Origin of the sequence: Nonomuraea montanisoli, assembly GCF_013363975.1 — a bacterium.
Taxonomy (GTDB): Bacteria; Actinomycetota; Actinomycetes; order Streptosporangiales; family Streptosporangiaceae; genus Nonomuraea; species Nonomuraea montanisoli.
This window is the reverse complement of record NZ_JABWGN010000016.1, coordinates 1-113775: the sequence shown is the minus strand read 5'-3', so window position 1 is coordinate 113775 and position 113775 is coordinate 1. Positions and strand designations below refer to the sequence as shown.

At 72.1% G+C, this 113775-nt stretch carries 102 protein-coding genes, 1 tRNA gene and 1 pseudogene (1 of these 104 only partly in view); 64 read left to right on the top strand and 40 right to left on the bottom strand.

The window, feature by feature from the left end:
- The 4 genes in view from HTZ77_RS35255 to HTZ77_RS35240 are tightly spaced (at most 59 nt apart) and all read right to left on the bottom strand, a layout consistent with a single transcriptional unit that may run on beyond the window.
- Nucleotides 1-891: the beginning of a glycosyltransferase gene (locus tag HTZ77_RS35255; protein WP_175594081.1), read on the bottom strand. 891 nt of this gene lie to the left of the window's left edge; only the first 891 of its 1782 coding nucleotides appear in the window; it begins with the start codon at nucleotides 889-891; its stop codon lies beyond the left edge, outside the window.
- Nucleotides 888-2828 (bottom strand): glycosyltransferase, encoded by a 1941-nt coding sequence (locus HTZ77_RS35250; RefSeq protein WP_175594080.1) that lies wholly within the window; start codon nucleotides 2826-2828, stop codon nucleotides 888-890. Before HTZ77_RS35250 ends, HTZ77_RS35255 begins: the two co-directional genes overlap by 4 nt.
- Nucleotides 2825-4342: a glycosyltransferase gene (locus HTZ77_RS35245; protein WP_175594079.1), complete on the bottom strand. Its 1518-nt coding sequence runs from the start codon at nucleotides 4340-4342 to the stop codon at nucleotides 2825-2827. The genes HTZ77_RS35250 and HTZ77_RS35245 overlap by 4 nt, the downstream gene beginning before the upstream one ends.
- 59 nt (nucleotides 4343-4401) lie before the next feature.
- A complete protein-coding gene (locus HTZ77_RS35240; protein WP_175594078.1) occupies nucleotides 4402-4839 on the bottom strand; it encodes a hypothetical protein in 438 nt (145 codons plus the stop codon).
- A gap of 227 nt (nucleotides 4840-5066) precedes the next feature.
- Here HTZ77_RS35240 and HTZ77_RS35235 point away from each other — a divergent pair, with 227 nt between their 5' ends.
- The gene (locus HTZ77_RS35235; protein WP_175594077.1) at nucleotides 5067-6212 is read left to right on the top strand and encodes a glycosyltransferase family 2 protein; all 1146 of its coding nucleotides are present in this window, start codon (nucleotides 5067-5069) and stop codon (nucleotides 6210-6212) included.
- Entirely contained in the window at nucleotides 6209-7888 is a 1680-nt protein-coding gene (locus tag HTZ77_RS35230; RefSeq protein WP_328808951.1) for a glycosyltransferase, read from the top strand. The genes HTZ77_RS35235 and HTZ77_RS35230 overlap by 4 nt, the downstream gene beginning before the upstream one ends.
- 275 nt (nucleotides 7889-8163) lie before the next feature.
- Here HTZ77_RS35230 and HTZ77_RS35225 read toward each other — a convergent pair whose 3' ends face one another.
- On the bottom strand, nucleotides 8164-9681 hold the full coding sequence (locus HTZ77_RS35225) for a glycosyltransferase (protein ID WP_328808950.1): 1518 nt from the start codon (nucleotides 9679-9681) through the stop codon (nucleotides 8164-8166).
- A gap of 251 nt (nucleotides 9682-9932) precedes the next feature.
- Between HTZ77_RS35225 and thrC the strand changes: the two genes are divergently transcribed.
- The 3 genes from thrC to rho all read left to right on the top strand — a co-directional run bounded on the left by thrC (nucleotide 9933) and on the right by rho (nucleotide 14478).
- Nucleotides 9933-10991, top strand: coding sequence for a threonine synthase (gene thrC / locus HTZ77_RS35220; RefSeq protein WP_175594075.1), 1059 nt, complete (start codon nucleotides 9933-9935; stop codon nucleotides 10989-10991).
- Between the two features lie 72 nt (nucleotides 10992-11063).
- On the top strand, nucleotides 11064-11981 hold the full coding sequence (thrB, locus tag HTZ77_RS35215) for a homoserine kinase (protein WP_175594074.1): 918 nt from the start codon (nucleotides 11064-11066) through the stop codon (nucleotides 11979-11981).
- Between the two features lie 457 nt (nucleotides 11982-12438).
- A complete protein-coding gene (rho, locus tag HTZ77_RS35210) occupies nucleotides 12439-14478 on the top strand; it encodes a transcription termination factor Rho (RefSeq protein ID WP_175594073.1) in 2040 nt (679 codons plus the stop codon).
- Between the two features lie 140 nt (nucleotides 14479-14618).
- Here rho and HTZ77_RS35205 read toward each other — a convergent pair whose 3' ends face one another.
- A complete protein-coding gene (locus tag HTZ77_RS35205; RefSeq protein WP_175594072.1) occupies nucleotides 14619-15647 on the bottom strand; it encodes a COG1361 family protein in 1029 nt (342 codons plus the stop codon).
- A gap of 229 nt (nucleotides 15648-15876) precedes the next feature.
- On the opposite strand from HTZ77_RS35205, the gene rpmE reads away from it, so the two are divergent.
- The 9 genes from rpmE to HTZ77_RS35160 all read left to right on the top strand — a co-directional run bounded on the left by rpmE (nucleotide 15877) and on the right by HTZ77_RS35160 (nucleotide 24351).
- Nucleotides 15877-16095, top strand: coding sequence for a 50S ribosomal protein L31 (gene rpmE / locus HTZ77_RS35200; RefSeq protein WP_175594071.1), 219 nt, complete (start codon nucleotides 15877-15879; stop codon nucleotides 16093-16095).
- Nucleotides 16096-16186: 91 nt separating this feature from the next.
- Entirely contained in the window at nucleotides 16187-17239 is a 1053-nt protein-coding gene (gene prfA, locus HTZ77_RS35195; RefSeq protein ID WP_175594070.1) for a peptide chain release factor 1, read from the top strand.
- Nucleotides 17236-18099 (top strand): peptide chain release factor N(5)-glutamine methyltransferase, encoded by an 864-nt coding sequence (prmC, locus tag HTZ77_RS35190; RefSeq protein WP_175594069.1) that lies wholly within the window; start codon nucleotides 17236-17238, stop codon nucleotides 18097-18099. Before prfA ends, prmC begins: the two co-directional genes overlap by 4 nt.
- A 22-nt stretch (nucleotides 18100-18121) precedes the next feature.
- A complete protein-coding gene (locus HTZ77_RS35185; RefSeq protein WP_175594068.1) occupies nucleotides 18122-18778 on the top strand; it encodes an L-threonylcarbamoyladenylate synthase in 657 nt (218 codons plus the stop codon).
- An 89-nt stretch (nucleotides 18779-18867) separates the two neighbouring features.
- On the top strand, nucleotides 18868-21405 hold the full coding sequence (locus HTZ77_RS35180; protein ID WP_175594067.1) for a hypothetical protein: 2538 nt from the start codon (nucleotides 18868-18870) through the stop codon (nucleotides 21403-21405).
- A complete protein-coding gene (locus HTZ77_RS35175) occupies nucleotides 21405-21785 on the top strand; it encodes a hypothetical protein (protein WP_175594066.1) in 381 nt (126 codons plus the stop codon). Before HTZ77_RS35180 ends, HTZ77_RS35175 begins: the two co-directional genes overlap by 1 nt.
- A gap of 200 nt (nucleotides 21786-21985) precedes the next feature.
- Entirely contained in the window at nucleotides 21986-23275 is a 1290-nt protein-coding gene (locus tag HTZ77_RS35170; RefSeq protein WP_175594065.1) for a glycosyltransferase family 4 protein, read from the top strand.
- Nucleotides 23276-23701: 426 nt separating this feature from the next.
- Entirely contained in the window at nucleotides 23702-23932 is a 231-nt protein-coding gene (locus HTZ77_RS35165) for a hypothetical protein (RefSeq protein WP_175594064.1), read from the top strand.
- Between the two features lie 107 nt (nucleotides 23933-24039).
- Nucleotides 24040-24351 (top strand): winged helix-turn-helix domain-containing protein, encoded by a 312-nt coding sequence (locus tag HTZ77_RS35160; RefSeq protein ID WP_175594063.1) that lies wholly within the window; start codon nucleotides 24040-24042, stop codon nucleotides 24349-24351.
- 89 nt (nucleotides 24352-24440) lie between these two features.
- On the opposite strand, the gene HTZ77_RS35155 is transcribed toward HTZ77_RS35160, so the two are convergent.
- Genes HTZ77_RS35155 through HTZ77_RS35125 form a run of 7 tightly spaced genes read right to left on the bottom strand, consistent with a single transcriptional unit; the run spans nucleotide 24441 to nucleotide 33528 of the window.
- Nucleotides 24441-26912 carry a hypothetical protein gene (locus tag HTZ77_RS35155; protein WP_175594062.1) on the bottom strand — a complete coding sequence of 824 codons (2472 nt, stop codon included), beginning with the start codon at nucleotides 26910-26912 and terminating at the stop codon, nucleotides 24441-24443.
- The gene (locus HTZ77_RS35150) at nucleotides 26909-27571 is read right to left on the bottom strand and encodes a hypothetical protein (RefSeq protein WP_175594061.1); all 663 of its coding nucleotides are present in this window, start codon (nucleotides 27569-27571) and stop codon (nucleotides 26909-26911) included. Before HTZ77_RS35150 ends, HTZ77_RS35155 begins: the two co-directional genes overlap by 4 nt.
- A 10-nt stretch (nucleotides 27572-27581) precedes the next feature.
- Nucleotides 27582-28916, bottom strand: a complete 1335-nt coding sequence (locus tag HTZ77_RS35145) for a YcaO-like family protein (RefSeq protein WP_175594060.1) — start codon at nucleotides 28914-28916, stop codon at nucleotides 27582-27584.
- On the bottom strand, nucleotides 28891-29757 hold the full coding sequence (locus HTZ77_RS35140; protein WP_175594059.1) for a thiopeptide-type bacteriocin biosynthesis protein: 867 nt from the start codon (nucleotides 29755-29757) through the stop codon (nucleotides 28891-28893). Before HTZ77_RS35140 ends, HTZ77_RS35145 begins: the two co-directional genes overlap by 26 nt.
- Complete coding sequence (locus HTZ77_RS35135; protein ID WP_175594058.1) at nucleotides 29754-32180, bottom strand: lantibiotic dehydratase; 2427 nt, start codon at nucleotides 32178-32180, stop codon at nucleotides 29754-29756. Before HTZ77_RS35135 ends, HTZ77_RS35140 begins: the two co-directional genes overlap by 4 nt.
- A gap of 2 nt (nucleotides 32181-32182) precedes the next feature.
- A complete protein-coding gene (locus HTZ77_RS35130) occupies nucleotides 32183-33289 on the bottom strand; it encodes a PqqD family peptide modification chaperone (protein WP_175594057.1) in 1107 nt (368 codons plus the stop codon).
- Nucleotides 33290-33342: 53 nt separating this feature from the next.
- Nucleotides 33343-33528: a hypothetical protein gene (locus HTZ77_RS35125; RefSeq protein WP_175594056.1), complete on the bottom strand. Its 186-nt coding sequence runs from the start codon at nucleotides 33526-33528 to the stop codon at nucleotides 33343-33345.
- Nucleotides 33529-33851: 323 nt separating this feature from the next.
- Between HTZ77_RS35125 and HTZ77_RS35120 the strand changes: the two genes are divergently transcribed.
- The 10 genes from HTZ77_RS35120 to HTZ77_RS35075 all read left to right on the top strand — a co-directional run bounded on the left by HTZ77_RS35120 (nucleotide 33852) and on the right by HTZ77_RS35075 (nucleotide 41969).
- Nucleotides 33852-34289 (top strand): hypothetical protein, encoded by a 438-nt coding sequence (locus HTZ77_RS35120; protein ID WP_175594055.1) that lies wholly within the window; start codon nucleotides 33852-33854, stop codon nucleotides 34287-34289.
- Between the two features lie 261 nt (nucleotides 34290-34550).
- The gene (atpB, locus tag HTZ77_RS35115; protein WP_175594054.1) at nucleotides 34551-35348 is read left to right on the top strand and encodes a F0F1 ATP synthase subunit A; all 798 of its coding nucleotides are present in this window, start codon (nucleotides 34551-34553) and stop codon (nucleotides 35346-35348) included.
- 74 nt (nucleotides 35349-35422) lie between these two features.
- On the top strand, nucleotides 35423-35653 hold the full coding sequence (gene atpE, locus HTZ77_RS35110) for an ATP synthase F0 subunit C (protein ID WP_175594053.1): 231 nt from the start codon (nucleotides 35423-35425) through the stop codon (nucleotides 35651-35653).
- Between the two features lie 34 nt (nucleotides 35654-35687).
- Entirely contained in the window at nucleotides 35688-36230 is a 543-nt protein-coding gene (locus HTZ77_RS35105; protein ID WP_175594052.1) for a F0F1 ATP synthase subunit B, read from the top strand.
- The gene (locus HTZ77_RS35100; protein WP_175594051.1) at nucleotides 36230-37039 is read left to right on the top strand and encodes a F0F1 ATP synthase subunit delta; all 810 of its coding nucleotides are present in this window, start codon (nucleotides 36230-36232) and stop codon (nucleotides 37037-37039) included. Before HTZ77_RS35105 ends, HTZ77_RS35100 begins: the two co-directional genes overlap by 1 nt.
- A 23-nt stretch (nucleotides 37040-37062) precedes the next feature.
- Nucleotides 37063-38712 (top strand): F0F1 ATP synthase subunit alpha, encoded by a 1650-nt coding sequence (gene atpA / locus HTZ77_RS35095; protein WP_175594050.1) that lies wholly within the window; start codon nucleotides 37063-37065, stop codon nucleotides 38710-38712.
- 3 nt (nucleotides 38713-38715) lie between these two features.
- Complete coding sequence (locus tag HTZ77_RS35090) at nucleotides 38716-39618, top strand: F0F1 ATP synthase subunit gamma (RefSeq protein ID WP_175594049.1); 903 nt, start codon at nucleotides 38716-38718, stop codon at nucleotides 39616-39618.
- A gap of 1 nt (nucleotide 39619) precedes the next feature.
- Nucleotides 39620-41065: a F0F1 ATP synthase subunit beta gene (atpD, locus tag HTZ77_RS35085; protein WP_175594048.1), complete on the top strand. Its 1446-nt coding sequence runs from the start codon at nucleotides 39620-39622 to the stop codon at nucleotides 41063-41065.
- A 96-nt stretch (nucleotides 41066-41161) separates the two neighbouring features.
- A complete protein-coding gene (locus tag HTZ77_RS35080) occupies nucleotides 41162-41563 on the top strand; it encodes a F0F1 ATP synthase subunit epsilon (RefSeq protein WP_175594185.1) in 402 nt (133 codons plus the stop codon).
- A 28-nt stretch (nucleotides 41564-41591) separates the two neighbouring features.
- Entirely contained in the window at nucleotides 41592-41969 is a 378-nt protein-coding gene (locus HTZ77_RS35075; protein WP_328808949.1) for a DUF2550 domain-containing protein, read from the top strand.
- Nucleotides 41970-42227: 258 nt separating this feature from the next.
- On the opposite strand, the gene HTZ77_RS35070 is transcribed toward HTZ77_RS35075, so the two are convergent.
- Nucleotides 42228-42818, bottom strand: a complete 591-nt coding sequence (locus tag HTZ77_RS35070) for a cob(I)yrinic acid a,c-diamide adenosyltransferase (RefSeq protein ID WP_175594046.1) — start codon at nucleotides 42816-42818, stop codon at nucleotides 42228-42230.
- A 127-nt stretch (nucleotides 42819-42945) separates the two neighbouring features.
- Here HTZ77_RS35070 and HTZ77_RS35065 point away from each other — a divergent pair, with 127 nt between their 5' ends.
- From HTZ77_RS35065 to HTZ77_RS35050, 4 genes are all read left to right on the top strand, one after another.
- The gene (locus tag HTZ77_RS35065) at nucleotides 42946-43845 is read left to right on the top strand and encodes an ABC transporter ATP-binding protein (protein ID WP_175594045.1); all 900 of its coding nucleotides are present in this window, start codon (nucleotides 42946-42948) and stop codon (nucleotides 43843-43845) included.
- Complete coding sequence (locus HTZ77_RS35060) at nucleotides 43842-44951, top strand: ABC transporter permease (protein ID WP_175594044.1); 1110 nt, start codon at nucleotides 43842-43844, stop codon at nucleotides 44949-44951. The genes HTZ77_RS35065 and HTZ77_RS35060 overlap by 4 nt, the downstream gene beginning before the upstream one ends.
- A gap of 10 nt (nucleotides 44952-44961) precedes the next feature.
- Complete coding sequence (locus HTZ77_RS48475) at nucleotides 44962-46161, top strand: sensor histidine kinase (protein WP_175594043.1); 1200 nt, start codon at nucleotides 44962-44964, stop codon at nucleotides 46159-46161.
- A gap of 98 nt (nucleotides 46162-46259) precedes the next feature.
- Nucleotides 46260-46577: an STAS domain-containing protein gene (locus HTZ77_RS35050; protein ID WP_175594042.1), complete on the top strand. Its 318-nt coding sequence runs from the start codon at nucleotides 46260-46262 to the stop codon at nucleotides 46575-46577.
- A gap of 197 nt (nucleotides 46578-46774) precedes the next feature.
- On the opposite strand, the gene HTZ77_RS35045 is transcribed toward HTZ77_RS35050, so the two are convergent.
- The 3 genes from HTZ77_RS35045 to nucS all read right to left on the bottom strand — a co-directional run bounded on the left by HTZ77_RS35045 (nucleotide 46775) and on the right by nucS (nucleotide 49641).
- Nucleotides 46775-47317, bottom strand: coding sequence for a TetR/AcrR family transcriptional regulator (locus HTZ77_RS35045; protein WP_235995622.1), 543 nt, complete (start codon nucleotides 47315-47317; stop codon nucleotides 46775-46777).
- 144 nt (nucleotides 47318-47461) lie between these two features.
- Nucleotides 47462-48934 carry an aldehyde dehydrogenase family protein gene (locus HTZ77_RS35040; RefSeq protein ID WP_175594041.1) on the bottom strand — a complete coding sequence of 491 codons (1473 nt, stop codon included), beginning with the start codon at nucleotides 48932-48934 and terminating at the stop codon, nucleotides 47462-47464.
- A 44-nt stretch (nucleotides 48935-48978) separates the two neighbouring features.
- Complete coding sequence (gene nucS, locus HTZ77_RS35035) at nucleotides 48979-49641, bottom strand: endonuclease NucS (protein ID WP_175594040.1); 663 nt, start codon at nucleotides 49639-49641, stop codon at nucleotides 48979-48981.
- Between the two features lie 92 nt (nucleotides 49642-49733).
- Here nucS and HTZ77_RS35030 point away from each other — a divergent pair, with 92 nt between their 5' ends.
- From HTZ77_RS35030 to HTZ77_RS35005, 6 genes are all read left to right on the top strand, one after another.
- Nucleotides 49734-50027: an ATP/GTP-binding protein gene (locus HTZ77_RS35030; protein ID WP_175594039.1), complete on the top strand. Its 294-nt coding sequence runs from the start codon at nucleotides 49734-49736 to the stop codon at nucleotides 50025-50027.
- Between the two features lie 54 nt (nucleotides 50028-50081).
- The gene (locus HTZ77_RS35025) at nucleotides 50082-50786 is read left to right on the top strand and encodes an alpha/beta hydrolase (protein ID WP_175594038.1); all 705 of its coding nucleotides are present in this window, start codon (nucleotides 50082-50084) and stop codon (nucleotides 50784-50786) included.
- A gap of 186 nt (nucleotides 50787-50972) precedes the next feature.
- The gene (locus HTZ77_RS35020; RefSeq protein WP_175594037.1) at nucleotides 50973-54293 is read left to right on the top strand and encodes a LamG-like jellyroll fold domain-containing protein; all 3321 of its coding nucleotides are present in this window, start codon (nucleotides 50973-50975) and stop codon (nucleotides 54291-54293) included.
- 160 nt (nucleotides 54294-54453) lie between these two features.
- Nucleotides 54454-60651: an RHS repeat domain-containing protein gene (locus tag HTZ77_RS35015; RefSeq protein ID WP_175594036.1), complete on the top strand. Its 6198-nt coding sequence runs from the start codon at nucleotides 54454-54456 to the stop codon at nucleotides 60649-60651.
- A gap of 118 nt (nucleotides 60652-60769) precedes the next feature.
- Entirely contained in the window at nucleotides 60770-61537 is a 768-nt protein-coding gene (locus HTZ77_RS35010) for an SDR family NAD(P)-dependent oxidoreductase (RefSeq protein WP_175594035.1), read from the top strand.
- Nucleotides 61538-61691: 154 nt separating this feature from the next.
- On the top strand, nucleotides 61692-62486 hold the full coding sequence (locus HTZ77_RS35005) for an alpha/beta fold hydrolase (RefSeq protein ID WP_175594034.1): 795 nt from the start codon (nucleotides 61692-61694) through the stop codon (nucleotides 62484-62486).
- Here the strand turns inward: HTZ77_RS35005 and HTZ77_RS35000 are convergent.
- The 3 genes from HTZ77_RS35000 to mce form a co-directional block, all read right to left on the bottom strand.
- The gene (locus tag HTZ77_RS35000) at nucleotides 62446-63624 is read right to left on the bottom strand and encodes an AI-2E family transporter (protein ID WP_175594033.1); all 1179 of its coding nucleotides are present in this window, start codon (nucleotides 63622-63624) and stop codon (nucleotides 62446-62448) included. The two genes, HTZ77_RS35005 and HTZ77_RS35000, sit on opposite strands and share 41 nt — an antisense overlap.
- Nucleotides 63625-63758: 134 nt before the next feature.
- Nucleotides 63759-65051 (bottom strand): DivIVA domain-containing protein, encoded by a 1293-nt coding sequence (locus HTZ77_RS34995; protein WP_175594032.1) that lies wholly within the window; start codon nucleotides 65049-65051, stop codon nucleotides 63759-63761.
- Between the two features lie 193 nt (nucleotides 65052-65244).
- Nucleotides 65245-65667: a methylmalonyl-CoA epimerase gene (gene mce / locus HTZ77_RS34990; protein WP_175594031.1), complete on the bottom strand. Its 423-nt coding sequence runs from the start codon at nucleotides 65665-65667 to the stop codon at nucleotides 65245-65247.
- Nucleotides 65668-65751: 84 nt separating this feature from the next.
- On the opposite strand from mce, the gene HTZ77_RS34985 reads away from it, so the two are divergent.
- Complete coding sequence (locus HTZ77_RS34985; RefSeq protein WP_175594030.1) at nucleotides 65752-66954, top strand: acetyl-CoA C-acetyltransferase; 1203 nt, start codon at nucleotides 65752-65754, stop codon at nucleotides 66952-66954.
- A 227-nt stretch (nucleotides 66955-67181) separates the two neighbouring features.
- Here the strand turns inward: HTZ77_RS34985 and HTZ77_RS47815 are convergent, their stop codons facing one another.
- The 3 genes from HTZ77_RS47815 to HTZ77_RS34975 all read right to left on the bottom strand — a co-directional run bounded on the left by HTZ77_RS47815 (nucleotide 67182) and on the right by HTZ77_RS34975 (nucleotide 69536).
- Nucleotides 67182-67310, bottom strand: a complete 129-nt coding sequence (locus HTZ77_RS47815) for a hypothetical protein (RefSeq protein WP_268960202.1) — start codon at nucleotides 67308-67310, stop codon at nucleotides 67182-67184.
- Nucleotides 67311-67458: 148 nt separating this feature from the next.
- Nucleotides 67459-68067, bottom strand: coding sequence for a DUF4230 domain-containing protein (locus HTZ77_RS34980; protein ID WP_328808948.1), 609 nt, complete (start codon nucleotides 68065-68067; stop codon nucleotides 67459-67461).
- 116 nt (nucleotides 68068-68183) lie between these two features.
- Nucleotides 68184-69536 (bottom strand): hypothetical protein, encoded by a 1353-nt coding sequence (locus HTZ77_RS34975; RefSeq protein ID WP_175594028.1) that lies wholly within the window; start codon nucleotides 69534-69536, stop codon nucleotides 68184-68186.
- 230 nt (nucleotides 69537-69766) lie between these two features.
- Here HTZ77_RS34975 and HTZ77_RS34970 point away from each other — a divergent pair, with 230 nt between their 5' ends.
- The 4 genes from HTZ77_RS34970 to HTZ77_RS34955 all read left to right on the top strand — a co-directional run bounded on the left by HTZ77_RS34970 (nucleotide 69767) and on the right by HTZ77_RS34955 (nucleotide 73405).
- Nucleotides 69767-70279: a MarR family winged helix-turn-helix transcriptional regulator gene (locus HTZ77_RS34970; RefSeq protein WP_175594027.1), complete on the top strand. Its 513-nt coding sequence runs from the start codon at nucleotides 69767-69769 to the stop codon at nucleotides 70277-70279.
- A gap of 85 nt (nucleotides 70280-70364) precedes the next feature.
- The gene (locus HTZ77_RS34965; RefSeq protein ID WP_175594026.1) at nucleotides 70365-71300 is read left to right on the top strand and encodes a tetratricopeptide repeat protein; all 936 of its coding nucleotides are present in this window, start codon (nucleotides 70365-70367) and stop codon (nucleotides 71298-71300) included.
- 9 nt (nucleotides 71301-71309) lie between these two features.
- Entirely contained in the window at nucleotides 71310-71939 is a 630-nt protein-coding gene (locus HTZ77_RS34960) for a cytidylate kinase-like family protein (protein ID WP_175594025.1), read from the top strand.
- Between the two features lie 56 nt (nucleotides 71940-71995).
- A complete protein-coding gene (locus tag HTZ77_RS34955) occupies nucleotides 71996-73405 on the top strand; it encodes an NAD-dependent malic enzyme (protein ID WP_175594024.1) in 1410 nt (469 codons plus the stop codon).
- Nucleotides 73406-73687: 282 nt separating this feature from the next.
- Here the strand turns inward: HTZ77_RS34955 and HTZ77_RS34950 are convergent, their stop codons facing one another.
- Nucleotides 73688-75082, bottom strand: coding sequence for an MFS transporter (locus tag HTZ77_RS34950; protein WP_205304362.1), 1395 nt, complete (start codon nucleotides 75080-75082; stop codon nucleotides 73688-73690).
- 67 nt (nucleotides 75083-75149) lie between these two features.
- Here HTZ77_RS34950 and HTZ77_RS34945 point away from each other — a divergent pair, with 67 nt between their 5' ends.
- Entirely contained in the window at nucleotides 75150-75860 is a 711-nt protein-coding gene (locus HTZ77_RS34945) for a TetR/AcrR family transcriptional regulator (protein WP_175594023.1), read from the top strand.
- A 17-nt stretch (nucleotides 75861-75877) separates the two neighbouring features.
- On the top strand, nucleotides 75878-76456 hold the full coding sequence (locus HTZ77_RS34940; protein WP_175594022.1) for a YqgE/AlgH family protein: 579 nt from the start codon (nucleotides 75878-75880) through the stop codon (nucleotides 76454-76456).
- A 4-nt stretch (nucleotides 76457-76460) separates the two neighbouring features.
- Here HTZ77_RS34940 and HTZ77_RS34935 read toward each other — a convergent pair whose 3' ends face one another.
- On the bottom strand, nucleotides 76461-77135 hold the full coding sequence (locus HTZ77_RS34935) for a TetR/AcrR family transcriptional regulator (protein ID WP_175594021.1): 675 nt from the start codon (nucleotides 77133-77135) through the stop codon (nucleotides 76461-76463).
- 155 nt (nucleotides 77136-77290) lie between these two features.
- Between HTZ77_RS34935 and HTZ77_RS34930 the strand changes: the two are divergent.
- The 6 genes and pseudogenes from HTZ77_RS34930 to HTZ77_RS34905 form a co-directional block, all read left to right on the top strand.
- A pseudogene (locus tag HTZ77_RS34930) lies at nucleotides 77291-78929 on the top strand (DHA2 family efflux MFS transporter permease subunit); the annotation flags it as partial.
- Between the two features lie 71 nt (nucleotides 78930-79000).
- Nucleotides 79001-79261, top strand: coding sequence for a DUF3039 domain-containing protein (locus HTZ77_RS34925; RefSeq protein WP_175594019.1), 261 nt, complete (start codon nucleotides 79001-79003; stop codon nucleotides 79259-79261).
- 77 nt (nucleotides 79262-79338) lie between these two features.
- A complete protein-coding gene (locus HTZ77_RS34920; protein WP_175594018.1) occupies nucleotides 79339-80400 on the top strand; it encodes a zinc metalloprotease in 1062 nt (353 codons plus the stop codon).
- A 9-nt stretch (nucleotides 80401-80409) separates the two neighbouring features.
- On the top strand, nucleotides 80410-81807 hold the full coding sequence (locus HTZ77_RS34915; protein WP_175594017.1) for an MFS transporter: 1398 nt from the start codon (nucleotides 80410-80412) through the stop codon (nucleotides 81805-81807).
- A 615-nt stretch (nucleotides 81808-82422) separates the two neighbouring features.
- Nucleotides 82423-83619, top strand: a complete 1197-nt coding sequence (locus HTZ77_RS34910) for a hypothetical protein (protein ID WP_175594016.1) — start codon at nucleotides 82423-82425, stop codon at nucleotides 83617-83619.
- 134 nt (nucleotides 83620-83753) lie between these two features.
- Complete coding sequence (locus HTZ77_RS34905) at nucleotides 83754-85502, top strand: DEAD/DEAH box helicase (RefSeq protein ID WP_175594015.1); 1749 nt, start codon at nucleotides 83754-83756, stop codon at nucleotides 85500-85502.
- A 198-nt stretch (nucleotides 85503-85700) separates the two neighbouring features.
- On the opposite strand, the gene HTZ77_RS34900 is transcribed toward HTZ77_RS34905, so the two are convergent.
- Nucleotides 85701-86759, bottom strand: a complete 1059-nt coding sequence (locus HTZ77_RS34900; RefSeq protein WP_175594014.1) for a LacI family DNA-binding transcriptional regulator — start codon at nucleotides 86757-86759, stop codon at nucleotides 85701-85703.
- Between the two features lie 73 nt (nucleotides 86760-86832).
- Here HTZ77_RS34900 and HTZ77_RS34895 point away from each other — a divergent pair, with 73 nt between their 5' ends.
- Entirely contained in the window at nucleotides 86833-87009 is a 177-nt protein-coding gene (locus HTZ77_RS34895) for a hypothetical protein (protein WP_175594013.1), read from the top strand.
- Between the two features lie 26 nt (nucleotides 87010-87035).
- On the opposite strand, the gene HTZ77_RS34890 is transcribed toward HTZ77_RS34895, so the two are convergent.
- The 3 genes from HTZ77_RS34890 to HTZ77_RS34880 form a co-directional block, all read right to left on the bottom strand.
- The gene (locus tag HTZ77_RS34890) at nucleotides 87036-87749 is read right to left on the bottom strand and encodes a hypothetical protein (protein WP_175594012.1); all 714 of its coding nucleotides are present in this window, start codon (nucleotides 87747-87749) and stop codon (nucleotides 87036-87038) included.
- Nucleotides 87750-87899: 150 nt separating this feature from the next.
- A complete protein-coding gene (locus HTZ77_RS34885; RefSeq protein ID WP_175594011.1) occupies nucleotides 87900-88469 on the bottom strand; it encodes an isochorismatase family protein in 570 nt (189 codons plus the stop codon).
- Between the two features lie 14 nt (nucleotides 88470-88483).
- Complete coding sequence (locus tag HTZ77_RS34880; protein ID WP_175594182.1) at nucleotides 88484-89761, bottom strand: nicotinate phosphoribosyltransferase; 1278 nt, start codon at nucleotides 89759-89761, stop codon at nucleotides 88484-88486.
- A gap of 43 nt (nucleotides 89762-89804) precedes the next feature.
- On the opposite strand from HTZ77_RS34880, the gene clpS reads away from it, so the two are divergent.
- The 5 genes from clpS to HTZ77_RS34855 all read left to right on the top strand — a co-directional run bounded on the left by clpS (nucleotide 89805) and on the right by HTZ77_RS34855 (nucleotide 92409).
- The gene (gene clpS / locus HTZ77_RS34875; RefSeq protein ID WP_205304359.1) at nucleotides 89805-90107 is read left to right on the top strand and encodes an ATP-dependent Clp protease adapter ClpS; all 303 of its coding nucleotides are present in this window, start codon (nucleotides 89805-89807) and stop codon (nucleotides 90105-90107) included.
- A 10-nt stretch (nucleotides 90108-90117) separates the two neighbouring features.
- A complete protein-coding gene (locus HTZ77_RS34870; protein ID WP_175594010.1) occupies nucleotides 90118-90639 on the top strand; it encodes a DUF2017 domain-containing protein in 522 nt (173 codons plus the stop codon).
- Between the two features lie 9 nt (nucleotides 90640-90648).
- A complete protein-coding gene (locus HTZ77_RS34865; protein WP_175594009.1) occupies nucleotides 90649-91050 on the top strand; it encodes a Mov34/MPN/PAD-1 family protein in 402 nt (133 codons plus the stop codon).
- A gap of 137 nt (nucleotides 91051-91187) precedes the next feature.
- Nucleotides 91188-91460 (top strand): MoaD/ThiS family protein, encoded by a 273-nt coding sequence (locus HTZ77_RS34860; RefSeq protein WP_175594008.1) that lies wholly within the window; start codon nucleotides 91188-91190, stop codon nucleotides 91458-91460.
- Nucleotide 91461: 1 nt separating this feature from the next.
- Nucleotides 91462-92409, top strand: a complete 948-nt coding sequence (locus tag HTZ77_RS34855) for a PLP-dependent cysteine synthase family protein (RefSeq protein ID WP_175594007.1) — start codon at nucleotides 91462-91464, stop codon at nucleotides 92407-92409.
- 128 nt (nucleotides 92410-92537) lie between these two features.
- Here HTZ77_RS34855 and HTZ77_RS34850 read toward each other — a convergent pair whose 3' ends face one another.
- Complete coding sequence (locus HTZ77_RS34850) at nucleotides 92538-94484, bottom strand: DUF3352 domain-containing protein (protein WP_175594181.1); 1947 nt, start codon at nucleotides 94482-94484, stop codon at nucleotides 92538-92540.
- 184 nt (nucleotides 94485-94668) lie between these two features.
- Here HTZ77_RS34850 and HTZ77_RS34845 point away from each other — a divergent pair, with 184 nt between their 5' ends.
- From HTZ77_RS34845 to HTZ77_RS34835, 3 genes are all read left to right on the top strand, one after another.
- Nucleotides 94669-95460, top strand: a complete 792-nt coding sequence (locus tag HTZ77_RS34845; RefSeq protein WP_175594006.1) for a thioesterase family protein — start codon at nucleotides 94669-94671, stop codon at nucleotides 95458-95460.
- 63 nt (nucleotides 95461-95523) lie between these two features.
- Complete coding sequence (murI, locus tag HTZ77_RS34840) at nucleotides 95524-96375, top strand: glutamate racemase (protein WP_175594005.1); 852 nt, start codon at nucleotides 95524-95526, stop codon at nucleotides 96373-96375.
- Nucleotides 96344-97096 carry an MBL fold metallo-hydrolase gene (locus HTZ77_RS34835; protein ID WP_175594004.1) on the top strand — a complete coding sequence of 251 codons (753 nt, stop codon included), beginning with the start codon at nucleotides 96344-96346 and terminating at the stop codon, nucleotides 97094-97096. Before murI ends, HTZ77_RS34835 begins: the two co-directional genes overlap by 32 nt.
- 25 nt (nucleotides 97097-97121) lie before the next feature.
- On the opposite strand, the gene HTZ77_RS34830 is transcribed toward HTZ77_RS34835, so the two are convergent.
- A complete protein-coding gene (locus HTZ77_RS34830) occupies nucleotides 97122-98363 on the bottom strand; it encodes an MFS transporter (protein ID WP_235995621.1) in 1242 nt (413 codons plus the stop codon).
- A 68-nt stretch (nucleotides 98364-98431) separates the two neighbouring features.
- Between HTZ77_RS34830 and rph the strand changes: the two genes are divergently transcribed.
- The 5 genes from rph (at nucleotide 98432) to HTZ77_RS34805 (ending at nucleotide 103568) form a co-directional block, all read left to right on the top strand.
- Nucleotides 98432-99151: a ribonuclease PH gene (gene rph, locus HTZ77_RS34825; protein WP_175594002.1), complete on the top strand. Its 720-nt coding sequence runs from the start codon at nucleotides 98432-98434 to the stop codon at nucleotides 99149-99151.
- A complete protein-coding gene (gene rdgB, locus HTZ77_RS34820; protein WP_175594001.1) occupies nucleotides 99148-99744 on the top strand; it encodes an RdgB/HAM1 family non-canonical purine NTP pyrophosphatase in 597 nt (198 codons plus the stop codon). The genes rph and rdgB overlap by 4 nt, the downstream gene beginning before the upstream one ends.
- Nucleotides 99745-99835: 91 nt before the next feature.
- Entirely contained in the window at nucleotides 99836-101626 is a 1791-nt protein-coding gene (locus HTZ77_RS34815) for a molybdopterin-dependent oxidoreductase (RefSeq protein WP_328808946.1), read from the top strand.
- A 1017-nt stretch (nucleotides 101627-102643) separates the two neighbouring features.
- Nucleotides 102644-103273, top strand: a complete 630-nt coding sequence (locus tag HTZ77_RS34810) for a toxin glutamine deamidase domain-containing protein (protein ID WP_328808945.1) — start codon at nucleotides 102644-102646, stop codon at nucleotides 103271-103273.
- 25 nt (nucleotides 103274-103298) lie between these two features.
- The gene (locus HTZ77_RS34805) at nucleotides 103299-103568 is read left to right on the top strand and encodes a hypothetical protein (protein ID WP_175593999.1); all 270 of its coding nucleotides are present in this window, start codon (nucleotides 103299-103301) and stop codon (nucleotides 103566-103568) included.
- 115 nt (nucleotides 103569-103683) lie between these two features.
- On the opposite strand, the gene HTZ77_RS34800 is transcribed toward HTZ77_RS34805, so the two are convergent.
- The 7 genes from HTZ77_RS34800 to bcp form a co-directional block, all read right to left on the bottom strand.
- Nucleotides 103684-106194 (bottom strand): ABC transporter permease, encoded by a 2511-nt coding sequence (locus tag HTZ77_RS34800; protein WP_175593998.1) that lies wholly within the window; start codon nucleotides 106192-106194, stop codon nucleotides 103684-103686.
- A gap of 1 nt (nucleotide 106195) precedes the next feature.
- Nucleotides 106196-106960: an ABC transporter ATP-binding protein gene (locus HTZ77_RS34795; protein WP_175593997.1), complete on the bottom strand. Its 765-nt coding sequence runs from the start codon at nucleotides 106958-106960 to the stop codon at nucleotides 106196-106198.
- 152 nt (nucleotides 106961-107112) lie between these two features.
- Nucleotides 107113-107784: a response regulator gene (locus tag HTZ77_RS34790; protein ID WP_235995620.1), complete on the bottom strand. Its 672-nt coding sequence runs from the start codon at nucleotides 107782-107784 to the stop codon at nucleotides 107113-107115.
- Entirely contained in the window at nucleotides 107784-108983 is a 1200-nt protein-coding gene (locus tag HTZ77_RS34785; protein ID WP_456237991.1) for a sensor histidine kinase, read from the bottom strand. Before HTZ77_RS34785 ends, HTZ77_RS34790 begins: the two co-directional genes overlap by 1 nt.
- Before the next feature lie 292 nt (nucleotides 108984-109275).
- Nucleotides 109276-109348: transfer RNA gene (locus tag HTZ77_RS34780), tRNA-Leu, on the bottom strand.
- Nucleotides 109339-109824 (bottom strand): HNH endonuclease, encoded by a 486-nt coding sequence (locus HTZ77_RS34775; protein WP_205304356.1) that lies wholly within the window; start codon nucleotides 109822-109824, stop codon nucleotides 109339-109341. The genes HTZ77_RS34780 and HTZ77_RS34775 overlap by 10 nt, the downstream gene beginning before the upstream one ends.
- Before the next feature lie 199 nt (nucleotides 109825-110023).
- Entirely contained in the window at nucleotides 110024-110497 is a 474-nt protein-coding gene (gene bcp, locus HTZ77_RS34770) for a thioredoxin-dependent thiol peroxidase (protein ID WP_175593995.1), read from the bottom strand.
- Between the two features lie 115 nt (nucleotides 110498-110612).
- On the opposite strand from bcp, the gene HTZ77_RS34765 reads away from it, so the two are divergent.
- Nucleotides 110613-110936, top strand: a complete 324-nt coding sequence (locus HTZ77_RS34765; protein ID WP_175593994.1) for a DUF3618 domain-containing protein — start codon at nucleotides 110613-110615, stop codon at nucleotides 110934-110936.
- 66 nt (nucleotides 110937-111002) lie between these two features.
- Here the strand turns inward: HTZ77_RS34765 and HTZ77_RS34760 are convergent, their stop codons facing one another.
- A complete protein-coding gene (locus tag HTZ77_RS34760) occupies nucleotides 111003-112196 on the bottom strand; it encodes an amino acid deaminase/aldolase (RefSeq protein WP_175593993.1) in 1194 nt (397 codons plus the stop codon).
- A 138-nt stretch (nucleotides 112197-112334) separates the two neighbouring features.
- Between HTZ77_RS34760 and HTZ77_RS34755 the strand changes: the two genes are divergently transcribed.
- Nucleotides 112335-112937, top strand: a complete 603-nt coding sequence (locus HTZ77_RS34755; protein ID WP_175593992.1) for a DUF6286 domain-containing protein — start codon at nucleotides 112335-112337, stop codon at nucleotides 112935-112937.
- A 43-nt stretch (nucleotides 112938-112980) separates the two neighbouring features.
- Nucleotides 112981-113481, top strand: a complete 501-nt coding sequence (locus HTZ77_RS34750) for a hypothetical protein (RefSeq protein ID WP_175593991.1) — start codon at nucleotides 112981-112983, stop codon at nucleotides 113479-113481.
- A gap of 77 nt (nucleotides 113482-113558) precedes the next feature.
- Here HTZ77_RS34750 and HTZ77_RS34745 read toward each other — a convergent pair.
- The coding region (locus tag HTZ77_RS34745) for an L-serine ammonia-lyase, iron-sulfur-dependent, subunit alpha (protein WP_175593990.1) at nucleotides 113559-113775 on the bottom strand (217 nt) is incomplete at its 5' end.

Sequence of the window (113775 nt, the reverse complement as noted above, 5' to 3'; positions counted from 1 at the left end):
CCACTGCCGGCCCGGGTCCGTGCGCAGGTAGCGCCGGTACGGCACGCGGTCGGCGACGTACGGGTCGTTGTAGCGCTTGAGCGCGGCGAAGTCGCGCATGGCCGTCGGCAGCCCGACGTGCCAGGCCCGCGCCTGCGGGTCCGGGACGAAGACCGCGCCCGCCTGCGTGAGCCGGTAGCCGAGCTCGGTGTCCTCCGCCAGCACGAGCGAGGTGTCCAGCCCGCCGATGGAGCGCAGCAGCGCGGCGGGGTAGGAGGCCGTCGCCCCGACGTGGATCCGCGTGGCCAGCGAGCTGGACGCGGCGCGCAGACCGTCGTGGTCATGGATGATCTGCTCGGCCCAGTCGTGGCGCTCCTCCGCGAGCGGGAACAGGCTCTCCTCCTCGCCCGCCCGCAGGGCCGCGCGGACCTCCTCGGGCCGGGGCAGCCGCTCGGCGGAGGTGAAGTCGATCCAGCCCAGCACCACCAGGTACGGGGCGAGGTGGTGCCAGCGGAGCTGGGCCTCCACGTGCGTGCGATGGGGCACCATGTCGGCGTCCAGCACCAGCACGACCTCGCCGGAGGCGGCGTCGAGGCCGGCCTGCAGAGCCCAGGCCCGTCCCCAGCCTCCCGGCGGGCTGGAGATGAGCTTGGTGCCGTCCGGAACCGCCTCGGGCAGGCGCAGCGGCTCCGGGCTGCCGTCGTCCACGACGACGACGTCCATCAGCTCGGCCGGGTACGTCTGCGCCGACAGCGCCGCGAGGGTGAGGTCGAGGGTGCGCTGCCGGTCGTGGGCGGGGATGACGACGGTGACGGTCAGGGCCGGCGTCCAGCCGCCGAGCGGTGGCGGGGTGAGCACGCCGAAGTCCTGCCGCCGGATGCGGGGGATGAGGGTCACGATGGTCGGGGTCATGATGCGGTGCTCCGGTCGAGCTCCATGAGGGCGCTGGGACGGAACCCGCGCCACTGCCTCTTGTTGCGCTGCAGGAACGTGCCGATCGGCTCCTGCCACGTGTGGTTGGCCGCGGGCCCGCGACGCAGGATGTAGCCGAGGCCGTGGGTGCGGTAGATCTGCCCGCCCGCGGCCTGCAGCGCCTCCTGGAACTGCGTGTCCACCGACCGGCGCAGCGGCCGGAACCCGCCCACGGCCTGGAACGCCGACCGTTCGACGAGGATCGTGCCGCCCGCCACGAAGCTGCTGATCTGTTCGGTGACCTGGCTGCGGTGCACGGTCACGTCGATCGAGGCCAGGTGGACGAACTCCGGCACGGTCCCCACCACCTGCGCTCCCGAGTAGGAGTGGGCGAGCAGCAGGTCCGACAGGAAGTCCGGGCCGTACCAGTCGTCGTCGTCCATCTTGAGCAGGAACGAGCCGGACGCCCGGGCGGCGGCGTGGTTGAGCACCTCGCCGAAGATCTCCCGCCCGTCGGCCTCGTACACGGTCAGCGGCCCCTCGTGGGCGGCGATCGCCGCGGCCACGTCGGGATGGCCACGGGGCACGCCGTGCAGGGCCAGCACCACTTCGAGCTGCGCGCCACGCTGCCGGGCGGCCTGCCGGAGGGCGAAGCCGACCATGTCGGCGCGGCGGGTGGCGAGCAGGACGGACGTGAGCGGCGGCGCGGGCGCCGGCGCGCCGAGCTGCTCCCAGCGGGCCGCGACGCCGTGGGTGCGCAGGGCCCGGCGGCGCAGCCGGACGCTGTGCTCCTCGCGCCGCAGGTCGTCGGACAGGTCGGGACGGCTCGTCAGCAGGGCGACGAGGTCGTCGCCGAGGCCGCCCGCCCAGCGCGGCACCGACTCGGCGACCAGCGGGACCCCGGCCGCGGCGAGCCCGGCCAGCACCCGCACGGCGGCGAGGGGCCCGCTGTGGGCGCGCCGCCAGTCCACCTCGACGCCGCGGACCTGCCGCAGCCTGGCCACGTCGGCGTCCGTGACGCCGCCGGACTCTGCGAACGTCGTCACCGCCCTGCCGTCGAGCACCACCGCCCAGCGGCCGTCGCGCTCCTCCAGCGAGGCCATGCCGCGCGACGGGGTGGTGACGAAGCCCTGCGGGTTGACCAGGCGTTCGTCGACGGGCGGGACCATGGACGGCTCGGCGAGCACGTCCGGGTCGGCGAGGGGCAGCGCGGCGCCGCCGGGACGGCCGAGCCGTTCCCAGGTGGCGGCCCGCGCCATGGGCCGCTCGACGGGCCGCTCGTCGCCGGCCCAGCCGCGCGAGCCGTCCTCGGGCGGCGCGGCGGGCGCGGTCTCGGAGGTGCGGAGGACGACGTCGCCGCCCGGGGCGCCGACCCGTTCCGGCACGGGGCCGGTGATCTCGGCGGGGGTGGCGTTGGGGTCGCCGGGCCGCCAGTCGGCGGCGCCGACGCCCGCGATGGCCGCGGCGGGCGCGCCGATCACGTCGAGCCGGTGCCCGGCGAACGCCCGGGAGGTCGCGGCCACGGTACGGCCGGCGGGCGTGGGCGCGGAGAAGTGCGCGTCCACCACCCACACCCGGTCCTTGGGCCGGTGGACCCGCAGGTCCGACAGCGAGCGCCAGCGGTGCGCGGGCGTCGGCGTGGGCACCGGCGCGGGATGCGCCGGCGGGGTGTCCAGGACGGCGACGACCACGCGGCGCGTCTCCGGCAGCAGCTTGTGCAGGGTGGCGGCGCGCCGCAGGTCGGCGGGCGTGCGGGCGAGGACCAGCACCTCCGCGGCCTGTTCGGCGGCGGACAGGGGCTCCAGCAGGTCCCGGTCGAGGTCGACCGGGGGCGCCGGCGCGTCCTCTCCGGACGGGGAGCGGGGCAGGTCGGCGGCGGCGATCCCCGCGAGGAAGACCCGGGCGCCCGGCATCTCCGCCAGCAGCTCCGCGATCATCCCGCGCTCCTCAGGTGCCTGATGAGCGAGGTCAGCCGCCCGTGTTCCCCGGCCCCGGCATCGGCCCCGGCCGCGGCCTCGGTCGAAAGGCGCTCCACCTCGGCCGACAGCCGTTCCACCTCGGCCTGGAGGCTCTTGACCTCCGTCAGGCGTTCGGCGGCCACGGCCCGCCACCTGGCGGCGTCACCGGCCGTCGACTCGGCCTCGGCGACCGGGACGAGCCCGTACTCGGCCCCGCTCACCCACAGCGACCCGAACATCTCGTCCACCAGATCGTCGTCCGCGCCGTTGAGGCGGGCCGCCCGGGCGAAGGCCGCGGTGCGCTCCAGCCGGGCCGCGACCACGCCCTGCGGCGACTCGGCCAGGGCCACGCAGACGAGGCCGAGCAGGTCGGCGTCCGCCAGCCGGACGAGCCGGGACAGCGTGTCGGCGCCGGGCGCCCAGCCGGCCGGCAGCCGCAGCAGGAACGGCGTGGGAGCCGCGGACAGCGGCTCGTCCTCGGCGAAGGAGACGCGCGGCTCGTACCGGTAGAGGTGGGTGAGGAGGCGGGCGTCCAGCAGGGGCTCGTCCAGGCTGTCGCGCCGGCCGTCCGTGAGCTCCGCCCACGGGCCGGTGATCGTGACGGCCGTGTCGGCGGGCGCTCCGGCCAGGACCGCGTCCACCGCGCCGCGCGTCTCCTCGTACGTGGTCGCCGGCACGACGGCCCGCACGTACGGCACGCGCCAGTGGCGCTGCGGGTGCGCCCGCAGCCACCGCAGCTCGGGCACCAGATCGCCCAGGTAGGACCAGTTGTGCCGGTGCACGTCCTTCTCGCGCCGCATGACCGTGGACGGGCCGATGTGCTCGGCGCGGGCCTCGGGGTCGGGGATGAACACCGCGCCCGCCTGGGCGAGCCGGTAGCCGAGCTCGGTGTCCTCGGCCATGTTGAGCTCGGTGTCCACGCCGCCCGCGGCGCGCAGCAGGTCGGCGCGCACGGAGCTGGAGGCGCCCGTGTGCAGCAGGTACGCCGCGGAGCCGGCGTCCTTCAGCATGCGCGTCGACTCCAGGATCGTGCGCGTGTACTCCGACCGGACGCCCTCCTCGCCCGGCGCGTCCACGAACCAGGTGTCGCCGAGCACCACGGCGTGGTCGATGAGGTGGTGCCAGCGCATGTGCGCCTCGACGTGCGCGGGCCCGAGGATCATGTCGGCGTCGAGCCAGTGGACCACGTCGCCGGTGGCGGCGAGCCGGCCGGTCTCCCGCGCCGCGCCCCTGCCCCAGCCCCGCGTCACCCGCACCACGCGCGCGCCCGGCACGTCGAGGGGCGGCTCGCTGCCGTCGTCGGCGACGACCACCTCGACCAGCTCGGCCGGATACGTCTGCGCGGCCAGCGACGCCACGGTCCGCTCCAGGTCCTCCTGGCCTCCGTGGGCCGGGATCACCACCGAGACGGTCAGCTCCGGCCGCCACGTCCCGAGAGCCGGGGGCTCCAGGGTGCCGTAGTCGTTGTGCCTGACGCGGGGGACGCGTGCCATCCTGCTCGTACCGGCCGCCCTGCTCGTACCGGCTGCCCGGCTGGTACCGGCCGCCTGGCTCATACCGATCCCTTGGCCAGCGCGCGGACCTCCTCGCGCAGTTCCTCGACCTCTCGGGCGCGGACCATCGCGTTCACGCGGTCCTCGCCGAGCGAGGCCAGGATCGCGGACAGGTCCTCCTCACGCCGGGCGGACGCCTGCTCCACCGCGGCGCTCAGCCGGTCGAGCCGCGTCTCGACGCGCCTGAGGGCGGTGAGGGTCTTCGCCAGCTCGCTCTCGTGTCGCTTGACCCGCAGGTCGATGCGCTGGGCCTTGCCGTCGAGGCGGCGCACGACGACCACGAGGAGGGCCAGGGCGGACAGAGCGATCAGGAACGCCCCCGTCGCCGCCGCGGCGCCCACGGTCACGAGCCCGCCGAGGACGAGCAGCACGAGGGCGGCGACGGCCAGGACTCCGAGAACCGCGGCGGCCGCTGCCAATCGGCGAGGCGAGAGCATCCGCGCAAACCTTTCGTCGACATGGACAAATCAGGCGTCAGGATTTATTGACACCTTAATCAACATTCGACACTACGTTGCCATAAGTTCCTGGAGACATTCTGGGAGAGATCCTTTCCAAGCTGGGAGATCATTCTGCTGCTCACGGGGCATCTGCCTTGATGGCAGTCAAACGGGCGTAAGGTAGGCGCCGATCTGAGTCCCCCCGGCCGAGGAGCACCGCACGCATGTCCGTCACTCCCTGCGGATTCACGCGCACGCCGGACCAGGGGCTCGCCCGGCTCCGCTGGAGCGGCGCCGGGTGGGCGAGCGACGCGCGGCCCCCCGAGGCCCCTCAAGCGCCGCCGGCCTCGACGCGGACGCAGCCGCCCGACATCGCCGCCCTGCGCCCGCTGCGCGGCCTGGAGGTCGACTGGCCCGACGGTCCGGTCGCGCTCGACGACGTCTTACGCCTGGCCGCCGCCGGCGTCCCGCTCACCGCCGCCCACGCCCCCGCCTGGGTGCCCGCCGACCTCGCGGCCCTGCTCACCGACCGCTCCTGGCTCGCCCACGAGCCCGACGGCACCGTCCGCTGCCTGGCCGACCTGCGACGCGAGGAGCACAGCGTACGGCTGCGCCGCCTGGCCCACCGCCCCGCCGCGACGCCGTCGGTCAGCGTCGTCATGGCCACCAAGCGGCCCGAGCTGGTGCACGGCGCGCTCGCCCAGATCGCCCGTCAGCGCGGGGCCGAGGTCGAGGTGGTCCTGGGACTGCACGGGGTGCCGTACGAGAGCGTGCGCCGGGCGGTCGAGGACCTCCCGCTGCCCGTCGCGTGGAAGGAGATGCCCGCCGAGGTGCCGTTCGGCACGGTGCTCAACGAGGCGGCGGCGTTGGCGGGCGGCCACCACCTGGCCAAGTGGGACGACGACGACTGGTACGGCCCCGACCACCTCGCCGACCTGGTCATGGCCCTGACCTACTCCGGCGCCGACGTGACCGGCACCTCCGGCGAGTTCTTCTACCTGGAGCCGCTGCGGGCCACGATCCGGCGCAGCGCGTTCGCCAGCGGCGCCGCGTACCGCAGCGAGGTGTGGTCCGACCACGTGGCCGGCGGCACCATCCTGGTCTCCCGCGAGGACTTCCGGCGCATCGGCGGGTTCCCGGCCCAGCCGCGGGCCGTCGACCGCGACTTCCTGAAGGCCGCCACCGAGGCCGGCGCGAGCACCTACCGCACCCACGGCCTCGGCTACGTGCTGCGCCGCGGGCTCAGCGGGGCGCACACCTGGCAGCTCCCGCTCGCCCACTTCCTCAAGGTGGCCACCAGCCAGTGGCACGGCTTCCGGCCGAGCCTGCTCATGGAGCACGGCACGAACGCGCAGGTGGAGGCGGCGTGAGCGAGGAGCGAGGCGGCGTGAGCGAGGGAGGAGGCGGCGTGAGCGAGGGAGGCGGCATGAGGGTCCGCGGCAACGACTACCGCGTCCTGCGACCGGCCGAGGACTTCACGCCCCGCCTGCGCGTCAGCGTGGTCGTCCCCGCGTACGACAACCAGGACAAGCTCGACCTGGCGCTGGCCGCGCTGGCCCGGCAGACCTACCCGGCGGAGCTCACCGAGGTCGTGGTCGTCGACAACGGCAGCGCGCCCCCGCTGCGGCTGCCGGCCGTCCGGCCGGCCGCCACGCGCCTGATCACCTGCGACGCCCCGGGCCGGGCCGCGGCCCGGAACGCCGGGCTGGCCGAGGCGAGCGGCGACATCGTCCACTGGCTCGACTCCGACGTGCTGCTCACGCCGGGCGCCGTCGAGGCCCACATGCGCTGGCACCACGCCGCGCCCTACCTCGTCGTGACCGGCTACATCCGGTTCACCGACGCGCCCGCGCCCGCCGAGCTGCCCGACGACCTGGAGAAGGCGTTCGAGCCGGCCGAGCCGCACGGCTGGATCATCGACCTGGTCGAGCGCACCGACGGCCTGACGGACAACCCGCAGCGGCCCTTCAGCCTGCACGTCGGCGGCGCCACCTCGGTCGCGGCCCGGCTGATCGAGGCGGCCGGGCCGATGGACGACGACCTCGTCCTCGGCCAGGACACCGAGATGGGCTACCGGCTGGCCCAGGCCGGCGCGGTGTTCGTGCCCGAGCCGCGCGCCCGCGCCTACCACCTCGGGCCCACCATGCGCATGCGCGACAAGGCGAGCATCGACCGGGTCAGCCACGCGTTCGTGGCCGACCGCATCCCGTCCTACCGGTGGTTGCGCTCCCATCCGGGCCGCCAGTGGAAGGTGCCCTACGTCACCGCCGTGGTCGACGGCACGGTCGGGTACGAGAGCGTGCGCGCCACGGTGGACGCGCTGCTCGCCGGCACGGTGCCCGACCTGTCGGTCGTTATCACCGGGCCGTGGGAGTCGCTGGAGCGCGAGCGCCGCGCCCCGCTCACCGATCCCGGGCTCGACCTGGTGCTCGTCCACGGCCACTACCGGCACGAGGGCCGCGTACGCCTGGCGGACTCCGCCGAGGTGGACCCGGCCGTGCCGTTCGTGCTGCGCCTGCCGCCGGGCTGGTCGCCGGGCGTGGACAGCCTCGCGCGGCTGCTCGACCTGTGCCGTGAGGAGGGGCTGGGCCTGGTCAGCGTGCTCCTGGAGGAGTCGCCCGACGGGGTGGTGGCGGCCCGGCTCGAACGCACCGCCGCCTTCGCCCGCGCCCGCGTCGTCGCGCGGCCCGGCGAGGACCTCGACGACGTGGTGGACGAGGTGGCGGGCGTGACGTGGGTCGAGGGCGGGACGTACGCCTTCACCACCGAGCCCGCGGCCGTCACCGGCCGCCGCAGCGCCCTGCGCGCCCGTGCCGAGGCGCAGGCGGAGATCGCGCGGCTGACCAAGGAGGTCGAGCGGCTGCGCGGGCAGGTGGGCAAGTGGCGCGACGAGTCCGGCCGGTGGCGCAAGACCACGGTCGAGCTGCGCCGCGAGGTCAGCGGCCTGCGCCGGCAGCTCGCCGCGGCCAACCGCGCCCAGCAGGGCATGCGCGCGCTGCTGTCCACCACGGTCAAACGCGCCCTCGGCAAACGCCCGCGCACCTGACTCCCTCGCCTGGCGCGTACGGCGCCCTCGATGCGTACGCCCGATTCCCCAGGTGCGCGCTCCTGACCTGTACGCCCTCGGCCCTTCCGTGCCCGGCGCCCTCGGGCGGGACGGCCTGATCGGAGGGCCCCCTTGGGCTCTCACCCGCGCCCTGGGGCCGCCCTCTCCCGCGGCCTCTGAGAGGGCGTCCGCGAGTTCGCGGCCCCTCAGGAGAGGGGTGCCGGCCTGAGCGGAGGGCCCGCTCGGGGCCCTCTCCCGCGTCTTCTGAGGGGACGTCAGCCCGAGCGGAGGGCGGACTTCAGGCGGCCGAGCAGGGAACGCTCGCCCTCGGGTGAGGCCGGCGCGTGAACCGCGGCCGGCGCGGCCTTGGCCGACGGCTTGGCGGTCCGAGTCTCCTCCGCGGACGCGGATCCCGAGGCCGAGGCCGCGGCTGAGGCGCCGGAGCCGGAGGCCGAGACGGCGGTACCGGACCCCGAGGCCGACGCGCCCGGAGAGGCGGCGGCCGGGGGAGCGGCCGGCGGCCAGTAGCGCTCCGGCGCCACGTGCCGCACGCCGTGGGTCGTCGCGATGACCTCGTCCAGGTCGCCGCCCGGCTCGGTCAGCAGCAGCGCCCGGGCGAGCGCGGAGGTGCGTTCGAGCCGCGCCGCGCGCCCGTCGGGCAGGTCCACGACGAGCACGCCCGTGAGGTCCTTCTGCACGTCCTCGACCATGCGCTCCAGCGTCGCGCGATGCAGCGGCACGTCCACCGGCCCCCGGTAGCGGAACGGCGCGGGGGCGGGCGTGGGCGCGGCCTCGTCGATCAGCCTGATCCGGTCGTCGTGGGCGAACAGGTCGCGCATCAGCCGCAGCTCGAAGCACGGGTCGCCGAGCACCGAGCGCCGCCCCTCGCGCAGCGGCGACCAGGGCCCGACCAGCGTCACCACCACGTCCTGGAGCTTGCCGTCCAGCGCGGCGGACACCGCCTGCCGTACGACGGCCTCGGAGGTGTCGGTCACGTCCAGCACGATCTCGACGTACGGCACCAGCCACCGCCGCCCCTGGTCCTTGCGCAGGTCGCGGCGGAGCGGGATGCGGTGCGCGAGATACGGCCCGACGGCCCGCACCGCGCGCTCCCGGTCGCGGTGCTGGGCGGGCAGCCCCAGATGGACGGCCCGCGCCTCCATGTCGGGGACGAACACCACGCCGTGCATGGCCAGCCGGTAGGCGAACTCGGTGTCCTCGCCGCGCAGCACGGTCGGGTCGAGCCCGCCCACGGCGTGGAAGACCTCGCGCGGCATGGCGACCGTGGGCCCGGTGCACACGTGGTACGGGTTGCGGCTCTTGCGCAGCCCGTCGGTCTTGGCGATCGTCGCCTCAGTGGAGCTGGCCACCGCCTTGTCCAGGTCGAACAGCTCTCCCAGGTCACGCGCCCGGAAGACCTCCTCCGGGGTCAGCGGCGGCACCTCGACGAACCGCTTCATCCCGATCGTGACCAGGTAGTCGGTGAGGTGGTGCCAGCGGGCCATCGCCTCGATGTGCTCGCGGCAGGGCACCATGTCGGCGTCGAGCCGCTGGATGACCTCGCCGTCGGCGGCGTTGGCCCCGGTGTTGACCGCGTTCGCGATGCCCCAGCCGGTCTCCACGGGGACCAGGCGGGTGTTGTGCGGGCGGATCTCCGGCAGGCGGATCGGCGGCTCGCTGCCGTCGTCCACGACCAGCACCTCCATGAGGTGGGCCGGGTACGTCTGCGCGGCGAGCGCCGCGAGCGTCAGGTCCAGGTGCGGCCCGCCGTGCGCGGGAATCACCACGCTCACGGACCGGGCAGGCGTCCAGGCGCCGAGCTCCGGTTGCTGCAAAGGAGAAAAGTCGTTCTGCGTCATGGCAGGACGCGCGTTCATGTTGGTGACCCCCTGGCCGAGACTTTATCGGGAGATGCTGAGAATTTCCTGTAATGCGGGACACCCGTCGGAACCTCCTCGGGACCCGTCCGCCCTGTGGACGGCGGTCGGCGGCGCGCCTCGCCACCCCGTACACTCGGGCGCAACACCGCAGGCAGGGAGTCATCATGAGCAGGTCGTGGCGTGGCCTCATCGAGGAGTACCGAGAGCGTCTTCCGGTCACCACGAAGACGCCGGTCGTCACGCTTCTGGAGGGCGGCACGCCCCTGGTGCCCGCGCACCGCGTCTCGGCCCTCACCGGCTGTGACGTGTATCTCAAGGTCGAGGGCGCCAACCCGACCGGCAGCTTCAAGGACCGTGGCATGACCATGGCCATCAGCAAGGCCGTCGAGGAGGGCGCCAAGGCGGTCATCTGCGCCTCCACCGGCAACACCTCGGCCTCGGCCGCCGCCTACGCCGTGCGCGCCGGGCTCACCTGCGCCGTGCTCGTGCCCCGGGGCAAGATCGCCATGGGCAAGCTGGCCCAGGCGCTCGTCCACGGCGCCACCCTGCTCCAGGTCGAGGGGTCGTTCGACGACTGCCTGGAGATGACCCGCAAGCTGTCCTCCAGCTACCCCATCGCGCTGGTCAACTCGGTCAACCCGTTCCGGCTCCAGGGCCAGAAGACGGCCGCGTTCGAGATCGTCGACACGCTCGGCGACGCGCCCGACATCCACTGCATCCCGGTGGGCAACGCCGGCAACATCTCCGCGTACTGGATGGGCTACACGGAGTACCTCGCCGACGGCGTGTCCTCGAAGGCGCCGCGGATGTTCGGCTTCCAGGCCAGCGGCGCGGCGCCGATCGTGACCGGCGCGCCCGTCGCCCACCCGCACACGATCGCCACCGCCATCCGCATCGGCAACCCCGCCTCGTGGGACCTGGCCACCGCCGCCCGCGACGAGTCCGGGGGCGCCATCCAGTCGGTCACCGACCGGCAGATCGCCGCCGCGTACAAGCTGCTGGCCCAGGAGGAGGGCGTGTTCGTCGAGCTGGCCTCGGCGGCCAGCGTCGCCGGCCTGCTCCAGGCGCACGCCGCGGGGCTCGTCGAGCCGGGGCAGCGGATCGTCTGCACGGTCACGGGCAACGGCCTGAAGGACCCCGACTGGGCCATCTCCGGCGCCCCGGCGCCGGTCACGGTGCCGATCGACGTCCACGCGGCGGCCGCGGCCCTCGGCCTGGCCTGACCCGCGTCACAACACGGACGAGCCGGAACCCCGGCCCGCGATCGCGGCGTGTGGAGAGGAAGACCTGAACGGATGGGTAGCGTGCTGATCCGCGTGCCGGCCACGTCGGCCAACCTGGGCCCCGGCTTCGACGCGCTCGGCCTGGCCGTCGGCCTGCACGACGAGGTGGAGGCGGAGCTGACCGCCGAGCCCGGCGTCGAGGTGACGGTGCGCGGCGAGGGCGCGGGCGAGGTGGACCTCGGCGAGGGTCATCTGATCGTCACGACCATGCGCCGCGCGTTCGACCGCATGGGAGTCGCCCAGCCGGCCGGCATCCGGGTGAACTGCCTCAACCGCATCCCGCACGCCCGCGGCCTCGGCTCGTCGTCGGCGGCCATCTGCGCCGGCCTCCTCGCCGCCCGCGCGCTCGCCGCGCCGGACGCGGCCGCCGCGTTCGGCGACGACGAGGTGTTCGCGCTGGCCACCGAGCTGGAGGGGCACCCCGACAACGTGGCCCCGTGCCTCGCGGGCGGCCTGACCGTGGCCTGGATGGAGCAGTCCGGCGCACCGCGTATGGTGAAGCTGACCCTCGACGCGCGCGTGCGTCCCGTCGTGCTCGTCCCGGCGACACGGCTGGCCACGGAGAAGGCGCGGGGGCTGCTTCCGAAGGACGTGCCCCACAAGGACGCCTCCTTCAACGCCGGCAGGGCCGCGTTGCTGATCGCCGCGCTGACCCAGCGGCCCGATCGGGAGCTGCTCCTGGCGGCGACGGAAGACCGGCTCCACCAGCACTACCGCGCGCCTGCCATGCCCCGGAGCGCGGATCTGGTACAACGGCTGCGTGCGGCGGGCGTGCCCGCTGTCGTCTCCGGCGCGGGTCCCACGATCCTTGCGTTTTCGACACCGGATTCGCAGGATTTGATCGCGCCCGAAGTGGGTAATGACTGGCACATCCAGCAAATGGACGTCGACCAGGTCGGTGCGAACGTTCAGTTTCCCGAGACACGCTGATGCCTCTTTAGACCTCCAGGGAATAGCCGTGTGCGCTGGTGATGTTAGGCTGATAGCCGCACCAGATGCCCCTCTGTTGGGTGCGTGCTTGTCAGCCACACATCGCTGCATCATGCTTCACGTCGCGAGGCGTGGGCAGCGCGGCTGTCTCCCCGGAACCCGTCGCCTCCGGTTGGCCCACACCCGGTTGGCCCGACGCGAGGCGGCGACGACGGGGATCTGCGCGTTCGAATCACCTCGACATCTGGCTGGCGACAGCAATCTGGGGGGTGTCTTCCACGCGCCACCGGCCTGTGGCTGCCTGGACGAGCCTCTCCCGATGAGTGGCGACCGTCCCCAGCGGCGGCCGAAGATCGCAACGTGCACCCCGACCCGGTCTGTTGCTCCGGATCGCAAGCACCTCCGGGACGCCCGGCAGAACGAAACCGGCGCCCGACCCCTGGGAAGGACCTTTTAGTTGAGCGACACCACCGAACTCCTCTCCGACGCATCAGGCTCGCCTGCGCAGCCGGCGTCCGGCGACACCCCCTCCCGCACCGCGAAGCCTCGCGCGCGTCGCTCCGGCACCGGCCTGTCCGCGAAGGTGCTGCCCGAGCTGCAGAAGATGGCCGCCGAGCTGGGCATCAGCGGCACCGGGCGCATGCGGAAGAGCCAGCTCATCGCGGCCATCCAGGAGAAGCAGGGCGGCTCCGCGGAGGGCGCGAGCGCGCCCGCTCCCGTGGCCGAGGCACCCGCCGTGACGGACGCGGCTCCCGCGGCTGAGCGCCCCACCCGGGCCCGCAGGGAACGTTCCCGCGTCAAGCCCGCCGACGACCCCGCGCCGCAGGCCGCCGAGCCCGCCGCCGCCCCGGCTGAGCCGGTGGCCGCCGCCGCTCCGGCCGTCGTGGCCGAGCCGGCCGTCGAGCAGCCCGCGCAGTCCGGTGACACGGCGCAGGGCGACCCGCGTGGCGACCGGGGCGAGAGCCGCCGCGAGCGGCGCAGCCGCGGCGAGCGCCGCGAGCGTGGCGAGCGCACCGGCAACGACCGGGGCAGCGACCGCTCGGTCGGCGACCGCGGTGAGGGCGGCCGCGACGGTGGCCGTGACGGCAACCGCGACGGTGGTCGCGACGGCGGCCGTGACAGCCGCGACGGTCGTGACGGCCGTGACCAGCGCGCCGCCGACGCGGGCCGCGACCAGCGCGGCGACCGTGGCGACCGCGGTGACCAGCGCGACCGTGGCGACCAGCGCGACCGTGGCGACCAGCGTGGCGGCGACGACGACGAGCGCGGCGGGCGCGGTCGTCGCGGCCGGTTCAGGGAGCGCAACCGCGGCCGCGGCCGTGACCGCTTCGAGGGCGGCGACCCCGTGATCGGTGAGGACGACGTCCTCATCCCGATCGCCGGCATCCTCGACATCCTCGACAACTACGCGTTCGTGCGCACCAGCGGCTACCTGCCCGGCAGCAACGACGTCTACGTCTCGATCGCGCAGATCCGCCGCAACGGCCTGCGCAAGGGCGACGTCATCACCGGCGCCGTCCGGCAGCCGCGCGACGGCGAGCGCCGCGAGAAGTTCAACGCCCTGGTCCGCCTCGACACCGTCAACGGCATGGACCCGGAGCAGGCCCGCAACCGGCCCGACTTCAACAAGCTGACGCCGCTCTACCCGCAGGAGCGCCTGCGCCTGGAGACCGAGCCGAACATCCTCACCACGAGGATCATCGACCTCGTCTCCCCGATCGGCAAGGGCCAGCGCGGCCTCATCGTCTCGCCGCCCAAGGCCGGCAAGACGATGGTGCTGCAGTCGATCGCCAACGCGATCACCCGCAACAACCCCGAGTGCCACCTCATGGTCGTGCTCGTGGACGAGCGGCCCGAAGAGGTCACCGACATGCAGCGGTCGGTCAAGGGCGAGGTCATCCACTCGACCTTCGACCGTCCCGCCGAGGACCACACCACGGTCGCCGAGCTCGCCATCGAGCGGGCCAAGCGCCTGGTGGAGCTGGGCCACGACGTGGTCGTCCTGCTCGACTCGATCACCCGTCTGGGCCGCGCCTACAACCTCGCGGCGCCGGCCTCGGGCCGCATCCTGTCCGGTGGTGTCGACTCCACGGCGCTCTACCCGCCCAAGCGCTTCTTCGGCGCCGCCCGCAACATCGAGAACGGCGGCTCGCTGACGATCCTCGCCACGGCCCTGGTCGAGACCGGGTCCAAGATGGACGAGGTCATCTTCGAGGAGTTCAAGGGCACGGGCAACATGGAGCTCAAGCTCAACCGTTCCCTGGCCGACAAGCGCATCTTCCCCGCGGTGGACGTCGACGCGTCCGGCACCCGTAAGGAAGAGATCCTCATGGCCAAGGAGGAGCTCCAGATCGTCTGGAAGCTCCGCCGCGTTCTGCACGCGCTGGACATGCAGCAGGCTCTGGAGCTTCTCCTGGAGAAGATGAAGGAGACCAAGTCCAACGCCGAGTTCCTCCTGCAGGTCCAGAAGACCACGGTGAGCAACGACCGCGACTGACGCACGCGACGAAAGGGGCGACCGGGATCTCCCGGTCGCCCCTTTCGTGTCCCGGGGCGGTCTCAGGCTCCCGCGGGGACCTGTGCCGTCACGCGCGCGTGACGTTCCCCTCGGGGGTCCTCCGACCGCCCCCACCGATCTCAGGGACGGACGTCCACGAACTCCTGCGGCGACAGGGCGCTGCGGGCCGTGGACGTGCCCGGCACCTTGACGCGGAAGTAGCCGTCCTTGCGGGCCGTGTACGTCTTGACGTACTTGCCGGAGGTGTTGCTCTTGGCGAAGCCCAGCAGCCTGTACGTCTTGGCGCCCTTGGCCTTGAAGTAGACCTCCAGCCGCTTGCCCGGGTACGCCTTGGAGCCGCGGAAGACCTTGCCCTGGACCTTGATCGGACGGCCCTTGGCCGCCTTGGCCGGGGCGCTGATCGTCACCCTGGTCCGCGCCTTCTTGGACGCGCCACCGGCGGGGGCGTTCACGGTGAACGAGGCGACGCCCTTGAGGGCCTGGCCGCCCCGGGTGGCGGTCACCTCAAGGGTCCAGGAGCCGGGCGCGGTGTCGTCGGCGAAGTAGGTCTCGCCGCGGTAGGAGCCGTCGGAGTAGAGCGCGAGGTCGCCCAGGTCGAACGCCTCGTTGCTCTCGTCGCTGATCAGCTTGGCCGACACGGACGTGGCGTCGCTGACCCCCGCCCGCACCGAGACCTTGACGTCCTTGCCCTTGACGAGCTGCACCGGGTCCGGCTGGACCGACGCGTCGCGGATGCCCTGCCGGGCCGAGACGTCGATCGTGAAGGCGTTGTCCCGGGTGGCGCCGTTCCGGGTGACCTTGACGGTCATCCGCCAGGTGCCCGCGGGATCGTTCTTGCCGATGCCGAACCGGCCGGTCACGGCGGTCTCCGCCGCGGTGGACGGCCGGAAGTCGAAGCCCACCGGCCGCTCGGAGCCGCCGGGCGGCGTGATGGTGCCGTTGACGGCGCTGACGGTCCCCGGGTCCTTCAGCTGCAGCGTCACGGTCACCTCGACGTCCTTGTCGAGCGGGATGAACGCGTCGGACGAGGCCGCACCGGAGAAGTCCGGACCGGCCGTGGCCGCGTTCGCGGCCGAGAGGTGCACACCTCCGAGGAGAAGCACAGCCCCCGTAGCGGCCGCCATGAGCAGCCGCATCCCCTTGATCATCTGATCGCAATCCTTATGAGACGTAAGTGATGGTTTGTGCGGGTGGAGCCTAGTGTGCCGGTCATGACCCCGTCATAAGGATTCGCCATACGGACGGGGGAATGTCGTGTGGCCTGGGCTGGTTGAAGGATCTGGCACACTGGTAGCTGACCCGTAGCGGTTCCGGCTCCCGCCGACGCGCTCGGCGCGTTATCAGGCGACCCGGCGGCCGCACCCCGAAAGGACAGCAATGAAGCGCGACATCCACCCTGACTACAACGTGACCCAGGTGACCTGCACCTGTGGCAACACCTTCACCACGCGCAGCACCGCGAAGAACGGCGTCATCCACGCCGACGTGTGCTCCGCCTGCCACCCGTTCTACACGGGCAAGCAGAAGATCCTCGACACCGGCGGCCGGGTGGCCCGCTTCGAGAAGCGCTTCGGCAAGAAGCCTTCGGGCAAGTAGCTTCACCGACGCCGGCCCGGACGCACGCAACGGTGCGACCGGGTCGGCGTTGTTGGTGAACGGCCGGAAAACCCAAGCAGAAGGACCCACGGTGAACCTCGACGAGTTGCTCAAGGAGTATTCCGAGCTGGAGCTACGGCTCGCCGACCCCGCCGTGCACGCCGACCAGCACCAGGCCCGCACCCTCGGCAGGCGCTACTCCCAGCTCACGCCCATCGTCGCGACCTACCGCGAGCTGGAGGCGGCGCGCGACGACCTCGGCACGGCCAAGGAGCTCGCGAGCGAGGACGAGACGTTCGCGGCCGAGGCCGCCGAGCTGGAGGGGCGCATCCCCCAGCTGGAGGAGCGCCTCAAGCACCTGCTGATCCCGCGCGATCCCAACGATGACAAGGACATCATCATGGAGATCAAGGCGGGCGAGGGCGGCGAGGAGTCCGCGCTGTTCGCCGGCGACCTGCTGCGCATGTACCTCCGCTACGCCGAGCGGCTCGGCTGGAAGACCGAGATCATCGACACCCAGCCCTCCGACCTCGGCGGCTACAAGGACGTCACGGTCGGCATCAGGGCCAAGGGCGACGAGGGCGTGTGGTCCAGGCTCAAGTACGAGGGCGGCGTCCACCGCGTGCAGCGGGTGCCCGTCACCGAGTCGCAGGGCCGCATCCACACCAGCGCCGCGGGCGTGCTCGTCTACCCCGAGGCCGAGGAGGTCGACGTCCACGTCGACCCCAACGACCTGCGGATCGACGTCTACCGCTCCAGCGGCCCCGGCGGCCAGAGCGTCAACACCACCGACTCCGCGGTCCGCATCACCCACCTGCCCACCGGCGTGGTGGTCTCCTGCCAGAACGAGAAGAGCCAGCTCCAGAACAAGGAGTCGGCGCTGCGCATCCTGCGCGCCCGGCTGCTGGCCATCGCCCAGGAGGAGGCCGACGCCGCCGCGCAGGCCGAGCGCAAGTCGCAGGTCCGCACCGTCGACCGCTCCGAGCGCGTCCGCACCTACAACTTCCCCGAGAACCGCATCTCCGACCACCGCGTCGGCTTCAAGGCGTATAACCTCGACCAGGTCCTCGACGGCGAGCTCAACGCCGTCACCCAGGCACTCATCGACGCCGAGATGGCGGAGAAGCTCGCACAACACTCATGACATTTCTGCTGGACGAGATCGCGCTCGCCACCGCCCGGCTGGCCGAGGCAGGTGTGCCCTCGCCGCGCACCGACGCGGAGGAGATCGCGGCATTCGTTCACGCCGTGCGCAGGAGCGAGCTGCACACGGTCAGGGACGCCGACTTCGACGCCCTGTTCTGGGAGGGCATCGCCCGCCGCGAGGCACGTGAGCCGCTGCAGCACATCACCGGCCACGCCTACTTCCGCTACCTGGAGCTCAGGGTGGGCCCCGGCGTGTTCGTGCCGCGCCCCGAGACCGAGGTCATGGCCGGCTGGGCGATCGACACGCTGCGTGCCATGGACGTCGCCGCGCCGCTCGTCGTCGACCTCGGCACCGGCTCCGGAGCGATCGCGCTGTCGATCGCCCAGGAGGTCGCGCTGAGCGAGGTCCACGCCGTGGAGGTCGACCCCGACGCGTACGGCTGGGCCAAGCGCAACATCACCGAGCACGGTCAGGGCCGCGTGCACCTGCACCCGGAGGACCTCGCCGAGGCGCTCCCCGAGCTCAACGGCAAGGTCGACCTGGTCATCTCCAACCCGCCCTACATCCCGCCCGGCGCCGTCCCGCGCGACCCCGAGGTGCGCGACTACGACCCGTCGCGGGCGCTGTACGGCACGGGCGACGACGGTCTCGGCGAGGTGCGCGCCGTCGAGCGCACGGCCCGGCGGCTGCTGCGCCCCGGCGGCTGGGTGGCCGTCGAGCACGCCGACGAGCAGGGCAGCGCCGTCTACCTGACGTTCCCGGAGGATCACGGCTGGCGCGACGTCCGCCTGCGCCAGGACCTGACCCGCAGGGACCGCTTCGTCACCGCGCGGCTCGGCCAGGACGAACCTGACTAGCCCGACCGACTAGCTGACTAGGATGCACGCCGTGGCAACAACCTTTGACTGCACGGACCTCGAACAGCGCGCCGAGGGCCTGACCGAGGCCGCCGCGGCGGTGCGCCGCGGCGACCTGGTGGTGCTTCCGACCGACACCGTCTACGGCATCGGCGCCGACGCGTTCACACCCGCGGCCGTCACGGCGCTGCTGGAGGCCAAGGGGCGCGGTCGCGACATGCCGCCGCCCGTCCTCGTCGGCACCGTCCGCGCCGCCGGGGCGCTCGTCGAGGACCTCGGGCCGTACGGGCAGGACCTCATCGACGCCTTCTGGCCGGGGCCGCTCACGCTCGTCTGCAAGGCCAACCGGGCCCTGTCGTGGGACCTCGGCGACACCAAGGGCACCGTCGCGATCCGCATGCCGCTCCACCCGGTGGCGCTCGACCTGCTCAAGGAGACCGGGCCGATGGCCGTCTCCAGCGCCAACCGCTCGGGGGCGCCCGCCGCCGTCACCGCCGCCGAGGCCGAGGCGCAGCTCGGCGACTCGGTCTCCGTCTACCTCGACGGCGGCAAGACCACCGACAACACGCCCTCCACGATCCTCGACCTCACCACCGCGGTGCCGCGGCTGCTGAGGCGCGGGGCGATCCCCGTGGAGAAGCTGCGCGGCATCATCGGGTACGTCGCCACCGACGACTGACGTATACCGTCTGCTTATCCCGGCTGCGGTCGCGGCCTGCCTGCGCCTACGGTGACTTCCGGAGCGGCCACGACGTCCGGGAGCAGCCCATGGGCAAGTTCGACGGCATGGATCCTGAGCTGGTCCGTGACCTGCTGGCCGAGGTCGGGCGCGCGAGCGCCCAGATGCGCGCCGCCGAGGGCCGCGTCACGCAGACCATGACCCGCGCCGGGCTGCCGACGCGCGCCGCTCACCGCCCGAGCCAGGTCGCGGACGCCGCGGACACCATGGTGAAGGACGTGCGGGTACGGCTCGGGCTGCTGGAGAAACGCGCCGACGAGCCCCGCGACCACGGCCCCTCGGTGGGCGCCGACGCCAAGGACGACACCCCCAAGAAGGCCGACGAGCATCCCAAGCCCACCAAACCGGACGCCAAGCCTGACGACGAGCACAAGCCCGCCCGCGAGGAGGGCCGCGACGACGCCAGGACCGGCGACGACCACAAGAAGGGCGAGGACCACAAGAAGGGCGAGGACGGCAAGAAGTCTGCTGACGACCCCAAGCCCACCAAACCGGACGCCAAGCCCGACGACGAGCATCCCAAGCCCACCAAGCCCGACGCCAAGCCTGACGACGAGCACAAGCCCACCAAGCCGGATGCCAAGCCCGACGACGATCAGAAACCCGCTCGGGAGGACGGCCGCGACGACGCCAGGACCGGTGATCAGGACCGGCCTGCGAGAGACGACGGCCGCGACGACGCGAGGACCGGTGATCAGGACCGGCCCGCGAGAGACGACGGCCGGGACGACGGCGGGTCCTGCAAGGACGGTGACGACACCCGCACCGGCCGCGACGCGCGTACAGGGGAGGACACAGGCACCCGTGACGACTCCCGGGTGGGCGGCGACACCCGCACAGGCGATGACACAGGAACACGGAATGACACCGGCACGCGCGATGACGGATGCACGCGTGACGACACCCGGGTGGGCGGCGACACCCGCACAGGCGACGACACGGGGACGCGCGACGACGCCGGCACCCGGGACGACACGGGCGCCCGGGACGACACGGGCACCCGGGACGACACGGGCACCCGGGACGACACGGGCATCCGGGACGACGCGGGCACTCGCGACGACCTGGGCACTCGCGACGAGCCGAAGGGCGACGATCTGGGCAGCAGGCGCGATCGCGGCGCCGAGTCCGGCGCAGACTCGTCCGCCCTCGCACCGGCGGACCCCATCGGCACCCCGGACCCCATAGGCGACCGCGCCGACCCCACCGCCCCGCCGGATCCCGCGATCCCGGCCGACCCCGCGACCCCGGCCGACCCTGCCTCCCCGGCAGACCCCGCCTCCCCGGACGACCGCGTCGACACCCCCGCCGAGGACCATCCGGACGACCTCGACCCGCAGAAGCCGCGCGTCGTGGTCGTGGACGGCGTGAAGGTCCTCCAGGTTCCCATCGACCCGCCCACGGCCACGCAGATCAGCAACATCCTGGACAACCTCGACAAGGTCCAGCCCATCGAGATGCCCACCCCCTCAGGCGACGCCCACCCCGCGACCCCGGCCACCCCCATCGGTACGGCGCCTTCGGACGGCACGTCGATCGGCGGCGCCCACCCGGTCCACCCGATCGGCACGGCGCCTTCCGACACGACGCCGATCGGCGGTGCCCACCCCGTACACCCCATCGACACGACGCCCGGCAGCGGCGGGCATCCGGTCCAGCCGATCGACACGACCCCCGGTCACGCGGACGGCACCGGGACAGACCGTACGACCGGCACGACGCCTGGCCACGCGGACGGTACGGGGACGGACCGCACGACGGGCACCACACCTGGTCAGGCGGACGGCACCGGCACCGACACGGGCTGCGCGGACACCACCACACCGCGAGACGCGGACGGCACCACCCCCGACCGTGACACGACACCCGACCGCACCTCGCCGGACCGTGACACGACACCCGACCGCACCACCCCCGACCGCGGCGACACCACGCCCGCCCGCGACAGCGGGGTGGTCCGCGACACCACGCCCGGTCGTGACACGACGCCCGGTCAGGGCGCCCCCGTGGTCATCGACCCCACGGCCCCCGCGTCATCCGGTAGCTCGGGGGCCGCGGCCACCTCCGTCACCGCGGCTCAACCGCACACCTTGGGCGGCGCGCCGCAGGTCGTGTCCGCATCCGTAGGGCCTATCGACCTCGACGACCTCCGCGCCCTCCTCGACCAGTCCGCCACACCAGACCAGACGGCCACATCGGACCTGACAGCAACATCAGACCAAACAGCCACACCGGACCAGAGCGTCACATCAGACCAAATCGCCACCCCCGACCACCTCGTCACATCAGACCTGAGCGCCACATCAGGCCAAATCGCCACACCGGATCAGATCACCGCTCCAGACCAGCCCGGCCTCCCGGGCAGCGAGGCCGACGCCGACCGCCTCCCTGCCACTGGCGACCACCCCAACCCCGGTGCCCCAGCCACCGACCCCCGTAACGGCGACGACCCGACGACGACGCACCAGACGCCCCCGGCACAGCACCACAGCCACCACCACGGCCGCCACGACAGCCATGGCCACGGCCACCACGACGGACCCGGCACCCGGTACAGGAGCGTCTGATGGCATTCGCCGACCCGCCCGCCCCCCAGCCGATGCGCCCCGGCGAGACCCCGCCCGTGACGGGCGGCACCAATCCGCTCGACGTCCAGCCGAGGGCCTGGGAGTTCAACCCCGAGTACCAGCGCCTCGTGACCGCCTGGCAGACGGTCCACCCCCTCCTGGAGGAGCTCACGAAGGCCCTCGACAAGGCCTACACGCTCGCCAGAAGCCCGCAGACGTGGGACGCCCCCGTCGGGTCCCGATACGTCGAGGACATCGCTGAGTGGCGCTCCAGGCTCGCCCAGTACCGTCAGGCGGTGCTCACCTCGATCAGCGACGAGGCCGCCGACACGCCCCGCTGGATCCCCAGCTCGGCGGGCGCGCCCCACGCCTTCTCCTGACGAGGGCCGCCACGGCGGGGATCACGCCGAACCGCGACGCCTTCCCCTATGATCCGGAGCCTCGGGCGGGGCGGCGGGGGAGGTTCGCGAGCGCGTGCCGGCCGCCGCTGACCATCCGTCTGCCATATCTCAGCGAATATTAAGCTGGTCTGTGTCGTTTTCCGGTCACAGCGGTCCGGAGCATCCGCGAAACTAGGATCGTGCGCGAATACCTGTTCATGGCGCTCATAGCGGCTGCGGTGACGTACCTCCTCGTCCCGCTGGTGCGCCGCTTCGCCATCCGCATAGGGGCCGCTCCGGAGATCCGTGAGCGTGACGTGCACACCACACCGACCCCCCGGCTGGGGGGTCTGGCGATGTACGGCGGGCTGGTCGCGGGCCTGCTGGTGGCCAGCGAGCTCGCCCACACCGGCCAGGCGCTCACCGAGGCCGGGGGCCGTCCGGTGATGGCCCTGATCGTCGCGGGCGGCCTCATCACCGTCACGGGCTTCCTGGACGACTGGTGGGGCATGGACCCCTTCATCAAGCTGGCCGGCCAGATCGCCGCCGCGGGCGTCCTCGTCTGGTTCGACCTGCGGCTGGTCTACATCCCGCTGCCCAAGGACTGGGGCGGCTCCACCAGCCTCGACTACACCCTGAGCACGATCATCACCATCATGGTGGTGGTCGTCACGATCAACGCGGTCAACTTCGTCGACGGCCTCGACGGCCTGGCCGCGGGCATCGTCTGCATCGCCGCCATGGCCACCTGGGCCTACTCCATCTTCCTGTCGAAGAGCATCAGCGGCGACAACATCACCACCACGGCCGGCATCGCCGCCATCCTCATCGGCACCTGCCTCGGCTTCCTGCCGCACAACTTCCATCCGGCGAAGATCTTCATGGGCGACACCGGCGCCATGCTCATCGGCCTGGTCCTCGCCTCCTCGATCGTCACCGTCACGCCGGTCGACCCGTCGGTCATCGAGGGCATCAACCGCTTCGGCGTGCTGCTCCCGCTGCTGGTCCCGGCGGCGGTGCTGGTCCTGCCGCTCATCGACCTGATCACCGCGGTCGTGCGGCGCACCTCCTACGGCATGTCGCCGTTCGCGCCCGACCGCGGCCACCTGCACCACCGGCTGATGGACATCGGCCACTCGCACCGCCGCTCGGTGCTGATCATGTACGCGTGGGCCTTCCTGTTCGCGTTCGGCCTGGTCGCGATGTCCACGATCGGTGTGCCGGTCCTCATGTTCCCCGTCGTGATCCTGCTCGCGATCGGCGTCCTCGTGCTGATGGCCGCGCCCCGCTGGCGGGGGAGGGGCGGCGCGCACACGCGCGGCGGCGGCGGCGAGCCGTCCGACGACGACGGGCCGCCCACCGGGCCCATGCCGCCGATCCTGCCCGACTCCCGTGTCCAGCCCGTGATGCGGCCGGTGCAGGAGCCGCCGCAGGGGCGCGCGAACGCGGAAGGGGTACGCGTCATCCCCGCCGCCCCCAGGCATCCCTGAGGCAGCCACCGAGCCACTGCCGGCCGCCGTCGGCCCTTTCCCGGCCGCCGTCGGCCGAAGTGTCGGCGCTCTCATCCGCCCGACCGGCCGGAGCGTCGGCTCTCGTGCGCCCGATCGGCCGAAGTGGCGCACGGCCGCGCCATGCCGGAACGGCAGGTTTCACGCAAGGTCCTAATTTTTCCGTAAGAAATTCGGAAGGCAAGTCCCCTAATTGTGGGACATCTGCGTGGTAATTGAGTGATCACTTTGTGTGTATGGACGCTGCGCGCTTGCTTTGACAGACTCGGAGGCGCAGCAGGGGATATGCGATAGCCGGCGAATAACGTTCGGTGTTTTGAATGGCGGGTCACCGGGGGGAATTCCCGCGAGGCGCATCGAGCGTGTCCGACGTGCCGGCCGTCCGCTACTCAACTGGAAGGATCCGGCATGCGTACATTAATGCGTTCGGCGGTTCTGGGTCTGTCGTTGGCGACCGTCCTGTCCTTCGGGGCCGCCGCCGCGCACGCGTCCGCGCGGGACACCGGGCCGTACTGCCCGGACCAGGCGCCCTGGGCGGGGGTGTGGCTCTGGTCGGAGGTGCGGGGCGGTCAATACCACGACCACTACAAGGTGCCCTTCATGTTCGGGTGGAAATGGGAGGACGTGGCCTGCGACTGAACGACGGTTCGTCGGACGTGCCCCCGTCGATTCCGGCGGGGGCACGTCCGGCCGTCCGGGCAGAGCTCAGCTTTCGGTATTCTGAGGCAGAAGGGATCCTGGGATCGATGCCGCGCAAGCATCCGCGTCTGGAGCTCGACGCTGCAATCCATGCGCCTATCCGTTTTTCGCTGGTGGCCGTACTCTCGACGGAGGGCGAGTGCGCATTCCAGCAGATCTGTCATCAGCTCGCTGTCAATGCCGCGACATTGTCGAAGAACGTGGCCTATTTGGAGACGGCCGGCTACGTCGAAGTCCGCAAGGGTTTCGTGGGGAAGCGGCCCCGCACCTGGCTGTCCCTCACGCCCGCGGGGCTGGAGGCGTTCAACAGGCACACGGCCGCTCTGCACGCCATCTCACACGTCGGCAACGCCCCATGAGGTGACTCCGCCGCATCACGGGCGGGCGCGTGCCGCGGCGGAAGGACGTCCTCACTGCGGCACGCGCCGGCGATCCAGGAGTACGGCTGTCAGCCGCCCGCCATCCCCCATTTCCCGGCGGCGTCGCCGAGAGGCGTCCCGCAGGCGAAGCCCAGGAGAGGGCTGTGCCTGCCCCCGGGACGGAACTCGGGCAGGGGGACGCCCCACGGCACCAGTCCGCCGAAGATCGAGCCGACCAGACCGAGCTCCCCCGCGGCCAGCCACATGCTGTGGGCGGCCACCCCGGCCTGGTGCAGCACCAGCCGGTGCGCGTGGCTTCCGGCACGCGCGACCTGGGGGAGGTCGCACGTGACCACGGTGATCAGAGCTCCGTCGGCGAACTCGTCCTGCAGCAGCCACTCCCGGGCGGGCGGCAACTCCGCGAGCGGGTGGAGCGCACTGCCGTCGGGGCGCGCCTCGTAGAGGCCGGGCGCCAGGCCCTCGACCGCGTAGACGGCGGCCAGCAGCCGGATTCCGGGCACCAGCGGCCCGGTCGCGAGCGCCTGCCGGGCGGCGGCCGGCGCGCGCAGCACGCCGGCCATGGCCTCCTGGGAGATGCCGTCCGTCCCGAAGAACCTGGTGGACTGGCGCCGGTTCAGGAACTCCATCGGCTCGACGACGGGTGGGCCCGCCGGCGGCACGGGGATGCCGGGCCCGCTCGAGCCGACCGGGTCCTCGGTGAAGCACGTACCGCCGTGCCCGGGCGCGTGCGACCGTTCGATGAGCTCCTTGACGATCTCGCGGACCCGGAAGGGGGCGCCCGCGCGTGCGGGGGCCGCGTCGCCGGACGAGACGGCCCGGCCGCCGAGGCCGGTCGCGTCGGCTGCCCGCCGCGCCGCCTCCAGGCCGGCGGCGTCGCGCTCCCCGCGGCCGAGCGCGAGCACCGCGGTGATCGGGGTCTGCCGGGGATCGACGTCGAGGAGGTCGGTCAGCAGGCCGTCGTTCCACGTGTCGGCGGCCGTGACCGTGACGCCCATGTCCTGGGCGAGGCGGGCGAGCTGCCAGGTGGCCACGCCGCCGTCCTCGTTCACGATCTTGTAGCCGAAGTTGTGGTACTTCTCCATGAGTTTGAAGGCGTCACCGGTCAGGACGACCAGAGCGTCCAGCGGCGCCCCGGGCAGGCTCACCACCTCGCCGATGTGTTCGGCGCCGACGTCGGTGAGGCCGCGCAGCAACGTGTTGGTCACGCCGTCGTACACGTGCACCACCGGGTCGAGGGCGAGTCCGTTGCCGGCCGCCGGCAGCAGGAAGGCCGTGGGGGAGCCGAGGTTGCCGCCCGTGGGCGCCCAGCGCCGGCGCGCCGGCGGGCGGTCCGGTGAGCCGGACAGGACCTCGCGCACGCCGAACGAGTGGTGCAGCAGGGCCAGCAGGTCCGGGTCGGCGGACTCGGCCACCGGCCAGTCGCGGACGCGGTCGAGGAACGCCAGCTCCACGTTGGCCATGCTGTAGTGCTTCTGGTGCGTGCTGTTGGCGATGTAACGCCGGGGCGGCTGGGTGACCTCCTGCTCGAAGGCCACCACGGCCAGATCGTCCTCTTCCAGCGGCTTGGTTCCCGGCAGGCACATCGAGCAGCCGGGCAGCTGCACGAACATCTCCTCCTCGCAGGTCCACGTCTCGAAGTCGAGGACGGTGACGGCGGACTCCCCGTGGAGCTCCTGGACACCGCTCGCGAGCCGGCACACCTGGTTGCCGAGAAGGCCGGCCAGGAGGTCGCTCCGCCAGGGCGGGAGCTCGGCCGCCGCCCGGGTCCTGGGCAGGCTCTGCTGTGCCCGGTAGCAGTGCAGGCAGCCGGACCAGCCGTTCTCGAAGACCGGGCTGATCCGCGCCTGGGTACCGGTGAGGGAGACGAGGAACCATCGGCCGGAGCCCGCGCGCACCCGGTCGTCGAAGGGCACCAGGCCGTCCAGATCCATGGTGCCGTCGTCGAGGACGACGGCGATCGAGGACGGGGCCGGCTCACCGGCCTCGTCCAGGCCCCGCTCGGCCACCGAGGCGACGCCGTCCGCGGTCAGCGCGCCGGCCAGCGCCGAGCGCAGCGCCGACGGCCGGCCGAGCACCAGCGTAGGCGTGGTGGCCAGGCCGAGCGCCGCGCGCACGCCGGACGGCCGGTTCCTGGTGGAGCTCACATTCCTGCTGAGGTAGGTCACCACATGCCTCGGCACGGAGGTCTGCCGCAGCAGGTCCACGCCGCCGGGGTCGCCGCCGCATTCCAGGACCCCGCAGGAGTACAGCAGGGCGAGAGCGGTCTCGACCGTCCGCGAGTCCGGCAGGCCGAGAAGGGCGGCGACCTCGGCGTGCGTACGCTCGCCGTCCAGCGCCTGGAGCAGCCGCCGTGTGAACGGGACATGGCGGCCGCCGAAGAGCTGGGGCGTCGGCGTGCCCTCCACCAGCAACCCGCCGTCACCCATGTCGGCGAGCACCAGGCCGTCGGCGACCTTGAGCCGCTCGGGCAAGGAGAGCTGCGGGTCCTTGGCCATGGCGACGGAGATGCGCCGCGCGTCCATGGGGCTATCGGTGTTCACGAATCCTCCTCGGCTGGGGCGCCCGCACGGGCGAGATGTTCCGACAGCTCCCGCCACGACGCGTCACGTCTGGCCCCGGCATCCGCCCGGGGATAGCAACGGGCGCACCCGTGCACACCCGTGGTCGTTCCTTCGGTGACCTGGGGCTTCACGAGGCTGACCGTGCGGTAGGCCCCGTGGACGGCCTTCCCCGCGCGCACCGCGTCGAGCCCCCACTGGGCGAGCCCGGCGGCCAGCAGCGTGTGGGACGACAGGTGGCCTTCCGGGCCCGCCGCGTCGCGCCGGTAGAAGTCGTACAGGCCCTGGAACGACTCGCCGATGCTCCAGTTCTGCACCGAACGGGCCTCGAAGCAGGCGGCGCACGCTCCCGTGCCGCCCGGCCGCAGGATCGGGCCGCAGCGGAGCCTGCGGGTCTCGTGGACGACGGGAACCAGGGCCGCCCCCCAGGACCGGACGATGTCGCCGATCCTGACGAGCACGTGCGGATCGTGCCGGGACGTGACGAGGACGTAGGCGTCGGCCGGGCGCAGCAGGCTGGTGTCCACGTTCGTGCCCTGCGCGAAGAAGGAGGGCGACGCGTCCACCCCCTCACGCCGGGCGAGCGACGTCGCGACGTCGGCCGCGAACGGCCCGACGGCGATGACGTGAGTCGAGGTCATCTGCCTCTCCTTAGGCGAATGGCTGCGGCCAGGGATTGATGTCGGACTCGGTGCGCCGGCCGTGTCCCATGCGTTCCGGCGCCGCGTAGAGACGCGGGGTGCCCAGGTACCTGGCCCGGTGGAGGAAGCTGAGCGGCATGAGCTCGGGGACGAGGACCCGCACCACCCGCAGGCCCACGGACCTGGCCTCGTCGGAGCTGACGTCCACCGCGTAGGCCGTGCAGCCGCGCTCCGCGAGCCGGCCCAGCACCCACGCCAGCCGTTCGCGCGCGGAGTCGGGCACGTCGGGCGCCATGCTCGACAGCGTGCGCCGTCCGGGCGAGCCGAGCAGGAAGTCGAAGGCGTGGCGGCGCTCGGCGAGCGCCATGTGCACCGCGCCGTCGAAGACGGCGCCGAACTCGTCCAGCGGCTTGTCGTGCGGCTTCTGGTACTGCATGGACAGCCGGCCCGACGACGACTCCCGCATGACCTTCGCGACGGCCCGCCTGGGGTCGAGGTCGGTCGCGCACATCACGTACGTGTGGACCCTGGTCGACTGCGGATCGACGTCCACGCTGTAGACGGTGGGGATGCCGAGATCGGTGGTGGCGTCGAAGTGCCACGTGCGCAGGCCGGCGCGCTCGGCCATGGCCCTGGCGCGATCCAGCTCCGGGGTGGTGACGTCCAGCTCGATCCGCGGCAAGGGCAGCCGCTGGAGCCAGGTGAGGGTGAGACTGTCGCGTTCGACGCATTCGAGCGCGGCCGACAGCAGCGCCTCGTCGTAGTCGAAGTGCGCCGCGGTCCCCGTGGAGATGGGCAGCCAGAAGCGCTCGGCCCGGCTGACGAAGGGGATGTGGAGGTAGACCATCACGGCGGGGACCCAGGACGGCCGGCCGTTCATCAGGTTCACGCCGCGCACCCAGCGCATCGGCGCCCCGGGGTCCGGCGCGACGAGAGGACAGGCGGGGTGCGCGAGTTCCTCGGCCGAGCACGTGGGGACGGTCTCCAGGTCCAGCGCCTCCCGGCCCAGGTTGCGGCCGGTGTCCCAGATGAGCTGCTCGTTGTCCCACACGCAGCTCGAGTAGCGTTCGACCGCCTCCACCGTGGCCGTCAGCCTCGCCAGGTCGTCGGCCAGCCCCGTACCGGCGCCGTCCATGCCCGCCCAGGCGAGGGGGAGAGGCGCGTCGACGCGGCCGGGCAGCAGCGAGGCGGGATTCCCCATGGACGCGGTGTAGATGGGGAAGCGATGGCGTCCCGTCATCCGCGGGATCCGCGTGACGATGTTGACGAGCCCGGCCCGTCCGTCGATGAGCGGGCTCAGCGCCTGGAAGGCGGCCGCCTCATCGCGCGGTCGCTGACCGATCATGTATCTCCTCCTCATGGGCGCCGCCGAGCACGGCGGCGAGAACGGCTTCCTCCTCCGGCGGCACCCCCAGCCGGTTGTTGTGCAGGTGCACCAGGTGGAAGACCCACTGCCAGGGCGTGAGCGGAATCCCGCGCCCGGCCGCTCGGCGGGCGGTCGCGCCGACTGCTTCGCCGAACTCCTCGGCGGCTCGTCGCCGGCGCTCGGGCAGGGCGCAGGACGTCGCCGCGGTCGCGAGCCGCTCCGCGGTCGCGACCGCGGCGGCGCGCCTCGCCTCCGAACCGTCCTCGTCCCTCCCGGTCCAGTACCAGAAGTACTTCGACCAGAAGGCCCGGTCCATGCCGGGAACGGCGTGCCGCACGGCGCTCGCCATCGCCAGCGTGGCCAGCGCCGAGCGCTGCTCGGGCGAGAGGTCCGTCTCGAGGGCGCGGACGACGATCGAGCTCGACAGCATGAAATGCTCCTCGGCCACGCGCACGCCCGCGGTGCCGCCGTAGCGCCGGAGCTCCGGTTCGTAGAGCCGTACGTCGATGCCCTCCCAGTAGTCGAGCACCGGCGATCCCGGCAGCCGGGCGTAGGTCTGGCCGGGCGTGGCGCGCGCCGTGTCGAGGAACGCGGGGAAGCGGCTCGTCAGTCGTTCGTAGACCCGGTCCAGCAGCGGGTACGCGCCATGGACCCGGAGCCTGACGTGCGGCCCGCCGCTGTCCATGAACCGCAGGAAGAACCAGCGTCCCCCGTGGTCGCCGACCAGGTCGCGGACGGGCGGGACGAGCTCGCGGACCACCTGGTCCAGCCGCTCGAACGCGCCCGGGTAGATCGCGCAGTACAGCCAGGAGGTCGTCATCCGTCCGCACCCCAGCTCAGGTGGGCGACGTACTCCGTCATCCGCGGCAGACCGTCGATCATGACGGAGTCGCGGCCGGCGACCGGCAGGGCCTCCTCCATCACCAGGATGTCCTCCTCGGTCAGGGAATCCAGGAGCGCGGACAGGGAGAGCGGGACGGAGGCGGACAGCCACAGGGGCTTGCGGCCCTTGGCGTACAGGTCGGGCACGACGCCGCCCCTGCGGACGAAGACCTGGTCGGGCAGGCCGTGCTCGGCCGCCCAGCTCCGGTAGGCGGCGAAGGTCCCCGCCATGGTCGGCCTCCTGATCGCCGCCAGGAGCTCCGCCGCGCGCACGGCCCAGTGGGCCCTGCGGACCACCACCGGCCCGAGGCGTTCCCGCGGCCGGTGCACCACCCCGTCGACCCCGTCCAGGCGCAGCATCGCGGCGCTCGTCCCGCCCGCCTCGGGGGCGGCGCAGAACCACGGGCTGGCGATGGTGGACAGGATGTTGGCCACCCCCTTCAGCATGCGGCGCGGGACCAGGCCCGAGTAGAAGGGGACGACCGGGCCTGTCGCGTCCTCGACGACGAGCGTTCCCGTGGCCTGGTCCAGGCGGATGCGCAACTGCTCCAGCGAGACGAAGCCGCTCCTGGGCGCCATGCCGCCGCCGAGGTCGAGCGGGCGGGCACGGCCCGCTGAGCGGGCCTGGATCGGGTTCCAGTCCGTGGCCACCGTCAGTTCGAGCGGGCGCGACCCGGACGGCGTCAGATGGGCGAGCCACGCGTCGAGCGGCCCGGTGAGCAGTTCCGGCTCGAACAGCGCCCTGAAGCGGGCCGCGACGCTGCCGACGCCGTCCATGATCTGGTTCACCACGATCACGCGCTCGCCGTCCTCCAGCGTGGTCGCCTGGAACAGGACGGCGAAGGCGGGCAGGAGCGTGGAGGGCCCCGGGCGGACGTCCACCGGCGGCTCGGCGCGCAGCCTGGCGTCGAGGTTGTCGAGCAGGTGCGGGCCCGGTGTGGCCATGTAGCGCGCGAGGAAGGCGGGCAGCGGCAGCCAGTCGTGCTCGGGCGCCACGTGCCGCTGCCAGAACCGCAGGGACGCCGCGTACTGCGGCAGCACCACCAGGACGGAGGCCAGGCGGCGGCCGTACGCGGACAGCGCCTCGCCGACCCACTCGGGCAGCGGGGGCAGGGGCTGGGCACGGACCACGTCCTCGCGCACGGACAGCTCGGGAATCCGGGGCGAGGTGGCCGTCGCGGTGGCCTCGTCGAGGTCGTGAGCCCGCCGGACTAGCCGGCGGGTGATCGCCGCGCGCTCGCGCGGCTCGGAGTCCGCCAGCAGCCGCAGGTCCTCGCCGATGGCCGACAGGCTCTCGGCGAACGGTGTCCCGTGGGGCGCCAGGCCGGCGACGGCATGGTGTGCGTCGTAGGCGCCGGCGGGCCACGCCGACTCCCCGCGGATCAGGCCCGCGTCGGTCAGCCGGGCAACGCGGGTCCACGGCGCGGCGGGGTCGCCCTCGCGCAGCGAGGCCAGCACGGCCGACCCGAGGGCGCCGTCGCCCGGCACCGTCACCTCGCGGGCGTGTTCGGCCGCGTCGGTCAGGACGTCCTCGCGCCAGAAGAAGCCGTTGGTCCGGGTGTGGAAGTAGCTGGAGCGGACAACGCGGCCGTCGCCGATCCGGGCGGGAGGATGGAAGCGGACGCCGCACCCGACGTCCTCGCGGGCCCAGAGCCGCTGGAGCAGCCGGAAGTACAGCGGGTGCGGAAGGGAGGCGACCGCCCGGTAGGAGCCGGACTCGCCGCTGCCCGCCGGCGCGCCCTCGCCGATGGTGCACACCGCCACGGGACTCAGCCAGCCCAGGGGGCTCGTCTTGACGGCTGCCCTGATCAGATAGTTGAACAACGTCCGTGCGAGCCTGCGGCCCTGCTTCGATCCACCGTGGACCGCGTCGGCGCGCGCCGACGCGGCCAGGATCTCCGGCGCCGCCACGGACAGGGCTCTGGCCAGGGCACCGTCGCCGGAGTGCTTGGCGAGCGCCGCGTAGGACGCCGCCAGCTCGGACTCGAGCGTCCGCTCGTAGTGCGCCGCCGCGGCCGCCGACCGCTCCCGCAGCTCCAGCCACGTGGCGAAGCCGGGCCCGATCCGCGCGACGACGCGGTCCAGTACGGCGCTCGCCGGGCGTGGCGGGCGGCCGTTGTGGATGTCCCGGCGCAACCTGATCGCCACCCGCCTGTCCTCGTCGGGCAGCGCCGGGATCAGGGCGTGCAACTCCTCGCTGAGCCGCCCGGCGAGCGCGTCTCGCCGGCGCGTGAGTGCGTCGGCCTCCTCGAGGGCGGACAACGCGCCGTCGGCGCGGAACTGCAGCAGGGTGCTCACCGCGGTGCCCGACAGGCGTACCAGGACGAAGGGCGCGATCGTGGCCTGTTCGCTGACCTGCATCCCTAACCTCCGACAGCGGTGAAGAGACGGCCCACCAGCAGGACGAGCACCCCCAGATAGCCGAGGGCCAGGACGCCGTAGCCCACGTAGAGCCGGCGCAGCCACGCCCCGGTCACGGTCCTGCGGTCCCTGGTGAGCAGATAGGTGATCGCCCTGCGGCGGAACGCGTGGTGGCCGGTGGCCGCTTCGAGCGCGTGGAGCCCGTCACTGGGCATGAAGGGGTTGAGATTGTGCAGCAGGGCCAGGAGCAGCGCGTTGGCCACCGCCGCGGCGAGGACGCGGACGCCGGGATCACTCGCGGTGAGGGCGATCACCCCCGCGATGCCGCCGTTGACCACGTCCACGACGGGGCCGGCCAGGGTGATCACCAGGAGCGCCGCCCGTCCGGGCAGCCGGTACGCGTGGGAGCGGTCGACGTAGGGCCGGGGCAGGACCCAGAAGAAGAAGGCGATGCCCACCTCGCGCACGACCACCCCGTAGTAGCGGCAGGCGAGGTAGTGGCCGAGCTCGTGGACCGCCAGGTGCAGGACGAGGACGATCGGGAGCAGGGCCGTGGCCAGGCCCAGCGAGCCCGTGCCGGTCCGGTGCGTGACCGCCAGCGCGGCCATGGTGACCGACAGGGCGGTGACCAGTGCGAGGACGGCGAGGAGCGCGTTCCTCGTCAGAGGGCGCAGCGGCGCCCGTGACCGTGGCGCACCCGGCGCGGAGGTGTTCCTCAGCAGGACCAGCCGCGGCATGGGGATGTCCGCGAGCGCGCGGGTGAGGCGGCCGCGGCGCCTCTCCGGCGCCGGTTCGACATCGAGCACTCCGAGGCCGCGAAGCTCCGACAAGAACCGCGACACCGTTTCCTCGGCCCTCGTCAATGGCACCTGGAAGCGGTCGGAGATCTCCTGTGAGAGCTCGTGCGGCGACACGCTCTCGCGCAGTCGCGGAATCAACAGCCGCGAACTCCGGCCGAGTTGGAAATATTTCCCCGAATCAGTATCGAACAGCAGGACGCCGTTTTCGTCTTCTGCGCAGACTTCTATTCCCGACGCCAGGGAGACCGGGAGGTCCCAGGCCACGGAGACGTCGTCGGCCCGTCGGAGCGAACCGTCGTGGCGCGCCATGGATCCCGGGACCTCCCTCGCTCATGAATCCGACGTGGTCAGCGGTGCGGAAATCAGCCGCTGGCGCTCGAGCCGGCCGTGGAGACGGAGCTCGCGCTGCTGCACGTGCCGGTGGAGAAACAGAACCCGGTGCTCAGGGTGCTGCCGTACGAACGGCCGGCGTCGAGTTCGTCGCCCGAGAGCTCGCGGGCGAACAGCTCGAAGTCGGCACTGAAGTCCGTGAGGTGCTGATTCTGCATGACGTTCCCTTCCTTTCTCTACGAAATGCCGTGATGCAACGATCTGAACTATTGCATTGGTGTTTCGCCTCGACAAGAAGGGTAAATAATTCTCTTTAGGAGCTGGCTCGCGAAAGGAAATAGGTTTCCCGTGGGGAACATGATCCGCGCCGGCTGCGCCCGCCGCCCCCGCGCCGGCGGCGGCGACCATGATCGTCAACTCGAAACGGGAGGTAAAAGCGTTGCTGTGAGAGCTTGTGATATCTTTCACGAGTGGGAGGAACGGCAGGCCGGACCCTCCCGGAATCAGTACGTCCTCTTGACAACTCGGTTATGGAGCTCCGATGCAGGCCACCGACCTTCGGCTGTTCAGGGCCGCCGTGCTCCCCACGGCGGCGCTCGGGCTGGTCGCCATCGTGATTTCCCTGATCGTCTCCGGCGTGCCCGGGATGCTCGGCTCCCTCATCGGCCTCGTTCTCGTCATGGTCTTCTTCGCCGTGGGCCTGGTCGGTGTCGCCTATGCCTCGCGGGTCTCGCCGACCGTGATGATGGCCGCCGCGATGGGCACGTTCCTCGCCAAGATCGCCATTCTGATCATCGTGCTGGAGAGCGTCAGGGGTGTCACCGCCTGGAGCCCCCGTGCCTTCAGCCTCACCGTCATCCTCGGGACGATCGCCTGGACGATCGGCGAGGCCAGAGCGTTCATGAAGCTGCGTATCCTCTACGTGGACCCCGAACCGTCGCGCTCGGTCGGGGAGCGCGCGAAGGACGAGCGGGTATGAAACCGCCGCCTGACCGCATCGCTCGCCAGCTGGGCCTCGAAGTCGTCGAGTGGCCCGCTGGTCACCTGATATGACTAGTCACAGCCGCGACTGCTATTGTCGCGTGGACTATACGAACGTCGGAGGGCAGGGCTGCGCAGGTCGAGGACCGCGCGCTCGTCGCCTCCACCCCACCTGTCAAGTCACTCTTTCCTGCCTGCCTCACCCCGGGGGCGCGCGTGCGGAAGAGGCCCCGATCCACCGTGACGAAGGGAACGCCGAGTGAGCGCCGCGCTGCCGCTTCTCGCATCAGAGGAGTTCAAGGCCCCGGGCCTCGGTCTGTTCGAATGGCCGCCCATCCTGGCCTCCGGCCCCGCCTGGTTCAACAAGCCCACCGCGTTGATGATGCTGGGCTCGCTCCTGGTCATCGTGTTCGCCTACGCGGCATTCAGCCGGCCCCGTGTCGTGCCGCGCGGCATGCAGAACGTGGGTGAACTCGCTTACACATTCGTCAGGGAACAGGTCGCCAGACCGTTCCTCGGCACCAAGGACAGCGACCGGTGGATGCCGTTGCTGTTCACCCTGTTCTTCTTCGTATGGATCATGAACCTGTTCGGATCCATCATCTTCATCCAGTTCCCCGTGATGTCCATCATCGGATATCCGGCGATCCTGGCGATCATGGTGTGGGTGCTCACCCAGTACCTCGGCGTCAAGCGCCAGGGGCCGATCGGCCTGTTCAAGAACGTCATGTTCCCGCCCGGCCTGCCCAAGTGGGTCTACGTGCTGGTCGCGCCGATCGAGTTCCTGTCGCACTTCTTCCTGCGCCACATCACGCACGCGGTGCGACTCTTCGCCACGATGATGGCCGGACACCTGATCGTGGCGCTGTTCTCCGACGTCGGCTGGCACTTCCTGTTCGTTGCGCTCACGCCGCTCGGAGCACCGCTGGGCCTGATCGGCGTCATCATGACGATCCTGCTGACCGGGTTCGAGCTCTTCATCCAGGCCCTGCAAGCCTACGTCTTCGCGCTGCTCACCGCCATGTTCATCGGCGGCGCGCTGCACCCCGAGCACTAGACCTGTTCTTCACCCTCCCAAGACGGAACCGCCGGTGGAAGAGCCACCGGTCGATAAGAAAAGGAAACACGAGCATGAGTGGCGTTCTCGCTCAGGTGACCGGCGACCTCGGTTCGATCGGCTACGGTCTCGCCGCGATCGGCCCCGGTGTCGGCATCGGCATCATCTTCGGCCAGGGCGTGCAGGCCATCGCCCGCCAGCCTGAGGCCTACGGCCTCATCCGCCAGAACATGATCCTGGGCTTCGTCTTCGCCGAAGCGCTCGCGCTGATCGGTGTCGCGCTGGCCTTCGCGTTCCGAGGCTGATCGACGATAGCCCTCTGACGGGAAGGCACTATTCATGAAACTGCTAGCGGCAGAGGAAGCGGGCGCCAGCATCATCCTGCCCACCGTGGCTGAGATGGTCATCGGCGGCTTCGCCTTCCTGGTCGTCCTGTTCTTCGTCGGCAAGATTCTCGTCCCCAGGATCCAGAAGACGCTGGCCGAGCGGACCGACCTCATCGAGGGCGGCATCAAGCGGGCTGAAGCGGCCCAGGCCGAGGCGCAGGCGCTGCAGCAGCAGTACCGCGACCAGCTGGCCGAGGCCCGGCAGGAGGCGGCCCGGCTCCGCGAGGAGGCTCGCGAGCAGGCCGCCCAGATCAAGGTGGAGCTCCGCGAGGAGGCGCAGGCCGAGGCCCGCCGCCTCATCGAGGCCGCGCACGCCCAGATCGAGGCCGACCGCCAGCAGGCGTTCGCCCAGCTCCGCGCCGAGATCGGCCGCCTGTCCATCGACCTGGCCGGCCGCATCGTCGGCGAGTCCCTCGAGGACGAGACCCGGCAGCGTCGCACCGTCGACCGTTTCCTCGACGAGCTCGAGAGCTCAAGCGCGCAGGCGGTGCGCTAATGCGTGGCCTGAGCAGAAGCTCGCTGGCAGAGGTCGAGGAGCGCTTCAACGCGGTCGCCGGCAGCGCCGACCTCGGCAAGCTCTCCGACGAGCTGTTCGCGATCGCCGATCTGCTCGACCGCGAGCACGGCCTGCGCCGCGCCCTGTCCGACCCGTCGAGGCCGGCGGAGGCCAAGGCGGGCACCGTGCGGGCCCTGCTCGCGGGCAAGGTCGGCGAGGCCGCGCTCGCCACCGCCGAGGCTGCGGCCTCGGCCCGGTGGTCGCGCGCGGGTGACCTCGCCGACGCCCTCGAGCGGCTCGGCGTCGTCGCCGCCGCCGCGGAGGCCGAGAGCCAGGCCACGATCGACGAGGTGGAGGACGAGCTCTTCCGCTTCGGCCGCGTCGTCGCCGCCAACCCCCGGCTGCGCCAGGCGCTCGCCGACCGCGACGCCCCGGAAGAGGGCAAGCGCCGGCTGCTGAGCGACCTGCTCAGCGGCAAGGCGGCGACGGCCAGCGTGCGTCTCATCACGCAGGTGGCAGTACACCCGCGAGGACGTAGCCTGGAAGCAGGCCTGGAGGAGTTCAGCCAGCTCGTGGCGCAGCAGCGCCAGCGCTTCGTCGCGGTGGTGCGCAGCGCCGTCGAGCTGACCGACCAGCAGAAGGCCCGCCTGGCGACGTGGCTGCGCACCTCCTACGGCCGTGACGTGCACGTGAACGTCGAGGTGGATCCGCGAGTGCTCGGTGGCTTCTCGGTCCGCATCGGCGACGAGATCATCGACACCACCATTGTGGGACGAATCGAAGAAGTCCGCCGCCGGTTGGCCGGCTAGGCGAAGAGGGAGACAGAGTAGAGATGGCGGAGCTTACGATCCGGCCGGACGAGATCCGGGACGCGCTTGAGCGCTTCGTCCAGGCGTACGAACCGGAAGGCGCCGCGCGCGAGGAGATCGGGACCGTCGTCGACTGTGGCGACGGCATCGCCCATGTCTCCGGCCTTCCCTCGGCGATGGCGAACGAACTGCTGGAGTTCGAGGACGGCACGCGCGGTCTGGCCCTCAACCTCGACACCCGTGAGATCGGTGTCGTCATCCTGGGCGACTTCAGCAAGATCGAGGAGGGCCAGACGGTCCGCCGGACGGGCGAGGTCCTGTCCGTGCCCGTCGGCGACGGCTTCCTCGGCCGCGTGGTCGACCCCCTGGGCAACCCGCTCGACGGCAAGGGCGCCATCGAGAGCGAAGGCGTGCGCGCCCTCGAGCTCCAGGCCCCTACGGTCGTCCAGCGGCAGCCGGTGAAGCAGCCGCTGCAGACCGGCATCAAGGCGATCGACGCCATGACGCCGATCGGCCGCGGCCAGCGCCAGCTGATCATCGGCGACCGCGGCACCGGCAAGACCGCCGTGGCCGTGGACACCATCCTCAACCAGCGCGAGAACTGGGCCACCGGCGACCCGGAGAAGCAGGTCCGCTGCGTCTACGTCGCCATCGGTCAGAAGGGCTCGACGATCGCGCAGGTCAAGGCCCGCCTGGAGGAGGCGGGCGCGATGGAGTACACCACCATCGTCGCCTCCCCGGCCTCCGACCCGGCCGGCTTCAAGTACCTCGCCCCGTACACCGGCTCGGCCATCGGCCAGCACTGGATGTACCAGGGCAAGCACGTCCTGATCGTCTTCGACGACCTGACCAAGCAGGCCGACGCCTACCGCGCCGTCTCCCTGCTGCTGCGCCGCCCGCCGGGCCGCGAGGCCTTCCCGGGCGACGTGTTCTACCTCCACTCCCGTCTGCTGGAGCGCTGCGCGAAGCTCTCCGCCGACATGGGCGGCGGCTCGATGACCGGTCTGCCGATCATCGAGACCAAGGGCAACGACGTCTCGGCGTTCATCCCGACCAACGTCATCTCCATCACCGACGGCCAGTGCTTCCTGGAGACCGACCTGTTCAACGCCGGTGTCCGCCCGGCCATCAACGTCGGTATCTCGGTCTCCCGAGTCGGTGGCTCGGCGCAGGTCAAGGCGATGCGCAAGGTCGCGGGCACGCTGAAGCTGTCGCTGTCGCAGTTCCGCGACCTGGAGGCGTTCGCCGCGTTCGCCTCCGACCTCGACGCCGCCTCCCGGGCCCAGCTCGAGCGTGGTCAGCGGCTGGTCGAGCTGCTCAAGCAGCCGCAGTACTCCCCGTTCCCCGTCGAGAAGCAGGTCGTGTCGGTGTGGACCGGCACCACCGGTGAGCTGGACGACGTCCCGGTCGAGGACATCCGCCGCTTCGAGGGTGAGTTCCTCGACTACCTCCAGAGCGGGAACAAGGGCATTCTCGACGCCATCCGCGAGACCAAGGAGCTGTCGGACGACACGGTGACCGCCCTCAAGGACGCCATCACGGAGTTCAAGAAGGGCTTCACCACCTCCTCCGGCGAGCTGCTGGTCAAGGACGAGCCGGTGGCGCCGCTCGGCGCCGACGAGGTCGGCCAGGAGAAGATCCAGAAGGTCGTCCGCCCGGCGGAGAAGAAGTAGGACATGGGTGCCCAGCTAAGGCTGCTGCGGCGGCGGATCACCTCGGTCAGGTCGACCGCGAAGATCACGCGCGCCCAGGAGCTCATCGCCTCTTCACGGATCGTGAAGGCGCAGCAGCGGATGCAGGCGGCGCTGCCGTACGAGCGCGAGATCACTCGCGCCGTCACGGGCGTCGTCAGCAACGCCGCGAGCGTCGACCATCCGCTGACCGTGGCGAAGGACAACCCCGCCAGGGCGGGTGTCCTCGTCGTCACCAGCGACAGCGGGTTCTGCGGCGGCTTCAACGCCAACGTGCTGCGCGAGGCCGAGGCCCTGCGCGGCCTGCTGGAGGGCCGCGGCCTGGCCGTGACGCCGTTCGTCACCGGGCGCAAGGGTGTCACCTGGCACAGCTTCCGCAACCGCGACATGGGCGGCAGCTGGGTCGGCTTCTCCCGTAAGCCGGCCTACGCCGACGCCAAGGAGATCGCCGCGATGCTGATCGAGTCCTTCAAGGACGAGAACGGCATCGACGAGATCCACATCGTGTCGACCGAGTTCGTCTCGATGCTGACGCAGAACGTCGTGGTCAAGCGGATCCTGCCGCTGGAGGTCGAGGAGACCGAGGCGACCGAGTCCACCACGATCCCGCCGTACTTCGAGTTCGAGCCGACCGCGGGCGACGTGCTGGAGTCGCTGCTGCCGCGCTACGTGGAGTCCCGTATCTTCACGGCGCTGCTGCAGTCCGCGGCCTCGGAGGAGGCCGCGCGGCGGCGCGCCATGAAGTCGGCGACCGACAACGCCAACGAGCTGATGCGGGTGTTGACCCAGCAGATGAACCAGGCTCGCCAGGCCGAGATCACCCAGGAAATCAGCGAGATCGTCGGTGGCGCCAACGCGCTGGCTGACGCCGCAGCCGGGAAAGAGTGAAATGACTGCAGAGGCTGTTGAGACTGTAGAGAGTGCCGCGGGTGGCACCGGCCGCGTGGCTCGCGTCACCGGCGCCGTCGTCGACGTGGAGTTCCCCGTCGACGCGATGCCCGACATCTATAACGCGCTCAACGTCGAGGTGACCCTCGGCGGCGAGACCAAGACCCTGACCCTCGAGGTGGCCCAGCACCTGGGCGACAACCTCGTCCGGGCCATCTCCATGCAGCCCACCGACGGCCTGGTCCGCGGCCAGGCGGTCACCGACTCCGGTGCGCCGATCTCGGTGCCCGTCGGCGACGTCGTCAAGGGCCACGTGTGGAACGCGCTGGGCGAGACGCTCGACGTGCCCACCTCCTCGCTCAAGATCAACGAGCGGTGGGGCATCCACCGTCCGTCGCCGTCGTTCGACCAGCTCGAGTCCCGCACCGAGCTGCTCGTCACCGGCATCAAGGTCATCGACCTGCTCACCCCGTACGTGCAGGGTGGGAAGATCGGTCTGTTCGGTGGCGCCGGTGTCGGCAAGACCGTTCTGATCCAGGAGATGATCCGCCGCGTCGCCCGCAACTTCGGTGGCACCTCGTGCTTCGCCGGCGTGGGTGAGCGCACCCGTGAGGGCAACGACCTCTGGCTGGAGATGGAGGAGGCCGACGTCCTCAAGGACACCGCGCTGGTGTTCGGTCAGATGGACGAGCCGCCGGGCACCCGTCTGCGGGTCGCCCTGTCGGCCCTGACGATGGCCGAGTACTTCCGCGACGTCCAGAAGCAGGACGTGCTGCTCTTCATCGACAACATCTTCCGCTTCACGCAGGCCGGTTCCGAGGTCTCCACGCTGCTCGGCCGTATGCCGTCCGCCGTGGGTTACCAGCCGACGCTGGCCGACGAGATGGGTGTCCTCCAGGAGCGCATCACCTCGACGCGCGGTCACTCGATCACCTCCATGCAGGCGATCTACGTGCCCGCCGACGACATCACCGACCCGGCCCCGCACAACGCGTTCGCGCACCTCGACGCGCAGACCGTTCTGTCCCGGCCGATCTCGGAGAAGGGCATCTACCCGGCGGTGGACCCGCTCGACTCCTCCTCCCGGATCCTCGACCCGCAGATCGTGGGCGAGGAGCACTACCGGGTGGCCCAGGAGACCAAGCGGATCCTGCAGAAGTACCGCGAGCTGCAGGACATCATCGCCATCCTCGGTATCGACGAGCTCTCCGAGGAGGACAAGGTCACCGTCCAGCGGGCCCGCCGCATCGAGCGCTTCCTGTCGCACCCGATGTACGCGGCCGAGGCCTTCACCGGCCAGCCGGGCGAGACCGTGCCGCTGGACGAGACGATCGCCTCCTTCAAGGGCCTGTGCGCCGGCGAGTACGACCACCTGCCCGAGCAGGCGTTCTTCATGGTCGGCGGCATCGACCAGGCCATCGCCAAGGCGAAGGAACTCGAGCGCTAGACGCCCCGGCCATAGGGCGGGCCCAGCCCGCCCGGAGATACGGTGGTGGTGCGGCCGAAGCCGTGCCACCACCTGATCGGAAAGGAACCTGCACAAGTGGCCAAGCTACGCGTAGGGGTTGTCTCACCCGAGCGTGAGATCTGGTCGGGCGAGGCCGACATGGTGATTGCCAAGACCGTGGACGGCGAGATCGGTATTATGCCGCAACACGCACCCGTGCTCGGCGTCCTCGTCGAGGGCGGCGTGCTACGCGTCAAGCGGGAGGGCGAGGGCGAGCTCGTCGCGGCCGTCCACGGTGGGTTCATCTCCGTGGCCGACGACGAGGTGTCCGTGCTCGCCGAGGTGGCCGAGCTCGGTTCCGAGGTCGACGTCGCGGCGGCCCGTGACGCTCTCGATCGGGCGCAGGCCTCGATCGAGGCCAACCAGGAGGACGCCGACGCGGCGGTCGAGGCCCAGCGTGCCCGGGCCCGGCTGCGTGCCGCGGGCGAAGAGGTCTGAACTCAACAAGGCTCAGGGGGCGGCAGTGGTGGCGACGGTATTCATCTGCGTGCTGCTGCTCGCCGCCCTGGTGGTCCTGCGCGGCTTCATGCTGGCCCGCTCGCGGGGCAGCGTCCCCTGTCGGATCCGGGTAGCCGACCACGGCTGGCGCAGCGGGGTAGCCCGCTACGCCGACGGGGAGCTCCACTGGATCCCGCTCATAGGTCTGCGACTGAGGCCGCGCCACGCGATCGCGAGGCGCGGCCTCGTCGTTTCCTCCCGGCGCGAGCTGGACAACGGCCTGTACGCGATCGACTGCGGCGGCTCCGCGGGGGACATCTCGCTGGCGATGAGCGCCGACGCGCTGACCGGCTTCCTCGCCTGGCTGGAGTCCGCGCCCCCGAGCGCGTATCTCGACGTGGCGTGATTTTCTTCTGTTACGGCACAGCGCTTTCTTCTTTTGGTTACGGCACAGCCGACTTGGCCGCCACCCCGCGTACGGGGCTGAGGGCCTCCAGGGAGACGGCCTCTGACCCGCACGGGGCCGGGCGCCGCTACGGCCCGCCGCACCCGTCTGAGCGGTTCAAGCCATGGGCCGCCACGCGCATGATTGCCGCGTCAGCCGTCTCCCGGTGACACAGATGCCGGCCACCACGGCGACCACAGGCCCTTGCCGCCACGGCGCTCAGCGGGTGGCGCCGGGTTTCCAGAGGATCTCTTCGCCTCCGTGGGCCACGCGGCACAGGATGAACAGCAGGTCCGACAGGCGGTTCAGGTAGGCGGCCGTGAGGGCGTTCATGTCGTCGTGGGCCTCCAGAGCCGCCCAGGTGGTGCGCTCGGCGCGGCGCACCGTGACCCGGGCCACGTGCAGCGCCGCCGTCGCCGGGTCGCCCCCGGGCAGGATGAAGCTGCGCAGCGGCTTGAGGTCGGCGTTGAAGCGGTCGCAGAGCGCCTCCAGCCGGTCCACGTACGCCTGCTCGACCCGCAGCGGAGGGAACGCGGGCTCGGCCACGACCGGCGTGGCGAGGTCGGCCCCCACGTCGAACAGCTCGTTCTGTACCTGGGCCAGGACCTCCACCAGCTCGGCGGGGAGCGTGCCGTGCGCGAGCGCCACCCCGAGGTGGGCGTTGGCCTCCTCGACGTCGGCGTAGGCGGCGAGCCGCGCGTCGGTCTTGGGGACGCGGCTCATGTCGTTGAGCGCCGTGGTGCCGTCGTCGCCGGTGCGGGTGTAGATGCGGGAGAGGACGACCGGCTTGTCCTTGTCCGAGCGCGTCATGGGCTCAGCGTAATGACAAATGTCATCGGGAAGGGACGCGGGGCGCATACCGGAGCCATGATTTCTCCGACTACCAGGGCGAATGCCGCACAGGCCACCATGTGTTCATGACGAAGGAGAGGACCTGATGCTCGAGATCAGCGAACTGCGCAAGCGCTTCGCGGGCGGGCCCGGCGCGCCGGAGGGCAAGCTCGCCCTGGACGGGATCGGCTTCACCGTGCGGCCGGGCGAGATGTTCGGGTTCGTCGGCGCGAACGGCGCCGGCAAGACGACGACGATGCGGATCGTCATGGGCGTCCTCCAGGCCGACTCCGGCTCGGTGAGCTGGCAGGGCCGGCCGCTGACGTACGAGGACCGGCGCCGGTTCGGCTACATGCCGGAGGAGCGCGGCCTGTACCAGAAGATGCGCGTGGCCGAGCAGATCGAGTACTTCGGCCGCCTGCACGGTCTGAGCGGGTCGCGGGCCGCGCAGGCCACCTCAGCGCTGATCGAGCGGCTGGGCCTGGGCGAGCGGCGCGGCGACGCCGTGGAGAGCCTGTCCCTGGGCAACCAGCAGCGCGTGCAGCTCGCGGTGGCGCTCGTGCACGACCCCGAGGTGCTCATCCTGGACGAGCCGTTCTCCGGGCTCGACCCGCTGGCGGTGGACACGCTGGCCACGGCGCTGCAGGAGCGCTGCCGGGGCGGCGTTCCGGTGATCTTCTCCAGTCACCAGCTCGACCTCGTCGAGCGGCTCTGCGACTCGGTCGGCATCGTCTCCTCCGGGCGGATGGTGGCCAGCGGCACGGTCGCGGGCCTGCGCGCCGCCGAGGGCGGCATGCTGCGCGTCGTGGTGCGGGAACCGGCTCCCGGCTGGGCGGACGGCCTGCCGGGTGAGCTGACGGCCGAGGACGGCCGGCAGGTCCTGCTGGTGGACGCCACCGGCGACGGCCAGGAGATCCTGCGCCGGGCCATGAAGGCCGGGCACGTCGAGCACTTCGGGGTCGAGCAGCCGACCCTCACCGAGATCTTCAAGGAGGCCGTGGCATGAACGCGCTGGCACTGGTGGCGCGCCGGGAGATCAGCACCCGGATCAGGACCAAGGCGTTCATCGTCAGCCTGCTGGTGACCATCCTGCTGGTGGCCGCCGCGGCGTTCGCGCCGAAGTTCCTGGACCGCCCCGACAAGTACACGGTGGGCACCGTGAACGCGCAGCGGCTGCCGCTGGAGGCGGCGGCGCCCGACATCGAGTTCGCCTGGAAGGCGTTCCCCGACGAGGGGACGGCCAGGAAGGCGCTGCTCGACGGCGACCTGGACGCGGTGCTCGTCGGCGACGCCAGGGTGCTCACCGACGGCGAGATCGAGCAGGAGCTCGGCGTGCTCCTGCAGAGCACCAACCGCGAGGTGAAGCTCGGCGCCTCCGGGGTGCGGATCGAGCCGCTGCGGATGGAGTCGGTCGGCGCCGACACCCGCTACCAGGCCGCCCGCACGGGCATCGCCGTGGTGCTGGTGCTCGTGCTGTTCATGTTGCTCATCGGCCAGGCGACGATGGTCGCGATGGGCGTGGTGGAGGAGAAGGGCAGCCGGATCGTGGAGATCCTGCTCACCTCGATCCGTCCCTGGCAGCTCCTCGGCGGCAAGATCGTCGGCCTGGGCGCGCTCGGGCTGGTCAACCTGGTGGCGATCCTCGCGGTGGGCGTCGTGGCCTCCGTCGGCTCCGGATTGGCGACCGACTTCCCGCCGGGGATGCCGGGCATCGTGGCCGGGGTGGTCGTCTGGTTCGTCCTCGGCTACGCGTTCTTCGCGACGCTGGCGGCGGCGCTCGCCTCGCTGGTCTCCCGCCAGGAGGAGGTCGGCAACGTGATGTCGCCGCTGACCATGCTCATCATGATCACCTACTTCGTCGCCTTCTATGCGACCGCCGAGCCGACCGGCACCCTGGCCACCGTGATGTCGATGATCCCGCCGTTCTCCTCGATGGTCATGCCGGTGCGCATGGCCGCCGCGCAGGTGCCGGTGTGGGAGGTCGGGCTGGCGTTCGCGCTCATGGCGGCGGCGGTGGTGGCCGTGCTCTCGCTCGGTGCGAAGGTGTACGAGCGGGCCGTCCTGCGCACCGGTGCGCGGGTGCGGCTCGGCGACGTGCTGCGCGCGAAGTGACGGGACGTACGTGGGGGAGATAGCGCGGGCACGCCGCCTGTGCTGGTGGATGCTGACCTCCTTCCTCGGGCTGCTGTGGGGAGGGATCGCGCTGAGCGCCCTGGCCGAGACCGGCCGGGGCGCTCTGCCGTGGCCGCTGCCGGTCGCGTCCGTGGCCGTCGCCGCCGTGTTCACGGCGCTCTACCCGCGCCTGGTGAACGCCGTGATCGAGTCGAGGTACCCGGTGCGGTTCATCGCGGCGACCGGGGTCCTGGCGGTGATGGCGGCCGCGACGGGCGGGGCGCAGCCGTTCGGGGCGGGGCTGGCGCTGGTGGCCTGGCTGGCCGTCGTCGCCGTCGGCGTCCCGCGCCGGCGGGCGTTCGCGCTGTCGGCGGGCACGACGCTCCTGGGGGTCGCGTTGAGCGTCGCCGCCGCGGCGAGCGGGTGGTGGCACCTGCTGGACATGCCGGACGCGCGGGGACCCGGGTGGCTCGGCACCGTGGCCGTCGCGAACACCTTCATGTACGCGCTGATGTGCCTGGCCTCGGTCGTGTCCAACCGGCTCTGGATGTGGATCTACCAGCTCGCCGTGCGTGCCCACGAGGGCAGGGAGGCGCATGCCCGGCTGGCCGTCGCGGAGGAGCGGCTGCGTTTCGCCCGCGACCTGCACGACCTCGTCGGGCACCGGCTGTCGGCCATCGCCGTGAAGACCGCGCTGGCCGTGCGGCTGTCGGACGGCGACCCGGGGGCGGCCCGCGAGGAGATGACGTCGGTGCACGGGCTGACCCGCACGGCCCTGCGGGAGCTGCGGGAGGCGGTGCGCGGCTACCGGCAACTCGACCTCGGGGCCGAGCTGTCCAGCGTGCGCGGCGTGCTGGAGGCGGCCGGCGTCCGGTGCGAGCTGCGCCTGCCGTACCGGGAGATGCCGGAGGAGGTGGCGCCGGTGTTCGCCTACGCCGTGCGCGAGGCCGTCACGAACGTGCTCAAGCACAGCGCGGCCACGTTCTGCGCGATCACCCTGAGCTTCACCGCCGAGCGGGCCGAGCTGGAGGTGCGCAACGACGGCGCGGCGGCCCGCGACCCGGCCGGTGAGCGGGACGGCGACCGGGGGACCGGCCTGGAGGGGATGCGGGAGCGATTGGCCGCCGTGGGCGGCGATGTCACGGTCCGTCATGGGACAGACGGGCACTTCATCGTCAAAGCGGTCGTGTCACTGCCGATTCCTGGGTAGGGGAAAGAGATCGGAGGGAGTTTTCGGCCCTCCCGTACGCCCTGCCACAGGGTACGAAGGCACCGCGTGCGGTCGCGTGGTGTGAATGAGGAGGTGGCATGCGAGTCCGGGGCAATCCGAAAGCCCAGGTGGTGCAGATCGGCGCCCGGCTCGACGCCGGTACGTCGGCCGGGATCCGTTCCAGGCTGCACGACGCGGTGGACTCCGGCGAAGGAGATCTGATCCTCGACCTGTCCGAGCTGGAGATGATCGACGCCACCGGTCTGGGTGTTCTCGTGGGCACGCATCGGCGCGCGTCCGGTGGGCAGCGCCGCCTCGTCCTCCGGGGGGTGCCGCCGCGGATCATGCGCGTTCTCGCGGTGACCCGGCTGAATCGGGTCCTGCACGTCGAGGCGCAGGAGGCCGCGGTGGCCTGACGGGGCAGCGGCGGGCGGGGGACCCGCCGCGTGCCGCGACATATCGGAGCGGGCGACGATCAGCCGTCGCCCGCTCTCTTCGCGTCCGGAAACCGTGGGTGCTTCCGCCGAAAAACAACAACCAAAAAGGCGATTAGTGGGGGTGTTTTATCCGGGTGTCGCGCCGCGGGGTAAACACGATGCGTGATCGGCGCGCTTCACCAGCCGGTGAGGGCTCTGCGGAAGATGTGCGCGGCCACATCGACGAGTTCGTCCACGTCAGGCGACGGGCTGCCGAGGATCCATTCGATGAGCAACTCTTGTAGCGCTCCAATTGCGCCGAGCGCCACGAGCCGCCGATTCACCGGTCCGGACACCGGGAATTCGGCCGACGCCTCCTCGATCAGCCGGGCGAACGCGTCCACCGCGCGCTGCCGTGAGGCCGTCAGCACATCTCCTGACCTGCGCACCTCCAGGTGCATGATGCGGGCCCGCCGCCAGTCGGCCGTGGCGAATTCGATATACGAGCGGATCCCCGCCTCGACCTTGCCCTCCAGGCTGTGCGGGGCCTCCTGCAGGGCCTTGGCGACGTGCGCGAGGCTTTCCTCGACGCACCTGTCGTGTAACGCCTGAAGCAGCTCCTCGCGTCCCCCGAAACATTCGTAGAACGCGCGGTTGGAGATCCGCGCCTCCGAGCACAGCCTTTCGATGGTCGTCGCCGCGAAACCCGGCTTGGCGTATAGCGTGTAGGCGGCCGTCATCAGCCGCTCGCGCCTGTCCGCCAGCCTTTGCTCTGCTGACATTCCCCGGTAAGACCGGTTCACATTCCACCCGTCCAACATGATCGTGGCCCCCAGAGCACACAATTATGGACGGATGATCCGCTTTGGGAAAGGGCGCAAAGATTACCTCTTACGTCGCCCGTGCAAGAACGTGACAATCCTGATCAGCCGCTCAAGCTCCTCCGGCCTGCGGGTGAACGAGGTGAGGTTCATCCCCGGCAGCGCGAATCGCTGCCGCGCGATGGCCTTCGGCCGGGCGAACTCGCGCAGCCCGTCCGCGCCGTGGATGCGGCCGAACCCGGAGTCGCCGACCCCGCCGAACGGCAGCGAGGGCACCCCGGCGAACGAGATCACCGAGTTGATCGCGGTCATGCCGCTGCGCATGAGGCGGGCCAGCTCCATGGCCCGGCGCGTGTTGCGCGAGAACACCGTGCCGGCCAGGCCGTAGGTGGAGGCGTTGGCCAGCTCCAGCGCCTCCTGGGCGTCGCGGGTGCGCCGTACGGTGATGGTCGGCCCGAACGTCTCCTCGCGCACCGCGGGGGAGTCCTCGGGCACGTCCTCGACGATCACCGGATCCACGTACGGCGCCCGGACCGACCCGGGGCCGCCGGCGACGGTCCGGCCGGACTTGACGGCGTCGTCGATGTGCCGCTTGATGATGTCGAGCTGCCCCGGCATGGTGATCGGCCCGTAGTCCTGCCCGGCCTTCACCGAGGCGACCCGCTCGGACAGCTCCCGCATGAACGGCTCGTAGACCGCGTCCACCACGTACACCCGCTCCACGCCCACGCAGGTCTGCCCGGCGTTGGACAGCGCGCCCCACAGGCAGGCGTCGGCGGCGGCCCGCACGTCCGCGTCGGCGTCCACGATGAACGCGTCCTTGCCGCCGCACTCGGCCACGATCGGCGTGAGGTTCTCCGCGCAGGCCGCCATCACCCGCTTGGCCGTGGCCGTCGAGCCGGTGAAAGCGATCTTCTTGACCCGCGGGTCGGCGGCGAGGGCCGCGCCCGTCTCGGCCAGCCCGGTCACGGCCTGGAACACCGGCCGCTCCGGCACCGACTCCGCGAACAGCTCGGCCAGCCGCACGCCGACGCCCGGCGTCAGCTCGGACGGCTTGAAGACGACGGCGTTGCCGGCGGCCAGCGCGTACGCGATCGAGCCCATCGGCGTGAACACCGGGTAGTTCCACGGGCCGATCACGCCCACGACGCCGAGCGGCAGGTATTCGAGGGTGGCCTCCAGGTTGACGCCGATCATGCCGGTGCGGACCCGGCGGCGGCGCAGCACCTTGTCGGCGTTGCGCGCGGCCCAGTCGAGATGCGTGATCGTCAGCACCAGTTCCAGGGCGGCGTCGCCGACCGGCTTGCCCGTCTCCTCGTGGACGAGCGCGGCCAGCTCGCGCAGCCGGCCGGCCAGCACGGCCTTGTAGTCGAGCAGCCGCCGCCGGCGCCCGGCCGGACCGAGCGCGGCCCACCAGGCCGCGGCCTCCTCCGCCCGGCCCACGGTCTCGCGGACCGCCGTGGCGTCCTGCTTCGGGTGGGTGCCGACGACCTCGCCGGTGGCCGGGTTCAGGGAGTCGAACGTCAGCGTCGCCATGGCGCCACGATAGACCGGTAAGTCGTCGCTTACCACGATGGGCCTCAGAAGAGGGTGGGGTTCTCCGGCTCGATGCCGCGCAGGCCGTCGTAGTCGAGGGTGACGCAGTCGATGCCCCGGTCGGCGGCCAGCACCCGCGCCTGCGGCTTGATCTCCTGGGCCGCGAACACGCCGCGCACCGGGGCCAGCAGCGGGTCGCGGTTGAGCAGCTCCAGGTAGCGGGTGAGCTGCTCGACGCCGTCGATCTCGCCGCGCCGCTTGATCTCGACCGCGACGGTCGCGCCGCCCGCGTCACGGCACAGGATGTCGACCGGGCCGATCGCCGTCATGTACTCGCGGCGGATGAGGGAGTAGCCGTCGCCCAGCGTCGTGATGTGCTCGGCCAGCAGCTCCTGCAGGTGCGCCTCGACGCCGTCCTTGATCAGGCCGGGGTCGACGCCCAGCTCGTGGCTGGAGTCGTGGAGGATCTCCTCCATGGTCAGCACCAGCTTCTCGCCGGTCTTGCCGTGGGTGACCGTCCAGGTGCCGCCGTCCTCCTTGAGCTTGCACGGCGGGTTCATCCAGTTGAGGGGTTTGAAGGCGCGGTCGTCGGCATGGATGGAGACGCTGCCGTCCGCCTTGATGAGGACAAGCCTGGGGGCCATCGGCAGGTGCGCCGTGAGCCGTCCGATGTAATCCACGCTGCATCGCGCGATGACCAACCGCATGACGGTCCACCTTATCGGCTCTGGAAAACTGGACGCATGGCGTTCGACAGTGTGGGAGCCGAGATCCTCCCCGGGGCGGCGGCCGGGACGAGATGAGCCCGCGCCGCGCCCGCCGCAGGGAGACCCCGCCCCGCCCTGCCGGCTTCCCCCGGGGCATGGACCGCGTCGAGGAGTGGCCCGACGGCGAGTGGAAGGTGCGCGCGCTCACGGGCGCCTCCTCCGCCAAGAGCTACCGGTGCCCGGGCTGCGACCAGGAGATCTCCGGCGGCAAGCCGCACGTGGTGACCTGGCCCAACTGGCCCGGCGGCGACGAGGAGCGGCGCCACTGGCACACGGCGTGCTGGCGCAAGCGGCTCGACCGCGGCCCGGGCCGCAGCCGCTACTGATCCCCTCACCCTCAGCCCTCAACTCCGTACTCACGAACACTCGAAGGGACCAAGGTGGAGATTCGCGCGGGCACCGAGCTGCCGGCCCGGCGGGAGCCGATCGAGCTGCACACCGGCGACGGCCTGACCCTGGTGGGGGAGCTGGCCCTGCCCCCCGACCGCCCCCCGGTGGCCACGCTGGTCACCCTGCACCCGCTGCCCACCCACGGCGGCTTCATGGACAGCCATGTCTACAAGAAGGCCGCCAACCGGCTGCCCGCGCTGGCCGGCCTCGCGGTGCTGCGCTTCAACACGCGCGGCACGTCGTCCGAGCGCGGCACGTCGCAGGGGGCCTTCGACGGCGGGGAGGGCGAGCGCTTCGACGTGGCCGCCGCCCTGGAGTACGCCGAGTACCACGACCTGCCCCGGGTGTGGGTGGTCGGCTGGTCGTTCGGCACGGAGCTGGCGCTGAAGTGGGCGCACGACCCGCTCGTGGAGGGGGCGATCCTGCTGTCGCCGCCGCTGCACCGGGCCACGGACGACGACCTCGACGCGTGGGCGCGCTTCGGCCGGCCGCTGACCGTGCTGGTGCCGGAGTTCGACGACTACCTGCGGCCGGAGGAGGCGCGGGAGCGGTTCGCGCGGGTGCCGCAGGCCGAGGTCATCGGGGTGGACGGGGCCAAGCACCTGTGGGTGGGCGAGCCGTACGTCCGCATGGTGCTGGACGAGATCGTCAAGCGGGTCAACCCGGCCGCGTACCCGCTGCCGACGCAGCTCTGACCGCACCCCGCGCCGACGCCCTGGCAATTTTCTTCACTTCGAACATCGTTCTGATGAAATCTGTCAGAAGATCTAGACGGGACGCGTGTCCTGAATGAGAATCCGATCGGCAACTGAAGATCGTGGAGGCGTCGCGCGGGCCTGACCCGCGGGGCGTCCTGCCTCGGCACGCACTTGCGAGGGCGGATGCGCGTTGGTCGTGGGCTGGTCGTGGTCATGGTGGCAGGGGCGGTCGCGGCGGCGCCTCTGAACGAACCCGCCGCGGCGGCCGGCGTCCGACAACAACCGGTCCGCGCCGCCGACGACGCCCTCCGCGAACCGTCCCGCGGCTCCGGCGAACCGGGCGGGCCCGGCGCCGACCCGGCCGAGAACGCCGCTCTGGCGCTCGCCCGCCGCGACGGCCGGCAGGTCGAGGTCGAGGCGCTGCGCTCCGAGACCCGCCAGGTCTGGGCCAGGCCCGACGGCACGCTGACCCTGGAGCAGTTCGCCCGCCCGGTGCGCGTGCGCAAGGCCGGAGCCTGGGTCCCCGTGGACACCACGCTGCGCCTGCGCCCCGACGGGGCGATCGAGCCGGTCGCCACGGCGGCCGGGCTCACGTTCTCCGGCGGCGGCGCCGGCCCGCTGGCCCGCCTGTCGCGCGGCGCCAAGTCCCTGGAACTCGGCTGGACGGGCACGCTGCCCAAGCCGGTCCTGAACGGCGACACCGCCACCTACGCCGAGGTCAGGCCGGGCGTGGACCTCCAGGTCACCGCCGACGTGGACGGCTTCTCGCACGTCCTCGTGGTCAAGTCGCGCCAGGCGGCGGCGAGCCTGACCGAGCTGACGTACCCGCTCGCCACCGAGGGCCTGTCGGTCAAGGCCGACAAGGCGGGCAACCTGGAGGCCCGCGACAGCGGCGGCGGCACGCTCTTCATCGCGCCCACGCCGACGATGTGGGACTCCGAGGGCATCACCAGCCCGCAGGCGCTCAAGGAAGGCCGCTCGCCGGAGGCCAGGCAGGCCACGATGGGCGTCGAGCTGGCGGGCCGGCAGCTCCGGCTGAAGCCGGACCGGAAGATGCTGGCGGATGAGAAGACCCGCTTCCCCGTCTACCTGGACCCGTACTTCTCGGCCGCCCGGGGCGCGTGGACGGCGGTCTGGAGCAACTGGCCCAACTCCAACTACCTCAACTCCAGCGACGTCGCCCGGGTGGGCCACGTCGAGTCGCAGAAGAACCGCTCCTTCTTCCAGATGAACACCGGCTCGACGATCCACGGCAAGCAGATCGTCAAGGCCACGCTGCGCACGTACGAGACCTGGTCGTACTCGTGCAGCGCCCGCAAGGTGGAGGCGTGGGCGACCAACTCGATCAGCAAGTCCACCACCTGGAACAACCAGCCCTCGTGGGTCAAGCTCCTCGACACCGTGAACGTGGCCAAGGGCTGGGGCGCCTCCTGCCTGCCCGGCGGCGTGGAGTTCAACGTCACCAGCCAGGTCGTGGACGCCGCCGCCAAGAAGTGGGCGAACGTCACGATCGGCCTGCGCGCGACCAGCGAGACCGACGTCTACGCCTGGAAGAAGTTCAAGAACAACCCGAGCCTGGTCATCGAGTACAACTCGATCCCGTCCGACCCCGTGGCCGCCGACGCGTGGTCCGACCCGGGAGGCGCCTGCGTCTCCGGTGAGGGGCGGCCGGTCATCAGCACCCCGACGCCGAAGCTGTGGGCCAAGCTGAAGGACGCCGACAACTCGGTCAAGGGCCGCTTCGAGTGGTACGACGCCGCCGGGACGAAGACCGGCGAGTACGTCACCGCGACCGGCTCGTCGGGCAGCGCCTACTACGCGACGATCCCGGCGGCCCTGTACGCCGACGGCGCGCTCATCCGCTGGCGCGTCCGCGCGGAGGACGGCAAGGCGAACAGCGCCTGGAGTCCCTGGTGCGAGGCCACCGTGGACGCCACCGCCCCCGGCAGGGAGCCGGTCGTGTCCTCGCCGCAGTACGCCGAGAACGTCTGGAGCGACGGGCTCGGCCTGGCGGGCACGTTCACCTTCGACCCCAACGGGATCACCGACGTCGCCGCGTACGTCTACGGGCTCGACACCACGCCCAAGGCCGAGGTCGCCCCGGGCTCCGACGGCAGGGCCACGATCGCGCTCACCCCGCGCCACGACGGCCCCAACGTCCTGGCGGTACGCAGCAGGGACCGCGCCGGCCAGCTCGGCCCGATCCGCACGTACGTCTTCAACGTCAACGCCGGCAGGGCGCCCAGCGGCCACTGGGCCCTCGACGAGGGCCAGGGCGCCGTGGCCGGCGACGCCGCCGGCGCCCACCCCGCGACGCTGAACGGCGCCACGTGGACCAGCGGCAAGACCGGCACAGGGCTGCGCCTGGCCAACGCGTACGCGCAGACCTCGGGCCCCGTCGCCGACACGAGCCGCAACTTCACCGTCACCGCCTGGGCCCGCCTGGCGGGCAACGCCGCCACCGCCACCCTCCTCACCCAGGAGGGCGCGCGGACCGGCGGCTTCGCGCTCCAGTACTCCAGGTCCGACGACCGCTGGGCGCTGGCCCGCGCGGGCGCGGACGCCGACGGCGCCCCGGTGGTCCGCGCGCTGTCGGCGGCGGCCCCGAGGCTGAACGAGTGGACCCACCTGGCCGGCGTCTACGACTCCGCGGCGGGCCGGCTCTCGCTCTACGTCAACGGCAGGCTGGAGTCCAGCGTCGCCTTCACCCAGCCGTGGAACGCCACCGGGCCGCTCACCGTCGGCCGCGGCAAGGTCAACGGCGCCGCGGCCGAGTTCTGGCCGGGCGACGTGGACGACGTCCGCGTCTACGAACGCGCCATGTTCGGCGATGAGGTGGCCGACCTGGTCAACAGCGCCGCCACGCTGGTGGGCCACTGGAAGCTGGACGAGGACGCGGGCACCACCGCCGCCGACTCCTCCGGCCGGGGCACGGCGGCGACGCTCGCCGGCGGCGCCTCCTGGACCGCGGGCTGGCTGGACGGCGCGCTGGCGCTCGACGGCGTGGGCGGGTACGCCCAGACCACCGCGGCCGCGGTCAACACCAAGGCCGGGTTCACGGTCGCCGCCTGGACCCAGCTCGACTACCTGCCCACCCGCGACGCCACCGCCGTCTCCCAGCCGGGCACCCGGGCCGCCGGGTTCCAGCTCGGCTTCGACAAGGAGCAGGGCCGGTGGGCGCTGGGCATGGCGGCCTCCGACGCCGACACCGCCGCCCTGGTGCGCACCCGCTCCGACGCGGTCGCCGTGCCGCTGGAGTGGACCCACGTGGCCGGCGTCTACGACGCCGTGCGCGGTGAGCTGAGCGTCTACGTCAACGGCCGGCTCACCGAGACGACCGTCACCAGCCACGTCAGCGCGTGGAACGCCGTGGGCGCGCTCCAGTTCGGCCGGACCAGGAGCGCCGGCGCCTACACCGGTTACTGGCCCGGTGCCGTGGACGACGTCCGCGTCTACGACGGCCCCCTGAGCGCCGAGCAGATCGCCCAGCTCGCCGCGCAATGAATCTTCCCGGGGGCCTCGGCCCGGGGCCCCCGGGACCTTCCACGACCACCCAGATCTCACCACAAGCCGCCCAATAACCCCCCAACAGATTGGGTGTTTCATGGACACATCGTCCGAGTTAGATCTGTCAGAGTCCTACTGGAATCGTTTTCAGGGCGCGATGCGCGAGTCGGCGTGGCCGCGCCGGCTGGCGGCCGTCCTGGCCGTCGTCGTCCTCGCCCCCCTCGCGCCGGCCCTGCCCGCGAGCGCCGCGCCCCGCTCGGCGCCCTCGGTGCAGAAGGAGAAGCCCGTCTCCGGCAAGCCCGTGCCGGTGCTGCCCGAACTCCCCGACCCGACCGAGAAACAGGCGTGGAAGGCGCCGCCAGGGGTGAGCTGGCCCAAGGCCCAGACCGCCGAGCTGGGCGGCGCCGCCCAGCTCAAGGCCGCCGACGCGGCCTTCCCGGTACGGCTGGCCGCGCCCGAGGGCGGTGACGCCAAGACCGCCAAGGCGGCCGAGGCCGGCCCCGTCCGCGTCGAGCTCCTCGATCCCGCGCAGGTGCAGCGCGCCGGCCTGCTCGGCGTCGCCCTGCGGGTCTCGCCCGGGCAGGGCGTGGCGGCCAAGACCGGCAGGACCCGGCTCCAGATCGACTACTCGGGCTTCCGTTACGCGTCCGGCGGCGACTACGCCTCCCGCCTGCGGGTGGTGAAGCTGCCGGACTGCGTGCTCACCGCGGCGACCGGGGCCTGCCCCCTGCCCGAGCCCGTGCCGACCAAGAACGACACCAAGGCCGGCACGCTCACCGCCGACTTCGACACGCCCGCCCTGTACGCGGTGACGGCGGCGGCGTCGGGCCCGGCGGGCGACCACGCCTCCACCTCGCTCGCCCCCTCGGCGAGCTGGAGCGTCGGCGCCCAGTCCGGTGACTTCAACTGGGACTACGACCTGCGCTCACCGCCGGCGCTCGGCGGCGACGAGCCGGAGCTGTCGGTCGACTACTCCTCGCAGAGCGTGGACGGCCGCACCGCCTCCACCAACAACCAGCCGTCCTGGGTCGGCGAGGGCTTCGAGCTGAACCCCAGCGGCTACGTCGAGCGCCGCTACAAGTCGTGCATGATCGACGGCAAGAAGACCGGCGACCTGTGCTGGGACGGCGAGAACGTCACCCTGTCGCTCGGCAACTCGGCCGTCGAGCTGGTCAAGGACGCCACGAGCAAGCAGTGGCGGCCCAAGCGCGACGACGGCACCCGCATCGAGTACCTCACCGGGGCGACCAACGGCGACAACAACGGCGAGTACTGGCGGGTCACCGCCGCCGACGGCACCCAGTACACCTTCGGCCTGAACCGCCTGCCCGGCTGGGTCACCGGCAAACCGGAGACCAAGTCGGTGCAGACGGTGCCGGTGTTCGGCAACAACAGCGGGGAGCCCTGCTACAACAGCACCCCGGCCAACGCCTGGTGCCAGCAGGCGTACCGGTGGAACCTCGACTACGCGGTGGACACCCACGGCAACGCCACCACCTACTGGTACGCGCAGGAGAAGAACTACTACGGCCGGAACATGAAGCCCGAGCAGGGCACCGTGTACGACCGCGCCGGCTACCTCACCCGCATCGACTACGGCTACCTGCAGAACGAGCTGTTCACCAAGGCGCCGGCGGCCCGTGTCGTGTTCGAGACGGCCGAGCGATGCCTGCCCAGCGGCACGATCACCTGCGCCGCCGACCAGCTCAAGAAGGAGACCGCCGCCTCCTGGCCGGACGTCCCGTTCGACCAGATCTGTGACGCGGGCGTGAAGTGCACCGACCGCCTGGCGCCGACGTTCTTCACCCGCAAGCGCCTGGCGAAGGTGACCACGCAGATCCTCAACGCCACGGGCGGGTACAACCCGGTCGACTCCTGGACGCTGACGCACCAGTTCCCCGCCTCGGGCGACGGCATGAGCCCGGCGCTGTGGCTGGCGTCGATCCAGCAGACCGGTCACGTGGGCGGCACGATCACGCTGCCCAAGATCACGTTCACCGGTGTCCAGCTCGCCAACCGGGTGGACGCCAACGAGGGGCGCGCCCCGCTGGTCAAGTGGCGCGTGCAGGCCGTCAACAACGAGTCGGGCGGCGAGCTGCGCGTCAACTACTCGGCCGCCGACTGCAAGCCCGGCGACGTGCCCGCGGCCGACAAGAACACCAGGCGCTGCTTCCCGCAGCGCTGGGCGCCGCCGAACGAGTCCGAGGTCACCGACTGGTTCCACAAGTACCTGGTCACGCAGACCATCGAGGTGGACCGCGTCGGCGGCGCGCCGAACGTCATCACCGACTACGAGTACCTCGACGGCGCCGCCTGGCGCTTCGCCGACAACGTCCTCGTCAAGCCGGAGCACCGCACGTGGTCCGACTACCGGGGGTTCGGCCGGGTGCGGGTGCGCCAGGGCGACGGGCAGGACGCCAAGCGCACGCTGACGGAGTTCCGGTACTTCCGCGGCATGCACGGTGACAAGCTGGCCGACGGCTCCAAGCGCAGCGCGCAGGTCACCGACTCCGAGGGCGTCAAGCTCGACGACCTCGACCAGCTCGCCGGCTTCGAGCGCGAGGAGATCCTCTACGACGGCGACGGCGGGGCCATCCTGACCGCCACGCTGGAGGAGCCCTGGTCGGTCAAGACCGCCGAGTCCACGCAGGGCGGCGTCACCAAGGCCGCGTACGTGGTCGAGCCCAAGTCCATGGTCACCCGCACCGCGCTGGACGGGGGCAAGTGGCGGCGTACCGGCGAGGAGCGCGCGTACGACACCAAGGGCCTGCTCACCCAGGTGGAGGAGCAGGGCGACCTGGCCAGCACGGACGACGACCTGTGCACCCGCTACACCTACGCCCGCAACGACGCGGCCTGGATGCTCGACTACACGAGCCGGATCCAGAAGGTCGCCGCGGGCTGCGGCACCGCCGTGTCGAAGCTGGCCGGCGACGAGATCATCTCCGACGAGAAGGTCCAGTACGACAACAAGGCCTACGGTCAGGCGCCGAGCAAGGGCGACGTGACCACGGTCGAGCACACCGTCTCCGGTGACGGCGCGACGATCGTGGAGAGCACCCACACCTACGACGCCTACGGCCGCGAGACCAGCGAGACCGACGCGGTCGGCACCAAGTCCACCACCACCTACTCGCCGGCGGCGGGCGCGCCCCCGACCGAGATCAAGGAGGTCAACCAGCTCGGCCACGTCGAGCGCACCCTGCTCGAACCGGCCTGGGGAGAGCCGTACGCCGAGATCGACACGAACAACCGGCGCACCGACCTGGAGTACGACGCGCTCGGCCGCCTGGTCAAGGTGTGGCAGCCGGACCGGAGCAAGGCGGCCGGACAGTCGCCCAGCACCGAGTACTCCTACACCATGCGCACCGACGGGCCCAGCTTCGTCACCACGAAGACGCTGAACGCGGACGGCACCTACAGCGCCAGCCACGAGCTGTACGACGGCCTGATGCGCAAGCGCCAGACCCAGGAACCCGCGCCGCGCGACGACCAGACGCAGGACCCGGCGCTGCGTGACGGGCGCACGATCACCGACACCGTCTACAACTCGCTCGGCGAGGCGGCCAAGACCAACACCGGCTACTTCGCCACCGGCGCGCCCGCCACCGACCTGCTGGCCGTGGCCGACACCGACGTGCCCAACCAGGTCGTGACGACCTTCGACGGCACCGGCGACGCCAACGCCCAGATCCTCAGGACGAAGGGCCAGGAGAAGTACCGGGTCACCACCACGCAGCAGGGCGACCGGATCCACGTGACGCCGCCGCCCGGAGGCACCGCCACGACCCGCATCGGCGACGCCGACGGCCGGCTCATCGAGCTGCGCCAGTACAAGGGCGCCACCCCGACGGGCGAGTACGAGGCCACCAAGTACGCCTACGACCACGCCGGACGCCTCTCCACGGTGACCGACTCGGCGGGCAACGTGTGGCGCCACCACTACGACCTGCGCGGCCGTGAGATCAAGTCGGAGGACCCCGACAAGGGCGTCACGACGATGACGTACAACGACGCCGACGAGCTGGTCAGCACCACCGACTCGCGCGGCAAGACGTTGTACTACGTCTACGACGTGCTGGGCCGCAGGAAGGAGCTGCGCGAGGGCTCCGAGACCGGCGCGCTGCTCGCCGAGTGGCAGTACGACGCGCTGGCCAAGGGGCACCTGAACGCCAGCATCCGCTACGCGGGCGGGCAGGCGTACAAGACCGAGATCAACGCCATCGACTCCGACTACCGCCCGCTGCGCGAGACCGTCACCGTCCCCGAGCGGGAGGGCAAGCTGGCGGGCTCGTACGTGCTCAACACCCGCTACACGATCGACGACCAGGTCCAGTCGGTCAGCTTCCCGGCGGCCGGCGGGCTCGCCGAGGAGTCGGTCGTCTACACCTACGACGAGCTCAGCCAGCCGGTCAAGGTCACCGGCCTGTCGGCGTACGTGAGCGCGACCCGCTACTCCAAGCTGGGCGAGATCCTGCAGTACGAGCTGGGGTCGGGCAGCAAGCGGACCTGGCTGACCTACACCCACGACGAGGGCACGCGCCGGCTGTCGCGGATGAAGGTGGACAGGGAGGGCGCCGCGGCGACCGACCTGGACCTCAACTACACCTACGACGCGATCGGCAACATCACCAAGATCGCCGACAAGGGCGCGAGCGGCCCGGACACGCAGTGCTTCACCTACGACCACCTGCGCCGGATGACCTCGGCGTGGACCGCCACCGACGACTGCGCCGCCGGCAGCCCGCAGTCGGACAAGATCGGCGGCGTGGCCCCGTACGCGGTCAGCTACGCCTACGACTCCACCGGCAACCGCGTCAAGGAGACCAAGCACGCCTGGGGCGGCGCCGGTGAGAGCACGCGCGACTACACCTACCCGGCCGCCGGCGGCAAGCAGCCGCACGCGCTGCAGACCGTCGGGTCGGACCTGTTCGAGTACGACGCGGCCGGCAACACCACCAGGCGCAAGGTCGGCAACTCCGACCAGAGCCTCGTCTGGGACGCCGAGGGCAACCTGGAGTCGGTGACGGAGGCGGGCAAGACGACGTCCTTCGTCTACAGCGCGGACGGCGACCGGCTGATCCGCAAGACGTCGACCGACGCCACGCTCTTCGTCGACGACATGGAGCTGCGCTTCGACTTCGCCAAGGACGCCGTCGAGCAGACCCGCTACTACACCATCGGCGGCGAGCCCATCGCGGTGCGCACGCCGGACAACCAGGTCTACTTCCTGGCCAACGACCACCAGGGCACCTCGCAGGCGGCGGTGAACGCCACCACCGGTGAGCTGGCGGTACGCCGGACGACGCCGTTCGGCGAGAACCGGGGATCGCCGCCGGCGTTCTGGCCGGGGCAGCGCGGGTTCGTGGGCGGCACGCAGGACGCCACCACCGGGCTCGTCCACCTCGGCGCCCGCGAGTACGACCCCAAGCTCGGGCGCTTCCTGTCGGTCGACCCCGTCATGGAGGAGCAGAACCCGCAGCAGCTCAACGCCTACGCCTACGCCAACAACAGCCCCGTCACCATGAGCGACCCCGACGGTCAGCTCTTCTGGTTCGTCGCGGCCATCGTGGTGCGGGTCGCGGCGCAGGTCATCGCCAGGAGGCTGGCGATGGCCGCCGCCAGGCGAGCCGCCATCGCGGCGGCGCGTGCGGCGGCCAGGCGGGCCGCTCTCGCGGCGGCGCGGCGCCGGGCGCTGGCGGAGGCCAAGCGGAAGGCCGCGGCGGAAGCCAAGAAGCGGATCGCGGAGGAGGCCAAGAAGAGGGCCGCGGCCCAGGCCAGGAAGAAGCTTCAGGAGCGGGCCAGGAAGAACGCGCTGGAGAGGGCCAGGAAGGCGGAGACGGCACGGGCCAAGCGGCGGGCCGCGGCCCAGGCGAGAAGAGAGGCGAAGAGGAAGGAAGCCGATCAGGCGGCGAAGCGGCGGGCGTCGGCGGCGGCCAGGACGCGCAACCGGCGGGCCGGCAAGCTCCCGAGCGGGGTCCAGCGGGCGCGGCAGCGGCCGGCGCAGCGGCCGACCAGCCACCGGGCGACGCAGCGGCAGTCCCCGCCGAGGGACAGCCGGCAGCCGATGCAGCCACGGCCGAGCCAGATCTACCGCAACGACGGCTCGACCCAGCCGACCCAGTCCTACACCGTCTACCGCGACGGCCGGACGTACCCGGACGGGCCACCGCCGGCGGCCAGGCCCGGCGGCTCGGGGCAGGGCGAGCGGCAGATCTTCAGGCCGGAGAAGGTCGAGCCGGAGAACACCAGGACGGGCACGGTCGCCGAGACCGGCTTCAAGATGGCCCAGTACATGGACAAGAGCGGGTTGGCCGACGCTCTCGACATCATCATCTGGGGGCTGGGCGGCTAGCGGACTGACCCTTGGGTGAACGAACACCGGCGCGGGACCCTTCGCGGGGCCCGCGCCGGTGGCGTTCCGGGGTGGCATGTCCCTAGAATCATGTTCGGTAATGACTTGAGGAGGCAACGTGGGCGCGTTCGATCTCAGCGGGAAGCAGGCTCTGGTCACCGGGGCGTCGAAGGGGATCGGGCGGGCCGTCGCGCTCGCCTACGCCGAGGCGGGGGCCGACGTGGCGCTCGTGTCCCGCTCGGCCGACTCCCTGGGCGAGGTCGCCAAGGAGGTCGAGGCGCGCGGCCGCCGGGCCCTGGTGATCCCGGCCGACCTCACCGACCGCGACGCCGCCGCCGACGCCGTCCGGCAGGCCGTCGAGGGCCTCGGGCACGTCGACATCGTCGTCAACAACGCGGGCGGCTCGAACTTCATGGTGGAGTTCAAGGACCTGCGGCTGTCGGGCTGGGACAAGCTCATGCGGCTCAACCTCGACTCGGCCATGGTCGTGTGCCACGCGATCGCGCCGCACCTGCTCGAACGGGGCAGCGGCTCGGTGATCAACGTCGCGTCGGTGGCGGCGCTGGGAGCGCCCTTCCTCGCCGGGTACGCGGCGGCGAAGGCCGGCCTGGTGGCGCTCACCAGAACCCTCGCGGTCGAGTGGGCGCAGTCGGGCGTCCGGGTCAACGCGCTGTGCCCGGGCTGGACGGCCACGGAGCTCAACCGCAACCTGTGGGAGGACGAGACGGCGAGCCGCGCCACGGTCGCGGGCGTCCCGATGCGCCGCTGGGGCACGCCGGAGGAGATGGCGCAGCCGGCGGTGTTCCTGGCGGGCGACGCGTCGGCGTACGTGACGGGCCAGGTTCTCTTCGTGGACGGCGGCGCCACGGCCATCGGCCTGAGCTGACCCCGCGCGGCGGGTTCCCGGCCGGAACGCGGGAGCGGCGGCAAGGCGTGGGGAAGATGGGGCGAGAAAAGCGGACGCCCATATCTGGGTATATCGGTATCTGACGTATATGACGTGAAGTGATTGTCTCAGGGAACCGGTCTACCGTGTGATCGTGCAGCTCTACACGAGATCAGCGGGAAGCGGCCTGCCGGTCGTACTGCTCCACGCCTTCCCCCTCTCCTCGGCCATGTGGCTGGCGCAACGGGAGGGGCTGGCCACCACGTGCCGCGTCATCACCCCCGACCTGCGTGGCTTCGGCGGGTCGCGGCTGGGCGAGGACGAGCCGTCCGTCGACGTGATGGCCGACGACGTGGCCGCCGTGCTCGACCGGGAGGGGATCGAGCGCGCGGTGATCGGCGGCCTGTCGATGGGCGGCTACGTGACGATGGCCTTCTGCCGCCGTCACCCCGACCGCGTCCTCGGCGTCATCCTGGCCGACACCAAGGCGGCCCCCGACCCGCAGCAGGCCCGCGACAACCGCGAGCGCATCGCCCGCGCGGTGCTGTCCGGCGACACCGGCGTGCTCGTCACCGACGTGCTGCCCGGCCTCCTCGGGCAGACCACCAAGGAGCGCCGGGCCATGGTCGTGGGCCGGGTCAAGGGGCTCGTCCAGTCGGCGCCGCCGGGGGCGGTGGCCTGGGCGCAGCGCGCCATGGCGGCCCGCCCCGACTCCGCCGACACCCTGACCGCCCTCAAGGCGCCGCTGCTCGTCGTCGTGGGCGAGGAGGACCAGCTCGCGCCGCCCGCCGAGGCCGAGGCCATGGCGCGGGCCGTACCGGGGGGACGGCTGGAGGTCATCCCGAAGGCCGGTCACCTGAGCGCGGTCGAGCAGCCGGAGGCGTTCAACGCGGCGGTCGCGGAGTTCCTCAGGACCGAGCTTGGCGAGGCAGCACGATCTCCCGGATGATCAGCGAGATGGCGGCGGCGACCGGGATGGCCAGCAGCGCGCCGACGATCCCGAGCAGCGCGCCGCCGACCAGCGCCGCGATCACCGTCACCGCGGGCGTCACGTCCACCGATCGCTTCATCACCCTCGGGTAGATGAGGTAGTTCTCGACCTGCTGGTACACGAGGAAGAACACGGCGCACGCGATGCCCAGGGGCAGCGACTGCAGCAGCGCCACCCCGGTGACCAGCACGGCGCCGATGGTGGCGCCGACCAGCGGGATCAGGTCCGTCAGCGCCACCACCAGCGCCAGCGCCAGCGCGTACCGCACGCCCAGCACCGACAGGAAGATCCACGCCACCACGCCCGCGATGACCGAGATGAGCACGTTGCCGGCGACGTAGCCGCCGATGCCGTCCAGGATCTGCTCCGACAGCGCCGCCGTGCGCTCCCGCCGCGAGGCCGGCACCAGCCTGAGCAGGTACGCCTTGATCGTGTGCAGCGAGCCGAGGAAGTACAGCATGAGCACGAGCAGCGTCACCGTGGTGAACAGACTGTCGAGCACGACGAGCCCGGCCCCGAGGACACCGCTGGCCAGCGACGGCGCGAGCGTGCCGGTGACGAACCCGGCCAGCTTCGGCAGGATCTGGTAGTCGGCGTCGAGGCTGCGCAGGGTGGGGTGGTTGCTCAGCTCCTTGACGTAGCCGGGCACGGCCGCGACGAACTCGGTCAGCTCCTGGCTGACCGGCGGCACGATGGCCAGCCCGAACAGCACGAAGCACACGATGACGCCGGCGAACACGGTCGAGATCGCCCCGCGCCGGGCCAGGCCGGCCCGCTGCAACGCCTCGACCGCCGGGTTCAGCCCCACGGCCAGGAACATCGCCACCACGACGAGGATGATCACGCTCAGGGAGGCGACGACCATCTGCGCGATGGCGATCGCCGTCAGCACGCCGAGCCCGCCGACCAGCCCGAACAGGAACGGACCACGCCCGAACGGCCGCCCCGGCAGCCCGTGCGCCGCCGTCCCCGCCCTTCCGTGACGAACGTCCGACGAGGGGTCCTCCGGCGTCGCGCCCGGCGGGGCCTCAGCAGCGGACGAGGGGGCGTCGGGGGAATCCTGACGAGGGGTGTCGCGGGTGACGTCGGCGGACAAGCGGGGCTCCTGGAGATCGGGGGCGGACCAGGCGCCGGCGCCGCGTAGGGGGCCCGGCAACAGAAAGAGAGCCTAGCGACCTCATGGTCGCCAGGCTCTCCGTGCCGTCATTCAGCCCCCGTGCGAGCGGTCGGCTACTCCTGCCACCACTCCGCGTCGTCCTCGGACTTGGCCTCCGGCTTGGCGGCCGGGGCCGGCGTCAGCGGCTTCTCGGCGGCCGGGGCCGGGGCCGGGATCGCCGGCTTCGGCGGGGCGGCCGTGACCGCGGGCTCGGGGTCCATGCCCGGCAGGGCGGCGCCGCCCAGCAGCTGGCGCAGCTGCGCCAGGTGGCTGGTGATGCTGTCGCGCTGGCGGGTGAGCTCGTCGACCTGGCGCTGCATGGCGGTGCGGGTGCGCTCGGCCTCGGTCTTCGCCTCGGTGACGATGGTCTCGGCGCTGGTCTTGGCCTCGGCCACGATCTGGTCGGCGTTCTTGCGCGAGTTGGCGACGAGCTGCTTGGCGTGCAGGTCGGCCTCGCGGCGGGTCTGCTCGGCCTGCTGGGTGGCCTTGGTGGCGCGGGACTCGGCCGTCGCGGCGCGCTGCTCGGCCTCGGCGACCAGCTTCTGGGTCGCGGCCTGCGCGGTGGCGTGGCGCTCCGCCTCCTGGCGCTCCGCCTCCTCGCGCCGGGACGCCAGCTGGATCTCGAACTCCGCCTCGTCCTGGGCCCGCTTGGCCTCGGACTCCTCCAGGACCCGCTGCGCCTGCGCCCGCATCTCGTCGGCCTGCCGCTTGGCGGTGGTCAGCACCTCGTCGCGCTCACGCTTGGTGGAGGCCCGAAGCTGGGCCACCTCACGCTCGGTGGTGGTGCGCAGCTTGGCGATCTCGCGCTCGGCGTCGGCCCGCTTCTCGGCGACCTCGTGGTCGGCGGTGGCCCGCAGCTTGGCGACCTCGCGCTCGGTGGTGCTGGTCAGCTCGTCGGCCTCGCGGCGCGCGGTCGAGCGGATGTCCTCGGCGTCCCGCTCCGCGGTGGTGCGCATCTCGTCGCTCTCGCGGGTGGCCTGCGCGCGCTTCTCGGCGGCCTCGGCCTCGGCGGCGGCCCGCATGTCCGCCGCCTCCACCTTGGCGGCGGCCTTGATCTCGTTAGCCTCGGATCTCGCTGCCTGGACCAGCTCGGTGGCCTGCTCCTCGGCCAGCCGGAGCAACTGCTCGATGCGGGCGCCGAGACCGGAGTAGGTAGGGCGCTCCTGCTCCTGGAGCTGGCGCTGGGAGTCGGACAGATCGCGCTGAAGGGCGACGGCCTGCTCGCGGGCCTGGCGCAGCTCGCCGTCGAGCTGCTTCAGATGATCGTGAACCTGGTGGCGGTCATAGCCACGGAGGACCACGTCGAACTCGCGTGCGGGGGCGTCCTCGAAGAAGTTGTTGAGCTGGGCGTCGATGTCGGACTGCATGGAGGCTCGATCCTGGGTTGTCGAGACGGCTACACGGGCCGGACGGGGGGTTCGGGGGCAGCCGAGCCGGGAGCCTGTGCCTCTCGGCAGGCTCCATGTCCGGTGGAAGGCCAGAGTACTCCGCCGGTGCCGAGTCTGAAGCCCCGTCCAAGTTTCTGCGCGACTAGTTACCTATGAACGATTCTTGCGTTTGTTACGACCTGGTCGCCTGGACCAGCTCCGTCAGCATTCCTCCCACGTCCTTCGGATGCAGAAACGCGATCTGCGAGCCCATCGACCCATGCCGCGGGCGCTCGTCCAGGACACGTACGCCTTTTCCGCCGATCCTATCGATCGCCTCAGCGACATCAGCAACCCCGAACGCCACATGGTGCACACCCTCGCCCCGCTTGGCGAGGAACTTGCCGACCGGGGAGTCGGGGGACAGCGGTTCGAGCAACTGGATGTAGGAGCCGCCGCCCTCGCCGTCGGCGATGTGGAGCATCGCCTCCTTGACGCCCTGCTCCTCGTTGACCTCCCGCGCGACCACGGTCAGCTCGAACGTCTCCGAGAAGAACGCGATCTTCTCCTCCAGGTCGTGACAGGCGATCCCGATGTGGTCGATCCGCATGAACATGTGTGGTCAGCCTCCATAGCCGTCGAGCCTCTACCCGTGGGTATGGTGTCAAAGAACCCCTCGCCCGCACAGGAGGCCACCGCCATGTCTGGTTCCGTCATCGTCGCCGGAGCGCGCACCCCGATCGGCAGGCTGCTGGGGGCGCTGTCCGGGCTTCCCGCCGTGGAGCTGGGCGGCATCGCCATCAAGGCGGCGCTGGAGCGGGCCGGCGTGGCGCCCGAGGCCGTCGAGTACGTGATCATGGGCCAGGTGCTCCAGGCGGGCGCGGGCCAGATCCCCTCCCGCCAGGCAGCCGTCAAGGCCGGCATCCCCATGACCGTCCCGTCGATCACCATCAACAAGGTCTGCCTGTCCGGCCTCGACGCGATCGCGCTGGCCGACCAGCTCATCCGCGCGGGCGAGTTCGACATCGTCGTGGCGGGCGGCATGGAGTCGATGAGCAACGCGCCGCACCTGCTGCCGGACCTGCGCAAGGGCGTCAAGTACGGCGGCGCCGGGATCGTCGACTCGATGGCCCACGACGGCCTGTTCTGCGCGTTCGACCAGTGCGCGATGGGCGAGTCGACCGAGCGGCACAACGCCCGCCTCGGCATCGGCCGCCAGGAGCAGGACGCCCTGTCGGCCCGCTCCCACCAGCTCGCCGCCGCGGCCGTCAAGAACGGCGTCTTCGAGGACGAGATCGTGCCGGTGGAGGTGCCGCAGCGGCGCGGCGAGCCGCTGGTGGTCAAGGACGACGAGGGCGTGCGCGGCGACACCACGGCGGAGACGCTGGCCAAGCTGCGCCCGGCCTTCGCGGCCGACGGCACGATCACGGCCGGCTCGTCCTCGCAGATCTCCGACGGCGCGTGCGCGGTGGTCGTCATGTCCCGCGCCAAGGCCGAGGAGCTGGGCCTGCCGTGGCTGGCGGAGATCGGCCGTCACGGCAACGTGGCCGGGCCGGACGCCTCGCTCCAGTCGCAGCCGGCCAACGCCATCAAGCAGGCCCTGGGCAAGCAGAACCTCACGGCCGACGACCTCGACCTGGTCGAGATCAACGAGGCGTTCGCCAGCGTGGTCCACCAGTCGGCCAAGGAGCTGGGCCTGCCGCTGGACAAGGTCAACGTCAACGGGGGCGGCATCGCGCTCGGCCACCCGATCGGCGCCTCGGGCGCGCGCATCGTGCTCACGCTCGCCCACGAGCTGCGCCGCCGCGGCGGCGGCCTGGGCGCCGCGGGCCTGTGCGGCGGAGGCGGCCAGGGCGACGCCCTGATCATCAGGGTCCCGAGCCAGAACGAGATCCAAGGATAGGGACCAGGCTCTCTCCGGCATTCGCCGGACGGCATGGTCAGGGCCTTCAGGGAAGGCATGGTCACGCTTTTGACGGAAGGCACGGCCAAGAGGGCGCCGTGGCGGCGGCCCGCCACCATCCGGTCAGAGGCCGTCTCCCTGGAGGCCCTCAGCCCCGTGCGGCGACTGGGGCCGGCTTGGCCGTGCCGTAACGAAAGAGCAAGAACCCGCCGTGCCGTAACGAAGAATCACGAGAAGAGCTTGGCGACGAACGACCGGCGGCCGGACGCTTCGCGGGCCAGGCGGTGGCGGGCGGCGGCGCGGCGCAGCTCCTCCGCGCGGTTCCGCATGACGAGGTACTCGAGTTCGGCGTGCATCCGAATCGCTCCAGACTCTTGAGGTGCTTGGTTCCTGCACTCTCAAGATTCGTCCTAAGACCCGCCCCGCCACATCGGACGTATGCCCTAAACATCGACGCTCCGAGTGCCTGCGAGGTACCTAGGTGATGCCTACGACGTACCTAGGTCACGGCTCGTCGCTGAACTTCACCACGACCTTCGTGAAGCCGAGCGACTTCAGCAGCCCCTCCAGCATGGCCTTGGTGTTGGCGTCGGCCCGCGCCCGCAGGTCGCTGGCGGCCGCCGCCTCGGCGATCTTCTTCTCGGCCAGCACGTACACCTCCCTCTGGTCCCCCGGCGAGGACGACAGGAAGTCCTGCACCCGGTCGAGCAGCCCGCGCTGCTGGGCGAAGACGTACGAGCGGCTGTTGTCCAGGTTGGGCTTCTCCAACTGGGCGCGCGGCAGCCGGACCGTCACCTGGGTGCGGTCCGGCGACACGGTCACGGCGTTCGCCCCCAGGCCCGAGAAGTCCACGTACGCGTCCACGCCGCCCGCGCCGACGAACAGCGTGCGGGTGCCCTTGACCGCGTCGGGCAGGAAGTTGGCGTCCTTCTCCAGGTCGACGACGACCTGGAAGCTCCCGGTCGCCGCCTCGAAGCGGCTGAGGTCCTTGATGGACTGGAGGAGGACCGGCTGGCTGCGGTCGATCGTCCGCTCGCCGGTCGGGTCCAGCCACGTCCACGCCAGCCGGCCGCCGACCACGAGCAGGGCCACGAGCACCAGCAGTCCGGCCACGTATCGCCACCTGCGGCGCCGCCCTGGTGAGACCGCGGCGGGCGCCGTACGGGATGTCGTCATACGGTGTTGACTACCCGGACGTCGATCACCATTGCCAGCCGTTTGGTGACAATCTATGGTCTCCAGTCGGTCACGGCCGCGTCGCCCGCGTCCGGATAGACCGGATACACCTGCTGGGGCGAGCCCGCGGTGGCGGTCACCCGGGCCGCGCCCGCGCGGCGCCGCCCGCTCTCGCCCGGCCCTCCGCCGAAGTGGGTGCTCGACAGCCGGCACGACTGGAAGTCGCTGAAGAACATGCGCAGCCACTCGCGCCGCTGGTGCTCGCTCAGCCCGGAGAACCACGCCGCCGCGTACTCGTGCTCCGGCAGCGGCCCGCCGGGTAGCGGCTCGCCCCGCAGCCACGCCATCACGATCTCCCGGTAGCCGTCGGCCGCGGTGCCGGGGCACTTGGCCGCCAGCGACTCGACGTACTCGTACGACGCCTCGTCGGCGAACCCCGCCGACAGGTCGCGCACGTGGATGGGCGCGAGGCCGGGTGTCGGCCGCAGCTCGTCCTCCAGCGGCCGCTGCTCCACCCGCGTGAAGGCCGCCGGGGTGCCCGCCAGCCGGGAGGCGATCTTGGTGAAGGCCGTCCCCAGCTCGGTCAGGCCGGCCCGCATGGCCGGGTGGAGGCAGACGGTGATGGGCCACTCCTGGCAGGAGTAGGCGATGTCCTGCGCGGCGGCCGGCTTGGGCGCGGCCAGCAGCCGCGCCACCCCCGTGCCGGCCGCGAGCACCGCCAGCAGCGCGCACGCCAGCACCACCGCCTGCCGGGTCACCAGCGCGGCCCAGCCGAGCAGCAGCGCCGTCGTGATGCCGAGCAGCCAGATCGTCTGGTCGAGGAACGCCGCGCCGCTCAGCCCCTGGAACAGGTCGTACGGCCGGCCGGCGCCCGGCGCGAGCCGGTCGGCCCAGCCCCCGCCGTCGGCGAGCCGGCTGAACAGCAGGTAGCAGCCCAGCCCCGCCAGCGGCGGCGTGATCGCGAAAGGCGCGAACCAGCCCGCGACCCACCCGATCACCGAGTACAGCGCCAGTCCGGCCATGCCCACGCCCAGCCCGGGCAGGCTGATCGGCCCGGCCTGCTCGGTGAGGACCGTCTTGACGGCCAGCACCAGCACGGTCGCGGCGAACGACCCGAGCACCACCACCACGATGGCCAGCGGCGCCTTGAGCGCCCGCCACGCGCCGATCGCGCGGCCGCGCAGCGATTTGCGCTTGCGCAGCGCCACCCACGCGGCGAACCCCGCCGCCACGGGCCCGGTCAGCCGCAGCGAGCCGATGACCGCGGCCACGATGTTCTCCCACGCGTCGACGCCGGGAATCAGGACGCTCCAGGCCGCGGCCAGGCCGAGCGCCATGAGCACGGCCACGGTGACCGCCGCGCTCTGTTTCAACTCCTCGCGTGTGACGCCCGCGTGCTCACGCACGCGATCTCCCCTTGACGTTCATCAAGCACCCCCCGTGCCCCGTCGGTGAACGCGGACGTCAGCAGTCCGGCAGGTCCCCACCGCCGATGGACTTGGGGTCCGCGTCACCGTTTGATGCGAGAACCATAACGGAGCGTGATGATTGACGTCCGGATTCTTGGCCAAGCGGTGAAGTCGATAGCTCAGAGTAATCAGGCGAAAGGGGACGAGCGGCGCGCTACCGTAGCGCTGTGTCGCAGCCGAAGCCGCTCAACCTGCCGTTCGATCCCATCGAACGCGCCGCGCAGACCTGGCGTGTTCACTTCGGGCCCTCATCCGCCATGGCCGCCGTCACCTCGATCATGAGAGCGCATCAGATCCTCCTGTCCCAGCTTGACTCGCTCCTGAAGCCGTACGACCTGACCTTCGCGAGGTACGAGGCACTGGTGCTGCTGACCTTCAGCAGGACGGGCGCGCTCCCGCTGTGGAAGATCGGCGAGCGGCTGATGGTGCACCCCACCAGCGTCACGAACACCGTGGACCGGCTGGAGAGATCCGGGCTGGTCAGCCGGATGCGCAACCCCAAGGACGGCCGCGGCGTGCTGGCGGAGATCACCGACGAGGGGCGCGACGTCGTGCGCCGCGCCACGGCCGACCTGATGGCGGCCGACTTCGGCCTGGCGATGTACGGGGAGGAGGAGCTGCACACGATGTTCGACCAGCTCCGGACGCTGAGGGTGGCGGCGGGCGACTTCGGGGAGTGAGCCGGGAGCTCCAGTGATTCGGCCCACGGCGGAGCGCGGCCCTCGCTGGCGTACCCGCGCCGTGGCATGCGGCAAGATGAGGAGCATGGCGGACTTCTCTCGGCCCGGGTCGCTCTACGGAGCGGTGGACCTGGGCGCGCGCAAGCAGGCTCTTGAGGCCCAGTCCCGGCGTGAGGCGGCGGGCCCGCAGGCGGCGTCCTCGGCCTCGATCGTCGACGTGACCGAGGAGACCTTCACGACCGACGTCATCGACCGCTCGATGACCGTGCCCGTCGTGCTCGACCTGTGGTCGCCGCGGGCTCCCGGCAGCGCCCAGCTCAGCCCCGTGCTGGAGAAGGTGGTCGGGTCGCTGGGCGGCCGGGTCGTCCTGGCCAAGGTCAACGTGGACGCCAGCCCGCAGATCGCCCAGGCGCTGCGCGTGCAGGCGGTGCCGACCGTGCTCGCCATCTTCCAGGGGCAGGCGGTCACCGGCTTCCAGCAGGTGCTGCCCGAGCAGGAGGTGCGCCGCTGGCTCGACGAGCTGATGGGCGCGGTCGAGCAGTTCTACCAGGCCAACCCCGACGCCAGGCCGCCCGCGGCCGGTGAGGGGCCGGAGCCCGAGGCGCCGCCGGCCGACCCCGACCTGATGGCGGCCGAGCAGGCCATCGACCAGGGCGACCTCGACGCGGCCGAGGCCGCCTACGAGCGGCTGCTGGCCCGCGTGCCCGCCGACGAGGACGCCAAGATGGGCCTGGCGGGCGTGCGGCTGATCAAGCGCACCGCCGACGCCGACCCGGCCGACGTGCAGCGGCGCCTGGCCGACCCGGCCGACATCGACGCCCACCTGCTCGCCGCCGACCTGGAGATGCTGTCGGGCTCGGTGGACGAGGCGTTCGCGCGGGTCGTCGCGGTGGTCAAGCGCACCTCCGGCGACGAGCGCGACAAGGCGCGGCGTCATCTGCTGGGCCTGTTCGAGACGCTCCCGGCCGAGGACCCTTCCCTGGCCAAAGCGCGTAGGGCCCTGGCCAGCGCGCTGTTCTAACCTGGGGGTGTGCGGGTCGTCACCATCTCGGCGACGTACGGCACGGCCGGCGGCCACATCGGCCCGGCCGTGGCCGAATGCCTCGGCGTGCCGTTCGTCGACCGCGCGATCCCCGGCGCCGTGGCCGAGGAGCTCGGCTGCACCCTGGAGGAGGCGCTGGCCCACGACGACCGGGCCGCGCACGGCCTGGCCAGGCTGCTGGCCGGGGCGATGCGGTTGCCCACGGTCACCTTCGGCGGCGTCGACATGTACGTGCCGGGAGCGATGCCGCTGGCGCCGGAGGAGTTCGTCCGGCGCACCGAGCGGGTGCTCGTGGAGACGGCCCGCGCCCAGGGCGGCGTCTTCCTGGGCCGCGCCGGGGCGATCGTGCTCGCCGACCATCCCGGCGCGCTGCACGTGCGGCTCGACGCGCCGCTGCGCCGGCGGGTGCTCCAGACGGCCACGCTGAGCGAGATGCCGGAGCGCGACGCCCTGAAGCTCATCGAGCGCAACGACCGCGCGCGCACCGCGTACGTGCGGCACTTCTACCGCGTGGATCCGGCCGATCCGGGCCTCTACCACCTGGTGGTCGACAGCACGAGCATCCCGGTGCCGGCGTGCGTGGACCTCATCGTCACGGCGGCCGAGGCACTGGCCTGACCGGGTTCCCCCTACCATAGGAGAACTTCTTGGTCAGGCCCGAAGGAGCGATTGACGTGGCGACCGTCCCGAGTGTGTCGTACTCCATCACTGTGCGGCTGGAGGTGCCGGCAGGCGGCAAGGCCGTCAGCCAGCTCACCCACGCCGTAGAGTCGGCAGGCGGCGTGGTCACCGCCCTCGACGTCACCAACGCGGGCCACGAGAAGCTGCGCATCGACGTCACCTGCGCGGCGCGCGACACCGACCACGCACAGGCCATCGTCGACCAGCTCGAGGCGGTCGAGGGCGTCGTCATCCACAAGGTCTCCGACCGCACCTTCCTCATGCACCTCGGCGGCAAGATCGAGATGGTGTCGAAGGTGCCGCTGCGCAACCGCGACGAGCTGTCGATGGCCTACACGCCCGGCGTGGCCCGGGTCTCGCTGGCGATCGCCCGCAACAAGGAGGACGCGCGCCGGCTGACCATCAAGCGCAACACGGTCGCGGTCGTCACCGACGGCTCGGCGGTGCTGGGCCTGGGCAACATCGGCCCGGAGGCGGCGCTGCCGGTCATGGAGGGCAAGGCGGCGCTGTTCAAACGCTTCGCCGGCATCGACGCCTGGCCGATCTGCCTCGACACGCAGGACGTCGACGAGATCGTCCGCGCGGTGCAGCTCATCGCGCCCGGCTTCGGCGGCATCAACCTGGAGGACATCTCCGCGCCGCGCTGCTTCGAGGTGGAGCGGCGGCTGCGCGAGCTGCTGGACATCCCGGTCTTCCACGACGACCAGCACGGCACGGCCATCTGCGTGCTCGCCGCGCTCACCAACGCGCTGCGCGTGGTGGGCAAGTCCATCGAGGACGTCAAGATCACCATGGCGGGCGCGGGCGCGGCCGGCAACGCGGTGCTGCGGCTGCTGCTCGCGGCGGGCGCCCGCAACGTCGTGGTGTGCGACTACCTCGGCGCCGTCCACCAGGGGCGCGACGACCTCGACGAGTCGCTGCGGTGGATCGCCGAGCACACCAACGCCGAGGGCTACTCCGGCGACCTGCGCGGCGCGGTCAAGGACGCCGACGTGTTCGTGGGCGTGTCCGCGCCGGGCATCCTCACGGGCGACGACATCGCCACGATGGCGCGCGACGCGGTGGTCTTCGCGCTGGCCAACCCGGAGCCCGAGGTCTCGCCCGACGACGCCCGCGAGCACGCGGCCGTGGTGGCGACGGGCCGCTCCGACTACCCCAACCAGATCAACAACGTGCTGGCGTTCCCGGGCGTCTTCCGTGGCCTGCTCGACGCGCAGGCCACGGAGGTGTCGATGCAGATGCTGCTGGCCGCCGCGGGGGCGCTGGCGGCCGTCGTCACGCCGGAGGAGCTGGGTCCCAACTACATCATCCCGAGCGTCTTCCACCCGGACGTGGCGGGTGCTGTGGCGGCGGCGGTCCGCGAGTCGGCCGGCGGCCGCGCGCGAGGCTTCACCGAAGCATAAAGATCAATATTTTTTACGGCACAGCCTGGTTGCCCCCAGTCGCCGCACGGGGCTGGGGGCCTCCAGGGAGACGGCCGCTGACCGGATGGTGGCGGGCCGCCGTCACGGCGCACTGTTGACCATGGCTTCCGTGTCTCCTCGACCGCCTCAGGAGAATGTCTCTCTGGCCGCTTCAGGAGGATCCCCTTGATCCTTCTGGAAGACCCTTGAGGTGAGTCCCTGTGGCGGTGTCCCACGCGGTCCGGCTGCCTGGACCTGGCGTCAGCCGGCCCGCTGGGTGTTTCAGCGGTTGGGGCGGATCGCTGTCGCCGCGAGTGCCAGGGCGGCGTTGACCAGGACGGCCACGACCAGCCCGTGCAGCACGGCCGCCGCCCCCGATCCCGGCCCCATGGCCGCCGTGGCGACGGCGCTCATCACCGGGATGCCCATCGTGATGCCCACCTGCTGCGTCATCGTGGCGATGCCCGTGGCCAGGCCCTGCTCGGCGTCGGGCAGGCCCGAGGTGGCCGTGACCATGAAGGCGACGATGGCCAGCATGTTGCCGACGCCGCCGACGAAGGTGGCCGCCAGGAGCAGCCAGATCGAGCCCGGCCCGGTCCCGAGCAGCGCCAGCGACGCCGTGGCCACGGCCTGCACGCCGAAGCCCACCGCCAGCGCCCTGCGCGTGCCCGTGCGCGCCAGCACGCGCGGCGCGGCCAGCCCGCCGGCGACCGTGCCGAGCCCGAGCACCCCGAAGGCCAGCCCGGTGGCCAGCGGCGAGTAGCCGAGCACCTTCTGCAGGTACAGCGTCAGCAGGAACACCAGCGACGTCTCGGTCGCGAACGCCACCAGGCCGGCCAGGTTGCCCCACCTGACGTTCGGCCGGGCCAGGACGGCCGGCGGCACCAGCGGAGAGGCGGAGCGCCGCTCGGCGAACCGGAAGGCCGCGAGCAGCGCCGCGGCGGCGGCCAGCGAGCCGAGCGCGAGCGGATCGGCGAAGCCGTGCTCGCCCGCGCGGGTCAGCCCGAACACGAGGGCCAGCAGACCGCCCGTCACGGTGACGGCCCCGGGCACGTCCATCGCCGGCCGCTCCGTGGGCCGGCTCTCCGTCAGCAGCGCCGGAGCCGTGACGAGGACGGCCAGCGCGACCGGAACGTTGATCAGGAACGCCCAGCGCCAGCTCAGCAGGTCGGTCAGCAGCCCGCCGAGCACGGCGCCCGAGGTGAAGCCGGCCGACATGAGCGCGCCGTTCAGCCCCAGAGCCCGCGAGCGCAGCGGCCCCTCCGGGAACGAGGTGGTCAGCAGGGACAGGCCGGCCGGGGTGACCACGGCCGTGGCCAGCCCTTGGGCCACCCTGGCGGCCAGCAGTATGCCGGGCGAGCTCGCCAGCCCGCCGGCCAGCGAGGACAGCCCGAGCAGTGCCATCCCCGCCAGGAACAGCCTGCGCCGGCCGTAGAGGTCGGCGATCCGGCCCGCCAGCAACGTGAACCCGGCGGCGGCCAGCGCGAAGGCGGTCGCCACCCACTGCAGGTCGGCCAGCGCGAACCCGAGGCCCGCGCCGATGACGGGCAGCGCGACGTTCAGGATGGAGAAGTCCACGGCCAGCATGAACTGCGAGCCCAGCAGCAGCACGAGGATCAGGCGTTGGCGTCCGGTCATGCGCGCCGCGGCGGGCGCGCGTTCGGTGAGCGCGGTCATGTCGCCCCCTTAATGGGTCGATTGTTCCGTTAAGATGAGAGCGACGGTAACACAGAAGGGTGCGCTAATGGAACAGGAGTCCCGTTTGGCGGGCATGCAGCGGCCCGGCGGCCGGACGGCGCGGGTGCGCGAGGCCGTGCTCGCCGCGACCCAGGACGAGCTGGTGGAGCGGGGCTTCCACGGGCTGGCGATGGACCAGGTGGCCGCCCGGGCCGGCGTGGGCAAGACCACGGTCTACCGGCGCTGGGGAAGTCCGGCGGGCCTGGTGGCCGACCTCATGACGGAGCTGGCCGAGCAGTCCTCGCCGCACGCCGACACGGGCTCGGCGGAGGCCGACCTGCGCGCGAACGCGGCCTCGGTCCTCGGGGCCGTCACCGACCGGCGGCTCGGGGCGACGTTCCAGGCGGTCATCGCCGCCGCCACGTGCGAGGAGGAGGCCGCCGCCGCCCTGCGTGCCTTCTACGGCCGGCGCGTCGCCGAGTGGGCCCGCTCCGTGGAGCGCGCGGTCGAGCGCGGTGAACTGCCCGAGGGCACGGACGCGGCCGAGGTCGTCCGGGCGGTGTCCGCCCCGCTGTACTACCGGCTGCTCGTCACGAAGGAGCCGGTGGACGAGGACGTGGCCGCCAGGTCCGCGCTCCAGGCGCTCGCCGCCGCGCGGGCCGGCGCCTTCGTCCGCCCGGCTCCGGCTGTTGCTTCCTCCGCTGAAAGGGGAAGATCCACGTCCGTACGAGTGCAAAACGTAACAACGGCGGACCAGGGGAGCGAGATGCGCGGGTGACCCTTCATGATGGATGTATGGCGGAAGCGATCTACGTCGGCGGTCTGTTGGTGGCGACGCCGCTTCTCGATGACCCGAACTTCCGGCGTAGCGTCGTGCTGATCCTCGAACACGACTCCGAGGGCGGCACCCTGGGCGTGGTGCTCAACCGGCCGAGCGAGATCTCCGTGACCCAGGTGCTGCCCGTGTGGGATCCCCTGGTGACCGGCCCGCCGGTGCTGTTCGAGGGCGGCCCGGTGCAGACCGACAGCGCGCTGGCCCTCGCCGCGGTGCCCAGCGGCGAGGAACCCCTGGGATGGCGCCGCCTCCACGCGGGCACGCCGTCCGTCTCCCGGCTCGGCACCGTCGACCTGGACGCGCCACCCGAGATCCTCCAGGGCGAGATCTCGCAGATGCGGATCTTCGCCGGGTACGCCGGGTGGACGTCGGGTCAGCTGGAGAGCGAGATCGCCGAGGGGGCCTGGTACGTGGTCGACTCCGAGGCGGGCGACACCTTCCACGCCGACCCGCGCTCACTGTGGCGGCACGTGCTGCGGCGCCAGCGCGGCGAGCTGGCGTTCGTGGCCAACTGCCCGGAGGACCCGACCATGAACTGACGCCCTAGGCGTCCGATCCCTCCCGCGAGGCCGGGGGAGCGGGCGCGGCGGGCGGCTCCGGAGCGTCCTGCAGGTCCCAGCCGGGCCGCAGCATGCCCTCCACGAGCGTGATCGTCTCCTCCATCTGCTCCAGGACCTCTCCCAGGTCGGGCTGGTCCTTGTGCGGGCACTCGAACCCGACCCGCAGCGCCGCCATGGCGATGGCCACCACCAGGTGCGACATCCGGTCGTCGGCCGGATCGACGCCCCGGCGGGCGGCCACCGCGGCGGCCAGGCGGCGTTCGGTCTCGGCGCCCCTGGCCACCGACAGGCCCACCAGGTGAGGGTGGTCGTCCAGCAGCCGGCGCAGTTTGAGGAACCGCCCCGCGTCCTGCGGCGTTGATTCCTGCATGTCGCCCAGCAGCGCGCGCAGCCCGTGGACCATCGAGGTGAACGGGGGCTCGCCGGGCGGTCGGGAACGCAGGGTCTCCGTGATGATCTGCTCGCCGTGGTCGTGGAACCACAGGACGAGGCTGTCCTTGCTGGTGAAGTAGCGGAAGAAGGTGCGCGGCGAGATGTCGACGGCCCCCGCTATCTGCTCCACGGTGGTGGAGTCGTACCCTTGTTCGAGGAACAGATCGAGCGCGGCGTCAAGGATCGCCAGGCGCGTCTTCTCCTTCTTGCGTTCCCGTAGACCCATGGGCGTCACTCCCTCGACATCTTCGTGTCACAGTGTGACAGAAGTCGCTCTCTGACTTTTCTAAATGGTTTGAGATCTTTCAGCGACTGACATAGATTACCTGACGTCTGAAGAGATCGTTGCCTCGGCGTGAGGCAGGTGTTGAAGGAGTTTTCGTGGCGAATGTGAAGGCGGTAGACGCGCCGCCGGCATCGGAGTCCGGTGCCGCGCGAGCGGGGGGCAATCCATGGCTCGTGCTGCTCGCGGTGAGCCTCGGCGTCATCATGGTGATGCTCGACGGCACGGTGGTCGGCATCGCCAACCCGGTCATCGGGCGGGAGCTCGGCGCCTCGCTGTCCGACCTGCAGTGGGTCACCAGCGGCTACCTGCTGGCCCTGGCCGTCTTCCTGATCACCGCCGGCAAGCTGGGCGACCTGTTCGGCCACAAGCGGGTGTTCCTCATCGGCGTGGCCGGGTTCGCGCTCTCGTCGATCGGCATCGGCCTCAGCCAGGAGCTGGCCGACGTCATCCCGGGCCTGTCGCCCGTGGGCGCCCTGATCGGCCTGCGCGTGCTGCAGGGCCTGTTCGGCGCGCTGCTCCAGCCGAACGCGCTGGCGCTGCTGCGCGGCGCCTTCCCCGGTGAGAAGCTCAACCAGGCCATGGGCGCCTGGGGCGCCATCATCGGCCTGTCCAGCGCCGCCGGCCCCATCGTGGGCGGCCTGCTGGTCGAGAAGGTGAGCTGGGAGTCGGTGTTCTTCATCAACGCCCCGGTCGGCATCGTGGCGCTGGTGATGGGCGTCCTCCTCATCAAGGAGAACCGCGCGCAGACGCTGGCCCGCATCGACTGGCTCGGCGTGGTGCTGCTGTCCGGCGCGATGTTCGCCCTGGTCTGGTCGGTCATCAAGGCGCCCGAGTGGGGCTGGGGCGACGGCAAGACCATCGGCTTCCTCGCCGGCTTCGCCGTGCTGATCGCCGCGTTCGTCTTCTGGCAGAGCAAGGCCAGGCAGCCGCTGGTCCCGCTCTCCCTGTTCCGCAACCTGTCGGTCTCGATCGGCACCGTGCTCATGATGATGGTCGCGTTCGCCATGTTCGGCGCGATGTTCTTCCTGGGCTTCTTCTTCCAGGGCGTCCATGGCCTCACCCCGCTGGAGGCCGGCCTGCGCATGCTGCCGATGAGCGCCGGCATGATCGTGGCCTCGCCGCTGGCCGGCATGCTGATCGGCAAGCTCGGCGCGAAGGTCACCATGGCGATCGGCCTGGTCATCACCGCCGCCTCGATGTTCCTCATGGCGCAGCTCAGCATCGACGCCTCGTTCATCGAGAGCGCCATCCCGTTCGTGCTGCTCGCGTTCGGCCTGTCGCCGGTCTTCGTCGGCGCCACGGAGATCATCGTGGGCAACGCCCCGGTGGAGCTCAGCGGCGTCGCGGGCGGCATGCAGCAGTCGGCCATGCAGGTCGGCGGCGCGCTCGGCACCGCCATCCTGGGCGCGGTCATGGCGGGTGAGATCGCCGACAAGCTGCCCGGCTACCTCGGCCCGGCGGCCCAGCAGATCCCGCCCGCGCAGCTCTCGCTGCTGGAGAAGGCCGCGGCGTTCGGCGGGCTTCCGGCCGGCACGCCCGAGCAGATCGTGAAGGCGGTCGGCCCGGCGGTGCACAACGCGTTCATGGACGGCATGCACCTGGCGTTCCTCGTGAGCACCGGCGTCATGCTGCTCACGGCGGTCCTCACGCTGCTCGTCAAGGCGGGCCGCAAGTCCGACCAGAGCGCCCCGGTCCACATGGGCTGACGCTCTCCCGGTTCCGTCCCGTACGGCCCTCGCCCCTTTCCGGGGCGGGGGCCGTACGGCTGCCCGGGGCAGGAGGCGACGGGGCATAGACTCGGTGGGGTGAGCACGAAGATCCTCCCCGAGCAGGAAACGACGCCGAGGACGTCGCACGGCGACGGTGACCACGAGCGGTTCTCGCACTACGCGGACAAGCACAAGATCACCGAGAGCATGGTGACCGGCACGCCGATCCGCGCCCTGTGCGGCAAGGTGTGGGTGCCCAGCCGTGACCCGAAGAAGTACCCGGTGTGCCCGGAGTGCAAGGAGATCTACGAGGGTCTCCCGCCGGGCGGCGGCCAGGGCGACGACAAGAACCAGTGAGTGTTGCTCCCATGTGATCCTTCCCGGTCGCGTTACGGTCGGTAATCTGACCAACTCGATCGGTAACGGGGGATTGCATGGCCCGGCGCGCGACCGCCGTCTCTTTGGCATGCCTGCTGGCGACCGGGCTCGCGCCGCCGGGTCGCGGCGAGGCCGCCCTCCGGCCCGCCGGGGGGCGGGGCGTCACGGCCGTGACCGACACGAGGTCCACGGCCGCAGCCACAGCCGCGGGGTCCACGGCCGCGTCCACGTCCACGGGGGCGTCCAGATCCTCGGCGGCGTGCGGGCCCGAGGCGGCCGCGCGCGTCCGTGACCGCGGCCCGGAGCCGCGCCAGCCGCAGCCCCAGGACGTGGGCCGGGTCCTCGCCGAGCTGGGCAAGGGCCTGGCCGGGGGCCGGGCGCCCGAGCGCGTCGTCGTGCCCGTGTGGGTCCACGTCCTCACCGACGGCGTCACCCGCGCCGCCACCTCCGCCGTCAAGGCGCAGTTCGCCGCGCTCAGGGACGCCTACGCCGGCAAGTTCGGCGGCGTCGACACCGGGGTCACCTTCCGCCTGGCGGGAGCCCGGCTCGTGCGCAACGCCGAGTGGTTCGCCGACCCCACCACCAACGAGTCGGCCATGAAGCAGGAGCTGCGCAAGGGCGGCCCCGACACGCTCAACCTCTACATCGCCCAGCTCGACCGGCAGGTGCTCGGCTTCTCCACCTATCCGTACTGGTACAAGGACAACCCGCAGATCGACGGCGTGGTCGTCGACTGGCGCACGCTGCCCGGCGGCTCCTTCGCCGGCTACGACCGCGGCTACACCGCCGTCCACGAGATCGGCCACTGGCTCGGCCTGTTCCACACCTTCGAGAACGGCTGCCAGAACCCCGGCGACGGCATCGACGACACGCCGCCCGAGGCCAGCCCCACCGAGGGGTGCCCCGAGTCCAAGGACACCTGCAGCCCCGACGGGCGGCCCGACCCCGTCCACAACTTCATGGACTACGGCAGGGACACCTGCATGTGGGAGTTCACCGCCGGTCAGGCGGCGCGGATGCGCGAGATGTGGGCCGTCTACCGGGACCCGCCGTCCTCGCAGGCGGCGGCGCGGACAGAGGGGGGAGGCCGCCTCGCCGCGCTGAAGCGCCACACTTAAGATGTCCCGGTGACAGGACCGAAGGCACTCGACACTCCATACGACTCCGCTCAGGACACCGGCATCCTCGGGGCCGCCTACCGGGCTCCGACCCTCGGGATCCTGCTCGTGGTCACGCTCGTCGCCTTCGAGGGCATGTCGGTCGGCGTCGTCATGCCGGAGGTCTCCCGGCAGCTCCAGGCGCTCGACCTGTACGGGCTGAGCTTCTCGGCCTTCCTCATCGCCAGCCTGTTCGCCAACGTGGTGTCCGGCCTGTGGTCCGACCGGCGCGGCTACACGGCGCCGTTCCTGCTCGGCCTCGTGCTGTTCGTGGCGGGCATGGCGCTGGCCGGGGCCGCCGAAACCAAGATCATGTTCCTGGTCGCGCGGGCCGTGCAGGGGCTCGGCGCGGGCTCCACGGTCGTCGCCCTGTACGTGATGATCGCCCGCGTCTACCCGGCGGTGATGCGGCCCAAGGTCTTCGCCGCGGTGTCGGCCGCCTGGGTGGTGCCCGCCATGGTCGGCCCGGCCGTGGCCGGCTTCGTGGCCGGCGCGTGGGGCTGGCGGTGGGTGTTCTACGGCATCGTCCCGCTCGTCGTGCCCGCCCTGGCCATGCTCGTCCCCGCGCTGCGCCGGCGACCCGCCGAGGAGGAGACCGTCCGCTCGGAGGGGCCGCGCTCGCGGCCGCTGCCGATGACGCTCGCCGCCACCTCGGCCGCGGGCGGCGCCGGCGTGCTGCTGTACGGGGTGGACCGGCTGCACGTCACGCCCCTGCCCAGCGCGCTCGCGGCCGTCGCGGGCCTGGCCCTGCTCGGGTACGGGCTGAGCCGCCTGCTGCCGTCCGGGGCGCTGCGCTTCGGCCGCGGACTGCCCACGACGATCATGATGCGCGGCATGTTCTCGGCGCCCTTCTTCGGCGTGAACGCGTTCATCCCGCTCGCCCTGCAGTCCGCCAAGGGGTTCGACCCCACGGCCGCGGGCATCGCGCTGACCACCGGCGCCCTCGGCTGGTCGGCCGGCTCGTTCCTGCAGAGCCGCCGCACCGCCGAGCCGTACCGTCGGCTGCGGCTCGGCGCGGGCTGCGTGATGACGGGGGTGCTGCTGGCACTGCTGGCGGTGCTGCCGGGCGTCACCGGATGGATCGCGGTGCCCGCGTGGGTGATCGCCGGATTCGGGATGGGGCTCGGGATGACCACGGTCAGCGTCACGGCGCTCAAGCAGTCGCCGGTCAGCGAGCAGGGCGCCAACAGCGCGGCCCTGTCGGTGACGGACATGCTCGGGTCCGCGCTGTCGCTCGGGATCGGCGGCGCGCTGATCAACGTGATCGGGCACAGCCCGGCGGAGATCGCCCGCGGGTACGTGGTCATCTGCTGCGTCATGGGCGCCGTCGCCCTCGGCGCCACCCTCCTCGCCCCCAGAGTCCGCTGACCCCTCCTCCTTCCTCCCCGGGGGAGGGGAGTTCGCCTGGGTGGAAGGCACATTCCACCCCACCTGTCACAGCGGCCACGGTTCGCCGGACCGCGGGCGCGAGGAGTGATAGGACAGCGGCGAGGAGGTGTCATGGAGGACGACCACCTGGTCTGGCCCCCGAGCACCGGGGCGAGGCACCGCCGCACCCCTCCCCGGGATTCGCCGGACCCCGAGGAGCCGAGGGCCGTGCCGGCCCGGGGACGCGCCGGGGAGCCGCCCTACCCGCCGGTGAGGGGCGCGCGCGGCACCACCGGAGGGGCTGCCGGGGGAGCGGGACGCGGCCGCGGCCCCGAGGCGCCTCGGCGCCCCATGGCGGCGGTCCCGGACCCGCCTCCCGACCCGGCGCCCAGGCCCGCGCCTGACCCGGCGTCCCGGCCCGCCTCTGGCGGGGCGCCCAGGCCCGCGCCTGACCCGGCGCCCCGGCTCGCCTCTGGCGGGGCGCCCAGGCCCGCGCCTGACCCGGCGTCCCGGCCCGCCTCTGGCGGGGCGTCTCGGCCCGCTTCCGGCGCGCCCCGACCGGCTCCTGACCCGGTGCCCCGGCCCGCCTCTGGCGCGGCTTTCCGGGCCGTTCCCGTGCGGGGCGGCCGGGAGGAGGACCCGGACGAGGAGTTCTGGGGTCCCGAGGACGACGACCCCGACCTGGAGCACGGATCCTGGGCCCCGGTCTTCCGCCGCAAGCGGACGCCCGGCGAGGACGACGACACGCCCCGCCCCTGGAGTCCCCGGACCTCCCGCCCCGGGGCCGACGCGCTCCAGGACACGGCCAGGAGCGGACTGGCCCGCTGGCTCACCGGCCGCCCCCGCCGCGAGACCCCCGACGACCTGGACGACGCGCAGGACCCCGACGACCTCGACGCCCGGGACGATCAGCCGGGGTGGGGCGACCAGGACGACGACCTCGACGGTCGCGTCGGTCGGCCGGGGTGGGGCGACCAGGACGACGACCTCGACGGTCGCGTCGGTCGGCCGGGGTGGGGCCGCCAGGACCACGACCTCGACGGTCGCGACAACCGGCCGGGACGGGTCGACCAGGACGAAGACCTCGACGACCTCGACGATGTCGACGGCCGGGACGACCGGGACGGCCGGGCGGGGTGGGGCGGCCGGCGCGACGACCCCGGCCGCGGTCGGGGAGGCGCCTGGCGGGACTTCCGGCCCCCGTGGGACTCCCTCCCGCCCTCCGCCCGTATGTACGGCGCCCCCACCGCCCCCGGGCTTCCCGGGCGCGCGGGAAGCCAGCTCTGGCGTCGGGCCGGCACGGCGCTCGCGCTGCTGGCCACCGTCGCCGCCGTCGCCCTCCTCGGCGCCGCGGTCCTGAGGCAGTCGGACGACCCCGGCTCCCCGGCCCGCCTGGCCGACTCCCGGTCCAAGGTCGTCATCCCGCTGCCCGACGGCTGGCACGCGGGGACGGTGGCACCCGTGACCGGGTTCACCTCGGTCGCCCGCGACGGCGCCGGCGCGGTCGTCATGGCCAGGCCGGTCACGACCCCCGTGGGCGACGCGAAGAAGGCCACCGCCCAGGCCGCCGAGCTGTACTCCAGGCTGCTGCTCAAGGGCGACCGGGTCGGCGTGGTCGAGGACAAGGGTCTCGCCGGCGGGCACACCCGGGCCCTGCGCGCCGAGTACCAGGACGTCGTCAACCGGCCCGCGTACCTGAGAGTGATCCTGCTCACCCGCGACGGCGCCCCCGTCCTCCTCCTCGGGGTGCTCCAGCCCGAGGATCCCGCACGCAGACAGGCGCTGGACGCGCTGCTGGCGAGCGTGCGATAAGCCATCTGACGCCCAATAGCACGCAAGGACGACCTTGGCCAGGATCCGCGGTGCACGGCACGTCTTGTCGGTGTCCCCGATTACCCTTGGGTCACTGTGAGAGAGCGAAGCACACGAACCCCAGAGGTGATGCGGTGAGCACCTTCGCCGCGTCCCACCTTTCCCCCTCCTATCCCGACCGGGCCGCCTGGGGCACCGCCCCCAAGCTCCGCGCGTGGCAGGAGCAGGCGTTCGACCTCTACAACAGGCGTGAGCCACGCGACTTCCTCACCGTGGCGACCCCGGGCGCGGGCAAGACGACCTACGCCCTGCGGATCGCCAGCGAGCTGCTGGAGCGGGGAGTGGTCCGGGCGATCACCATCGTCACCCCCACCGAGCACCTCAAGCGGCAGTGGGCCGACGCCGCGGCCAAGGTCGGCATCGGCATCGACCCCGAGTTCAAGAACAGCCAGGGCACCACCTCCCGCGACTACACCGGCGTCGCGATCACCTACGCCCAGGTCGCCATGCACCCGGCCCTCCACCGGGCGCGCACCGAGGCGCGCAAGACGCTGGTCATCTTCGACGAGGTCCACCACGCCGGCGACGCCAAGTCGTGGGGCGACGGCATCCGCGAGGCGTTCGAGCCGGCCACCCGGCGGCTCCAGCTCACCGGCACGCCGTTCCGCTCCGACGACAACCCCATTCCCTTCGTCGCCTACGAGGAGGACGCCGAGGGCCTCAAGCGCAGCGTCGCCGACTACTCCTACGGCTACGGCCCCGCCCTCGACGACGGCGTCGTCCGTCCCGTGATCTTCCTCGCGTACTCCGGCGAGATGAAGTGGCGCACCCGGGCAGGCGACGAGATCGCCGCCACGCTCGGCACCCCGCTCACCAAGGACCAGCTCTCCCAGGCGTGGCGCGCCGCGCTCGACCCCAAGGGCGACTGGATCCGGCAGGTCATGCAGGCCGCCGACCGGCGGCTGACCGAGGTGCGCCGCGGCGTGCCCGACGCCGGCGGCCTGGTCATCGCGACCGACCACGAGACGGCCCGCGCCTACGCCCGCCACCTGCGCAACATCACCGGCGAGGGCGCCACGGTCGTGCTCTCCGACGACCCGGGCGCGTCCAAGAAGATCAAGGCGTTCGCCGCCTCGCAGGACCGCTGGCTGGTGGCGGTCCGCATGGTGTCGGAGGGCGTCGACATCCCGCGCCTGTGCGTCGGCGTCTACGCCACCTCGACCTCGACCCCGCTGTTCTTCGCCCAGGCCGTCGGGCGCTTCGTGCGCGCCCGCAAGCGCGGCGAGACCGCCTCGGTCTTCCTCCCCTCGGTGCCGACCCTCATGGGGCTGGCCAACGAGATGGAGGTGGAGCGCGACCACGTCCTCAACCGCCGCCCGCCCGAGGACGGCCTGGACGACAGCCTGCTGGAGCAGGCCAACCGCAAGCAGGACAATCCCGACGTCCTCGGCGACGAGCTGCCGTTCGAGACGATGGAGACGTCGGCGACGTTCGACAGGGTGCTGTTCGACGGCGGCGAGTTCGGCACGGGCGCCGCGGTGGGTTCGGCCGAGGAGGAGGACTTCCTCGGCCTGCCGGGGCTGCTGGAGCCCGACCAGGTGGCCACGCTGCTGCGCAAGCGGCAGTCCGAGCAGCAGGCGGCCAAGCGGCGCCAGCCCAAGGAGGAGGCGCCGGCGCTGTCACCGCACGAGCGGATCGCCGAGCTCCGGCGCGAGCTCAACGGCCTCGTGGGCGCCTGGAACCACCGCACGGGCCAGCCTCACGGCGTCATCCACTCGGAGCTGCGGCGTGCCTGCGGCGGGCCGCCGATCGCCCAGGCGACGGCCGAGCAGATCCAGGAACGCATCGACAAGATCCGCAACTGGGCCACCCAGCGCCGCTGACCGCCTCACACCGGCCGGGTCCGCTCGGAGCGGGCCCGGCCGGGCCGCTCGCGTAGGCGAGCTCGGCCATCCCTGCGCGGGTGAGTCCGGCCGCCCCTGCGTGGGCGAGCCTGTCCGCTTCTGCACGGGCGAGCCCGTCCGACGGCCGGCGTCCGGGACGGGTTAGCCGTCAGGGTCGCTCCATAGGCGGGTGAGTCGTCAGTGTCGCTCCAGGGGTGGGGGAGCGGTCGAGGCGCGCACGATCAGTGAGTGCGGGAACAGCAGGCGTTCGGGCCGCGCGGGCGCGCCCGCGAGCAGCAGGCGGCCCGCCTCCGCGCCGATCTCCTGCTTGGCCTGCCTGATCGTCGTGAGCCCGGCGTCCTGGGCGGCGCTGTCGGAGAAGCCCACCACCGAAAGCTCGCCCGGGACGTCCAGCCCGAGGTCGGCGGCGGCGTCGAGGACGCCCAGGGCGAGCACGTCGGTGTTGGTGAGGATGGCCGTCGGCCTGGGGCTCCTGGCCAGCAGGGCGTGGCCCGCCTGCCGGCCGGCCTCGCGGGAGTTGCGGCTCAGCTCGTAGAACGGCACCCCGGCCCAGTCGACGCCCGCCTCCTCGGCCGCCGCCTGGTAGCCGTCGCGCCGTCCGCGCATGGCCTCGAAGGTCGCCGCCCGCTGCCTGGCCACGTCGGCCCAGCCGATGTGGCCGTCGTCGTGCAGCCCGACCATGGCCACGCCGAGGCGCCGGTGTCCCAGCTCCAGGACGTGCCGGGCGGCCAGCGCCCCGGCGGCCGGCTCGTCGATGCCGAGGAAGGGGTGGCCGGGCACGTACGGCTCGTCCACCACCACCACGGGCAGCTTCCGGCCCAGCACCTCGTCCAGCGCGGGGTGGCCGTCGGGCAGCGAGACCACGCAGAACGCGTCCACCACGGCGTTGCGCACCGGCTCGGTCCGCTTGTCGCCGTGCGGGAGGGGGAGGATGAGCAGCCCGACGCCCGCGTCCTCGGCGGCGGTGGCCAGTCCCTGGAAGAAGCCGACGGCGTAGGGGTCGGCGAACGCGTAGGCCAGGGTCTCGCTGAAGAGCAGCCCGAGTGCCCCGGCCCGGCCGAGCCGCAGGGATCGCGCGGTGGGGTTGGGCCCCGCGTAGCCCAGCTCGTCGGCCACCTCCATGACGCGCCGCCGCAGCTCCGCGCTGACCTGGTCGGGCCGGGAGAACGCGTAGGAGACGGTGGCCCGCGACACGCCCAGCCTGTCGGCGATCGTCTGCAGCGTGACCTTGGCCATCCCCCAACCGTAGCGGAGCTCCTTGCGACGTCGTTCTTAATCAATTAAGGTCTTAATTGATTAAGGAGGCAGGATGGATGCCATGCAGGTCCTCGCGCACCAGACCGCGATGGGCTACCGGGACTCGCTCCGCGAGGCTCTCCCCGAGGCGCCGGTCAAGGCATCGCGGGACGGGGCCCGGGTCAGGCGGCGGCTGGCCGTCGCGCTCCGCTCGACCGCCGACCGCCTCGACCCGGTCACCGCCTGCTAGCCGCACCGGTCGCGGCGGGAGCTCGGTCAGGTGGCGGGGCGGCGGTCGGTGCCCGGGGCGCTCGGCGGGGTGGCCCGCCTGGGGATGCGGTGGCCGGACCTGCCGTCGATCAGCACGTAACGGCCGGCGTGCCCGTGACGTGCGCCCGCGAGGGATCGGCCGTGGCCGCCCGCCGCGTCCGCGAGCGGCACCCGCAGGGACGCCCGCCCCTCCTCGACCCGCACGGGCACCGTCGTCGCGCCCCCGCCCGGCACGCTCTCGTCCGAGTCGTGCTCAGTGCCATCCGCGTCGTGCTCGGCGTCGTCGCCGCTGGGAACGCCATCGGAGTCGTGCTCAGCGCCGCCGGGAGCGCCCGGGGCTGCGGCGGTGTCGTTCGCGGGGCCCTCGTGCAGCCAGACCGTGAGCCTGTGCCCGTCGGCCCGCAGCACCACGTCGGCCGTCGCGCACTCCCCGGCCGCCGCCGGCCACGACAGGACCAGCCCGCCGCGCCGTCCCTCCACCCGTCCCGTCTGGGGAACGGGCTCACGTGCCGCGCACTCCGCCCGCGTCTCCCGTGACGCCGCCACGGGCAGGCCGTGCGGATCGGGGACGCGGGCGGAGCGCGTGGCGATGGTCGCCACCTCCAGCATGGTCAGCGTCATGACCGCGCCGGCCCGCGCCCACGCGCGGCCGGAGACGAGCACCCACAGGCTGAACGGGCCCAGGACCAGCCAGGCCAGTCCGAGAGAGATGACGAGCATGAAGCGACCTCACACCGGGACGGGACACGTGACTCTCCGTGTTACTTCGCCCTCGGCACCGACGCTCCGTCTTGACGATCCCCTGAATGATCCATGGCGGATCGTGTACGTCTCAGGATCGTGGTGTACGTCTCAGGATCCGGTGCCGGGTCAGCGGACGATCGGGGCGCCGACGAGGACGACGCCCGCGGCCTCCATCTCCGCCAGGGCCACGTCCGTCGTGCCGCGCGACACCCCCGCCGTCAGGTCCAGCAGCACCCGTACGGCCAGCCCGTGCTTGACCGCGTCCAGCGCCGTGAACCGCACGCAGTAGTCGGCGGTGAGACCGGCCACGTCGACCTCGCGGACCCCGTGCCCGGTCAGCCACGCCACCAGGCTCACCCCGTCGCCCGAGGCGCCCTCGAAGCCGCTGTAGGCCGCCGTGCGGGCGCCCTTGCTGAACACCTCCTCGACCGCCGCCACGTCGAGGGCCGGGTGGAAGTCGGCGCCCGGGGTGCCGACGACGCAGTGGTGCGGCCAGCTCTCGGTGTAGTCGGGGGTCTGCGAGAAGTGCGCGCCCGGGTCCACGTGGTAGTCGCGGGTGGCCACCACGTGGTCGTAGGGGTGGTCGGCCACGTGCCGGGTGATCGCCGCCGCCACCTCCGAGCCGCCCGCCACGGCGAGGCTGCCGCCCTCGCAGAAGTCGTTCTGCACGTCAACAATGATCAAAGCGGTGCCCATAAAAGCACGATACGTCAGGCGAATTCCGTAGGAATCGCCGCGTATCCGCGGCCCAGGTGAAGGGCCTCCTGGGGCAAGGTCGCGATCCGCTCGGCGTGACGGGCGCGGGCGTCGGCCAGTGGCTCGCGGCCCACGGGCTCGCCGCCGCGCACCAGCTCGCGCAGCAGCGGCGCGCCGCCCTCCGGAGCCTCCGCCGAGGTGGTGATCAGCTCGGTCTCGGCGCGGCCCTGGTCGTCGAACAGCCGGTACGCGTGCTTGCGCCCGCCGCGCGACGGCTTGCCGACCGAGCGCTTGGCGACCGGCTCCAGCTCGCCCGTGGCGGTCTCGCGGGCCACCAGCTTGTAGACCATCGCGGCCGTGGGCACCCCGGACCCCGTCACCAGCGACGTGCCCACCCCGTAGCCGTCCACGGGGGCGGCGGCGAGCGCGGCGATGGCGTACTCGTCGAGGTCGGAGGTGACGAGGATGCGCGTGTCGAACGCGCCCAGCGCGTCGAGCTGCTCGCGGACCTCCTGGGCCGCGGCGGCGAGGTCGCCCGAGTCGATGCGGACGGCGCCCAGCTTGGTGCCGGCCAGCTCGACGGCGGTGCGCACGGCCTCGGCCACGTCGTAGGTGTCGACGAGCAGCGTGGTCTCGGGCCCCAGCGAGGCGATCTGCGCCTCGAACGCCTCGCGTTCGGAGTCGTGCAGCAGCGTGAAGGCGTGCGCGGCCGTGCCGGCCGTCGGGACGCCGTACACGTGCCCGGCCATGAGGTTCGAGGTGGAGGCGAAACCGGCGATGTAGGCGGCGCGGGCGGAGGCGACCGCGGCCCGCTCGTGGGTGCGGCGCGAGCCCATCTCGATGAGGGGCCGCCCGCCCGCCGCGTTGTGCATGCGCGAGGCGGCCGAGGCGATCGCCGAGTCGTGGTTGAGAACGGACAAGATCATGGTTTCGAGCAGCACCGCCTCGGCGAACGTGCCCTCGACGACCATGATCGGTGAGGCCGGGAAGTAGAGCTCCCCCTCGGCGTATCCGCAGATGTCGCCCGAGAAGCGGTACTCCGCCAGGAACTCCAGGGTGGACGCGTCGACCACGCGATTCTCCCGCAGGAAGGTGAGCTGTTCCTCACCGAAACGGAAGTGCTCCAGCTCGTCGAGGACGCGGCCCGTCCCGGCGACGACGCCGTAGCGCCTCCCGCCGGGCAGATGCCGGGCGAACACCTCGAAAACGGCGCGCCGGTGGGCGGCGCCGCTTCGCAGAGCCGCCTGCAGCATCGTCAGCTCATAGTGATCAGTCAGCAACGCGGTGCTCATGGGCAATGTCACGACTCGAAGACTACGGCGGAGGTAGGGCAGGATGGTGAATGTGGGTAGCACCGCTCCAATCGCCGTCGAGCGTCCGTCATCGGACGTCCGGCCCGATCTGCCATGGGTGACGATCGTCTGGAACGACCCGGTCAACCTCATGTCGTACGTGACGTACGTGTTCCAGACCGTCTTCGGCTACACCCGCGAGAAGGCCGAGAAGCTCATGCTGGACGTCCACCACAAGGGCAAGGCCGTCGTGTCCAGCGGCACGCGTGAAGAGATGGAACGCGATGTGCAGATTCTCCACTCCTACGGCCTGTGGGCGACGGTCCAGCCGGACTCGGTCAAGTGAGGCGGCACGCGTGAGCTCGGGATTCTCGTCGAAGGGCGGCGTCGTCGTCGCCGAGTTCGAGGCGCCGGAGGTGGCGATCCTGCGCTCGCTGGTGGAGCTCGTGCTCGGCCTGGTCGAGCCGGGGGAGACCGGCGACGACCCGCTGGAGCGGGCCCTCGGCATCGGCGCCGGCGAGGCGCCGTCCGATCCGGTGCTGGCCCGGCTGTTCCCCTCGGCGTACGACGACACGGGCGACGCGGCGGAGTTCCGCCGCTACACCGAGGCGACGCTGCGCGACGGCAAGCGCGCCGACGCGCGCACCATGCTCGACACGGCCCGGCCCGGACGCACGGAGCTGACGCCCGAGCAGGCCCAGGCGTGGCTGCGCGCGCTCAACGACGTCCGGCTGACCCTCGGCGTGCGGCTGGAGGTGACGGAGGAGGTCCACGAGGAGATCGCGACGATGTCCGAGGACGACCCCCGCTACCCCGCCTACGTGACCTACGACTGGCTCACCTACCTGCAGGACACCCTGGTCCGGGCCCTCTGGTAGCTTCCGGGCATGCTGACGATCTCGCAGGATCTCGTGGACAGGATCATCGCCCACGCGCGTGCCGATCACCCCGACGAGGCGTGCGGTGTGATCGCGGGGCGCGGCGGCGTGCCGGAGCGTTTCGTCCCGATGGAGAACGCCGAGCGCTCGCCCACCTTCTACCGCTTCGACTCGATGGAGCAGCTACGCGTCTGGCGCGAGATGGACGACCGCGACGAGGAGCCCGTCGTGATCTACCATTCGCACACGGCGACCGAGGCGTACCCCTCGCGCACGGACATCTCGTACGCCTCCGAACCCGACGCCCACTACGTGCTCGTCTCGACCCGAGACGAGCAGGACGTGGAGTTCCGCTCCTTCCGGATCGTCGACGGTGTCGTCTCCGAGGAAGAGGTAAGGTTCATCCCATGATGGTCCGGCCGGTGCAGAGCTTTCTCTTCGCGCACACCCCGGCTGTCGTCGTCTACGACTGTCGCTGACCTGGAATTCGCATCCAGCCGTCGGCGTTGCCGCCGATGGGACGACCCGACCTGAGGAGACTGAGCGAGATGGCCATCGAGGTTCGCATTCCGACCATCCTGCGTAACTACACCGGCGGCGCCAAGGCCGTGTCCGCCGAGGGCGCCACCCTCGACGAGCTGATCAGCAACCTGGAGTCCGCCCACCCCGGCATCAAGGAGCGCCTGGTCGACCAGGGCAACCTGCGCCGGTTCGTCAACGTCTACCTGAACGACGAGGACGTCCGCTTCCTCGGCGGCCTCGGCACGCCGGTGGCCGACGGTGACACGGTGACCGTCCTCCCGGCCGTCGCCGGCGGGTGACATGCGCTTCGATTCGCTGATCGAGTCGGTCGGCCGCACGCCTCTGGTCGGGCTGCCCCGGCTCTCGCCCGCGCCGGACGTGCGCATCTGGGCGAAGCTGGAGGACCGCAACCCGACCGGCTCGATCAAGGACCGTCCGGCGCTGTGGATGATCGAGCAGGCCGAGAAGGACGGGCTGCTGACCCCCGGCTGCACGATCCTGGAGCCGACCAGCGGCAACACCGGCATCTCGCTGGCCATGTCCGCCAAGCTCAAGGGCTACCGGCTGATCTGCGTCATGCCGGAGAACACCTCCGAGGAGCGCCGCCAGCTTCTGCGCATGTGGGGCGCCGAGATCATCTCGTCGCCGGCGGCGGGCGGCTCCAACGAGGCCGTGCGCCGGGCCAAGGAGCTCGCCGCGGCCAACCCGTCGTGGGTGATGCTCTACCAGTACGGCAACCCGGCCAACTGGCGCTCCCACTACGAGACGACCGGCCCGGAGATCCTGGCGGACCTGCCGACGGTCACCCACTTCGTCGCCGGGCTCGGCACGACCGGCACGCTCATGGGCGTCGGGCGGTTCCTGCGCGAGCACGTGCCCGACGTGAGGATCGTGGCGGCCGAGCCGCGCTACGGCGAGCTGGTCTACGGCCTGCGCAACGTCGACGAGGGCTTCATCCCCGAGCTGTACGACGAGTCGGTGCTGACCACCCGCTACTCGGTGGGCTCGGCCGACGCGCTGCGCCGCACCCGCGAGCTGCTGGCCGGCGAGGGCATCTTCGCCGGCGTGTCCACCGGCGCCGCCCTGCACGCGGCGCTCGGCGTGGCGGCCAAGGCGGTCAAGGCGGGGGAGCGGGCCGACGTGGTGTTCGTGGTGGCCGACGGCGGGTGGAAGTACCTGTCGACGGGCGCGTACGAGGGCACCCTCGACGAGGCGGAGGAGCGGCTGGAGGGCCAGCTCTGGGCCTGAGCCGCCCCTGACCCGGAGAACGACGAAGCCCGGAGAACGACGAAGCCCGGAGAACGACGAAGCCCGGAGAACGACGAAGGCGGCCGGCGTGGAGCCGGCCGCCTTTCGCGTGCGTCACCCTCGGAGGGTCAGTTGAACAGCAGCCGCAGGGAGAACGTCGCGTCCGTGGCGGTCTGCGTGCCGCTCAGGCCGACCGCGCGCAGCACCTGGGCGTTGGCCTTGTCCTCGCCCTCCATGTCCTTCAGGTAGTACTTCTCCACCTTGTCCAGGTCGACGAAGACCGCGAACGTGGCCTTGTCGGCGTCCGGGACGGCCGTGGTGAAGGTCTCGCTGTCGCCCAGCGTGCCCTCCTCCGCGAGCTTCTTGGCGTACTCGTCGGTGGTGGCCACCGTGAACGCGCCGTCCCCGGCGACCTTGGCGAGCTTGGGCGCGGGCTGGCCGCTGGAGGTCATGACCTTCTCGACCTTGTCGTAGACGGCCTGGGCCTTGGCAGGGTCGGTGACGATGCGGACGCCGCCCTTGAGCTGGTCGCTGTCGAGACCCTCGCTGTCCACGGCCACCGTGAGGTTCTTGCCGAGGAACGTGGCCAGGTCGTCCGGGAGCTGGAGGCCGTAGGTCTGCTTCGCCTGCTCGACGAACTGCTTGAACTCGGCGCCGCCGGGAGTCGCCGCCATCGACTTCTCGATGTCGGCCCACTTCTTGGTGACGATCTGGTCGAGGCCCGAGATGGACAGCGCGCCGGCGGTGGAGGCGGGCAGCGTGCTCAGCTTGGCGCCCTCCAGGTCACCGTCCACGAAGCCCTCGGCGCCGCGCACCACGCCCGCCAGCTCGGCGTACGCGCTGTCGAAGCGGAGCGCGCCGGCGAAGCGGGCGTTCTTCACCTGCTCCAGCGCCTTGGCCTCCTCGGCGTTCATGTCCTCGGTGGCCAGCTTGCCGATCTCGCCGAGACGGGTCCAGAAGGACAGCACGCCCTGCTCGCCCACGGCGTCGAGGTCGTCGGAGAAGTCGGGGGCGGTGGCCAGGCTGCCGGTCTCGGCGGCGTACTTGTCGGCCTTGGCCTGCTCGTCGGTGAGCAGCGCGTAGTCGTCGCGGAAGGCGATGCCGTACTTCTCGTCCTTGCCCATCAGCTTCGCGATGCCGGCCTTGGCGGCTTCCTCGTCCTTCACCTGGACGGCCACCGCGAACTCCGGCTCCTTGCCGCCGGCCGCCGGCGGCATCACGGCCATGCCGATCCGGCTGCCCAGCCACGGGTCCACGTCGCGGGCGAAGTCCATCTTGGCCAGGTTGTCGTCGCCGCCGTCCTTCTTGAGGGCGTTGAACAGGGCCTGGCGCGGGTCCTCGCCGGTGAAGGCGTCCTTGGTCACGGAGAACTTGCGGCCGATCTGGAAGAGCGCCAGCTTCTGGTTGGCGGCCGGGTCCAGGTCGAGCCGGGCGTAGGCGATCGCGTTGGGCGGCAGCACCTCGTGCGGCTGCGTGCCGCCGCCGCCGATCGCGCCCACGGCCCAGACGGCGCCGCCGCCGAGCAGCACCACGGCGAGGGCGGCGGCCACGGCGATGATCCAGCCCTTGCGGCCCTTGCCGGCCGGCTGCGCGGGACCGAACCCCTCGGGCCCCTGCTGCTGCCATCCCTGCTGGCCGTGGCCCTGCTGGTCCTGCCGGCCGTAGCCCTGCTGGAGGTGGTCCTGCTGGCCGTAGCCGCCCTGCTGCGGGCCGTACGGCTGCTGGCCGTAGCCGGCCTGCTGGCTGAAGGCGGCCTGGCCGTGGTCGGGCTGTCCGTACGCGGGCTGGCCGTAGGACGGCTGCTGCCCGTACCCGGGCTGCTGCCCATAGCCGGGCTGCTGCCCGTATCCAGTTTGCTGCCCGTAGCCGGGCTGCTGTCCGTAGCCGGGCTGCTGCCCCGAGGACGCCTGCTCCCCGTACGGGGCCTGCTGGCCGTACTGACCGCCCGCGTACGGCTGCTGCGGCGGGTACGGCTGGCCGAGCGGCGCGGTCTGGTTGGGGGGCTGCTCCTGGCTCCAGCGGTAGGCCGTCGTCCGATCAGGATCCTGGCCATGAGGGGGATTATTCGCAGACATCACTCAACTCACAATGTGGACTTATGACCACAGGCAAAGTAACGGATGTTGCTGTACGGGCGCTTGCAATGCACTGAAGACTTTGTCCCGCCGGCCGTTTCCCCTGCTGAGTGCGCTGACATCGCGATGGCGTAGAGTGTGCGAGCTACTAGAATATAGTTCGGTACCGTGTGAGGCAGGGCTGATGACCAAGTTCGACGAGGCCACGCAGGCGATCAGGGTCGACGAGACCACCTACGACGTCTGTCTCGACCCCGGCTACGCCATCGGCGGGCCGCTCAACGGCGGCTACCTGATGGCCGTGCTGCTGCGGGCCGTGGTGGACTCCTCGCCGTTCGAGCACCCGGTGAGCACCACCGCCCAGTTCCACCGCTCCCCGGCCGCCGGCCCGGCGCGGGTCCGGGTCGAGCAGCTCAAGGCGGGCAGGACGGTCGCCTTCGCCCGCGCGTCGCTGGTCCAGGAGGGCGTCCCCCAGATCGAGGCGCTGGTGACGACCGCCACGCTCCAGGACGACGAGCCCACGTATGCCGATGAAACGGGATATGTCATGCCGCGTCCTGAAGACTGTGTCCGGCTGCCCGACCCCAAGCCCGAGTCCGGCATGACGCTCAACGCCCAGCTCGACATGCGTTTCGACCCGCCCACGATCGGCTGGCTGAGCGGCCGGCCCACGGGCCGGCCCGAGTCGCGGGCGTACTTCCGGATGGCCGAGCCCCAGGACCCCGACCCGTACGTGCTCGCCCTCGCCGTCGACGCGCTCCCGCCCGTGGTCTTCTCCGCCGGGGCGCGCGGCTGGGCCCCCACCGTGGACCTGACCTGGCACCTGCGCGCCCTGCCCGCACCCGGCTGGCTCACGCTCATCGGCAGCGGCCGGCTGGTGTCCGGCGGCTGGTTCGACGAGGAGGTGGAGGTGCGCGACTCCCGGGGCCGCCTCGTGGCGCAGTCCCGGCAACTGGCGCGCGTGGGACGGGGGTGACACGAACGCACTGTGAGCATTCTTACGCAGTGCGCGGGACGCGGGTCGCCTACCCTCTGAGACGTGCCAGACGCGAGCATCGGGATCTTCGACAGCGGGGTGGGCGGCCTGACGGTCGCCCGGGCGATCATCGACCAGCTTCCCCACGAGTCCATCACCTATGTGGCCGACACGGCACACCAGCCGTACGGGCCGAAGAGCATCGCCGAGCTGCGCGCGTACGCCCTTGAGGTGATGGACCACCTCGTCGCCGACGACGTCAAGATGCTCGTCATCGCCTGCAACAGCGCCAGCTCCGCCGTGCTGCGCGACGCGCGCGAGCGCTATGACGTCCCCGTGGTCGAGGTGATCCAGCCCGCCACCCGCCGCGCGGTGCGGGCCACCCGCACCGGTGAGGTGGGCGTGATCGCCACCCGGGCCACCGTCGCGTCGATGGCCTACCACGACGCCTTCGCCGCCGCCCCCCACGTACGCCTGACCAGCGTGGCCGCCCCACGCCTGGTCGAGTACATCGAGCGGGGGGACACGACGAGCGAGGAGGTCATCGAGGCGGTCCGGGAGTACCTCGTCCCGATCCGCGAGGCCGGGTGCGACACCCTCATCCTCGGCTGCACCCACTACCCGCTCCTCACCGGCGCCATCTCCTATGTCGTCGGCGACGAGGTCACGCTGGTCTCCAGCGCCGACGAGACGGCCAAGGACGTCTATCGGATCCTGCACGACCGTGGCCTGGCGGCCGGAAGCGACGTCACCCCCCGGCACCGCTTCCGCGCCACCGGCGACTCCACGCTGTTCGCCCAGCTGGGACGGCGTTTCCTGGGCCCGGAGATCGACGCGGTCGAAGTCACACCAGTGGGGGGTACTACCAGCAACGGAGGCCCACATGAAGGTGACCATCATCGGCTGCTCGGGTAGCTTCCCGGGCCCCGACAGCCCCGCGTCGTGCTACCTGGTCGAGGCCGAGGGGTTCCGGCTGCTGCTCGACTTCGGCGCGGGCGCCCTCGGCGTCCTGCAACGGCACATCGGCCTGTACGACGTGGACGCCATCTGCCTGTCCCACCTGCACGCCGACCACTGCCTCGACATGTGCGGTTACCACGTGGCCCGCACGTACGGCCCCGAGGCGCCGTACCCCCGCGTGCCCGTCATCGCCCCGGCCGACGCCTCGAAGCGGCTGGCCGCCGCGTACGGCATGCCCGACGAGCCGGCGCTGGAGACGGCCTTCGACTTCAGGACGCTGACGCCCGGCACGTTCGAGGTGGGACCGTTCACGCTGACGGCCCGCCTGGTCAACCACCCCGTCGAGGCGTACGGCTTCCGCGTCTCCCACGGCGGCCGGGCGATCGCCTACTCCGGCGACACCGGCGAGTCGGCCGAGCTGGTCAAGCTGGCCGAGGACGCCGACCTCATGCTCTGCGAGGCGTCCTTCGTCGACCGTCCCGGGCTGCCCGCCGACCTGCACCTGTCCGGCCGCCAGGCCGCCGTCCACGCGGCCAAGGCCCGCGCCGGAAGGCTGGTGCTCACGCACCTCGTGCCCTGGAACGACCAGGCCACCGTGCTCGACGACGCCTCCCGCGGCGGCTACGGCGGCCCGATCGAGCTGGCGCGTAGCGGCGCCGTCTACGACCTGGCCTGAGAGCTCGTCACGGCTCGGAGGCCCGTCATGACTCGGCGCGGGCCTGGTCGAAGTCGCGTATGCGCGGCAGCGGCGAGAACAGCAGCGGCACGAACGACACCAGCCGGCCGCACATGAACACCCAGAGCGCAGTCCGCACGCCGAGGTGCTGGGCCACGAGCCCGCCGAGCAGCGCGCCCACCGGCATCATGCCCCACACGACGAAGCGCACCGTGGCGTTGACCCGGCCCAGCATGCCCTCCGGCGCCACCGTCTGCCGGTAGGTGAGCTGGCCGACGCCGTAGAGGATCGCCCCCCACGACAGCGCGATCGACGTGATGGTGAAGAACGACACACGCCAGTCGGCCTGCGTCATCGGGAGAAGCAGGCCGAACGGCGAGGACACGACGATCGACAACCACGTCACCCGGGCGGTGCCGTACCTGGCGAACAGCCTGCTCCCGGTGAGCCCGCCGAGCAGCCCGCCCACCGCGCCCGACATGAGCAGCACGCCGATCACCCCCGGCGCGAGCCCCACCTCCTCGGAGAGGAACAGCACCGACAGCCCGAGCACGGCGCTGATGCACAGGTTCGTGCCGGCGGTCGTGACGACGATCGCCCGCAGCAATCGGTCGCCCCAGACGAACACCAGCCCCTCGCGGATGCCCTCCCACAGGCCGCTTCGCCGGTCCTCCGGGCGCACCCGCCGGTCCGGGGTCCTGATGGAGGCGATGAAGAGCGCCGAGCCGAGAGAGGCCAGCGCGGTGGCGAGCACCGTCAGCACCGGGCCGAGCGCCTGCACCAGCACCCCGCCCAGGCTCGGCCCGGCCAGCGCGCCCCCCGAACGCACGAACTCGAGCTTGGAGTTGCCGCCGCTCAGGTTCGGCCGGTCGATCAGCTCGGGCAGGTACGTCTGGTCGGCCACGTCCTCGAACACCTGCGCCGTGCCCGCGAGCAGCGCCACCACGAGCAGCATCCCGATGGACAACAGCCCGAACACGTACGCGATCGGGACGCTGGCCAGCAGCACGAACCTGGCCAGATCCGCCGTCATCATGACGCGGCGCTTGGGCAGGCGGTCCACCCAGACGCCGGCGGGTAACCCGATCGCCAGGAACGCCGCGGTCTGCAGGGCGGACAACAGGCCGACCTCAAGGGCGTCGGCGTGCAGGACCAGAACGGCGACCAGCGGGAACGCCACCCGGGAGATGTTCGACCCGAGTTCGTTGGCCCCATGCGAGCTGAGGAACCTGAGGAAGTCAGGGCTCCGCAACACCCCCGTTGTCATTGCGTAAGGATCCATGTGGTGGACACTTTCGGTCAAGGGTGTCACAGCGCGGAGATAGGGTGAAGTGCATGTCTCGACAGGATGGCCGCACCCCCGACCAGCTACGCCCGATCACCATAACCAGGCGGTGGCTCGCCCACGCCGAGGGCTCGGTGCTCGTGGAGTTCGGCGGCACGCGGGTGCTGTGCGCCGCCTCGGTCCAGGACAGCGTGCCGCGCTGGCGCCGCGGCAGCGGCCAGGGGTGGGTGACCGCCGAGTACGCCATGCTGCCGCGCGCCACCAACACGCGCAACGACCGCGAGTCGGTCCGCGGCAAGATCGGCGGGCGCACCCACGAGATCTCCCGGCTGATCGGCCGCTCGCTGCGGGCCTGCGTCGACTACAAGGCGCTCGGCGAGAACTCCATCCTGCTCGACTGCGACGTCCTCCAGGCCGACGGCGGCACCCGCACCGCCGCGATCACCGGGGCGTACGTCGCGCTGGCCGACGCCGTCGCCTGGATGCGCGAGCGCAAGATGTGCCCGGGCGACCCGCTGGTCGGCTCCGTCTCGGCCGTCTCGGTCGGCGTCGTCGGCGGCGTGCCGATGCTCGACCTCTGCTACACCGAGGACGTGGCCGCCGAGACCGACATGAACGTCGTCATGACCGGCTCCGGCAGCTTCGTCGAGGTGCAGGGCACGGCCGAGGGCGCCCCGTTCGACCGCGGCGCGCTCGACCAGCTGCTCGACCTGGCCGCGGCCGGCTGCGAGGAGCTGACGCTGATCCAGGCGGAGGCGCTCGGACGATGAAGATCGTGCTCGCCACCCGCAACCCGGGCAAGATCGTCGAGCTGCGCCGCATCCTGTCGGGGTTCGACATCGTGGGCCTGGAGGAGTTCCCCTCGATCGGCGAGGTGGCCGAGACGGGGGTCACGTTCGAGGAGAATGCCCTGCTCAAGGCGCATGCCGTCGCCCAAGGCTCCGGGCTGCCCGCGGTGGCCGACGACTCCGGCCTGTGCGTCGACGTGCTGAGCGGCATGCCGGGCGTCTTCTCCGCCCGCTGGTCCGGCCGCCACGGCGACGACCAGGCCAACCTCGACCTGCTGCTGGCGCAGGTCTCCGACGTCCCCGCGGATCGGCTGACGGCCCACTTCGCGTGCGTGGCGGCGCTGGCGCTGCCGTCGGGGGAGACGCGGGTGGTCGAGGGCGATCTGCCCGGGCGGCTGGTCGTCACGCCGCGCGGGTCCCACGGGTTCGGGTACGACCCGATCTTCGTGCCCGACGGCGAGACCCGGACGACGGCGGAGATGGCGCCGGAGGAGAAGGACGCGATCAGCCACCGGGGCCGCGCCTTCCGCGCCCTCGCCCCGCTGGTGCGCGAGCTGCTGTCGCCGTCCTCCTGACGTGCCGCACCGGTGTCCTCCGGCGACTCACCGGGGTCCCGTAACCGGCGTGTAAGAACCGGAGGGCGCAGCCCGGCGTAGCGTCGGAACCGTGCAGAGGACAGACAGGGCGCCCGCGTGGGCGGGCGCGCTCGCGGGCCTGACGGCCGGGGCGGTCGCGCTCGGGATCGCCCAGCTCGCGGCCGCGATCGTCGGGCCGAAGACGTTCCCGGTGGTGGCGGTCGGCGACGTGGCGGTGGACCTGACGCCCGCGCCGGTCAAGGACTTCGCGATCAACACGTTCGGGGCCAACGACAAGACCGTCCTCGTCGGGGGCGTGCTCGTGGTGCTGGCCCTGATCGCCGCGGCGCTGGGGATCGCGGCCAGGTGGCGGCCGGTGTACGGCTACGCGGGGCTCGTGGCGTTCGGCGTCGTGGGCGTGCTGGCGGTGCTGACCCGGCCGGGGGCCGGGGTCGCGTGGGTGGTGCCGACGGTGGTGGGCGTGGCGGCCGGCATGTGGACCCTCCGGGCGCTCGTCCGGCGCACGGGTCTCGCCTCCCGGGCGGCCGTCGCGTACGGGACGGCTGACGCGGATGCTGACGCTGACGCGGATCGGACGGACGCGGATCGGACGGACGCCGACCGAACGGATGCGGATCGGACGGTCGCCGATCGCGCGGTGGAGGGGGAGCCCGGGACGCCGATGGGACCGGGGCCGGAGGCGGAGCCGGGGCCGGGGCCTGAGGTCGAGCGGCCCGTGGTGATGCGGCCCGTGGTGATGCGGCCCGTGGTGATGCGGCCCGTGGTGATGCGGCCCGGGGCGTACGGAGCCGGCGGGTTCGACCGGCGCAGGCTGCTCACCGGTGTCGCGGGCGGCGTGGTGGCGGCGGGGGCGGCCACCGTGCTCGGGCGGGCCCTCGGGAGCCGCCAGGCCGTGGACACCGCCAGGGGTGGCCTGGCGCTGCCTGCACCCGCCGCACCCGCGGCGCCGCTGCCCGCCGGGACGGACTTCCGCATCAGCGGCCTGTCCCCCTTCGTCACCAGGAACCGGGACTTCTACCGGGTGGACACCGCGCTCGTCGTCCCCCAGGTGGACCCGCGCGCCTGGCGGCTGCGCGTCCACGGCATGGTCGACCGGCCGATCGAGCTGACCTTCGACGACCTGCTGCGGCGCCCCCTCACGGAGGCCGACATCACGCTGACCTGCGTGTCCAACCCGGTCGGCGGCGAGTACATCGGCAACGCCCGCTGGCTCGGCGTCCGCATGGCCGACGTGCTGCGCGAGGCCGGGCTGCAGTCCGGCGCCGACATGCTGCTGTCCACCTCCGAGGACGGCTTCACCTGCGGCACCCCGGTGGACGTGGTCATGGACGGGCGCGACGCGCTGTTCGCCGTGGCCATGAACGGTGAGGTGCTGCCCGTGGACCACGGCTTCCCGGTGCGGCAGGTGGTGCCGGGACTGTACGGGTACGTCTCGGCCACCAAGTGGGTGGTGGACGTGAAGGTGACGCGCTTCGACCGGGACGAGGCATACTGGACGCCGCGCGGCTGGGCCGCCAAGGCGCCGATCAAGACGCAGTCCCGCATCGACCTGCCCCGGCAGGGGGCCACGCTGCGATCGGGCCGGACGACCATCGCCGGGGTCGCCTGGGCGCAGCACACGGGGATCGAGGCCGTGGAGGTGCGCGTGGACCGCGGGGAGTGGCGGCGGGCGCGCCTCGCCGCGGTGCCGGGACCGGACACGTGGCGGCAGTGGGCGCTCGACTGGGACGCCGCACCCGGCCGCCACACGATCGAGGTGCGGGCCACGGACGCCGCCGGCCGTACCCAGGGGGAGCAGCAGGAGCCGCCCGCCCCGGACGGCGCGACGGGCTGGCACACGATCACGGTGCAGGTCGCCTGACGGGTCCGCGCTGTCCCGCTTCTCCGCGTTTGTGCAGGTAAGGCGGGTGGATCGTGGCGGCCGAACTTGCCGAGTGCCCCTCCTGGCCGGGACGACGGCCCTACGATCGGCGTCGAGCACGACAGGAGGCAGGACGTGACCCGCGACCGCAAGTCCCGCGCCCGGTGGGTCCTTCCCGGAGGGCGCTACGACCCGGTGGTGGGGGACGGCGTGCGGTGGCGCGACTACGAGCGCGCCGCCGCCCCCACCCCCACCGACCCCGGCCCGCCCGACCCGGCCGCGCCGGACCACCGATCGCCGGCCCTCGCCGTGCTCCTGGGAGAACGCCCGCCGGACGAGTTACTGCCGGACCCGGCGACGGCGTTCCCGCCCGCGCTCCTGCCGGACGCGCCGACAGCGTTCCCGACTGCGCGGCCGGACGCCTCCGCGCCCCTTCCGACTGCGCGGCCGGCCGCCTCCGCGCCCCCTTCGTTCGCGTGGTCGGATGCGTCGGGGGCCCTTTCGTCCGTGTGGTCGGATGCGTCCGCGGCCCTTTCGCCTGCGCGGTCGGAGGCGTCCGCGGCCCCTTCGTCCGCGCGGCTGGAGGCGGAGGCAGCCCTCGCTCACCCGGCGGCCCCGCCCTCGGCGTCGCACGTCCGGCCTGGGGCGGCCGGCGCGACGTCCCCGGCGGGGCGTGCCGCGCCCGGAGACACCCGAACAGGTGACCCCGCAGGCGGCGACCCCTGGGAAGCCCTCGCGCCGGCTCCCCCGAGAGACCTCAACCGGGATGCCAGGAGAGACCTCACCAGGGACGTCAGGGGAGATCTCACCGGGGAGGCCACGAGGGACCTCGTCAGCGACGCCACGAGCCACCTCATCGGGGATCCCACGAGAAGCGCCGCACCGGAGACCATGCGGCACGACGTTCGCGAATCCGCGCCGGACGGCCTCCGGGCGGCGTGGGCGGCCCCCGGTCATCGGCCCCCCACGGGCCCGGCCGGGTGGGCGGCGTCGGGCGGGGGAGACCCGGGCAGGCCCGTGGCGGCCCCCGACTGGTTCGACGGGCCCGCCAGGCCGCCGCGGCTGGCCGACTGCCGCCCGTACGGCGCCGCGGGAGGGCTGGCGCGGCCCGACCCGCAGGTCGAGCACGACCTGCGCCGGGCCGTCCCGCCCGGCACGCGCTTCCCCGACCCGCGCGGCACCTGGGTGAGGCTCATCAACGGCGGCGGCCCCGCCGACGACCCGTTCCGGGCCTCCAACGCCGCCGACTGCGCGCTCGCGGTGCTGTCCACCTGGCACGGCGAGCCTGCCGCCGCGGCGCCCCGGCACCCCGAGTACGACCGGCTCGGCCGCCCGGTGCTGACCGGCGAGACGGGCGGCGCGGCCAGGATCGAGCGCTGGGTCGGGCACCGGTTCCAGTACGCCGGGCACGGGCGGCACGCCTACCCGCTGGTGGCGCGGCGGCTGATCGAGGCCGGGCACGGGGCCGCGGCCATCATCGTCGTGCGCTGGCCCGGCGGCGGCTCCCACGCGTGGAACGCCGTGAACTTCGGCGGCGAGGTCATCTGGATCGACGCCCAGCGCGGCCACATGGCGGTCGATCCTCCCTACACGACGGTGACCGGGGTGTTCTGCGTCATCGTCGACCGGTACGGGCGGCCGCGGTGACCCGCGGCGGGCAGGGGTGAGCGCCGTGGACCTCGACCAGGCCCGGGCGGTGGCGGAGGAGTACTTCAACGGGGTCCGGCCGGTGGACGACCCCGTGCGGGTGGGGGTCCACGGGTTCGGCGAGGGGTACGTGGCGTGGATCCGGGAGCCCGACCCCGACGACCCGGCCACGCTGCCGGGCACCGTCGGGGGCGGCTGCATCGTGATCGACCGGGTGTCCGGGGAGATCGTGAGCCGTCCGCTGCTCGACCCGGAGACGGTGGCCGAGCTGTGGCCCGGCCGTACCCCTCGCTGAGAAGACCTCCTCACAGCGCGCGCCACGGGGCAGCCGCTCGCCAGAGCGCCGCAAGCGAGGCACAGTCCGGGATCAGCCGCTCGCCAGCGCGTCGCAATCGAGGAGTGAGCCGGGATCAGCCGCTCGCCAGCGCGCCGACGATCGAGGCGCGGGCCGCGCGCCGCGCCGGCAGCACCGCCGCCAGCACCCCCGCGACCCCCGACAGCGCCACGAACAGCGCGACCTGCCCGTACGGCACCGCGTACACCGCCCCGTCGATCATGGCCCGCACGGCGGCCCACCCGAACACCGCGCCCAGCACGACCCCGACCAGCGCCCCGATCAGCCCCAGCACCAGCGCCTCCACCCAGAGCGTCCGCCGTAGCTGCGGCCGGGTGAGGCCGAGGGCGCGCAGCAGCGCCGACTCCCGGGTCCGCTCGTGGACCGACAGCGACAGCGTGTTGGCGATGCCGAGCAGCGAGATGAGGATGGCCAGCCCCAGCAGTCCCGTGACGATCATCAACAGCATGTCCAGGGTCTCGTCGAACTCGCCGCGCACCTCGGTCGAGCTGGACACCTTGACCGTCGGGTACGCCGCGGTCGCCGCGTCCACCACCGCCCGGGACCTCTCCGGCGCCACGCCGTCCCTGGCGTCGATCATCAGCCGGGAGTCGGGCACCGCGCCGAAGTACCGGTCGAAGGCGCCCTCGGCCACGGTCAGCTCCGGCAGCGTCGACTCGGAGGCGTTCAGGACGGCGACGACGGCGAGCCTGACCGCCCTGGCCCGCCCGGTGGCGACCGACAGCGAGTCGCCGACCCGGACGCCGAGCCGCCCCGCCACGTCGTCCGCGACCGCGACCTGACCGTCGCCGAGGCCGCGCATCGTGCCCGCCGTCACGGGAGGAGCCATCGGCCCCCTGTACGTGCCCACCTCCAGGCGGCTCGCGCCGCCCTTCGACCCGCTCACCTTCGCCTCGGCGAAGCGCACCTGCACCACGGAGGCCAGCTCCGGCCGCCGCCGCAGCTCCTCGCCGACCGAGCGGGGGATCGTGGAGTCGCGCTCCTGGGTGGCCACCATGTAGTCGATGGGGAACTGGTCGTCCAGCTTGGCGGTCAGCGTCACCCGGGTGGAGGCGGTGAGCACGGAGATGAGCGTCATCAGCGTCACGCCCACGGTCAGCGCGACCGTGGTGGTGGCCGCCCGCTTCGGGTTGCGGCCGGAGTTGTCCACGGCCAGCCGTCCCGGCACGCCGAACAGCCGGGCCGGGACCGCCCCGATGACCGCGCTGAGCGGCCTGACCAGCACGGGCCCGAGGATCATCACGCCGAGGAACGTCACCGCGCCCCCGGCCATGACCACGACCAGCGACACCTGCTGCCCCGGCTCCAGCGCCAGCGCGCCGACCCCGGCCAGCCCCAGACCGGTCAGCAGGAACAGTCCCGCGGCGAGCACCCGGATCAGGCCGGTGCGGAACACCTGCTCCTCCACCTGCGTGCGCAGCGCCGCCACCGGCGCGACCCGCGTGGACGTGCGGGCCGGCAGCACCGCCGAGCCGACGGTGACGAGCAGGCCCACGGCCAGCCCGATGACGATCGTGCCCGGCGCCAGCCGCACGGAGGCGCCGGTCGGCAGCGGCGCATCCAGAGCGCCCAGGACCGCGAGCGTCGCCGCGCCCAGCCCGTAACCGGTGAGCAGCCCGAGCACCGACGACAGCACCCCGATCACCGCCGACTCCAGCAGCACCGAGCCGAACACCTGGCCCCGCGTCGCGCCGATGCAGCGCAGCAGCGCCATCTCCCGGGTGCGCTGCGCCACCAGGATCGTGAACGTGTTGTAGATGACCAGCGCCGCCACCAGCATGGACACCAGTCCGAACATGAGCAGACCCACGGTCAGCGCCTTCGTCTCGACGCCGGCCTGCCGGGCGAGCCGTTCCGCGAGCTGCTCTCCGGTGACCACCTCACGGCCGGAGCCGTCCGCCACCGCGGCGACCGCGGTCCGCAGCCGCGCCGGGTCGGCGCCCGCGACGTCGATCTCGCGGAAGCCCTTCTCACCGGTCATCCGCTGCGCCATGGCGGGGGTGAAGCCGACCACGCCGGTGTAGGCGAGCTCCTGGTCCACGCCCGGGTCGAGGAGGCCGACCAGGCGGAACGTCCGCTTGCGGCCCTGGGGGTCCAGCACGGTGATCGTGTCGCCGGTCTTGAGGCCCTGGGCCTTGGCGGTGTTCTCGTCGAGCACCGCCGCCTGGTCGTCGGAGCCCGGGCCCGTGCCCGAGACGATCACGACGCGGTTCAGCGGCCCGGACGCGATCGACAGGGCGGTCGTCGGCGCGTTGCCGGCCGTCTTGCCGTCCTTGCCGATCAGCGGCGCCGGTCCGCGGACGACGCCCTGCGCGTCCGTGACGCCCGGCAGGGCCCGCACCTCCTCCAGCAGCGCCGCGGGCAGGCGGCCGTCCGGCCCCTCGGTCAGCACGGCCACGCCGACCTTTCCGGCGTCGGCCGTGACCTTCTGCGCGAAGCCGGCCTCGATGGTGTCCGTCAGCACGAACGTGCCCGCGATGAACCCCACGCCCAGCGTGATCGCCAGGGACGTGAGCAGCAGCCTGAGCCGGTGCGCCCGCAGGCCGGCCAGCGTGGTCCTCAGCATCTCAGCCTTCCAGCTTCATCAGCGTGTCGAGCACCGACTGCGGCGTGGGCGCGGTCAGCTCCGTGACCAGCCCGCCGTCGCGCAGGAAGATCACCCGGTCGGCGTACGCGGCGGCCACCGGGTCGTGCGTGACCATGACGATCGTCTGCCCCAGCTCCCGCACCGAGGCGCGCAGGAACGACAGCACCTCGGCGCCGCTGCGCGAGTCCAGGTTGCCGGTCGGCTCGTCGGCGAAGATCACCTGCGGCTTGCTGATGAGCGCCCGCGCCACGGCCACGCGCTGCTGCTGGCCGCCGGACAGCTCCGTCGGCCGGTGGCCGAGGCGGTCGCGCAGGCCGACGGTCTCCACGACCCGGTCGAACAGCACCTGGTCGGCCTGGCGGGCCGCGATCTCCAGGGGAAGGCGGATGTTCTGCTCGGCGGTCAGCGTCGGCAGCAGGTTGAACGCCTGGAACACGAAGCCGATCCGCTCGCGGCGCAGCAGCGTCAGCCGCTTGTCGCTGAGGCCGGTCAGCTCCACGTCGCCGATGCGCACGGTGCCCGACGTGGCCGTGTCCAGCCCGGCCAGGCAGTGCATCAGCGTGGACTTGCCCGAGCCGGACGGGCCCATGATGGCCGTGAACGCGCCGGTCTCGAACGTCACGTCCACCTCGCGCAGGGCGTACACCTTCGCGTCGCCCTGGCCGTACACCTTGGTCAGGCCGCGCGCCACGACGGCGGGGGCGGCCCGGCGCCGGCTCCCGGTCTCGGTCTCGGTGATGGTCACGTTCGCTCCTTCGAGGGGTTGGGGAACGCGACTCACGCTATGAGGGAGATGTGTGAGAAAAATGGGCCCTGAGGAGGGATTTCGTATAAGCCGCCAGATGACGGCGGTCAACCTTTCGGCCGATCCGGCGAGCTCGCGAAGGGGCGTGGGGGTCAGGGGCGCGGGCGGTGGGACGGCACGACGAGCCCCGCCTCGTACGCGTACACGACCGCCTGCGCCCGATCCCGCAGCCCCAGCTTGGCCAGCACCCGCCCCAGATGTGTCTTCACGGTCGCCTCGGCCACCTCCAGCGCGGCGGCGATCTCCAGGTTCGACAGCCCGCGGGCCACCATCCGCAGCACCTCGCGCTCGCGCGGCGTCAGCCCCGCGTCGTCGGGCGGCGCCTGGTCCGGCAGGTTCGCGGCGAACCGGTCGAGCATGCGCCGCAGGGTGCTGGGCGCCATGACCGCGTCCCCGGCGTGCACGGCCCTGATCGCGTTCACCAGGTCGTCCGGCGGCACGTCCTTCAGCAGGAACCCCGACGCCCCCGCCTTCACCGCCGCGAACGCGTACTCGTCGAGGTCGAAGGTCGTCAGGATGAGCACCTTGGGGCCGCGGATCCGGGCGGTCGCCTCGACGCCGTCCATGCCGGGCATGCGCACGTCCATGAGGACGACGTCCACGTCGGCGCCGCGCAGCGTCTCCAGCGCCTGCGCCCCGTCGCCCGCCTCGGCCACCACCTCGATGTCGGGCTGCGCGCCGAGCACCATCCTGAAACCGGCCCGCAGCAACTGCTGGTCGTCGACCAGCATCACCCGGATGCGCGGGCTCCCGGCGCCGCTCATCAGGCGGCCCTCCCGGCGGGAACGGGCAGCCGGGCCAGCACCTCGAACCCGCCGCCCGGGCGCGGCTCCGCCGACACCGCCCCGCCGTACATGCCGACCCGCTCGCGCATCCCGACCAGCCCGTGGCCGTCGTGGCTGCGCGGCGCAGCGGCGCCCCGCCCGTCGTCGGTCACCCGCACCACCAGCTCCGCGCGCCCGTACGTGAGCTCCACCAGCGCCCGCACGCCGGGGCCGCCGTGCTTGAGCGCGTTGGTCAGGGCCTCCTGGATGATGCGGTAGACGGCGAGCTGCTGGCCCTCCGGCAGGTCGCACGGCGGGCCCGTCACCCGCAGCCGCGCCGGGACGCCCGCGCCCCGCACCAGCTCCTCAAGCTGCGCGAGCCTCGGCTGGGGGGTGTAGTCGGTGCCGCCCGCGCCGTCGCCGTCCGCGCCGCCGTCCTCCGGGTCCGCGCGCAGCACGCCGACCAGCCGCCGCATCTCGGCCAGCGCGTCGCGGCCGGTGCGGGAGATGTTCCGCACGGCCTGGCGGACCTGCTCGGGGTCGCGGTCGATCATGTAGCCGGCGCCGTCGGCCTGGACCACCATCACGCTGACGTTGTGGGCCACCACGTCGTGCAGCTCGCGGGCGATCCTCGCCCGCTCGGCCGTGGCCGCCAGCCGCGCCTGCTGGTCGCGCTCGCGCTCGGCCCGCTCGGCGCGTTCCTCCAGACCCTCCAGGAAGCGGCGGCGCGTGTTCGCGTACAGGCCGGTCAGCCAGGTGGTCACGACGAAGATGGAGCCGCTGAAGAACATGCTGAACGAGACCGTGTGCCAGTGCACCAGCACCAGGTACACGCCCAGCTCGGCGATCAGCCCGGCCGCCAGCGCCCATCGGAACGCGCACCCGTAGGCCACCGACCACAGAGCCAGCAGCACCGACAGGTTCGCCGGGACGGGGTCGAAGCCGAGCGCCCACTGCCCGAAGGAGACGAGCGACACGGCCGCGAACGTCTCCAGCGGCCTGCGCCGCTGCCACAGCAGCGGGACGATCAGCAGGGCCGACAGGACCACGTACTGGGCCAGATGGAGCGACGCGCCGGTCCCCGTCACGTTCGCCCGGACGGTCACCAGCGCCAGCAGTGCGAGAGGCGCTCCCCGGAGGGCGTCCATCACCTTGGCATGGCGCTTGGACCATGCATGTACCCTGCCGAACACATCCATACGATATGTACGGCCTACTGGAGCTGTGTCCGCCTGAAGGTGGAAGTCGGTGTACGACCCAGGTCTGACATTCGTCCCGGTCTTACGCCAGCCTTACGGCTCCACGGGCATAGTTGACCTTGGGAGCGCCCCGTACGGGGCAGTAAAGGGAGATCGTGATGGCGGATCATGATCGCGAAGTTGGGTCGCGCGGCGACGAGGAAGCGCCGCGCGACCCGGTCCCCGGGACGCAGCCTCCCTCGCCATCGCCTTGCCGACGCCTCCACCCCCGGACAGACTCCGGGACGAGATGTAGGGCCGGTGGGATTCGAACCCACACTTACAGCCACCTAAAGACTGCGCCTCTGCCATTGGGCTACGACCCCTTGGTCGCCTTTCCCCGACCGGCGTAATTGTCGGTCTGGGAGTGGCAATTCGGGCAGAGAAAGCGCAGATTCTCCAGGCGATTGTCGAGCCAATTCCCGTTCATGTGGTCGACATGGAGCGTAAGCGGCTTTCCCTGCCACGTCCCGTCAATCCTACAGGCTGCGCAGGCGTAGGGAACCCCGGCTTCCCGTAGTGCCCGGCGCAGTGTCGGCGCCTTCTCGCGTATCGACTCGGGAGGGCGGAGCACGAGAATCTGCTCGTGCGCTCTCATGCTGTGGGAGCGCTTCCCGCGGCCGTGGGCCTGGCCCACGAAATGCGAGGTGTCGATGCCGTAGTGCCTGAGGCGGCGGCTGATGTGCGCATGGCTCCCACCGGTCCACTTGACGCCGAGACGGCGCAGCACGTCGGCCACGCTCACGGAAGCCGCCGCCGCCTCCTCTAGCAGCTCACGCGTGTACTTGATATAAGGCGCCATGGCACCAAGCGCAGGAAAGGGCACTGACATTTCCCGGTGAGCCATACGTTCTGCGCAATTTATCGCGATCTTTCAGGTATGTCGTGCTTGGTGGAGAGCGGAAGGCGCATGACGGCGAGGGCGCGGGCCCGGGAAGGGTTCCGGGGGCCGGGCGCCGGCGTACCGGCCTACTCGGACGCGCTGCCCGCCCCCGGGCGGGTCAGGCGAGGCCGAGCTTCTTCTTCAGGGACGCGACGTGCCCCGTGGCCTTCACGTTGTAGAGCGCCTGCTCGATCTTTCCGTCGGCGTCGACGACGAAGGTCGAGCGGATGACGCCGACGACCTCCTTGCCGTACAGCTTCTTGGTGCCGTACGCGCCGTACGCCTTGTGGACCTCCAGCTCGGGGTCGGACAGCAGCGGGAACGTCAGCGCGTCGCGCTCCACGAACTTGTCCAGCTTGGCGGGCTTGTCCTTGGACACGCCGAGCACGACGAATCCTTCGGCGGTGAGCTGCGCCAGGTTGTCGCGGAAGTCGCACGCCTGCTTGGTGCAGCCCGGCGTCATGGCGGCCGGGTAGAAGTAGAGGATCACGCGCCGGCCCCGGAAATCGCCCAGGGAGACGGTGTTTCCGCCCGCTGCGGGTAGCGTGAACTCGGGCGCGGCGTCGCCGGGCGCGAGCTTGGTTTCGGTCATGGGTCCTCCTGAGTACGTCCAGCAAAACCTACCGGGCCGCCATGCCGTCCGCCCGCCGTGCCGTACCCGGTAGCGACCTGACAGACTGATCACGAGCGTGGTCGAAAGGAGAGCCATGGCAGACACCGATCCCGACGAGCTGGAGCGCCGGATCGCTCAGACCCGGGCGGAGCTGGCACAGACGGTCGACGCCATCGCCGACCGCGTGAGCCCCAAGCGGGTCAAGGAGCGCACGGTCGCCGACATGAAGGCGCGGGCCGGGTACTTCGTCGCGTCGGTGGGCGACGCGCTGGGGGTGACGCGGCGGCCGGCGACGGGCGACGACCTGGAGCGGCAGTGGGACGACGAGCCGCCCGAGCTGGGGCCCGTGCTGATCGGGGTGGGGGCCGTGCTGGTGCTGGGCGCCGCGGTCATGCTCTGGAAGCGCCGCCGCCGCTGAGCCGCCGTCCCGGCCAGGCGCCGCCGGGGTGTGACTCCCCGGCGGCGGCGTGGTGGCGGGCCGAGGTCAGAGGAAGGTCCTGCCCTCGCCGCGGTACGTCGGGACCGTGCCGACGAGCTCGTCCCCCTCGATGAGGTGCAGCGCCGCGAAGCGCTCGCACATCTCGCCCGCCTTGGCGTGCCGGAACCACACCCGGTCGCCCACCCGCAGGTCCTCGGCCGCCTTGCCGAGCAGCGGGGTCTGCACCTCTCCGGCCCCCTCGTCGGGCGCGTAGCGCAGCCCGGGCGGCAGGTACGGCTGGGGCAGGCGGCTGAGGTCGGGCGCGCCGGAGGCGAGGTAGCCGCCGCCGAGGACCGTGACCGTGTCCGGTCCCGGGCGGCGGACCACGGGCAGCGCGAAGAGCGCCGCCGGGCGTCCGGTGAAGGACCGGTAGAAGTCGAACAGGCGCGGATGGAAGAACCCCGAGCCGGCCGCGACCTCGGTGACGGCCTTCTCGCGCACGGTCCGCTCGACGGAGCCGGTGCCGCCGCCGTTGACGAAGTCGAGGTCGCAGAGCTGGCGTACGGCGTTGACGATGCGCCCTCGGCGCAGGATGAGCTCGCGCGCCGAGCGCTGCTGCATGAGGCGGATGGCGCGGGTCATCGCGGGGTTGCCGGGCGGGTCGTCGCCGACGCCCGCGATCTGCGCCTCGTACGCCATGAGGCCGGCCAGCCGGAACCCGGGCCGCTTGGCGATCTCGGCGGCCAGGTCGGCCGCCTGCTCGGGCTCGCGCACCGAGGAGCGCAACGCGCCTGCCCGGAACTTCCCGCCGAAGGCGACATAGCCCGCGTCGATGTCCAGACATATCCGGATCTCGGGGCGGGGGTGGAGGTCCGCCACGGCGTCGTCCACGTAGTCCAGGTGCTCGACCGAGTCCACGGTGACGGCGATCTCCCGCGCCAGGCGCGGATCGCCCGCCAGCTCGGCGAGCGCCGCCCGGTCGGCCGTCGGGTAGGCCACCAGGATGTCGGTGAACCCGGAGCGCGCCAGCCACAGCGCCTCCGGCAGGGTGAAGGCCATCAGGCCGCGGAAGCCGTCCATGGCCATGATGCGTTCGAGCACCGGACGGCAGCGGATCGACTTGGTCGCCACCCGGATCGGCTTGCCGCCCGCGCGTCGCACGAGGTCGGCGGCGTTGGCCCGCATGGCGTCGAGATCGAGGATGGCGAACGGCGGGTCCAGGGGCGCGGTGGCACGATCGTAACGGGGGCGGGCGTCCATATCAGCAGCGTAACCGTATATCGGGCAATTGAACATGAGGGAAGTTCATGTTGCTCGGGGTCGTCGTAATGATCGGGCAAACCGGCGGCGAGGGCATGATCCATCCGATGCCCGGCCCGTGTACCTGTGGTCGGTGTGATGAGCAGTCTCCAGCAGCTCCTGCCCGGCGTCCTCCTGGAGGCGCAGGACAGTCCGCTCCGCCGTTCCACCCGGGCGCTGAAACCGGCGCGCACCCCGGCCGGGACGGTCGTCGCGCTGACGCTCACCGCCTGCCTCGGCCTGTCGGCCGCCGAGATCGTCGCGGCGCTCGTGGGCAAGCCGCTCGGCTGGGTGCCGCTGGAACGTCTGATCGACCTGGCCGGCCGGCACTCCTGGAACGAGCTGCGCGCCGGGGCGGCGTGGACCGTCGCGGCGGGCGCCGCCCTGCTGCTGCTGGCCGCGATGCCCGGCCGCTGCCGGCTGGTGCCGGTCGAGACGTCCGATCCCGGCATCGTCATCGGCATCACCCGGATCGGCCTGCGCCGCACCCTGCGCGCCGTCGCCCAGGAGGTCGAGGGAGTGTCCAGGGCACGCGTACGGCTGCGCAAGCGCACCATCGAGGTCACCGTGACGACGGCCGCGGAGAGCACGGGCGCGATGCTCCGGCAGGTCGGCGCCGCCGTGGGGGACCGGCTCGCGGGCGTGGGCACGCTCGGCACCGGCGAGGTCGTGGTCCGGCTGCGCAGAAGGAGGAGCTGGTGAGCCCGGCACGGGACACGGCGCGGACGGGCGGGAGGGGCGGACGGTGAGGCAGTACGCCGGGAACCGGGTCGGGCTGGCCGTCGTGGGCGCGGTGCTGATGCTCGTCGGCGCGTACGTGTGGCTGCGCGCGGACGACCGGCTCGGCGGGCTGTCGCCGCGGGCCAAGGTGCTGCCCGAGCAGACCGCGCGGCTGGTCGCCGAGCAGCAGTGGACGCTGTGGGCCGCGGCCCTCGGGCTGATGCTCCTCGGCCTGGTCGCGCTGCGGTGGCTGCTGCTCTGCCTCGGCTGGGGGCGTCAGGGCGTGCGCTCGGGCACGGGAACGGCCATGCTGTGCGTGGGCCTCAAGGACGTGGAGGGGCTGAGTCGCACGGGGGTGCGCGTCGTGGGCGACGGCGACCACCTGCGCATCGCCATCACCTGCGCTCCATCGGCCGACGTGGGCGCGATGGTCGGCAAGCTGGACAAGGAGATCGTGGGGCGCATCCGCCGCGAGGTCCGCGACGACGACACCGGCACGGTCGTCCGCATCCACGTCCGCCGCTGAAGCGCCGCCCGCCCGCCCCTCCAGAGGGACTGACGGGCGGACGCTTCACCACCCGATGACGTCGAGGGCCGGGCAGCTCAGCACTCGATGACGTTGACGGCCAGGCCGCCGCGTGAGGTCTCCTTGTACTTGTCCAGCATGTCGGCGCCGGTCTGGCGCATCGTCTTGATGGCCTTGTCCAGGGCGACGAAGTGGCGCCCGTCGCCGCGCAGCGCGATCCGCGCCGCGGTGATCGCCTTGATCGAGGCCACCGCGTTGCGCTCGATGCACGGGATCTGCACCAGCCCGCCGATC

What these genes read in the sequence shown, in the direction of transcription:
- HTZ77_RS35250 (WP_175594080.1), bottom strand. Translation starts at nt 2,828, where the DNA reads ATGATCGCGGAGCTGCTGGCGGAGATGCCGGGCGCCCGGGTCTTCCTC.
- HTZ77_RS35245 (WP_175594079.1), bottom strand. Translation starts at nt 4,342, where the DNA reads ATGGCACGCGTCCCCCGCGTCAGGCACAACGACTACGGCACCCTGGAG.
- HTZ77_RS35240 (WP_175594078.1), bottom strand. Translation starts at nt 4,839, where the DNA reads ATGCTCTCGCCTCGCCGATTGGCAGCGGCCGCCGCGGTTCTCGGAGTC.
- HTZ77_RS35235 (WP_175594077.1), top strand. Translation starts at nt 5,067, where the DNA reads ATGTCCGTCACTCCCTGCGGATTCACGCGCACGCCGGACCAGGGGCTC.
- thrC (WP_175594075.1), top strand. Translation starts at nt 9,933, where the DNA reads ATGAGCAGGTCGTGGCGTGGCCTCATCGAGGAGTACCGAGAGCGTCTT.
- thrB (WP_175594074.1), top strand. Translation starts at nt 11,064, where the DNA reads ATGGGTAGCGTGCTGATCCGCGTGCCGGCCACGTCGGCCAACCTGGGC.
- HTZ77_RS35205 (WP_175594072.1), bottom strand. Translation starts at nt 15,647, where the DNA reads ATGATCAAGGGGATGCGGCTGCTCATGGCGGCCGCTACGGGGGCTGTG.
- rpmE (WP_175594071.1), top strand. Translation starts at nt 15,877, where the DNA reads ATGAAGCGCGACATCCACCCTGACTACAACGTGACCCAGGTGACCTGC.
- prmC (WP_175594069.1), top strand. Translation starts at nt 17,236, where the DNA reads ATGACATTTCTGCTGGACGAGATCGCGCTCGCCACCGCCCGGCTGGCC.
- HTZ77_RS35185 (WP_175594068.1), top strand. Translation starts at nt 18,122, where the DNA reads ATGCACGCCGTGGCAACAACCTTTGACTGCACGGACCTCGAACAGCGC.
- HTZ77_RS35180 (WP_175594067.1), top strand. Translation starts at nt 18,868, where the DNA reads ATGGGCAAGTTCGACGGCATGGATCCTGAGCTGGTCCGTGACCTGCTG.
- HTZ77_RS35175 (WP_175594066.1), top strand. Translation starts at nt 21,405, where the DNA reads ATGGCATTCGCCGACCCGCCCGCCCCCCAGCCGATGCGCCCCGGCGAG.
- HTZ77_RS35165 (WP_175594064.1), top strand. Translation starts at nt 23,702, where the DNA reads ATGCGTACATTAATGCGTTCGGCGGTTCTGGGTCTGTCGTTGGCGACC.
- HTZ77_RS35160 (WP_175594063.1), top strand. Translation starts at nt 24,040, where the DNA reads ATGCCGCGCAAGCATCCGCGTCTGGAGCTCGACGCTGCAATCCATGCG.
- HTZ77_RS35150 (WP_175594061.1), bottom strand. Translation starts at nt 27,571, where the DNA reads ATGACCTCGACTCACGTCATCGCCGTCGGGCCGTTCGCGGCCGACGTC.
- HTZ77_RS35145 (WP_175594060.1), bottom strand. Translation starts at nt 28,916, where the DNA reads ATGATCGGTCAGCGACCGCGCGATGAGGCGGCCGCCTTCCAGGCGCTG.
- HTZ77_RS35140 (WP_175594059.1), bottom strand. Translation starts at nt 29,757, where the DNA reads ATGACGACCTCCTGGCTGTACTGCGCGATCTACCCGGGCGCGTTCGAG.
- HTZ77_RS35135 (WP_175594058.1), bottom strand. Translation starts at nt 32,180, where the DNA reads ATGCAGGTCAGCGAACAGGCCACGATCGCGCCCTTCGTCCTGGTACGC.
- HTZ77_RS35130 (WP_175594057.1), bottom strand. Translation starts at nt 33,289, where the DNA reads ATGGCGCGCCACGACGGTTCGCTCCGACGGGCCGACGACGTCTCCGTG.
- HTZ77_RS35125 (WP_175594056.1), bottom strand. Translation starts at nt 33,528, where the DNA reads ATGCAGAATCAGCACCTCACGGACTTCAGTGCCGACTTCGAGCTGTTC.
- HTZ77_RS35120 (WP_175594055.1), top strand. Translation starts at nt 33,852, where the DNA reads ATGCAGGCCACCGACCTTCGGCTGTTCAGGGCCGCCGTGCTCCCCACG.
- atpE (WP_175594053.1), top strand. Translation starts at nt 35,423, where the DNA reads ATGAGTGGCGTTCTCGCTCAGGTGACCGGCGACCTCGGTTCGATCGGC.
- HTZ77_RS35105 (WP_175594052.1), top strand. Translation starts at nt 35,688, where the DNA reads ATGAAACTGCTAGCGGCAGAGGAAGCGGGCGCCAGCATCATCCTGCCC.
- HTZ77_RS35100 (WP_175594051.1), top strand. Translation starts at nt 36,230, where the DNA reads ATGCGTGGCCTGAGCAGAAGCTCGCTGGCAGAGGTCGAGGAGCGCTTC.
- atpA (WP_175594050.1), top strand. Translation starts at nt 37,063, where the DNA reads ATGGCGGAGCTTACGATCCGGCCGGACGAGATCCGGGACGCGCTTGAG.
- HTZ77_RS35090 (WP_175594049.1), top strand. Translation starts at nt 38,716, where the DNA reads ATGGGTGCCCAGCTAAGGCTGCTGCGGCGGCGGATCACCTCGGTCAGG.
- atpD (WP_175594048.1), top strand. Translation starts at nt 39,620, where the DNA reads ATGACTGCAGAGGCTGTTGAGACTGTAGAGAGTGCCGCGGGTGGCACC.
- HTZ77_RS35070 (WP_175594046.1), bottom strand. Translation starts at nt 42,818, where the DNA reads ATGACGCGCTCGGACAAGGACAAGCCGGTCGTCCTCTCCCGCATCTAC.
- HTZ77_RS35065 (WP_175594045.1), top strand. Translation starts at nt 42,946, where the DNA reads ATGCTCGAGATCAGCGAACTGCGCAAGCGCTTCGCGGGCGGGCCCGGC.
- HTZ77_RS35060 (WP_175594044.1), top strand. Translation starts at nt 43,842, where the DNA reads ATGAACGCGCTGGCACTGGTGGCGCGCCGGGAGATCAGCACCCGGATC.
- HTZ77_RS35050 (WP_175594042.1), top strand. Translation starts at nt 46,260, where the DNA reads ATGCGAGTCCGGGGCAATCCGAAAGCCCAGGTGGTGCAGATCGGCGCC.
- HTZ77_RS35045 (WP_235995622.1), bottom strand. Translation starts at nt 47,317, where the DNA reads ATGACGGCCGCCTACACGCTATACGCCAAGCCGGGTTTCGCGGCGACG.
- HTZ77_RS35040 (WP_175594041.1), bottom strand. Translation starts at nt 48,934, where the DNA reads ATGGCGACGCTGACGTTCGACTCCCTGAACCCGGCCACCGGCGAGGTC.
- nucS (WP_175594040.1), bottom strand. Translation starts at nt 49,641, where the DNA reads ATGCGGTTGGTCATCGCGCGATGCAGCGTGGATTACATCGGACGGCTC.
- HTZ77_RS35030 (WP_175594039.1), top strand. Translation starts at nt 49,734, where the DNA reads ATGAGCCCGCGCCGCGCCCGCCGCAGGGAGACCCCGCCCCGCCCTGCC.
- HTZ77_RS35020 (WP_175594037.1), top strand. Translation starts at nt 50,973, where the DNA reads ATGCGCGTTGGTCGTGGGCTGGTCGTGGTCATGGTGGCAGGGGCGGTC.
- HTZ77_RS35015 (WP_175594036.1), top strand. Translation starts at nt 54,454, where the DNA reads ATGCGCGAGTCGGCGTGGCCGCGCCGGCTGGCGGCCGTCCTGGCCGTC.
- HTZ77_RS34995 (WP_175594032.1), bottom strand. Translation starts at nt 65,051, where the DNA reads ATGCAGTCCGACATCGACGCCCAGCTCAACAACTTCTTCGAGGACGCC.
- mce (WP_175594031.1), bottom strand. Translation starts at nt 65,667, where the DNA reads ATGTTCATGCGGATCGACCACATCGGGATCGCCTGTCACGACCTGGAG.
- HTZ77_RS34985 (WP_175594030.1), top strand. Translation starts at nt 65,752, where the DNA reads ATGTCTGGTTCCGTCATCGTCGCCGGAGCGCGCACCCCGATCGGCAGG.
- HTZ77_RS47815 (WP_268960202.1), bottom strand. Translation starts at nt 67,310, where the DNA reads ATGCACGCCGAACTCGAGTACCTCGTCATGCGGAACCGCGCGGAGGAG.
- HTZ77_RS34965 (WP_175594026.1), top strand. Translation starts at nt 70,365, where the DNA reads ATGGCGGACTTCTCTCGGCCCGGGTCGCTCTACGGAGCGGTGGACCTG.
- HTZ77_RS34950 (WP_205304362.1), bottom strand. Translation starts at nt 75,082, where the DNA reads ATGACCGCGCTCACCGAACGCGCGCCCGCCGCGGCGCGCATGACCGGA.
- HTZ77_RS34945 (WP_175594023.1), top strand. Translation starts at nt 75,150, where the DNA reads ATGGAACAGGAGTCCCGTTTGGCGGGCATGCAGCGGCCCGGCGGCCGG.
- HTZ77_RS34940 (WP_175594022.1), top strand. Translation starts at nt 75,878, where the DNA reads ATGGCGGAAGCGATCTACGTCGGCGGTCTGTTGGTGGCGACGCCGCTT.
- HTZ77_RS34935 (WP_175594021.1), bottom strand. Translation starts at nt 77,135, where the DNA reads ATGGGTCTACGGGAACGCAAGAAGGAGAAGACGCGCCTGGCGATCCTT.
- HTZ77_RS34920 (WP_175594018.1), top strand. Translation starts at nt 79,339, where the DNA reads ATGGCCCGGCGCGCGACCGCCGTCTCTTTGGCATGCCTGCTGGCGACC.
- HTZ77_RS34900 (WP_175594014.1), bottom strand. Translation starts at nt 86,759, where the DNA reads ATGGCCAAGGTCACGCTGCAGACGATCGCCGACAGGCTGGGCGTGTCG.
- HTZ77_RS34895 (WP_175594013.1), top strand. Translation starts at nt 86,833, where the DNA reads ATGGATGCCATGCAGGTCCTCGCGCACCAGACCGCGATGGGCTACCGG.
- HTZ77_RS34890 (WP_175594012.1), bottom strand. Translation starts at nt 87,749, where the DNA reads ATGCTCGTCATCTCTCTCGGACTGGCCTGGCTGGTCCTGGGCCCGTTC.
- HTZ77_RS34885 (WP_175594011.1), bottom strand. Translation starts at nt 88,469, where the DNA reads ATGGGCACCGCTTTGATCATTGTTGACGTGCAGAACGACTTCTGCGAG.
- HTZ77_RS34880 (WP_175594182.1), bottom strand. Translation starts at nt 89,761, where the DNA reads ATGAGCACCGCGTTGCTGACTGATCACTATGAGCTGACGATGCTGCAG.
- clpS (WP_205304359.1), top strand. Translation starts at nt 89,805, where the DNA reads ATGGTGAATGTGGGTAGCACCGCTCCAATCGCCGTCGAGCGTCCGTCA.
- HTZ77_RS34865 (WP_175594009.1), top strand. Translation starts at nt 90,649, where the DNA reads ATGCTGACGATCTCGCAGGATCTCGTGGACAGGATCATCGCCCACGCG.
- HTZ77_RS34860 (WP_175594008.1), top strand. Translation starts at nt 91,188, where the DNA reads ATGGCCATCGAGGTTCGCATTCCGACCATCCTGCGTAACTACACCGGC.
- HTZ77_RS34855 (WP_175594007.1), top strand. Translation starts at nt 91,462, where the DNA reads ATGCGCTTCGATTCGCTGATCGAGTCGGTCGGCCGCACGCCTCTGGTC.
- HTZ77_RS34850 (WP_175594181.1), bottom strand. Translation starts at nt 94,484, where the DNA reads ATGTCTGCGAATAATCCCCCTCATGGCCAGGATCCTGATCGGACGACG.
- HTZ77_RS34845 (WP_175594006.1), top strand. Translation starts at nt 94,669, where the DNA reads ATGACCAAGTTCGACGAGGCCACGCAGGCGATCAGGGTCGACGAGACC.
- HTZ77_RS34835 (WP_175594004.1), top strand. Translation starts at nt 96,344, where the DNA reads ATGAAGGTGACCATCATCGGCTGCTCGGGTAGCTTCCCGGGCCCCGAC.
- HTZ77_RS34830 (WP_235995621.1), bottom strand. Translation starts at nt 98,363, where the DNA reads ATGACAACGGGGGTGTTGCGGAGCCCTGACTTCCTCAGGTTCCTCAGC.
- rph (WP_175594002.1), top strand. Translation starts at nt 98,432, where the DNA reads ATGTCTCGACAGGATGGCCGCACCCCCGACCAGCTACGCCCGATCACC.
- rdgB (WP_175594001.1), top strand. Translation starts at nt 99,148, where the DNA reads ATGAAGATCGTGCTCGCCACCCGCAACCCGGGCAAGATCGTCGAGCTG.
- HTZ77_RS34800 (WP_175593998.1), bottom strand. Translation starts at nt 106,194, where the DNA reads ATGCTGAGGACCACGCTGGCCGGCCTGCGGGCGCACCGGCTCAGGCTG.
- HTZ77_RS34790 (WP_235995620.1), bottom strand. Translation starts at nt 107,784, where the DNA reads ATGAGCGGCGCCGGGAGCCCGCGCATCCGGGTGATGCTGGTCGACGAC.
- HTZ77_RS34785 (WP_456237991.1), bottom strand. Translation starts at nt 108,983, where the DNA reads ATGGATGTGTTCGGCAGGGTACATGCATGGTCCAAGCGCCATGCCAAG.
- HTZ77_RS34775 (WP_205304356.1), bottom strand. Translation starts at nt 109,824, where the DNA reads ATGGCGCCTTATATCAAGTACACGCGTGAGCTGCTAGAGGAGGCGGCG.
- bcp (WP_175593995.1), bottom strand. Translation starts at nt 110,497, where the DNA reads ATGACCGAAACCAAGCTCGCGCCCGGCGACGCCGCGCCCGAGTTCACG.
- HTZ77_RS34765 (WP_175593994.1), top strand. Translation starts at nt 110,613, where the DNA reads ATGGCAGACACCGATCCCGACGAGCTGGAGCGCCGGATCGCTCAGACC.
- HTZ77_RS34760 (WP_175593993.1), bottom strand. Translation starts at nt 112,196, where the DNA reads ATGGACGCCCGCCCCCGTTACGATCGTGCCACCGCGCCCCTGGACCCG.
- HTZ77_RS34755 (WP_175593992.1), top strand. Translation starts at nt 112,335, where the DNA reads ATGAGCAGTCTCCAGCAGCTCCTGCCCGGCGTCCTCCTGGAGGCGCAG.